The sequence below is a fragment of the Paenibacillus larvae subsp. larvae genome (assembly GCF_002003265.1).
GTDB lineage: Bacteria > Bacillota > Bacilli > Paenibacillales > NBRC-103111 > Paenibacillus_H > Paenibacillus_H larvae.
Genome location: NZ_CP019687.1, coordinates 3,477,501 through 3,592,843, shown reverse-complemented (window position 1 = coordinate 3,592,843; position 115,343 = coordinate 3,477,501). Strand labels below are relative to the sequence as shown.

The following is a 115,343-nucleotide window of genomic DNA, read 5'->3' as shown; positions in this document are numbered from 1 at the left end:
CTTCTCTGTATCCAAAGGAACCTATTTACTTGACGGAGAAGCTGTTGTGTTTGACCCGGTTAAGCAGCGTCCTGTATTTCAACGCATTCTTCAACGGGAACGAAGCCGCCGCCCTTTGCAAACTGAACCCCCGCTTTTTGTTTTGTTTGACCTGCTTCAGGAAGGGGACGAGGATCTCCGTCCTCTTCCTTATCAGGAAAGGCATGAGCGTCTTACTGCCCTATTTCCGGAGAAACATCCCCAGCTTTTTGTAACGGATTTATTTCCTGATGGAAACCAGCTTTGGGAATGGGTGAAAGAAAACGAATGGGAGGGGGTAGTCAGCAAAAAGTTATCCTCCTCCTATAAAGAGGGGAAGAATCACCAGGATTGGTTCAAGAAAAAAACCGCATTGGTACTTGAAGTAACAATTGTAGGAATAACTATTCGGGGCGGACAGGCTGCCAGTATGGTAATGATATATGAAAGCCAGTATCTGGGAAGGGTTTCCTTGGGGCTTAATACGAGACAGAGGCAAATTTTGCTGGAATATGGCAAGCAGTATACAGCAAGCTCTTCCCCTTTTAATACGAAGCCGGCAGATTTGAAAAAGGAAACGGTACTTTGGCTATCAAAACCTTTCCAATTGGCTGTTACCGGCCTGGAAATTACCTCTGCAGGGCTTCTGCGTCATCCGAAAATGCTGGAATTTCCGTTTTCAGAGCCCGCAGGCGGGCAGAAATCATCAACTTGATCAGGAAGGAAGGGATATCCGGTGACGACGGTTCCCCAAAAAACATGGAAATCGGTAAAAGGGAAAATCGAGATAGAGGGACACGAGCTAACCATCACGAATCCCGATAAGCCTTTGTGGCCGGAAGCAGGGGTTACCAAGCTGATGTATCTGGAAAAACTGATTACCCTGTCCCCTTACCTGCTTAAATATTGCAGAAACCGTTATTTAACCACAATCCGCTACCCTCATGGGATTCACGATAAATCATTTTACCAGAAAAATTGTCCTGAACCGGCCCCTGCATTTGTCCGTACCGCTAACCTGGAAGGGATACGTTATGTAGTTCTGGATTCACTTCCTCCTGATCTGGCTGGCTAATTTGGCCTGCCTGGAGTTTCATCCTTCTTTTCATTATATAGGAAGCATACTGCCGGCCGAGTGGGTCATTGATATTGATCCCTCATTGGAAGAAGAACCGCGTATCATGGAGGCGGCTGAAATTATTGGGGATATTCTCGATTCTCTTCAAATCCGGTCCATTCCCAAAACTTCCGGAGCCACCGGTGTGCAAATCTACGTTCCTATCCGGCAGGGTTATACATTCGAGCAGCTTCGCAAACTAGGAGGGTTTATTGCCTCTTTCGCCGTACAGAAATCCCCCAAACTCTTTACAGTGGAACGGCTGAAGAAAAACCGCGGCGACCTTATATATATTGATTATCTTCAGCACTGGTACGGTAAAACTATCTCAGCCCCATATACTCCAAGAGCGAAGCCGGCTGCCAGCGTGTCCACTCCCCTGCTTTGGGAAGAAGTAAGCAAACGGGTCCATCCGAGTGAATTTACCCTGCTTAATATTGGAGAACGCCTGCAACAAAAAGGAGACTTGATCGAGCAAGTCCCCCTGCAAAATTTGGATCCTGTCCTCAGACGTCTTCCTTAATCCTTACACTCTGCTAAAAGAGAGGATCTATCATATGGGCCATCGCCTCTTTGACTTTCTGGAAACGCGGGCGTTTCTCAAATTGAGAAGGTATAATTTGAATGCTGTCTTTTAAGTCGTTTATGAAATCTTTGTGCAGCCGTTCGATCGTTACCTTGTCAAACAACAGGGCATTAATTTCGAAATTATTGTAAAAGCTGCGGACATCCATATTGGCGGAACCGACCGAGGCAAACAATGTATCGACAATGATGATTTTCGCATGAATGAATCCCCTCTGGTACTGATACATTTCTACGCCGGAGTCAAGAAGTTCCTGAACATAGGATAAGTTGGCATATTGAACAATTCTGGAATCATTCACACCCGGAATAATAATTTTCACATCTACTCCGCTCATAGCGGCCGTCTTAAGCCCCATCAAAATAGCTTCGTTCGGAATAAAATAAGGTGATGTAATATAAATTCTCTTTTTAGCTGTTGTAATGCCCCAAAAATGGATTCAAGAATGGAGTCCCATTCCCCATCCGGTCCGCTGGGGATCACCTGAACAGCCTTGGTTCCCGGGCATTGATGTTCCGGGAAATACTTGGAGTCACTCAGCTTTTGATTGCTGACAAAGGACCAGTCTGTCAAAAACGTCTGCTGCAGGTAATAGACGGAATCGCCTTCTAGCTTCAAATGGGTATCTCTCCAGAAGCCCAACTTGGGGTTTCCCCCCAGATACTCATCCCCAATATTCATGCCGCCAAGAAATCCAATTTTGCCGTCTACAATCAGGATTTTCCGGTGATTCCGGTAATTCATCCGTTTATCAAAAAAGGCGAACAAAACAGGCAAGAAACAGTAGACTTCCACTCCGGCTTTCTTCAGCTCATTCACGTAAAACCCGGATAATTTGTAGCTTCCGATGCCATCAAAAATAACCCTGACCTTAACCCCCTGCAGAGCTTTCCTGATTAGCAGCCGTTGAAACTGTTTTCCTATCTCATCGTGCCTGATGGTATAAAATTCAAAATGAATATGATCCTCGGCCTTTTCTATCTCTTCCATCATACTGGTATAAGTGGAAGCCGCATTCTTAAGCACCGTCACCTCATTATGCTGGGTAATTGGGGAACCTGGAATACTGTACAGCAAGGCGAACAATCTGGGCTCTTCCAGGATTGTTCCGGAGTACTTGTCTTTTTCAATCTTGATCGAACGGGATTGTCGAACCAGTTCCCTCTTCAGTTCATCCAGCATTTTGTAGCCTTTTTTACGCTGGACTATTTTTCTCTGTGTATATTCCTTGGCCAAAAAATAATACATGATAAATCCGATAAGCGGAAAAACAAACAGGATCATCAGCCAGGCCATAGCTTTGGAAGGGTGCCGGAATTCACTCACCAGAATTGTGATAATTTGAAATATAAACAGAAGTAAAACGATGACAAGCCACAACAAAGCCGGAGTCTCTCCCTTCCCTCTCTTTAACTTGCTTTTATTGTAATACAAGAATGGGAGAAAGAGAACATGGTTCCCTCTGGCATACAAAACATGGTATAATGGCGATTAACCTTAATCTGCCGTGTTCGAACCGTAAGGAGGGATACAGGTGAGCCCGCAGACTATTTTATTTGATTTGGATGATACACTGATTCACTGCAATAAATATTTTGATATCGTACTGGAACGTTTTGGTAAAATCATGATGTCCTGGTTTTCGGAATACAGTGTCCGGGAGACCGAAATACGGGAGATGCAGCTTGAAATTGACCTGGCCGGCGTACACGTCCACGGACTCAAAGCCGAGCGGTTTCCCCAGTCACTGGCGGAGACATATGAACATTTCTCCAAAAAATGCGGAAGACCTGTTCATTCCGGGGAAATCGAGCAGCTGCTTGAGCTTGGAAACAGTGTCTACGTGCATTCCATCGAGCCTTATCCGGACATGGAACAAACGCTGGATCAGCTCACTTCGAGCGGTCATGAGCTGTTTCTGTATACGGGAGGGGATCCATCCATTCAGATGAGAAAGGTTAGGGATGGAAATCTCGAACGGTACTTCAAAGATGTATTTATTGCTCTGCATAAAACAGTGGATTTCATGGACTCATTGCTAACGAGCCAGCACTTCGACAGACACCGTACCTGGATGATCGGCAACTCTCTGAGAACGGATGTAATGCCGGCTCTGGAGGCCGGTATCCATGCCATCCATATCCCGGCTATGCTGGAGTGGAAATATAATGTGGTGGACATTACCGCAAAGCCAAAAGGTGCCTTCTATCAGCTTACTGCGCTCCGGGAAGTACCTAATGCCATACACTTGTACTCATCAAAGACCGCGGGTCTGTAGGCCCCCGGTCTTTTTGTCATACAGTCATTTTTAAAAACCGTATTTATTTAGACACTAATATCTTGGTTATGTTTCATTTTATTTTTTGGAGAAACATAACTATGTGATACCATTCCAAGCATTATTATAAACATACCGCACCAAGATAAAACAGAAGGAAGTGGAGAAGATAATAAAACTAATTCTCCAAGAACAGTGAAAAGTACTTCCATAGATTGAGTTGCTTCTACAGTGGCCAGCTTTTGCATATCCCCTCTTACCATATCAGTTGCTTTGAAAAATAAAACCGTTGCTATTACCCCAGAACAAACGGCAACTAAAATAGATTGTACCGTTTGATCTTTACTTGGTGCTCCTGTTGTAAAAAAACCATACAATGACAATAAAAACCAAAATGGCAAGCTTGCTAATGTCATTCCAAGTACCCGCTGATAAGCATCCAAACGCTCTCCGCATATCTCCATCATTTTACGATTACCAAGCGGATAAGCAAATGAAGCGACAATTACAGGAATAATCCCTAACAAGATATCTTTTACAGCAAGATATTTAGTTTGTTCCACTTGCATAAGGACAATACCAAGAAGAATGATAAGTGACATTGCCATACCTTTTACCGGTATTTTACTTCTTTTCTTAAGAGGGCCGTCTGATGTTTGAATTGTTTCGAAGAAAAGAGGAGCTAATAAAGAACCTGATATGATTGTAATTTGCCAAGTCCCGGCAATTATCCATCCTGGTGCATGTGCAGCCGCAAAACATAATGGAGCATAGAATAGACCAAATCCCATAAAACTCCATAAAAACCATTATCCCGGATTTTCCCCCATAACTTGGAATAACGGGCGTAGTTTTTTCCTGCTCATGACAATAAGTAACAGGAATGGGACCATGAAAATAAACCTTAATGAAGCACTCCATACCCAGTTGCCACCTGATAACTCCATTGCTCGATTAAGTATAAATGTAAAAGCAAAAAAGAAAGCTGAACAAATACCTAAAAAAATAGGACGCAATTTACCTACCTCAATCTATTTCATAAATTAGTAACTCTCCAAGACTTAACCAGTTTTGTTCCATAAGACGGGCCGTTGTTTCCCTGTCATTATTTTTACAAGCCTCTATAATTTGCTGATGCTGCTCTACTGACTTCAGGCCATTTATAGAAGTAAATTGAGAAATTTCGAGACGCTTAATCTTGGATATACTTCGTTCTAGCGCCCGGATAATTTCAGGATTTCCCGCCACATCCAAAAAAACATTGTGAAATAACTCATCAGCTTCAATTGCTTTTATAATATCTTTTTTCTCAACAGATAATAGTAAAGCCTTATTGCTGAATTCTAATTCTTCAATATCCGACTCTTTTAATAACGGAACTGCTAAACGAGCAGCTAAAGAGTGTAAAACTGCTACAACAGTAAATGCATGTTTCGCCTCCTCAAGATTTAATGGAGCAACGCGAGTAACCGAACCCGGAATAGATTCAACAAGTCCTTCATCCTCAAGACGTTTCAATGCTTCTCTAACAGGAGTACGGCTAATTCCGAATTTTTCAGCTAATTCTTTGTCATTTAAACGCTGCTCAGGTTGTAATTCTAGGGTAACAATTGCTTTCTTTAAAGTTAGATATACTTCATCTCTAAAAGACATACGCTTAATTGGTTTAATAATATCCTTTTCCATAAAACTAATATATCACATATTGGTTTTATGTTCAAATTAGGTAAGTTATTTCGGTTCACCTAAACAAGTATGTCCAAATTATGCTATAGTGGAGATAAATGTAAAAACCAGAGTAAAGAGGGTGAATCAATACATGTCGGAGGAGACTTTACCAGCTTTTAAACATTCCGGGTACGGAATTGCATCCTTTTTTATTTCACTTATTTGCGGGTTGTCCTGTGTAATTCTTTTAGTCGTTTTTTTTACGGCTGTACAAAAATATCTTCCGGGAGACCTCGCCCCGACCGGCATCCTGACTCCGGAACAGCAAAAAGCGTTTATGGAAGCGGTAACCACCAGCATTGAACTAAAATCACTTTTTTATACTTTCTTTGTTATCGCAGGAATTGATGTTGTCGGATTCGGTTTCGGCATTGCCGGTCTTTTTCAAAAAAACCGCAAGCGTGCCCTGCCGATAATAGGCATTATTTTCAGTATTCCTGTAGTGCTGCTATTTTTCGGTACTTTGGTCTAATCACAGCACCGAGCTTGGCATAGAAGCCAGGCTTTTTTTCATTTTCAGGTCTTTAATCATTAACCCCGGGCAATCAAAATGAACCATTCGTCCATTTCGTAGAAGGTGAAAACGTGGTATCATAGCAGAGACCTTTTTTTAAATCTATAAAGACCACAGATATGGGTAAAAGTCCCTGCATGAAGCACGTGATGTTCCATATAACTCTAGAAAGCAAACTTACTGTAAGGGGGCTGCCTTATTTTGGCTAAATTATATTTTCGGTACGGAACTATGAACAGCGGAAAATCCATTGAAGTACTGCGTACCGTACACAATTATGAAGAGCAGGAGAAAAAAGTGCTGCTTTTTACACCTGCCATTGATAATCGTTATGGTAAAGGCATTGTGACTTCCCGGATCGGCATGCAAAAAGATGCCATCGTGATTGAATTGGATACCACGATGTATGAACTGGCGGAGCGGGAGCGTCCAAACTGCATTTTAATTGACGAAGCCCAGTTTCTGAATAAGAATCAGGTCATGCAGCTTGTCCGGATTGTGGACGAATTGGATATCCCTGTCATTGCCTATGGACTGCGGGCCGATTTTCAGGCTAAACTTTTTGAAGGAAGCTACCATCTGCTTACACTTGCTGACAAGATTGAGGAAATAAAAACGGTCTGCTGGTACTGCGACAAGAAAGCCACAATGAATATGCGCTGTAAAGATGGGGAGCCTATTTTTCACGGTGAACAAATTCAAATTGGCGGGAATGAAAGCTATATCCCCGTTTGCCGGAAGTGTTATTTCGAACGGAAAAAGAAATCGGAAACCTCCTGACCTAGCCGCATATTGAAGGGTTGGCGCACAGATGGTCGCCTAATTGGATACAGCCTGTCTGTGAGCATTTCCGTCAAGTTCTATAGGAAAAGGTGAGTTCTTTGCGAAAAAAAAGAATCCTGATATTGTCGGAAGGCTTTGGAACCGGCCATACCCAGGCTGCCCATGCCTTGTCCTTCAGGTTGCGGCAGATGAATCCCGGATTGAATACCCGGGTCATGGAGTTAGGGGCTTTCTTGCATCCTACTCTGGCTCCCTGGATTTTTTCGGCTTACCGCAAAACGGTAAGTTTACAACCGAAATTATACGGTCTATTATATCGGAATCAGTATCAAAAATCGTTAAACCGGTTTGCCAAGCTGGCGCTGCACCGGATCTTTTATGCCCAGGCATCCACCATTATGGATCAGCTTAAGCCTGATCTGATTGTGTGCACGCATCCGTTTCCGACGATTATTGTATCCCGTTTGAAGCAATCGGGGCTAAACGTACCGCTCTGTACACTCGTGACGGATTATGATGCACACGGAACCTGGATGGCTTCCAATGTAGACAAATACTTCGTCTCAACGGAAAAAGTACGGCAAAAATTTATAGAAAAAGGCGTAGACCCGGACAAAATTGAAGTTACCGGAATTCCTGTTCATCCCAGTTTTCAGGAGAAGCATGACAAACAGGCCATCCAAAAGAAATTTGGCCTTAAAAACATGCCCACAGTGATGATTATGGGGGGCGGCTGGGGAATGCTGGGGAAAGAAATGCTGGACCGGATTGCTGTATGGCGGGACCAGATTCAATTCCTGATATGCCTCGGCACTAATGAGAAGGCCCGGAACTTATTAATGGAGGAACCCTCCTATACCCACCCGAATATTCATATTTTCGGCTATACCAATGAAATAGACAAACTGATGGAAGTGTCCGATCTGTTAATTACCAAGCCAGGTGGAATGACATGTACAGAAGCTATGGCTAAAGGGATTCCGATGCTCTTTTACCGGTCGATACCCGGACAAGAAGAGGAAAACTGCCAATATTTCACTGAGCAAGGGTTTGGTGAAGAGATAACTTCATTCGAAACGGTACGAATCTGGTTTTACAAGTTATTGGAACAGTCCACAGAGTTGAAACAGCAGCGGGAGCATCGCAGGGAAGCGGTGAAATTGTGGAGTGAGGACTGTCCGAACACCATTCTGGCTATGCTGGACATGACTGCCGACGTCTCGGTCCCTCTTTCATAGAGGGACTTTTATCTTGTCCAAATCAGCCGAAATATCAATCTTCCTGTTTTTTAAGGCATGACCGCGAACAATCCCGAATACATATTTCATAAATCCGATATGGAAGGATGGTCCCTTATGGTACTGGGTAGAGCAAAAAGTACGGAAATTAGAACCACCGAAACACTGATCGGAGAGGGCACGTTATGCGACGGTAAGCTTCAAGCAGACTATAACATCCGGCTGGAAGGGAAATTCAAGGGAGAGATTGACTGTAAAGCAGATGTGACCGTAGGCGAGCAGGCAGAGCTTCAATCTAATATTCAGGGCATAAATGTGGTGATTGCGGGTTATGTGAAAGGAGACATAACTGCCAAGGAAAAACTGGTTATCACAAGCTCCGGACAATTAGAAGGCAACATCCAGGCGAAGGGGCTTGTTATTCACGAGGGGGGCCTTTTCCAAGGCATAAGCTTTATGACGGACCGTGAAGAAAATTCCTCCAAAATCGTGCAAGCCTCCGCACATAAGCAGCAGAAGAAGGAGCAGCATAAACAAGAGCAGCAGGTTGCAAGCGGCACCTAGGTCCCGGTTGCCAGGCTCCCGTCCAGACAGTTCATGTTGAATATGGAGGGATTTTTCCTTTGGGGTGACTCCGTAAATTTCGGGAAACCTTGAAACACCCAAAATTTCCTTGTAAAATACAATTAACAGTTCCCACCACGCCTCTTAACAATGCGTACCAAGGTGGGCCTTTTCATTTATTGGACGTCTCCTCTTTATTTCTTTTCCTTTTTCACTTCTTCCAATAAAGAAGTGTCTATAAATTTACTCAAATCCAGCTCTGCAGGCTTCACATTTTTGATAAACCCGTTCTCAATAGAGACCTGCGCCATTTCTTCCAGTACGTTTTTGGAAACATCCGGGGTCAGATGCAGCCGGGAAATGGCTGCTTTGATCAAGTCCTGCTCCAATCCTTTCCCGCTCAGCTTTTTCAATTGATTATTGATCAGTTCATACGATTTATCCGGATTTTGCTTAATAAATTCGATGGCTTCGATATTGGCTTCAACTGCCTGCTTAGCCATTTCTTTATGATTGTTCAAAAAGTCATCACTCGCAACCAGAATCGTAAGCGGGTAGTCCCCATTGTGTGGAGGGATTTTATCCCAGTCCAGCAGAATGGTGCCCACTCCCTTATTTTCCATTTGTGTACCCCACGGCTCCGGAATCAAAGTAGCATCGACTTCCTTTTGTTTCATTGCCACAAGAGTATCTGTAGGGGCTCTGGTGATGATTTCCACACCCGACTTATCAGAGTTGCCTCCAGAAGTTGGCCTTCAGTAAATCCGTCTTTGAAGGCTTGCAGGGTTTGAAGAACGGAAGGGAACTTCCATCCCCAGTCGAAAATTCTATATCCCGCTTCCCATGCTATCAGCAGCAGAATGAGAAACAAAGTTCTTCTTAATGCTGTATTCATCACCCACTTCCTCCTTCATGACTTTCTCCAGCTCGTCTGCCAGCACACGCGTAACTGCCTGTTCTACATGATGGAGCACGCTGTCTGAGGCATCCCGGGGTCTGGCTGCCTGGACAGCAAACTCCTTCTTGATCGTACCCGGCCGGGTGGACATCACGCGTCTGCTCGTCCAGGGGCAAAAGGATCTGTTCCTTGGCCCGTTCCTGCCTTTCTTTTTGGCCTATGCCTTTTTGCTTCAGCCCAAACGCCACATTATCCAAAACCGTCAGCCAAGGGAACAAGGCATGATCCTGAAACACAACCACACGGTCGGAGCCTGGTCCCGTAACCGGCTTGCCGTCGACTTCAATGCTTCCTTGTTCAAAGGGTTCCAAACCCGCTATCATATTTAACACCGTTGATTTCCCACAGTCTGAAGGACCGAGCAGGGAAACAAATTCCCTTTGTGAATGGACAAAGTGACATCCTCCACCGCTGTGAAGGAATGGCCTCCCCGCTGATGGAAGTTTTTTTTACTTGATGTATGCGAATCATAGCTTCACGCTCCTGTCAGGGTATAGTAGGAAGAATCCAATATTTATGCCAACTTATTTTATCGGAATTATCGATTTTGTCAACCTAAAATTTACATTTCTTCTCCGTTCTTCTCCATACAGCCCTTTATCTTTGATGAAAAAAAGGTATCCGCCACGACCCTTACGTCACTCTCCCCTTTACTCAGAAAAAGGAGAAAAACGCTCATCAAAAAACATTCCATACTTACGCGGCGTGCCGAGACTAAATCAATTCTGAATGAGAGGGATAGTGAAGCCAGACCAGCTTATGGACAGATCTCCATCGTAAAAAAGACCTCGCGTCCCGCCTTATCGTGGCGTTACTGAGGTCATTCTCTCGTCCAATTTTCTCAATCTTTCAAAAGTGTTCCTTCCAAAATTACCTTTCATACTCCGTCACAACCAGCACATCCATATGCCTGGCTCCTCTAAGCAGCCGTTTAACCAGCGATCCCTGCCATCTGTCTCTCCAGGAAGGGCTGCAGGATTTCCCCAGGATCATCTGGGTGCTGTTGTACTCGTTGGCTTTAGCCAGCAAAAGATCAGCCGGATCTTTCTTACCCTGCCCTGTTATGACCTCGAAGCTGCCGCCAAGCCGTTCTGTCAGTCCCTTCAATTCCTTCAGACGCGCTTCGTCTTCCATCCCGCTTCCATGATGAAGATAAGCTACGTGCCACCGTGCTTTTAATCGGAAGGCGATGCGGAAACCCCGGCGGATAATCCGTTCGGCATGGTCATTAAGCTTCACACAGACGAAAATAGTCTCTTCCCTCCGCCAGGGGCCCCTCAGGGATTCTTTACGCTCCCAGGATTCCAAGCGTTCGTCCACATCATCGGCAATTTCCCGGAGTGCCAGTTCTCTAAGTGCAATGAGATTGCCTATTTTGAAAAAATGGCCTAGCGCCTGTTCCACTTTTTCCATGCTGTAAATCCTTCCTTCTTTCATCCTCTGCCGGAGGGTCTGCGGAGGTACATCAATCAATTCCACTTCGTCCGCCATCCATAGAATGCTATCCGGCACGGTTTCCCGGACCCGGACCCCCGTAATCTGCTCCACAGCGTCATTCAGACTTTCCAAATGCTGTACATTCACAGTGGTAATAACGGAGATCCCGGCATTTAATATGTCCAGCACATCTTCAAAACGCTTATTATGCCGGCTCCCCGGCACATTCGTGTGAGCTAACTCATCAACCAGTACCACATCAGGAGCACGCTCTATAATAGCATCGGTATCCATCTCTTCCAGTGTCGTTCCACGATAATCGATCTTCCGCCGGGGAATCATCCCCAGATTTCCAAGCTGCTCTGCCGTTTCTCTACGTCCATGGGTTTCCAAAAGCCCGACTATGACATCAATCCCCATGCGTGCCAGGTCATTCCCTTCCCTTAGCATGGTATACGTTTTGCCAACACCGGGTGCAGCTCCAATATAGACTTTGAATACCCCCCGCCTGATTTTCTCGATTTCCTTCTGCATTTCCTGCTTGCTGTGCCTGCGGTACAGTTCGGCCTTTTTTGTCCCCACTTTCCGTTTGGCTGGTAATATCCGTTCCCCGTCCCGTTCTGCCCGGTCCGCCACAACGAATAAGTCGGTCCTGGTCATTTTCCGCAATATATCATTGATAATCGATCCCTGCCAAAGCTCCTGTATGCGGGTATGTTTCGAATGTCCCAGAACGATGCGGGTTACACTGTTTTTCATAGCATAGTCCAGCAAACTGTCCGCAAGTTTTCTCCGCCCGGGAAAAGGCAATTCCACGAAGACCGCCCCGATTTTGTCCACCAGTTTTTTCAGGGAACGCTTAAAGGCAGCCTGCTCCTTGCTTAACGGTTTTCCCGTATGCTGAAAGCAGATTACATATAAATCCCCGTTCAGCCGGTTAGCAATTTGTTGTCCCCTGCGCACATAAATCGATCCGTTCCAGTGATACTGGGTAGATACGAGAATACGCTCTCCGGCCCCGGACGGACCGGACAACCCTTTGCTTTTCCGGTATTTTTCCAAAGAGCCGTTTACATCCTCCGCCACCAATCGTAAAGCCAGTTCCCGCAGGACACCGATGTTTCCTTTCAGAAACAAATGATGTTCCTTTTGCCCGGGCAAATTCCCTTCTTCCAACCGTTTCAGAATCGTTTCCGGCGTCACATCGATCAACCTTACCTCATCCGCCATCTCCAATGTACCGGAAGGGACCGTGGTTTTTACTTCAACGCCAGCCAACTTGCGCGCCAGTTCCCGTACTCCTTCGAGCTCATATACATTAACAGTGGTTATAACGCTGATTCCCTTTTCCAATAAAAATGAGATATCACCTAGCCGGGTAGGAAAAAGGGCTCCTTGCCTGTTGCGGTGAGCCAATCCGTCCACAAGCACTACTTCAGGGTTGCGTTCTACCAAAGCTACCAGGTTCAGATCCTGTTGGATGACTCCGTCCTTTGTCCAGTCAATGCTGGGGATTGTCTCCAGGCCACTTGCCTGCCGGGCCGTTTCCGGCCGGTTCAACGTGCTGACCGCACATAACACTACATCAATCCCGTTCTCCTTCAGGCTCTGCGCCTCGCGAAGCATATGGTAGGTTTTACCTGACCCGCTCACTGCCCCAAGATAGATTTTTAACCGTCCCCGGTTGATGTCTGAAATGGATTGCAGAATTTCCTCGGGTGTTTTACGGCGGAATTCCTCCATATCGTTATCTCCTATTCCTATCCATTGATCAGCTGTTTCAAATCGATATTCAGTTCCAGCACATTGACGCGCGGTTCACCGAAGATGCCAAGGTCTCTTCCCTGTGTATGGCTTTGTACCAATTCTTCCAGCTTGGCTGTACTGATGCCTGTCTCTTTGCTGATTCGCGGGATCTGCACTTTGGCTGAATCCGGTGTTATATGAGGATCAAGGCCGGAAGCGGAGTTGGTAAGCAGACTGAGGGGCACCTCTTTGGCGGGTACCTCTGGGTTTGCCGCAATCCAGGCATCAATCGATTCCCGGGTCCGTTTTACAAGCTCCGGATTGGAAGGAGCATAATTATTGGATCCCGAAGAATCGGCTTTATATTCAATACTCGATACTCTGCCATGGAAATATTTCGGGTCGGTAAAATTTTGCCCGATTAGAGAAGAGCCGATTACCTGCCCCTGTGCATCTCTGATCAGGCTTCCATTAGCCTGATGGGGCATCAGAAGCTGGGCAGCCCCCGTGCTTACAAGCGGGTAAATCAGCCCGCATAAAATCATAAACACAATACCTGTACGTATGGCAGTCAGTACGTAAGAAGTTTTAGCTTCCCTTTTAGTTTCCGTTTTAGCCTCGTGCTTATGTTTCATTGCCTTTCAACTCTCTTCCCTTATTAATAAAAAGTTACACCCATAATTGAACAACAAGGTCGATCAGTTTGATGCCGACGAAAGGAACGATCACTCCGCCCAGACCATAAATCAGCAGATTTCGGCTCAATAGGCGGGAAGAGGATAGCGGCTTATAAGCTACCCCTTTCATGGCTAACGGAATCAGAAGCGGAATAATAATGGCATTGAATATTAAAGCTGATAAAATAGCCGATAATGGTGATCCCAGCTTCATAATATTTAAAACTTCCATCTGTGGGATAGCTAAGGTGAACATCGCCGGTATAATGGCAAAATATTTGGCAATATCGTTGGATACACTGAAAGTTGTCAAAGCCCCGCGGGTCATCAGCAGCTGCTTCCCGATGCCCACTACCTCGATAATCTTGGAAGGATCAGAATCCAGATCGACCATATTAGCTGCTTCCTTGGCGGAGACGGTGCCGCTATTCATCGCCAGCCCTACATCTGCCTGAGCCAAGGCAGGGGCGTCATTGGTACCGTCCCCCGTCATCGCAACAAGCTTGCCTTCTGCTTGTTCTTTGCGAATTACAGAGATCTTATCTTCCGGCTTGCTATCTGCGATGAAATCGTCAACTCCTGCCTCTTTAGCGATTGTCGCCGCAGTCAGCGGATTGTCCCCTGTGCACATAACGGTTTTGATTCCCATCTTACGCAGCTGGTCAAATCGTTCCCTCATACCAGGTTTTACCGTGTCCTTCAAATAGATCAGACCGTAAATATGATCATTCACCGCTACGGCTAGGGGAGTTCCCCCTTGCGAAGCTATCGCATCACTGTTCTCTTTCAGATCATCAGGTATGGCCCCCCCTGCTGCTTCACCCATTGGATAACTGCATCTACAGCTCCTTTACGGACCTTGCGGCCATCCTTCAGATCAATGCCGCTCATTCGCGTTTCCGCTTTGAATTCTACGAATTCTCCACCTTCTGCAATTTTAGTCTGGTAACCCAGCCCCTGCTTTTTCAAATATTCCAGAACAGAACGGCCTTCGGGTGTCTCATCCTTTACAGAGCTGATAGCAGCCCAATGTGCCAGCCCAACAAGATTTTCCTGCCTGACTGGAATCAGGTCACTGGCCATCCGGTTTCCATACGTGATGGTTCCGGTTTTATCAAGGATAATAGTGTTGATATCTCCTGCGGCTTCCACCGCTTTTCCTGACATGGCCAGAACATTAAACTGGGTAACCCGATCCATACCGGCAATCCCTATAGCTGACAATAAACCGCCGATGGTAGTAGGGATCAAACAAACCAGCAGGGCTATAAGGATTGGTATCTCAAGATGGATATTTAAATATTTGGCTATCGGAGCTAACGTAACAACGACAATCAGAAAAATAAGCGTCAAGCTGGTAAGCAGGGTGTTCAAGGCAATTTCGTTCGGTGTTTTTTGCCGTTTTGCCCCCTCTACAAGGGAAATCATCTGATCGATAAACGATTCACCCGGGTCTGTAGAAATGCGTACTTTTATGGAATCGCTGACGACGCGGGTTCCGCCTGTTACCGAGTTAAAATCACCGCCCGCCTCTTTGATGACCGGAGCAGATTCTCCGGTAATGGCGGATTCGTCTACGGAAGCCAGCCCTTCAGTGACTTCCCCGTCACCGGGAATCATTTCGCCCTGGGAAACTACCACAATGTCCCCTTTTCGAAGATCAGTGGAAGCCACGGTTTTGATTGTTTGTCCAACCAGCTTATTAGCTATGATGGTTTTCTTAGTTTGTTTCAGCGAGTCCGCCTGGGCTTTTCCCCTTCCTTCTGCCAATGCTTCCGCAAAATTAGCAAAAAGCACTGTAAACAGTAGAACAAAAAAGACGGTAAGATTGAAGCCAATTCTTTCTTCTGTCCCGAAATAGCTAGGAAATAGCGTCATAAGGAGGACGACTGCGGTTCCGACCTCTACAACGAACATAACCGGATTTTTCATCATTATCATTGGATTTAATTTATACACGCTTTACAGAATTGCCTGTTTGAAAATCGGGCCGTTCAGCATCTTTTTCTTGGCCTTATCCATGATTTCCTTTCACCCCTATAACTTAACGGATAGTTAAATATTCAGCTACCGGACCCAAAACAAGTACCGGTAAAAAGGTTAGAGCACCAATAATCAGAACCGTTCCTATAAGCAGTCCCATAAACAGTTTATTATCCGTTTTAAATGTACCGATCGTCTCAGGTACCGGGTGCTTGGCCGCAAGAGAACCAGCTACACCCAGCAGGGCTATCATAGAAATATAACGGCCTAGCAACATAACTATTCCCGTTGTTATATCCCAGAATGGCGTATTATCTGCCAAGCCTTCAAAGCCTGACCCGTTGTTTGCAGCTGAGGATGTATACTGATACAACACCTGGGTGATTCCATGAAAGCCGGGGTTGGTAATGCCAGCCTGCCCTGCATCTGTAACCAACGCTATGGCCGTTGGTACCAAAATAATAAATGGATGCAACAAAATGACGATGGCGATCAGTTTCATTTCTTTTGCCTCAATTTTACGTCCCAAAAATTCCGGCGTGCGTCCGATCATCAGACCTGCAAGGAAGACAGCCAGGATTGCGTACATGAGCATATTGACAAGCCCGATACCATTTCCGCCAAATACTGAATTAAGCATCATTAAAACTGTCGGTACCATCCCGCCCAGCGGGGTTAAAGTGTCATGCATATTATTGACCGTACCTGTTGTCGCTGATGTCGTCACAGTTGTAAATAAAGCGGATTGGGCCAGGCCAAAGCGAACTTCCTTTCCTTCCGGACTTCCCTGCTCTGCGCTGACTCCCAAATTATTGAGCAGCGGATTGCCTTGAGATTCAGCCGCATATTCGATTCCGAGGAACACTAGAAACAGGACCAGCATGGCACTGAAAATGACCCACCCCTGACGTTTGTTCCGGGCAAATAATCCGTACGTATACGTCAAAGCCGCAGGAAACATCCACATGCTTAAAATTTCTATCACATTGGTAATTCCATTCGGGTTTTCGAATGGGTGGGATGAATTGACCCCAAAGAATCCACCCCCATTGGTGCCGAGATGTTTAATAGACTCCAACGAAGCTACGGGACCTACGCTTATATTTTGAACCGCCCCTTCAAGAGTAGTCGCCTTAATGGTTGGCTCCAATGTTTGCGGAACATGCAGGGCTACAAGAATTAGAGTAATCACAAATGCAAACGGCAAGAGAATCCGGGTATGGGTCTTTACAAAATCCTGAAAAAAGTTGCCCAGCCCTTTTCCCTTCCCGGTGATCCCTCTTATAAAAGCCGCGGCAACGGAAAACCCGGTTGCAGCGGAGGTAAACATCATCATGGTGATGACAATCATTTGGGAGAAATAAGAGAGCCCGCTTTCCCCGCTATAACCTTGGAGATTCGTATTAGTCATAAAACTGATGATCGTATTAAATGAAAGTGTCTCTTCCATTCTGCCAATTCCGTTCGGATTAAAAGGAAGTATATTTTGAAGGCGCAGGACCAGATATCCAAGGCCTATCAAAACCGCATTAGTAAGTAGAATGCTGAGCATATATTTTTTCCAGCTCATGCTGGCTTCAGGTCTAATGCCGCCAAGTTTGAATAAAAACCGTTCAACAGGCCCGTAAATCCGGTCCGTCTTATTCGGCTCATTGGAAAACACATTATACAAATAGGTTCCTAAAGGCTTCACCAATAAGCAAAGAAGCACGATAACAATGGCAATCTGAACAAAATCCATGATTTCCTATCCTCCCTATGCTGCAGGCCTAAAATTTTTCCGGGTAAATCAGTGCATAAATCAAGTATCCAAACAGAAAGAGTACACACAGAGCTATAATAATCATGATTGGACACTTCCCTGCTCATCTATCATTTTCCCGCACCAGAATAAAAAGGCGGAAAACAAGGAAAAAAATCCAAAAAGCATCAGCAGCATATAAATATCCATCATAGGTAGTAGTCCTCCTTTAAAGAATCAAGCGAAAGTAGCTTCCCCAAAAAAACGAATTCCCTTCTTATTTGTGTAATGGCAAATTTAGGCAATAAAAAAAGAAGCCCGCGGTAGAGGAAACTCTTCATGCGGCTTCTTCAAAGGCACAGCAAATCATAGCTATACCGGAAAACGCTGACAGATGTCGCCTCTCTCGGAACGCTTACGAGGTTAGCTGCCGGATTCGGGCGTGAGAGTCGCCCTACATCAACCAGTCTGCTGATCGATGATTCACCCCATGGATGGCATAGATATGCCATCCGGTTGGTTCCCCCGTTTCCTGCATGCAGGAATTCAGCGGTTAAAACGCAAATGCAATTCATTTTTTATGCAATTAACTTAGATTATCGCGAATATGGCCATAAAAAAGCCACAGGACATAACCTGTGGTCATAAGACTGATCACAAGTTTCTTCGTCCTCTCTTCACTTCCGCCTACGAGGTTAGCTGTCGGATTCGGGCGGTGAGAGACGCCCTACCGGAATTAGAATCTCCATGGTTGAACTAATTCCAGGATTCACCCCTGCTGTTAAAATTCCGGCTCTCACACCGGAACCAGAACAGCTTTGGTTCCCCCGCTTCTCCACAGCACATATTCCGCAATTCGATCGCAACTAATGAAATGGTGGCGGCATGCTGAAGTGGAAAACTAGACAATAGCAGCAGAAACTGTATATTTTGCTTTCATGGATTGTATCTTACACCCGTGCAGAAGCTTTGTAAATCCAACCCATTGGGGGTTTTGCGCTTTTTTCCCTTGTCAGGATCTAGTTATGCGCTTACAAGACTATCAAAGTAACCTCTTCTATGAATATCTGCGATTCTCTTGATTTTTCAGCAAAATAAAAAATAAGAATAAGCTTTTTTCCTTCTTCATCTAATATTTACACAACTTTCCTTATCAGGTAGGATGATATCAAAAGAATGATTTAAACCATTCAGGAAATTGGGAGGAAGATGTGTATGAAAAAAGGGTTCCTGTCCATTCTTATCTGGGGCCTGATCTCCATCGCAGGCGGGATCGCATTCGGTCTCGTGGCATTAAACCGGGGAGAGACGATTAGTGCGGTATGGCTTGTGATTGCTGCCATATCGTGTTATGCGGTAGCTTACCGCTTTTACAGCCGTTTTATGGCCCGCAAAGTATTCAGCCTGAACGATAACCGACGAACGCCGGCCGAAGTAAAAAACGACGGCAAAGACTATGTTCCTACGAATAAGTGGGTACTTTTTGGCCATCATTTTGCGGCTATTGCCGGAGCAGGGCCCCTCGTCGGACCAGTGCTCGCCGCACAAATGGGTTACGTGCCCGGAACGTTGTGGATTATTGTCGGAGTAATACTGGGAGGAGCGGTTCAGGATTTCGTCGTACTTTTCGCTTCAATGCGGCGGGGCGGTAAATCATTAGGGGACATGATCAAGGACGAAATTGGTCCTGTTACAGGTACAATTGCCATGATCGGCATTCTCGGCATCATGATCATTCTGCTCGCTGTTCTCGGACTAGTTGTCGTGAAGGCTTTGATCGGGAGCCCGTGGGGCATGTTTACGATAGCGGCTACCATTCCGATTGCACTTTTTATGGGAGTGTATATGCGATACATACGCCCAGGCCGGGTGCTGGAAGCTTCCTTGATCGGGTTTGTTCTCCTGCTGCTCTCTTTAATCGGAGGACAATATGTGGCGGAACATCCTACACTGGGAGCCATGTTTACTTTTACCGGTACCCAGATCGCCATCATGATGATTATTTACGGTTTTATCGCTTCGGTCATGCCCGTATGGCTGCTACTGGCACCCCGGGATTACCTTAGTACTTTCCTGAAGATCGGAACAATCGTGGGGCTCGCAATAGGAATCGTCTTCGTGATGCCGGATCTGAACATGCCGGCTACGACCAAATTTATTGACGGTACGGGGCCGGTTTTTTCGGGTAACCTGTTCCCGTTCCTGTTCATCACCATCGCCTGCGGCGCGGTTTCCGGCTTCCACGCCCTGATCTCCTCAGGAACAACCCCTAAAATGCTGGAAAGAGAATCCCATGCACGGCCAATCGGATACGGGGCCATGCTGATGGAATCATTCGTGGCCATCATGGCTCTAATTGCCGCATGTGTGATTACACCCGGAACCTACTTTGCCATCAACAGTCCTGCCGCTGTGATTGGAAGTGATGCCGTACAGGCCGCATCGACCATCTCTTCCTGGGGATTTACGATTTCTCCCGATGATCTAACCCAAATAAGTAAAGATGTCGGTGAAGCCTCCATTTTATCCAAAACCGGAGGTGCCCCTACCTTCGCTATCGGCATGGCCCATATTTTGTCTAATGTAGTTGGCGGAAAAACCCTCATGTCCTTCTGGTATCATTTTGCCATATTGTTCGAAGCCCTCTTTATCCTGACCACGATTGATGCGGGTACCCGGGTGGGAAGGTTCCTGATTCAGGATCTGCTCAAGTACGCCTATAAACCCCTTGGAAATACGGAGTCATTGACCGGCAATATTGTGGCGACAACCCTTTGTGTCGCGGGATGGGGTTATTTCCTTTACCAGGGTGTGGTTGATCCTCTTGGAGGCATCAATTCCTTATGGGCGCTGTTTGGAATCGCCAACCAGATGCTGGCGGGAATTGCGCTGGTACTGGGAATAACCATTTTGTTCAAAATGGGCAAAAAAAGTATATATGGGTTACGCTGATTCCTACCGCATGGATTTTGCTGGTGACCATGTCAGCAGGCTACCAGAAAATTTTCCATCCCGACCCGGCCATCGGTTTCCTGGCTCACGCGAATAAATTCAGCTCCGCTTTGAATAGCGGCAGTCTGCTCGCTCCGGCCAAAACCACCGATCAGATGAAGCAAATCATCATGAACGACAACGTGAATGCCATTCTATGCGGATTTTTCATGCTGGTTGTCATTCTGGTTTTCCTGTCGGCTCTTAGGATATGGATTCAATCATCAAAAAACCGGCCTCTGCCTTTGCACGAATCACCCTATATATCAAGAGACCCTGAGGAGGCGACTAAATTTGTTTAACCGGATACGTTACATTTTGCAATACCGCAAACAATTCTTTGAGTTAATGGTTGGTGTACCGAATTACGAGACCTATGTGCAGCATATGAAAACCCACCACCCCGGTGACCCTGTTAAATCGCGAAAAGAATTTTTCTGTGAGGCCCAGGATCGCAGATACAATGCAAAGGGCGGCAATGTTTCACGCTGCTGCTAACCCTAAAAGGAAAAAGGCTCCGGTCTGGAAGGCTTTTGCCTGCCGCGCCGGAGCTTTTCTTATATCTGCTGTTTTATAAAGCCATATATGGCCTTTCCGCCCTTCTATCCTTAACGTTCTCCCTCCCATTCCGCATAGAACTGCTCCAGAAACCGTTCCATAAACCGGTGCCTTTTCTCAGCCAGGTCCCTGGCATAGGAGGTATTCATCCGTTCTTTTAAAAGCAGCAATTTTTCGTAAAAATGCAAAATAGCCGTATCATTTCCATTCCGGTATTCTTCTTCACTCATGCCGATTCTTGGTTTTCTTCCCGGTTCATGCATCGACCGGCCCTTCGCTCCCGAATAAGCAAATGTCCGTGCAATGCCGATAGCCCCAAGAGCGTCCAACCGGTCCGCATCCTGGACCACTTTTCCTTCCAGCGTACGCATTGGGGGCCTTTTCCCCCCTTTAAATGAGAGATTCGCAATAATGTCCAGTACGTGCCCTGCCGTCTCCTCACCCACACCTTGTTCTTCCATCCATTCCTTCAAACCGTTCATTGCCGTCTGTTCATTTTCCACCAGCTTGTCGTCTGCCAAATCGTGCAGCCAGGCGGCAAGCTGGCATACAAAGGAATCCGCTCCCTCCTGCTCTGCGATTACTTTGGCTGTCCGGACAACCCTGTAAATATGCCAGCTGTCATGCCCGCTGCTATCCTTCCCCAGCTCCCTCTGAACTAAAAGTTCGGCCTCTTTTAAAACGTTGGATGGTTCCATGTCTGATGTCTCCTTTTTACAGTCTGATTTGAAATAAATACCCGACACCTTTACTAGGCCTCAAGCTCCATAATTGGACAATTTTTTACAAATATTGAAAAATAACATCCAAAAAGCATATAAAAAGATAGATAACATTGTAGATTCCGTTCTATAATAGGAAGAAAGTATCAAATGTACATACATATTTTCTTGTTAAAACTGATAAGGAGGTACACATGTCTGGAGAAAAAATTGTTGTTATTGATTCGGATCCTGAAGCCGTGGACGAGCTGAAACCCCATCTTTTGGAACATGCCTATGATGTGACGGTCGCGCGAACCTGGGAACAGGCCGTCCATCTTATCCCTAAGGAAAGCCCTGACCTGATCATTCTGGAATTGGCCCTTCCTGATGTAAACGGTCTGGAAATCTGTCGTTTTCTTAGACAATCGAGTTCCACCCCCATATTATTTCTCTCCAGTCAAAAAGACGACTCTGTCATCATTGAGGCGCTGGACCAGGGAGCAGACGAATACATAACCAAACCTTATAATCCCGGGCAATTGTTAGCCCGAATTCGGGCTTTACTAAGAAGATGTTCCATTAGGACCAGCAATTCCGGCGAAAACCGGGTGATCCGTTTTCCCGGGCTATCTATTGATTTGGCAAGCCATATGGTAGAGGCACAAGGAGAGACGGTTTCATTGTCAGCCAAAGAATTTGCCCTGCTTAGTTTGTTGGCCAGTAATCCTAATCATGTATTCCGGATTGAAGAATTATTTGAGAAAGTATGGAGCGTGGACAGCCTTGGAGACCCACGCACCTTGATTGTACATGTAAGTAACCTGCGCAAAAAAATAGAACCCAACCCGGCAGACCCGAAATATATTATAACAGTACGCGGAGTTGGGTATAAATTTAACGGATGATGCTTGCATGATCCGTTTTTTTATGGACCGGATCCGATTTCCCCGGATCCAGGGGCAGCAGTATTTCAAACGTACTGCCCTCATCCTTTTTACTGTATACATTTAATTTGCCATGATGGTACTCGATAATACGGCAGCTCACCATAAGTCCCAGGCCAGTACCGTTTTCCTTGGTCGTATAAAACGGTTCGCCTATCCTTTCCAATGCTTCCGGATCTATTCCCTCACCCTGGTCACAAATGCGGATCTGAAGGTAGTCTTTGAGCGGGTAAGTCAATTCAATCGTAATACGCCCCCCTTGACTCATAGCTTCCATTCCATTTTTAATCATATTGATCAGTACCTGCTTAAGCTGGTTCGGTTCACAAAAAACGGGCGGAAGATCGGCCTCCTTGACCAGTACAATCTCTATCCCTATATCTTCCGCATTGGATTGAAACAGTCTCATGGTCTCCTCAACAATATCCTCAATTTTCTGGCTCTCCATCTTCATATCACCGGGCCTTGAAAGCAAAAGGAAATCGTCCACGATACCATTTATTCGTTCCACTTCCGTGATCATGACATCCACATAGGATGTATTCCCCGGATTCTTTTTCAACAGCTGTAAAAAGCCTGAAATAATAAACAGAGGATTTCGGATCTCGTGGGCTACTCCCGCAGCCATCTGTCCTGCCACTGAGAGTTTCTCCGATTTTTTCACAAGGGTCATCATGTCTACAATACGTTTGACCAAAAGAATAATCAATACACACATAAACAAAAAGAGAGCGATATAAGTCAGAGGAGGAAGCACTCTTTGAAGCATGAACATGTTTTGAATAATATCCGTGAGTCCGGCTACGCTGACTATTAAGATGCCGATAGCCACCCATTTGGCTTCCGCATTCCCCTTCCAGGCAACAACAAACACCCGGATAAAGACAAGCGCCATGGTGGCGATAAGCAGATACTGGTATACGAGCAGCACTTCCGGAATCTTAACTATATTTCCCATCAGCAGAAATAAAGCGCCTACCGTATAGACCGAATGTATCTTGCACAGCCAATCCATGTACCTGAACTTTCCTCCGCCAAACAGCTGTCTGACAAAGTAGATTAGCCCGGTTACACCAAGCATCAAGGAGATTAATTCCACATGGGCCCAAATTAACGGATAATCCAAAAACAGATAAATCAGATTGCTGCATACCAGTACATAGATGCCGAAAAATATACTAAAAAATGAAAACGTAAAAAATAACTGCTGGCTGCGAAAGCGAAGATGGACATACAAAAAAACAAGGCCGGCCAAAATAAAAAATCCGCCAAAGAACGCCTTGCTGGCATCCGTTTTCAACAATTGCAGGAAAATATCTGCCTTGGAGCCCAGCTTGGCCTCATCGGCAATGCCAATCATGGGACCATCCGAATGAATTCGGATATAAAGGGGTTCCCCCAGTGCCTTTTCCGGCAACGAGACTATACGGGGAGGAGTTCCCTGATAACGGAAAGGACCGTGCTCTTTCCAGCTCCCGTAGCGGTAGATCAGGCCATCCTTCGTATAAACCTCGAAAAATTGGTAAATTTGAACAAGCAGGGCGGGGTCCTTCCAGCCGCCTTTCGGCAGATGAGTCCGGACCCAGACATCCCGGGGACAAGATGCCATTTCTTTGTTTCGTTCCATTCTACTGGATGACCAATTCTCACCCGACTTGCTTTCCTCCTTAATCCACAAAGGCTTGCCGGAAAAATCGAACGGGGAATCTCCCCACCGATACTGCCAGTCCTTAATCTTCACCATCTGTGCAGCAGATCCGCCTAAATCATTTTGGGCTGCGGATACCGGAAAATGAAAAGCCATCCCAAGCAACCACAGACTGATCAAAATGAAAAGGCCTTTTGAAAAGTTCCTATTCATATTCATTCTGCTACCTCTTAGCGACAAGTTGTTACATCGTTTTACACAATTCTATGTCTTTTTCTCTTTTCCTGTCTACTTCTCTGCCATCAAGCAAAACTTGATGTAATTCGACAAAATCAGCGCTATGATATTTTTCTTGCCATTGGGAAATCGTAACATTATGAAAGGAGGTGGATGTGCCATGTCAAACGATAAGTCCATGGATCCAATGTCCGGTGAGACGGTGGAAACAGATGGCGTTTATGCTGATGAGGACGGTCATGAAGCCATTCTGAAAAGAGGAGATACTTTCCCGTCCGACGTCATTCTGGGTAAAACAACATGGGAATTAAAAGGATTTTCACTAAATGAAGCAGAGATAGATCATAATCAAAAAGAAAATACACCTCCACGCCTCCATATAGATCAAAGCGACAAATAAACCTCCTGTCTTTTTACGGCCCGGTTGGAACCATCCCGGGCTTTTTTCGTTATTATGGCGCGGAACGGCACCTCCTGGTTGTGCTATAATAATCTTACATTATGTTAGGAGGAGCCATTTGCATTTATGAACGGACAACGCATTGTTATTCTAACCGGAGGAGCAGCGGGTGACTGGATACAAGATTGTATTAAACCGGAAGATCTTCTTATAGGAGCTGACCGGGGTGCTCTCCGCCTTATTCGGATGGGCTATTCCCCTTTCCTCTCCCTTGGCGATTTTGATTCTGTGAGCCTTGAGGAGCTGGAGGAAATTAAGCTAAAGAGCGGAAAAGTTCTTACATGTGATGCGATTGATAAAGATGTGACGGATACGGAGATGGCCTTCGATGCCGCCATTTCCATGAAGCCTTCTGAAATCCTTCTGCTCGGGGCACTCGGTACACGGTGGGATCATTCCATTGTCAATATTCATTTGCTCAAAAAGGGGCTGGAGAACGGCATTCCCTCCCGCATTATCGATACTCACAATGAAATCCGGCTGATTAACCGCCCGGCCATCCTCCATAAAACTAAATACATACATGTATCTCTTCTGCCATTCAGTTCATCGGTTACCGGGATAACACTTGAGGGCTTCAAATATCCTCTTGATCACGCGACTCTCCAAATTGGACAATCGCTCGGAATCAGCAATGTTATGGCCGGGGAAACAGGCCGTATATCGCTTCTGACCGGTGAACTGCTGGTCATCCAAAGTATAGACTGACGGAAGGATTTTTCAGTTTGCACTTGTAGATGCGCATTACGCGACTTAATAAAATTTTTTTAGAATCCGATTTCATGGCCCCAGAGGGGTGCCTAATCTGCTCAAATGTTGTAGACTGGAATACTGGACTACATAAACTGTTTGAATAAGGAGTTTGTAATTACTGCTATGAATAATCATAAATTGTTTACAACAAAACCGTTCGGAGCTGGAGCCCTTCCTATGCCCGTGGCTCCCGCCGGTTCGGTTCTGACAAGTAAGCACCTTGTTTCACCTAATGAACCGGATGCCGCATTTTTTAGAATGATAGAGAAAGCAGGGATATCTCTCAACGAAACGCAGATTCAGGCTGTTCGACATGATAGGGGGCCTCTGCTTACATTAGCCGGAGCCGGAACCGGCAAAACTTCGGTATTAACCTGCCGGGCAGCTTATCTGCTCAAGGTTCGGCAAGTCGATCCCCGGCAAATTCTGCTTGTTACTTTCACTTCTAAAGCGGCGGCAGAAATGCGGGAACGGCTGGCAGACCTGCCCGGAATTTCCGCAGTTGAGGCCAAACTGGTAGGGGCCAGAACGTTTCACTCTCTATTCCTTCAGGTTATAAGGCAGGAAGGGTGTGAAGATGACCTGCTGACAGATCAGCGGAGACCGCACTTCATCATGAAGCGTCTTCTGAAAATCGCCGGGTTACAGGAAGCATGGGAACCAGAGACTGCACTATCCCGGTTATCCGCATGGAAATCCTCTATGCTTTCTCCGGAAGAATGGCCTGCCCGAACTTCCATGGAACAGCAGCTGAAACCGGTATTGCTTCAGTATGAAGGCTGGAAGAAGGCGGAAGGCAAAATGGATTTTGATGATATTTTGCTTGAAGCCCACAAGCTCTTTACCCGCCACCCTGAAGTATTAGAACGAATTCGCCGCCAATATGCTTATATCATGGTGGATGAATTTCAGGACACCAACCCTCTCCAATACCAGCTGGTCCGGATGATTGCCGAACCCGACTGCAATCTGATGGCAGTTGGAGACGATGATCAGACTATCTATACTTTTAACGGTGCACGGCAAGCCTATATCTTGCAGTTTGAACAACAATATCCCGCTGCCCGTGTGATCACTTTGGATGTGAATTACCGTTCAGGCTCCTCCATTCTGGGATTAGCCAATGAGGTCATTTCCCATAATGAAGAACGAAGGCCTAAAACTCTTTACACCGGAATACGGGAAAAAGGAACTGTACAATATCTGTCTCCGCTGACCACCGATCATGAGGCAGAGGCAATACTGGAACATATAAAGCAGCAGGTCGGGAAAGGCAAACGAAAATATGGAGATATCGCGATTTTGCACCGTACGGCCAGCTACAGCCGTGCTTTCTTCGAGCGGTTGTTGATGGAAGACATTCCCTTCGTCCAGTATGGAAACTCAGATTTGTTTTACCGCCATTGGCTGATAAGGCCTGTTCTGAATCATCTTCGACTTGCCCTTAATTCTAGAGACATGAAAGCGTGCGAAGGTGTACTGCTCACTTTATATATCGCAAAGGAAAAAGGCGCTTCCTGGATCAGAGAAAAAGAAAAGAAAAAAGCTAAAAAATGGCCACTCATACACCTGATGGATCATCCTGACCTGAAAGAGAATCAAAAGGAAAAACTTATGGAACGGCTAAAAATGATCAAATCACTCCAGGCCTTTAAGCCGGAAGAGGCCATTCGCCAAATCAGGATCAAATTCTACGACGCCTTTATAGACGCCTATGATCCGGAACCCGATACCCAGTACAAGGAAACGTTAAAAGAAATGCTGGATGAACTGGAAACATCCGCGAGACGCTTTACCGGGCTCGAAGAATTCCTGGGTTTTGTAGACAGGATTACAGATAAATACATGGTGATGGAATCCTTAAAAAAAGAAGATGAATCTGATGCATTAAAACTTATGACCATTCATCGTTCCAAGGGGCTGGAATTTCCAGTAGTCTACCTGATCGGTGTTTCAGAGAGAGTACTTCCGCACAGCACCTCCTTAAAAAAGGAAGGCTGTAAAGACAACCGGTTTGAGGGAGAACATGGAGCGGCGGCTGCCCTTGAAGAAGAAAGACGGCTGGCTTATGTGGCGGTAACCAGAGCCAAAGAAGAACTTTATATCAGTTCTCCCGGATATTACCGCGGAAAGCAGGCACACGTAAGCCGGTTCATCCTGCAGCCTTTTGAATCCCGCAGATCAAGGGTTTCCAATACGGCGCAGCCTGTCCCTGCTTCAGCTGCAAAAAAACCGTCCGCCATACAGGATCGTTCTATGCCTGAAATGGGGAATGCATCAGACAAAAAGACGGTACGGACACAGGTTTATACCGCAGGTTACGGTACAAATTCCAGCCAGCCGGAAAGGAAGGCCCGTCACGATCAGCCAAAATTAGTCTCACCGGCTGCATCCGTAACTTCCCTGTCCGTGTATACGCATACTGTTACCAAAAGCTTGGATCGACAGCCTGTTTCTGCCGTTGATTCATATTTGAAGCCGGCACCGGCAGCCGCCCCTTCTTTCAGCATCAGCTCAATTGAGAAAAAAGAAAGGCCGGAGAATAAACCCAAGCTGACCAAGGAAGAAAAGGCGGATCGAGCAGCACGAATGCTTGCTGCCAAGATAGAATCCGGACAGAAATCTGCCTCTCCAAGCCGTCCCGCCATGCCGGCCAAACCCGCTGCATCGTCGTCCACACCTTCGGTAGCAGCAGCGAAACCTGCATCTAAAATGGTACCGGCCTGGGTATGTACCGATAAGACCTGCAAATCTTGGGTAAAAATGGAAGAAAGGGAGACGGTTGACCGTAACGCATCCAAAGACTCCCCGCTGTGCAAATCTCCCATGAGAAAGGGAATAAGGTCTGTCCAAGTACGGGGCTGACCCAAATGCTAACCCAATTGAATAAATCGCCATAGATGCAGTAACTCTTTATTCCGCCATCTCAGTTCTGATTGTTAAATAATCTATCTGTAAAAAATTTACTAGCATAAGGCTGTCCCAAATTGGTTGGATCTGTTTTTGGAACAGCCCTTGTATATGCTGGAGTATCTTTTGGAACCTCTCTTTTTATAAAGAAGCGAGTCCCTTCATCTCTCCCTAGTGTCATTATCCCCTTTGTTCAGAAAAACCTAAATGAACCATCAAAGATAATTTTGGCTACCGACTGCCCTAACCAGAGAAATTTGTCGACAATTTGATTTATTCTTGATCTAAAAGCCACCAGATAACACTGTAGGACGGTAGAATTATTTATAAATTCCTATGATATAAAAAACTTGTAAATATTAGTATATTTTTGTATAATAAAGCAGGATAGTAGTTCCCTTTATATGTAATTTGTCCTCACACTTACATTCCCTCCCCATCAATATCAAAGAATCAGATAAATCCGAGAGATTAATTGCGAGTTTCTCTAAAAAAGGCACGAGAATAAAATATAGTGGAAGCTGAAATTAAGAACATACATTCTTTCAAGTAGTAATTTTCCCAATGCACCCTTTTCCACCTTCCTGTTAGATCCTGAGACCCTCAATAGGATAGTTGTGAAAGGAGGTAGAATCAGTAATTCCTTTATATCTCTAACGGTGTTGCACATCAACATTAAAAGGATGGAGGAGAATATGAAAGATAAAATATGGGGTATGTCTCAAACAGAACTAAGAATTATAAAAATGATAGCAAAGGAGATGCCTAATAAACAAATTGCTGATGAGTTAAATTATTCCCAAAGAATGATAGAATATTATATCTCTGATATTTCCAAGAAACTAAACGTGCAAACCAGGGTTGGCATTGTCGCTAAGGCCTACAAACTGAAAATCTTGAATTCGATTATTGCAGCTGCCTTGTTTGTCTGTTTTTAGTTGCCTTTCCACATTACATAATTTTTTTAGGGCCTGATATAAAGGGGGGCTCTGATCCGAAATGCTGAAATCTCAAAGGCAAGCTGTAATCATTGACTCCTTAAACTCCCCTAATTGCGGATTATCAAAAGAGGTTCTTAAACATTAAAAAGATGGCTCCTGATTTCATCATTTCATCAGGGATCATCTTTTTCAATTTGATCTTCTGGCTGATTTTAGGGTATGCATAATCCATTCACTTGTTAGAATGAACGATCCATTCGGAATGTATGATGCTATTAACCCTTCAAGCGATCACCTAAAAGTTTATTCCAACGGAAAAAGTTTCCGTGTAGATTCAAGTGAGCTGAATTGCATCTTAGATGAGGGAATTTCCGGCCATCATCAGTTGTCCAATAGTTCAACTGCCATAAGTTGTTTAAACTCTGCAAATTTAAAAATTTCGGACAAACGAAATAACCTTCCAAATATGTTGAATATTGTAAATTTTGAATATATTATAGATTTAACCAAAGGCCTTTGGAAAAAAACATTGTAGGAGGAAGATCAATGTCTGCAATTCTAGCTGCATTAAAAGCTCTTGTAAAAAAAGTTCCTTGGAATAAAGTTGTATCATTCTTAAAGTGGGCAGCCGAGTTTGCTGCTGCAGCAGGAAAGAAAACTGCAGCCGAAACAGCAAAAATCCTTGCCTTTATTAAAAACAACCCGCAAAAAGTTATTGATTGGTTCGTAAAAGGATACTCAATTTATGAAATTATTAAAATGATTCTTGAATATTAATCCGGATTCATAATCAAATAAGTTAGTAGTAAAAGAGATGCAATGATAGTTTCTGGCTACATTGCATCTCTAAAACTATAATATTTGTCAATTAATGAAATAAACTTATTATCCATCAGATGATAGGGATTTTACACTTGATGGGTAATATGGAAAATGTTGTCATTACTATAAATTACCCAAGCCTGTGAAGGAGATTGCTATTTTGAATATCTTACGAATGGAAGAAGTCAAAAAAAAATACAATGGAAAATACGCTCTTAGCATAGATTCTCTTCGTATAAAAAGCGGAACCATTTGCGGGTATTTAGGTAGAAACGGTGCCGGAAAATCAACCACTATCAAGATTATTATGGGTATTGAATTACCGGATGAGGGCGAGGTATATTTTTTAAACAACAAGATAGATCACCAAAATCCTGAATATAAAAAGCATATAGGATATTGTCCGGATTATCCAGCTGTTTTCGAAAAGCTTACAGTTTTTGAGCATTTGAATTTCATTGCATATCTTTATGGTATGGATAATATGAAGGAAATTGAGTCAACTATTCATAAATACCTTGAACATTATGAAATGGAAGAATATGAAAATACACTCATAAAAACTCTATCAAGAGGAAATAAACAGAAGGTTGCCATTATATCTTCTATTATCCATAATCCGAAACTCCTGATATACGATGAACCTACTTTGGGTCTCGATCCCTTAAGTATGAAACAATTTAAAACGATGTTAAATGAATATACCCAAAATGGAGGAACGGTTTTTCTTTCTTCCCATTCTTTGGATACTATAGAAGAGATTTCAGATACTGTGACGATTATTGATAAAGGGAGAATTGTCAAAAATAACATTGCAGTAAATGATATACGTAAAACGGTCACTTCTGTTGAGGATTACTTGCTATCGGTTGTTGAGAAATGAGGTGAAACTGCATGAATTTCATTAAATACTTAACGTTCAAATACAAACTTAATAGTAACCATAGAAGGTCCAGTGCAGAGGCACTAGCTGATAAGGTTGCTTTTTTTATTTTGATTGCTGTTATAACGACGATTGTGTATTTTGTTATCAAATTGTTTCCTCAGAGTATTCAGCAAAACATGAATAAATATTCATTGAGTGTGTTTGCTTTTATCTGTGTTATTTCGTTATCATCTTCCATAAAAAAATATTATAAGGAATATTTTCTTTCACCGGAACGTGAAATATTGCTCATTGTACCTATCAGAAACTCTCAAATCATCCTTTCGAGATTTTTTATCATCGTTTTTGACGTATTAATAATTGGCTGTTTATTCATGATCCCATTTGTCACAGCCAATTATTTTGCTGGTAACATACACTTGGGAATTGTTTTAATAACAATCCCCCAAATCGTGGCTACAGCCATATTATCAAGCTCTTTTGCACATTTTCTATTTGCCTTTGCTTACATCCTTACTAAAGGAAAGGGATTAAAAACAGTAGCTTATACATTGATGACAATAGCATCAGTTGGAGTTATAGCCATAATTGTGTTTTTACAAAATTATAAATCCTTCTTCTTGGTACATGACTACTGGATTAGAGGGATTTTTCACGTCTTATTTAAGTATCCGGAGTATTTGCTGGCCAATCAAATTAATGGTGCAAATGCGGGAATATTTACTTTGATTTCAATTGCCAATATGATCATCCTGTTGTTTTTGGCTTATTCTTTAACCGGTTATTGTTATAAGAAAGGGTTATTATCTGTTTCATCCAGGGATTTGGAAAAATCATTTTACATAAGCAAAATCTCTGTGGCCCTGAATAAGTATGTACAAAATTTTTTCCTCAAAAAAGACATTCTCTATCTTATTAGGTCACCTAAATTATTTTCGGTGTACATAACACCTGTCTTGTTTACCAGTGTGCTTGAAATCAAAATCCAATTTGCTTCATCAGGCGTATTTTTTTCAATTTTTATAAGTGTATTTACTGCGATAATCACGGCCATCACTTTGAGTCTGCTTCAAACAGATGATCTTGATCATACGGATTTATTGTTTTCAATACCTTTTGACATAGAAAGTTTGTTCAAAAGCCGGTGTATCCTCCTTTTTATTCTTTCAACTTTGGTCTCTGGCACTTTTGTCATTTTAATTTGTATAGCCGAGTCTGTCCGCTGGGAATTTATACTCTTTAGTCTTGTTCAATTGCTGTTGATGTCTTATATATCTTCAAAAGTATTGGTATCACGTGTTATTCACAAAAGCAACAAAAACTCTGCCGGCTACAGGTATGATGGATCTTTGGCCCGGACTATTTTCTATTACATTTTAGTATGGAATATTCCTTTACTGATATTATTTAGCATCCTTTACGGATTTCTGATGCATACCGTAGAAAATAATAGTTTATCTATTCAGGCAGTTATTATACTGCTAATTGCTTTTTTAACAGTTATAGCCATGATCTACAAGAGTACTCAAATTACTATAAATAAACCAAAGGAGAATCATTTATGACAGACCAAGATCGAAATGATAAGAAAAAAAGACGGGGAAAATCAGCTTGTTTTTTACTATTTTATGTATTGTGTTTATCGCGCTCAAATTTACAGGTCTTTTAGAGCCGGTGCTGGATTTTTTTAAAAAATAGCACCTCCTGACCGAAATGATGCTGCAAGATAATCTCTTCAAATCCATGCTTTGAGAGGTTTTTTAATGATCAAGCCAATTTGCATAGAATGCTGAACTCCGGCATTACTGGCCTTGGGGTAACAGCCAAACTCATTTGAAGGGATATGAATCCAAGGATATCCAATCTCATTATCAATATGTTGTACATCTATCTAAAATGGAAGGGAAGGAATTTTCAATGTGGGCAATCTGTACAAAAGAATTTAGAAACCTTTTTAAAAGTGTGAAATCCATTATCGTGATCGTCATTATTTTTGGAGTCACCTACTTGATTGCGGATATTATGGAAAAGTCAGCGGACCAACTTAAAGAGCTGGGATTGGGTTCTGATGGTTATGCCATGGGGACGTTATTTATTGTCTTTCTGCTTGGTATTCTTTTTATTTCTGGACTATCACACGATATGATTAACAGAGAAGTTAGTTCCAGGACAATGAGATTTCTTGTTACGAAAACAACCCGAAATAAAATTATAGCAGGGAAGTATTTAGGGGTCTGGTTTTTTTGGCTGTGCTGTATTGTATGTTCCTTCATATTAATTTCACTGGTATCTAAAAAATTCTTATGGTTCAATGTTATGGATTGCATGACCTTTATTTCGGTTGGAATTGCATTTACTATCCTGTTTTCTGTAATTATTCCCAAACCTTCTATTTCAATGTTTTTCAGTATTGTATTTTCATTGGCTTTTCCAGCATTAAGCTATTGGTCAATCTATTCCAACAATAACCTCGTCAATTCGTTTAAATATCTTACGCCCTATTACTATTCAAGTTTGGGGAACTATTTTATTCTAATTAATCTTGTTTACGCTCTGTTAGTACTGTTTATCGCTTTAGCCTTATTCAAAAGGAGAGATTTATGATGAATGTTATCGAGGTAAATGGTCTGACGAAGATATATGGAACGAGAACTGTAGTCAATAAACTTGATCTTGAAATTAAAAAAGGTGAAATTTACGGGTTTCTTGGCCGTAATGGTGCCGGGAAATCTACGTTTATCAATATGATAACGGGAATTATCCAACCAACTTCGGGCAGTTTTAAATTATTGAATGAATCTTCACTAAAAAAGGTTTACCATCGCATAGGTGTCTTGCCGGATTATTCAACATTCTACGATTCATTAACAGCAATAGACCATCTTAAATATTATGGAAGAATAACTGGACACAAACTTTCGACTGAACAATGCGAGATTGTTTTAGAAAGAGTTGGTTTGCTTGAACATGCCAAGAAAAAAGCCGGAAAATATTCCTTTGGAATGAAGAAGAAATTAGGCATTGCACAAGCTATTGTCCATAATCCGGATTTAATTTTTTTGGATGAACCAACCTCTGGAATTGATGCTGAATCCGCACTTAGTATTCAACGGTTAATCGTCAACTTGCAGGAAGAGGGAAAAACCATTTTTATGACTTCTCATAACTTGCATGAAGTGGAGAAGATTTGTACGAGGATTGCTATTATGAAAAGTGGCAAAATCTTAAATGAAGGTACCTTAAATGACCTAAGAGCTCATTACATGTCAGCTGTTACAGTTGAAATTCAGCATTCACCATTTTCAACCCGAAAGGATACGATTCAACAGTTCTTGGAATCTCTTGGCCGGGATATTCAGTTTAAAGGGAGCCGGACTTCTATCGTAGTAGAGTCTGAGGACAAAATCCCAACCATTATTAGAACGTTAACCAAATACGACATTGACATCTTCCGGGTAAATGTTGATGAACCGTCCCTGAAAGACATATTCCTCGAGACAAGACAAAACAGCAAAATTTCATAGAATTCTATTGTGATATGCTCCCCTCATAGTAGACAGTAGAAAAAACAAAAACATCTACTCTACAATGATGGGAGTTTTTACAATGTCCAAAAGGAGTCCAACTTCTTTAGAGGTAAAGCTACGTGTCGTAAAGCGATGTCTTCAGAATGAGACAAACCCAAGTTATGAGGCGAAACAGCTGGGAATAGACAAAAACACGGTAACAGATTGGGTAAGGAAGTATAAAGCAGATGGTCTTGACGGATTAAAGGAATCCAGAGGATGTAAAGCTTACTCAGAGGATCTGCAGCTGGCTGCAATCAGAGATGTATTATCCGGTAGTCATTCTATACGAGAGGCGACAAAGAAGTATCATATTTCTAGTAAAAGTGTTTTGACGAGATGATCTCCAAGTATACTAATGGGGTAGAAATAAAATCTACTCGTAAAGGAATTGGACTATCTCGTATGAACAAAGGACGTAAAACCACTTTCGAAGAACGCATTGAAATTGCACAGTATACGATCGCAAATGATCTGGATTATCAGAAATCCATGGAGAAATATGATGTTTCTTATTCACAGGTGTACGCATGGGTTCGTAAATATAAATCTGGCGGTGAGGAAGCCCTCAAGGACAATCGCGGTCGTAACAAGCCTGCGGAAGAGTTGGATGATCATGAACGACTCAAGCTTCGGATCAAAGAATTAGAAGCACGGAACGAGTATTTAGAAATGGAGAACGCTCTGGCAAAAAAGTTGGCAGAGATCCGGCGACGACATACACGCTAACGTTAGTCCGACATGCAGACTGGTATCAAGCTATCCAAGAACTGCACGCTGAGAAAGGCTATCCCGTCACGAAGCTGTGCAAGCTAGCCGGAGTCACTCGATCTGCCTATTATAAATGGCTAAAATGGAAACCATCCATCAGGGAACTTGAAATCCTTTCATTGGCCAAGGAAGCGAAACTTCGCTATGACAAGAGAAAGGGTGTACTTGGTTATCGTCAAATCCGCACACACGGCGGATTGCATCGGAGTGCCCTTGGCTGACCCCTTTCCCCCAGAACGTGTATTCATTGCCCTTAGGAAGTACAGATTGCGCCAACAGACGGTTCAGGGAAAATAAACCCGGGTCCCATCCTGTAGAGACCACACTCACATGACCGCCGGCTTTCGCCGCAGCATCAACCTTGGCGAAATACTCCGGATTTTTGGCATGGGTATCAAAGCTGTCTACGGTGTTAAATGCTTCCGCAAACAGAGGACCCTGTTCCGGAAGGTCCGTAGCCGAACCGCCGCACAGGATCATCACGTCGATCTTTCCCCGGTACTCGTCCATTTTTGAGATTGAAACCATGGGGGAACCGGACTCGACGGATTCCGGATTTCTTCTTGTAAAAATGGCTTCCAGTTTCATGTCCGGATTTTGCTTGAGTGCAAGTTCAACACCTTTTCCTAAATTTCCGTATCCGACAATTCCAACTCTAATTTGACTCATGCTGCTTCTCCTCCTGTCCCAATTAACAAAGCTTTAACAATTGTTTTGTTCAGTATATCAGGAAAAATACATTCAGCCCAAACATGACGACGGATACACTTATATTTAGAGAAATTAAAAGAATATTGACAACATTAGATAATTCGGAAGAGAGGTTAAGGTTCCGAAGCTTAATAAGAGATTTGTCTCTTCATCGTATTGTTTTGTTCTCCACCCCTATCTCTGAAGATATCGAAATGACTAGTGATCGTGTTTGCGTACTGAATCATGGGAATCTGATGTTTTTTGATTCCCTCCAAGACATTGTGGAACTGGCCAAAGGGAAAGTATGGAACATAAAAGTAGATTTAACCCAATTTCACTCGTTCAGAAGGAGAGAGGAGAGCCTGATCGTAGCTTCATCCAAAGATAATACTTACTTCGTCCGGACGGTATACTTGCTGCACCTTGCCAGTGAGATCTGTAGCAAACATAACCGAACGCTCGGTTTCCAGAACGAACTCGTAGGTCCGGCCGGTTGCAGGGTCTTGTACCATAATGTCGGCGTTATAGGCGTATTCCGACACGAAAATGTACAAGGCCCCCTCGCGGAAGCTGAGCTTGCGGCCGTAGATGCCGGCCAGCCCGCCGCCCTTGTGCCAGGTGAGCTCCGGCTCCACCCGGCACTGTTCCAACACGTGCGAATACAGCACGTGCAGCGCCTCCTCCCGGTCATTCATCTCGACCGGGAGCCCACACCAGAGCAAGCGCCCCTGCCTCAGCTGCACCTCGTGCAGCTGCGCGATTTGCTTGCTCGCAAGGCCGGTTGCAGGGTCTACCGCAACCTCCTTGTTCAGCTTCGCGATCTTCCGGCGGCCATAGGCAAGCGGCACAACCCTGCCGCCTACCTCGATGGCCTCCTCGCGAAGCACATTCGCCAGGATGCGTTCACCCAGCGCATCCTGCAGGCGTTTGGCCGGCTGCCAGTACTCGGTCAGACCGAGCGGACCCGTCACCAGCAGTGTTCCGCCGTGCTGCCGGATAGGCAAATGCGCTTTCACTGAGGTTATGTGCGCTTGGCAGCACAATCAGCTTTGCTGGCTGGTCTTTCAGCGCATCCAGCTGATATTCGCCCATGGCACGGAAATGGACGTTCATTTCATGAGCCAGTACCCGGGTCAGACGGCTCGTCGCTTCGACTGCAAAGCTGCGGTTGGACAAATCATTAGAGTATGGGAAAACCACTACAACATCCTCCAGCTTGCGGTCTTCAAACAGGTCCCGGCACGCTTCCATGAAGCGGCCAAAATCATAGGAGACATTCGCCTCAGGCTTCTCCGTACCGTCCGCACGCAAAGCGCCGATATTCGATTCATTGATGTTATCCATATAGAAATTCGTATTCCACAGCCATTGTACAGCCCCCGCTCCCCCTGTAGAGAACGAATATGCATATTTCCGTTCCAGAATATTCCGGAGTTCGATTTCGCTGCGTTTAGCCCTGCCGTCCGGCGTTTCCACATACATGATGCCGGTCTCCTGGATCAGATTTGGCTTATTAGGCGTCTTGGCAAAGATACCATCCCATACGAGCTGATCCATTAGCCACCAGGAATGGTTAGTCGTATAGTCCATGGCCTGTTCGTAGAAGAACGGGGACGGACGCTGGGCTCCTAGCGCTTCATCCTGACCAATGGTTATCAACTGTTTGGGCTGAATGGAGCGGATGGTCTCGTTAAGCTGCTCTGCCCACCGGTTCAGCATATCCATAGTAAACAGGGAATAATCAAGCCAGCAGCTGCCCTTTTTCCCGAAAAGCATGTCCTGAATATCGAAATTGATCTCTTCCGGCTCGGGCAAAATCACCGAGTCAAAATCAGGGAGTTGGTCCGGCGTAAGCCCCCAAGCCTCCTGCACCTTGCGGATATCCCCCTGATGGCGCCGTTTAAGCCATTCGATATAAGCGGCTTTCTCGTAGGGGTCCTGACAGCTCCGGGGACCTAGAAACTCCCGTTTATGATCAAACATGGAAGGCTCATTAATCAAATCCCAATGAAGGTTCTTCGTTTCCTTATGCCGGGAAACAAATGCCGCAATAAACCGTTTTTGTGCTTCTACACTGCGCGGGTCCAGGTACGGGTTGCTTCCTTCCCACATTTCCGGAGTGAAAGCGAAGAAGTTAAAACATACTTCAATATCATGTTTTTTGGCGGTGAGAATGAATGCGTCTATGGCCCTGAGCACACCCTCCGAGGGATGCCCGTCCATATAGGAAATATGCCGGTAGCTGGTCCAAAACCCGGTCCGGATCATATTAATCCCGGCTTTTTTCATTGCCGCCATATCTTTGTCCCATACGGATACATTCGGAAGGAACATGAATTTCCTTGCCACATCCGAGGTCATATAGGTCATGCCTATAATGGGCAGCGGACGTCCGTTTTTACGGAAATAATCACGGTCGCAGGTAAGATATTCCCCTTCCCGCAGAAGCTGCTCATCCATGCCCCATATCCCTTGCCGGAGATAACGGACTTCCCCGCGGTCCGACTCGGCTTTTAAGGTCATATCGTATTGGCCGGACTCCACTTGAACCGGAATGCGGATATGTTCGAAATCCAATTCCCGGCTGTTATCCATCTCAAACTGGTAAGTCCAAAAGGGCGCCTCCCCTTGTTTGCCGAACGTAAACGTAAAGCTCCATTTGTCATTCCGGTCATTAGCCTGGCAAAAGCGGCTTAGCCCTTGCAGTTGGAACTTAACTTTAGGCTTGTCACCCGGGTCATAAACGGCAAAATGAGGCTTCAGCCACATTTCCGTCACCCCGCGGACACAGAACGCAGCCCATTCCATAACAGCTTGTGCCCCTTTTTCCTCCCAGAATGCCTCTGTTAAAGCCTGATTGACAAATATCCAGCGGGAACCGGCAAACGCACCTTTCGTATTTTCCAGCAGGACTACAGGAGCGGCCACTTCCCTGCCTTCTTTGGATATCCCTTTCACCAGCGGGTAAATATGGGCATCCATCGGCCCTGATGTTCCCCCTTCATGGGGAACGTCACTTTGCTGTGTTACATGCAGAATCAAGCTGTAAGCAGGCTTTACGGTCAGACTGTCTGCATAAGGCTCATAGAGGGGAATATCAGCCACGGCTTCTAAATGATCGATCGGAGACGGGTCCACCGGCATGGCTTCATGAATGCGAAGATGCTGATGGTAGGAAGTCTGCTGAGCCTCTTGCTTCCACATGCCCTTTTCTTTGTATACCGGGATTTTAAATGGGGCCCCTCCTATGCTAAGCAGCCCGCCTCCGCGCTTTAAATAACTGTGAATAAAGGTCCATGCATCTTTGGGAAAATAAGGCGCATGGAGATTTACCAGAGTGCCCCCTTCGGTCTCCTCTAAAGCATGTGCGAGTTCATCCGCGCAAACAAGACGGCACCCTGATTGCAGCGTTTTCAAAACATCCTGTGACAAGTCCGCTCCCGTTTTGGGAAAAGACGGATCGTAAAATACAAGTATTGTTTTTGACGGTTGATTCATCTGTGTAATCCCTCCTGCATTTCCTACCTTCTATAGTTCTTCTTCCCTTTCTTTTTTCCTAGTGGATTTTTCAGGAGATGCCATGGATTTATTAAAGATTCGCCCCTTTTTCGCCTGTTTCTTCCTTTTGTCTTTTTTTATCTTTCTTTTGTCTGCCTAGTAAAATCTGTTACCCCCTTCCCCTTTTTAGAACTTTAGTCTATAATGAAGGGCATCTTAATCCATCAGTCAAAATAAACAAACTCGTATAATCTCGGGAATTGGCCCGGGAGTCTCTACCTAATCACCGGAATGATTAGCCTACGAGTGATGCAACCTCATATAATAGAGCCAAAGGAAGGTGTTTCAGCACATCTTTTCTTTGTCTATTTGTTATCCGGTTAATCACTCGAGCTAACGTTACCGTGTCGATGCATGCGGTCGTTAGGTTCGGGTTTTTTATTTTGGCGCATCAACTATTACCAGTAACAAAATGAATCAGGGAGGATACCATGGAGCTGTTGAAACGTAAAATTATCGAAGAAGGCCGGGTTCTGTCGAACCAAGTGCTGAAAGTCGATGCTTTTCTGAATCATCAAATTGATGCGCATCTTATGCAGGAGATCGGGAAGGAATTTGTCCGCCGGTTTGCCGGGCACCGGATCACCAAAATTTTGACTATTGAGAGCTCAGGCATTGCCCCGGCTATGATGGCCGGACTTATTCTCGGGGTCCCGGTCGTCTTCGCGAGAAAGCAAAAATCAGTAACTCTTAAGGACAATTTGTATGTCGAAACGGTTTATTCTTTTACCAAAAAGCAGTCGAATGAAGTCAGCGTATCCAAGCAGTTCCTTTCCGCCGATGACCACGTGCTGATTATCGACGATTTTCTTGCTAACGGGGAAGCCGCACTGGGGCTTGCAAATATTGTCAAAAAGGCCGGCGCCTCTGTAACAGGAATCGGCATCGTGATCGAGAAATCATTCCAACCCGGTGCAGACAAGCTGAAAGAAGCCGGTTACCTTGTGGAATCACTCGCCAGGATTTCTGCTCTGGAAGACGGACGGGTAACTTTCGTAGAAGACGAAGTAAACAGGCCTATTCTTAAGGAGGTTTCCCATGCGTAAAAGCAAAGTACTTACCCTGGGCTTCCAACATGTTCTGGCCATGTACGCAGGCGCAGTTATCGTCCCTCTTATCGTAGGAAGCTCCTTAAAGCTAAATGCCGAACAGCTTGCCTACCTCGTCTCCATTGACCTGCTTACCTGCGGGATTGCAACTCTCCTTCAGGTCTGGAGAAATAAGTTCTTCGGTATCGGCCTTCCGGTTATGCTCGGCTGTACCTTTACGGCTGTAGGACCCATGATTGCCATCGGCTCCGAATACGGCATGCCCGCCATTTACGGTTCCGTCCTGGCCAGCGGCTTGTTCCTGGCTTTGTTTGCCGGTTTTTTCGGCAAGTTGGCCCGTTTCTTTCCTCCCATTGTAACCGGTTCTGTCGTTACTATCATCGGGATCACATTGATTCCCGTAGCCGTGCAAGATATGGGCGGCGGGCAAGGCAGTGCCGATTTTGGAAGCCTGAGCAATCTGGCTCTCTCTTTCGGTGTCCTCTTGTTTATTATCCTGGCTAATCGTTTTTTCACCGGATTTATTCGTGCCATTTCTATTTTGCTTGGTTTAATTTTCGGCACCATTGCAGGGGCTTTCATGGGTAAAGTGGACATCGGGCCACTGCTCGATGCTTCCTGGTTCCACGGGATTCATCCGTTCTATTTCGGATTTCCGACGTTCCATCTGCCTTCGATACTGACCATGACCCTGGTAGCAATCGTCAGTGTGATGGAATCAACCGGAGTGTTCGTGGCACTTGGAAAAATCACGGAAAAAGAGTTAACCGCCGATGATCTGAAACGCGGATACCGTTCGGAAGGGCTTGCCTCTATTTTAGGCTCCATTATGAACTCCTTCCCTTATACGACCTATTCCCAAAACGTTGGGTTGATTCAGATTTCCAAAGTAAAAAGCCGCGACGTTGTCATAACGGCAGGGTTCATTCTGGTTATCCTTGGCTTTATGCCGAAGATTGCCGCCTTGACTTTGCTGATCCCTACTGCGGTTCTTGGTGGTGCTATGATTGCCATGTTCGGAATGGTAGTATCCTCCGGCATAAAAATGCTGGGTGCTATCGATCTGAATAACCATGAGAATCTTCTGATCATTGCCTGCTCGGTCAGTGTGGGACTTGGAGTAACGGTTGCCCCTAACCTGTTTGACCATCTCCCGGACAGCATCAAGATCTTAACAAGCAACGGCATTGTGGCCGGCAGCCTGACAGCTATTCTGATGAACTTCCTTTTCACAGTTGGACGTAAAAAGCAGGATGAGTCCCATGCTTCGGCAGAAAACGTTCATGCCGCTTAATTAATAACGGCCAGCAGTCTAATGTCTGCTGGCCGTTTTTTTATACTGATAATTCCCGCTGTTTTGCCTTAATCTGCCTATCTGGCCATCCAGCCGCCATCTACGCAAAGAACATGTCCATTCATATAATCGGAGGCAGCCGAGGCCAAAAAAACAACAGGACCGATCAAATCATCAGGTGTTCCCCAGCGCCCTGCCGGGATGCGCTCTAAAATCTGACTGCTCCGAACAGGATCATTCCGCAGCGCCTCCGTATTATCTGTACTCATATATCCCGGTGCGATGGCGTTCACCTGCACTCCATGTGAGCCCCATTCATTAGCCAAGGCCTTTGTTAATCCGGCTATGGCATGTTTACTTGATGTGTAACCGGGCACATGAATGCCTCCCTGGAATGAGAGCATAGACGCAATATTAATGATTTTCCCAGACTTTTGTCCGATCATATATTTGCCGGCCAACTGGGATAATACAAAAACAGAATTTAGGTTGACATCCAGCACGGCCTGCCAATCAGCATAGTCATGCTCAGCGGCAGGGGTCCTACGGATAATGCCCGCGTTATTCACGAGAATGTCCAATCCGCCCAATTCATGAACGGTCTGTTCTATGATCCCTGCTAGTTTAGAACGGTCTGCTACATTGGCCTGGATCATCAGAGCCTCACGGCCTAAACGTTTGATTTCTGCTTGTACCCCTTCTGCCGGAGTACTGTTCGTAACCAGTGCCACATTAGCCCCGGCTTGAGCAAGACCAATGGCAAGAGATTTGCCTAGACCGCGTCCTGCTCCCGTGACAATAGCTGTTTTGCCTGATAATTTAAACATATCCATTGACTCACCTTTCTTTAAGGAAGCCCTCCTATTTACAGGGAACTTGGATAAGATTTATGGGCTGATCCTTAAACCGTTTTATTGTTTCGGCTTCAAGGCCTTCATCCGTAATGAAGTAATGAATATCGGATACATGTGCGAACGTGATTAGAGCCCCTTTGCCAAACTTACTGTGGTCTGCTACGCAATAAATCGTTTTGGAGCATTCCATAAACAGGTTTTTGAGCTTCTTAAGTTCTTCAGTAAAGATAGTCAGTCCGTATTCAGGGTGAATACCGGCTGTCGAAAGAAACAGTTTGTGCACATTCAGCTTCTTAATCCACTCATAAGACTCGCTGCCCAGCAGCATATTGTTATGGCGGTATCCTCCCGGCACAATCAACTGGACTCTCTCTTTCCCGGTTAATTCTTTTATAATAAGCAGGTCATTGGTCAGCACAGTAAGCGGTTTGTCAGGCAAACACCTGGCTATTTCAAGTGTGGTGCTTCCCGCATCCAGTGCTATAATGTCACCCTCTTGAATAAAGGATAAAGCATATGATGCAATGGCTGCCTTTTCCTTCTGGTTCTTTTGGTTCGGTATCTCCAAAGGCAACAGGCCGTCCTCCCCTTTCGACAAGAGTACAGCCCCTCCGTGTATTCGTTTTAATAAACCCTTTTGCTCAAGCTTTTCCAGGTCTTCCCGGATAGTTTTCTCCGTCACCTGAAATTTTTCACTTAGACCGGAAACCTTGACACATTGGTTGGCTTCAAGCTCCCGCAGGATAATTCTATGTCGTTCAGCAGCTAACATGAATGGTCCTCCTTAACCTTTGGAACAGATTCATGCTATTACTTTAACTCATCCATAGGGACAGGATCCATATCTTTAAAAGTATAATTTTCTCCGGCCATAGACCAAATAAAAGAATAATTGCTCGTTCCGGCTCCCGAATGAATCGACCAGCTTGGAGAAATGACAGCCTGCTCACCTGCAACAACCAGGTGACGGGTCTCGGAAGGTTCACCCATCAGATGAAGAACCCTTGCATCCGGCTTCAAGTCAAAATACAGATAAGCTTCCATTCTGCGGTCATGCACATGAGAAGGCATGGTATTCCAAACACTGCCGGTTTTCAGGCAGGTCACGCCCATCATAAGCTGGCAGCTTTGAACTCCATCCGCGTGAATATATTGATAAAGTACTCTTTCATTAGAAGTCTCCAGAGAACCCAGATGGTTTGGATTGGCTTCTTTCTGGGACACTTTCGCGGTAGGCAGAGCCGCATGAGCGGGTACCGAACAGAAATAGACCTTAGCGGGGTTAGAAGGGTCTTTGCTGGCTACTGTCACCTTCTTCTTGCCTTTTCCCACATAAAGTGCATCTAATTTTTCCAGTTCATATATTTCCCCATCTACCGTGATAACAGCTTTAGAAACGATATTAAGGAAAGCGATTTCACGCCGTTCTAAAAAATAGTCTGTCTTCAGCGTTTCCCCCGCTTCCAGTCCAAGTGTCTCTTTAACCGGGTAAGCTCCGCCAATTACCATACGGTCGTAGTGAGTATATACCATTGAGATTTTTTCATGCTCAAACAGACTTTCTATCAAAAATTCCTTTCTTAGCCGCTCCGTTGTATACGTTTTCAAATCTGTCGGGTTTGTAGTATGACGTACCTCCATGAAAATACCTCCCAAAATGTTTGTTTTCGTTTGTTTTATAATAACACAACACAAGCAAACCTAAAAGAACATTTTAGGAATAATATGAACCTTCCAAGCCATCCTATTATCTGTTCCTGATGGAACCTTGTCTGCAGGCTAACCTTAACCCGGTATTCATCTATTTTTCCAAAACAGATAAATAAATTCCTTCAGTAATGGGAATTTGCCTGGTTTCAATAAATCCGTATTTAACATACAGGTTTTTTGCAGGAATATTTTGCCCGCCCGTACTGACGATGGCCTTCCTATGCCTTGCTTCTCCTCCAGCAAAACTTATTCTGTACATTCGCATGAGCTGTTTCTCTTTGACAACATATAGTCAGATTATATCAACTATTTTGAAAGTTTCCAGCCTTCTATCCAATTCTGTATTTCATCTGTCTATAAAAGCACGGCTCCCGGAATTTTCCGGAAGCCGTGCTTTTATAGACAGACTAGGATGCTGGTGAAGGGAATTGAACCCCCGGCCTACGCATTACGAGTGCGTTGCTCTACCCCTGAGCTACACCAGCAAGCGGGTTACAGATATTTATTTTAGCACCAAGCTATTCACCTGTAAAGACAGTGGATGTGATTTACAGAATGAAGCCGTTAAAAAATGGAGAGCCATGAATAAACAGGTCGAATTCAGGGAATACAAAAAGTGACAAACAAATCGGTTGTTATTTTCGCTTCGGTAGGGTATGATTGAAATAACAAAAACACTTGGAGACCCGAAGTCACATATGGAGGGATTCTAAAGATCTCCCACTATGGGCTTTTTTTCTTCAACCGGTATTTGGAAAAAATTTGTGGAGGTATTACTCAGGTGCAAACAGGTACAGTAAAATGGTTTAATGCAGAAAAAGGTTTTGGTTTTATTGAAGTTGAAGGCGGCAATGATGTATTCGTACATTTTAGCGCTATCCAAGGAGATGGATTCAAAACCCTGGACGAAGGACAACGAGTTGAGTTCAACGTAGTTGAAGGTAACCGCGGTCCCCAAGCCGAGAACGTAGTGAAACTGTAATCTAAATTGAATAAAAACTGCTCCAATAGGGGCAGTTTTTCTCATACTCACCTGATTTTGTGTAGTTTCCGTATTTATTAAAGGAGGGAAAGGCTTTGTATTTTTCCAAAAAACAGGCTGAGCCTGTCCAAGAAAAAGAAACGTCCATTTGGACCTGCGAGAACGAGAATTGCTCCTGCTGGATGAGAGACAATTTTGTTTTTGAGCAAACCCCTACCTGCCCGATTTGTGATTCTCCTATGATCCAGAATACCAAGGTGCTTCCGGTTGTTGAGAACATGAGCAGTCTTAAAGAAGCATAGCCGCTATTAGAAACTGCCCGTAATACCCTCTTAAGTAAAGAACACTATTAACAAAAACCGCCGGCCTGTGCCTGTTTTTTAAGAAATGGCGCAGCAACGGCGGTTTCATTTGTTCACTCCAACCGGATTTCTTTAAAGTTCGGGATCTTCAGTGGGAACATGCCGAAAATGGACAGGAGAAATCCTTCCGTCATACAATACCTTGAATCCGGCTTTCTTCGCCTTCAGACAATAATCGGCATCTCCCAAATAGAAGGCACTTTCCATATCCAGAGGTCCGATTTGATTGAGCAGCTCCTTTTTCCAATAAGAGCAGGTCAAGGCCACTTCCTTAACCTCATAAATCCCGGTAAACTGCTGATTATTGGTTTCTGATCCTCCAAGCAATCGGCTCCCTACAATACCTGCTTCCGGGGATGAATAAGCCGTTTCCTGCAGCAGTTCTATCCAGTTTGGCTGTTGTACCAGAATATTATTATGGAGCAGAATCACGTCACTTTCCGGATCAGTATAGGCCAGAGCCCAATTCAATGCTTCAGCAAATCCGGCTGTATACATCTGGAAGACTGTAACCAGCCAGCTTTGATCCGCCAAATAAGGTACCGTTCCGTACGTACTCCCGTTGTCAAAAACGACGACCTCGACCATAGAATCGGGCAAAGTAGATTTTAATGCTTCCAGGCATTTTTTTGTATGATTAAAGGAGTTCCAGGTTAAAATGAGGATCGTGACTTTACGGGAAAGTACAGCTTTAACTTGCTCCTGAGCATCCTTAGGAGCCCCCGAATCCAAATTAAATTTGGTATCCGGTTCGTCTTCTTTTATACTTGCCGTATGCATTAAATAAGAAAGATGAAAATCACTTTCCTTCAGATCAGGAAATTCCGGCTTGTCAGGAGATATAAAGGAAGATTTATATTTTCGCTTTCCGGAGTATTTCCTTTTATACCTCACTGCCCTTTTGCCCGTCCCTTTTAAACCTTCATGATCACCTGGACCCAGGGAAGAGGAGGTCCGGCGCCGTTTCCCCGAGACGAGGCGGCCTTGATCGGAAATTTGCGCACGGAAAGCTAACCTGCTATCCTTTTTCGAATAGGAGGAGAGCATCAAAGCCTGGTTTCCCGCGGATTCTTCCTGGGTGCAACCCCCTCCTTTTTCCATAATATTTTCCCCTCCTTCCTTCATTTATACATGTTTCCTCCAGTATTGGAGCAGATCCTCCATAGTTTGTTTAAAAGGAATTTGCGGTGTCCAGCCGGTTTGACTATGAAATTTCGTATAATCCCCCAGCAAAATTTCTACATCGGAGGGGCGGAGGCGTTCCGGATCTTGCTTGACTTCAATGGTCACAGAACTATATGAGAGCAGTACCTCCAGCATTTCTTCTATGGTACAGCAAGATCCTGACGCAATGTTATAACATTCACCGGGCTCCCCTTTTTGAAGAGCCAGCCAGTACGCTCTCACTACGTCACGAACATCCGTAAAATCCCGTTTGGCCTGAAGATTGCCTACATATAATACGGGAGGTTTAATCCCTTTTTCGATCTCGGCAATCTGTTTGGCAAAATTGGAGGTAACAAACTTTTCCCCGCGCCTTGGACCTGTATGATTAAAGGTACGTGTGCGAATAATATGCAGACCGTAGCTCTTATGATACTGGTAACCCAGATAGTCTTGAGCTACTTTGCTGATTGCATAAGGGCTCAGGGGACGTAAAGGATTATCTTCAGTAATCGGGACTTCCCCAGGTTCTACCTGTCCGTACTCTTCACTTGAACAGGCGATTTGTATTTTACACGGCAATTCTTTCCTTCTAACCGCTTCAAAAATATTTACCTGCCCGGCCACATTATTATGAATGGTATCAATAGGTGAATTCCAGGACGTTGGAGCAAAGCTTTGCGCCGCCAAGTGAAAAATCAAATCCGGTTTCTCCCGGCTAATCAGGTTTTCAACGGAAAAAGGGTCTCTAAGCTCACACTCAATCAGATGAATTTCAGAAAGAATATCCTCAAGATGATTCATCCGGCTGCGGTTCCGGATTGTTCCAATTATATCTACCCCTATCTCCAACAAATACTCTGCCATATGACTGCCGACAAAACCGGAAATTCCGGTCACTAAGGCTTTTACCATACAGTTCACCTCTTAGTAAAAATGTTTCCGCCGGAAACGGAAAAAGGTTATTCCCTTTCCCCGTTCTCTGCCAGAACGTTCTTGATATATTGTTCGAATGGTTTATGACAAACCAGTAGTCCCTCATTAGTCGAGACCACAATCAAATCATGCACCCCGAGAATCAACGTCTTTTTATCTGACAAAATAATATTCCCGGTGGAAGATAGTAATGAAACCTCTCCCTGGATAACGTTCCGTTCTTCATCCAAATCATGAAACCTCGGCAAAGAAGACCAGGTTCCTATATCATCCCAAACAAAATCAACCGGTATGGTAAACATGGAGTCAGCCTGCTCCATAATGGCATAGTCCACGGAAAGCTTGGGCATCAGCGGATAGACCTCATTCAGACTGGAGCCGCTTTGGATAAGGGTCTTCCACATTTGAGGCTGAAGTTGTTCCATATAAAAACAGATTGTGGATGGCTTCCAGATAAAAATACCGCTGTTCCACAGCATGCAGCTGTGTTTAAGAAGCTCTACCGCCTTGTCAAAAGAAGGTTTTTCTATAAACCTCTTAACTGGATAAGCTCTTCCATAAGACAGTTCTTCCTCATATTCCATATAGCCGTAACCCGTTTCCGGACGGGTCGGCCTGACTCCAAGTGTGACAATGAGATTACCTTGGCGTGCTACCTCAGCCGCCTTATCCAGAGCCTCTTTCAATTTGGGAACATCTCCGATATATTGGTCTGATGGAGTAGTGACCAAGACGTCATCGCAGTTCTCGCGTAAAAAGTGAAGAGCTGTCAAGGCTATGCAGGGAGCTGTATCGCGCTGTTCCGGCTCTAATATGATCTGATCCGCATGAAGTTCGGGAAGCTGTTCCAGAAGAAGAGGCAGGTAACAGGTCGCGGTCACTACGTACAAGTCTTCTTCAGGCAAAAATTCCCGGTAACGTCGGTAAGTTTGTTGAATCAATGTTTCCTTGCCGAGAAGGGCAAGAAACTGCTTTGGTTTACGGGCCTTGCTTTTAGGCCAGAAGCGGGTACCCTTTCCTCCTGCCATTATAATGACTTTCACGGATCCCTCACCTCCTCGCAACTCCCCCTTTCTGAAAGACCAGCCTTTAGCTCCCTATCCCTTATGAAGGAAATATTCTGGTTCCGGGCTCCGGTTGATCCCTTGGGATGTTTATCCATTGTATGTGTCGGACAAAACGGAAGGGCACGGCAGTTGTACCTTGTGATATTGGCACCTTCTTGTTAGAAATGATAAAATTCCTTTCAAAAATGTAAGGATTCCGAAAGCAAATTCGATGGGAGAAAAGGGGAAGGTGAGATAAGCTAGAAGTAACGAAGGAGGATGTTATGTATGAAAGAGACAATGGCCTTAAGCGCCACTACCATCCCGAAAACAAAAAAGAAACGAAATAAAAAAAAAGCATCGGCTTTGCGAAAATTCATGTTACTCTTCTTGATATTGGTGGTTATACTGCCCATCCTGGGATGGACAACCTTAACCTTAACCGGAATGTATTTGGTCGGCGGTGAGAAAATAAAAGCGATTGAAACCAGTCTGTCTCAAGGAAATATTTATGGACATGAGGGGACTTTGGTAACGGTAAACCAAATGCCCGCCTATATACCAAAAGCTTTCGTCGGTATAGAAGACCACCGGTTTTATAAACATTACGGAATTGATCCAATCTCCCTGGGAAGAGCCATATGGACCGATATGAAGGACGGGCAAAAAACCCAGGGGGCCAGCACTATTACCATGCAAGTTGCCCGTAATCTCTTCTTATCCGGAGATAAAACGTATACGCGTAAGTTTAAAGAAATGGCCATTGCGACAGAGCTTGAAAATAAATTCAGTAAAGAGGAAATTCTGAACCTGTATTTGAATAATATTTATTTCGGCAACGGTCAGTACGGGATCGAAGCAGCGGCCCAATATTACTTTGGCAAAACAACCAGACTAAATGATCCCCAAAAACCCGTGATTAATCTTTCCGAGGCCGCAATGCTGGCCGGTATGGTGAAAGGACCTGAAGCGTATAATCCTCTTAAAAATAAAGATAAAGCGCTAAAACGCCAACAAGTAGTGCTTAACCGTATGGCTCAGCTTGGATTGATTAGCAAACAGGAAAAAGAAGAGGCTTTGCAAAAGGAGGTCGCTTTTATTTCCAAAACGGTCAAGCCGGCTTCCTGATAAAAATCAAAGCACCTTGCTTCTTTTTGGAAGCAAGGTGTTTTATTAAAGACAGATAATTTCGATATTTTTTTATCTTCGAACGGGGTATCTCCTACTTTTGGCAGGAGCAAACACCGCATGTTTTTAAATAGGCACACCTTCAATAATTGAAATGGTGGAAGAGGTTGGCACAACTCTGGAGAGCCGGAAGCCCGACTCCAGATATAACTGTTCGAATTCCGCCTGTGTCCGTTCTTTGCCTGTTGTCTTTGTCAGCATTTCCATATCAACCAGCGTATCGTAATTTGTTTCATTGCCGGAATCAAGAACAATTTCGAGAAGTAACAGTTTTCCCTTATTCCCTATGGCTTTGCGGCAATTGCTCAGAATAGCCACAGACTCCTCGTCGCTCCAATCATGAATGATATGCTTCATTATATAAGCTTCTGCTCCCTCTGGGACAGATTCGAAGAAGCTTCCTCCCACACATTTACATCGGTCTTCTAGTCCCGAACGTTTCATAAATTGTTTGGTTCCCTCAATAACGGCTGGCTGATCAAACACAATTCCCCTTGTGTTCTTACAAGATCGAAGAAGCTGTTCCATTAAGATGCCGTGTCCGCCGCCAATATCAATGACCGTTGCAAACTGTGAGAAATCATAGGCCCCAAGTAAAGCCGGAATGATTCTCCGGGAGTAAGCACTCATTGTATTTTGAAAAATTTGTTCGTCTTCCGGATGTTGCGAAAAGTAGGTGAAGATGTCCATGCCATGAGCCGCCTCAAAGGGAGGTATCCCTTTGGTTAGGGTATCAATCAAATGACAGGCCGGCTTCATATGCCACGGTTGCCCAAACATTAGGGCGGAAGCATGCAAAGAATCGGGTGTATCCGATCGGAGAACTTGCCCCAACGGACCTAATTCAAACGTCTTTTCTTCCGTCTCGTGAAATATTCCCTCACCGCACAGAAAGCGCATCACCCGATACAATGGAGAAGCCTGTGTCTGTGTTAATTCCGCAAGTTCTTGACAAGTAAGCGGTCTTTCTGCCAGCAGATCGGGAATCCTCAATCGGGCGACTGTGTATATGGAATTGGTAATAAGGCTTCCAGCTAGAAGATGCATCAACTTCCCGGACACTTCCGAATGTTCCATCACTTCAGCAGACATGGCAATACCTCCCATTAATTGGTTATACTTACCTATAATTAGTTCCATATTGAGGGAGATATTCCTTCTTTCACTGAAAATTCAAATTTTCGATATCTGATTTTCTCTATTTTGCCATTTCCTGCAACAAGTACGAATTGCAGAAGATCATAAAAAAATGGAACGGTCAGGAATAGCTCCTGTCCGTTCCATTTTTACTTTTTATAGTCCTGGACTGTTTTATTGATAATAAGAACATACTTTTGGGGAACAATCCCCCTATATTACCTATGTAGGTAATTTGTTTAAATAAATTACTCTGATACCTTTTCAATAGTAGGTAAAATTGCAATGGGCGGGTTTGAAAAATGTGCTAATTGGTAAAATACATTCACTTTCTCTCCTACTGCGTATACTTCATTTTTTGGAACAGGGACTATTAATATCTTACCCTGATCCACTAGATCTCCCCAATTTCCTTCCAAGGCTTCTTCTTTTGTGGGGGTATTTGCAACAGTCATATACGTATCACCAACAGAAATGATATACCCGGTGAAAGGTGGCTGTTCCTGTTTGCTGGCAGATGAGATAGAAGTGCTTTTCAACGAAGACTCATCTGAATGTGCAAATGCGGGAGTAAGTCCTGCTGTTAATCCTAAACCTAATGTAAGAGTGGTTGCTACAGCTACTAACTTCTTTTTTGTGATCATCGTTCTGATCCTCCTTGTATTTATTTGGTTACAATTACATATTTCTATATAATAATCTTAATTTCCTTTATATTTACTAATAGTTAACATTATTGTCACAAATGATATACATAATATAAAAACATAAAAAGGCTCCCCACAAATTTGCCAAACTCATGAGAAGCTTTTAAAAAATTTTTACGCTTAAAGAATAGGGGAAAGCAATCTGGCTACGGATTCGGCCATTCTCGTTAAATGGGACCGGCTTTTATAGCCCGACAAAGTCAATAACTCGCAATCTTCCAGGTCTTTTTCAAAAATGCCCTCTAATTGGCCAGCCACTTGAACATCGTACAGTACCGCATTCGTTTCAAAGTTCAATTCAAAACTCCGGTAATCCATATTTGCCGTACCTACCGAGGAAACGCCGCCGTCCACCACCATCGTTTTTCCATGAAGAAACCCTGTTTTGTATAAATAAATATGGGCTCCTGCTATTAGAAGGTCCTCCATATAGGAGTAGGTTGCCCACTCTACTACCAGGCTGTCGCTCTTTTTAGGAATCATGATGTGTACGTCGACACCCGTAGATACCGCCACTTTTAAAGCTGTCAGTACGCTATCATCCGGAACAAAATAGGGAGTCTGCAGATAGATGCGCCGTTTCGCTTCGGAGATTAGCTTGATGATGCAAAATTTAATCTGCTGCTTATCGGAGGCCGGCCCGCTTGAAACAATTTGAACAGCCGTATTCCCTTGAGTTTGAATCTTAGGATAATAGCCCAAATCACTTACAATCGCCTCAGACGAAGGAATCGACCAATCCATCAGAAACTGGACCTGCATCCGGTGAACGGCATCCCCTTGGATTTTCAGGTGAGTATCACGCCAATAACTGTACTTGGGGTCCAGCCCCACGTATTCATTCCCCAGATTAAATCCGCCTATAAACCCTATCCTTCCATCAAAAATGGCAAATTTACGGTGGTTGCGGTAATTCACCCGAAAGTTCAGATAACGGATTTTAGAAGCAAAAAAAGGGTATGCCTTGCCTCCCGCGGCTTCAAGTTCCCTGAACACTTCCCTGTTTAATTTGGGGGAACCGATGTCATCATAGAGAACACGGACCTCAACACCTTCACTTGCTTTGTCAGTCAATGCCTCTATTACTTTTCGTCCGGTTTCATCATTTCCTATTTTATAATATAACAGATGTATATGTTTTTCGGCCCGTTCAATTTCTTCCATGATAGCTCTCAACTTATCTTGTCCATCTGTATATAAGGTAACTTCATTATTTTCCGATAAAAGCGAGTAACTGCTGATCAGATTCATATAAATCAGGGGCTGATAATCCTTAATACCGGGCTGTTTGTATTCCAAATCTCCCGCTTTCATTTTGCGGACCAGGCTTTTAATGTCCTCCCGTATCCGGGGGTCTATTTTAGGCTTCATTTTGTATACTTTTTGTCTGGCCAAATTTTGTCCGAACAGCAGGTAAATAATAAAACCGAAAAACGGCACGAAAAGCAGCAAAATAAGCCAAGCCCAGGCAACAGCCGCATTGCGCCTTTCCAAAAAGATAATGACCGCAGCAAAAAAAAGATTAATAACTGGTATCCACCGAACAACGAAGTGGACAAGTTCACTAATCCAGTGTGGCAGCATAAAAATTTCCCCATTTTCTGGTTTTGATTTAGGATACCCGGCAGCAAAAAGAATTATCCTTCCACAACAAATATTGACTTCATTAAAATAAGTAACCATAATAAATGTAGGATTAGATGGAACTGAAATGGTTACAACTAACATGTAAATAATTAACATAATTATACCCTCAGGAGATTTAACAAAATGTCTACTCAGATTCATTACGATCTGGCTGCTTCTATTGGTAAAGTTCACTTGCAAGTTACCGATTTACCTGCCTCCCTGGCTTTTTATCAAAATGTGATCGGCTTTCAGGTGCTGGAGCAAACAGATAATAAAGCCATGCTTACAGCGGATGGCGAAAATGTACTTTTAACTATTGAACAGCCCGATCCGGTTTACCCCAAACAAGGGCGTACAACCGGCTTGTATCACTTTGCGATTCTCCTGCCCTCGCGCAAAGACTTGGCCAAGGCGCTTATTCATTTGCTTGAGGAGCGATATCCGCTTCAAGGAGCTTCCGATCATCAGTTCAGTGAAGCAATTTATTTGGCAGATCCGGATGGCAACGGGATTGAAATCTATGCAGATCGCCTTAGGAAATTGTGGGAATATCAGAACGGTTTTCTCACTGCTGTAACCGACCCTCTAGATGCAGAAAATCTCTTGCAGGAGGCAGATGATACTCCCTGGAGCGCTCTCCCGGCGGGTACTGTGATCGGGCACATTCACCTGCATGAATCCGACCTGGATAAAGCCCGGACGTTCTATCACCAAGGCCTCGGTATGACTATTACTCTTACCATTGGCGGTCATGCTCTTTTCGTTTCAGCGGGGGGTTACCATCATCACGTGGGGTTAAATACCTGGAATGGAAAAAGGATAGCTGCTCCGAACCCTCAAAGTGTAGGATTAGTTCACTATTCTATTCAATTTGAGGATGAAGCCAGTCTCAAACGGTCTCTGGAGGGGTTGGAGAATATTGGTGTAACCCCCGTCCGCGAACAAGGCTCCTTGTGGGTAACCGATCCATTCGGGCACAAGATTAAGCTTTTGAAAAAAGAAAAGCACTGACAAAAAGCCAGTGCTCCAATTTCCCTTCCTACAGCTTGTTCATCTTCCGGCATAAACTCCCGTAGAATCAGGCGTCCGGTTTCAAGTCTCATCCTATATCCACCTTCTTAGCTATTAACGACATTAGAATTCATCAGGAGAGATTATCCTGATTTTTTGGTCCTTAGCTCCACTCTTCCCTTTACTCAGAATTAGGCACCGACATGAAGCATCTGGTACTTGCTAATGTTTCTATTATTCTACAAATAAAGGAACTTTAACGAAGCCCTGTTCTGTCGTCTTAATGAGACCGATGTCCGACAACCGGAGCTCAGGGATGACTATCAGCGCAAGCAGAGAAAGCGTCATGAATGCATAGTTCATCGTACAGCCAGCCTTCTTCAAGGCCTCACTTACCGCCCTTGATTGTTCAGCAACCTGTTCGAAGGGTGCATTCGACATAAGCCCTGCTATCGGAAGCGGAAGTTTGGAAACCCCGTTTTCTGTTACAACTGCAATTCCCCCTTGTATGTCAGCCACCGCGTTGGCCGCTTGCGCCATTAATGCATCGGAATTACCGATAACCATTAAATTATGGCAATCATGTGCAACTGTCGTAGCGATTGCTGCCGGCATGTTGAAGCCAACATCTGATACCAGACCGATAGCTTGCTTCCCTGTCCCTTTATGGCGCTCAATCACGGCAATTTTACATAAATCGTCACCGCCATCCAGCTTGACTATGCTGTTTTCTATCCGGACGGATACGAGCAGTTCCTTCGATTCCCTCACCTGGATCGATCTTGCTGTCTTTACACCTGATGCAACCGGTGCTTCAATGATGAAGTCCTCCGGCTGTACGGAACGGGCCAAGCGTATAGAACGAATTGCCGCTTCCGGGTATTCGAACTCAGGCAAGTCGGCAACCATACACCCATCCTCCGCAACCACTTGTCCGGCAGCAATCGTCATTGTAACGTTCACGTCAGCCAAGTTGCCATCGAGCATAATGATATCCGCGAATGCACCTGGTGTAATGGAACCGATGTCACGGGTAACGCCAAACCGCTCAGCCGTATTAATTGTCGCCATCTGTAAAGCAGTCACCGGTCGTACACCCTGGGCAATCGCATGACGTACGACGAAGTCCATATGGCCTTCATCCACTAACGATTCCGGGCTGCGGTCGTCCGTCACAAGCATCATTCGGCGTGTATCAATACCGTAGTCGGTATGAGCCTTGATTGATTCCGCCACATCATGCCAAGCGGAACCGCGTCTCATCTTCGCATACATACCGAGGCGTACGCGGGCAATGACATCCTCTGCGTTGACGCTCTCGTGGCAACCTGTAATGCCGCTTGCCGCATACGCAGGCAATCTCCAATCATCAACCGGCCATGTATAATGGCCATCGGCAACTCTTCCCGCGCGCAAAGCCGCTTGGATTTCTCCGATCATCTTCTCATCGCTGAACACAACACCCGGAAAGTTCATCACTTCACCAAGTGCGATCATATCAGATCCCCAGGTGAACGCTTCTGCCACTTCCTTTGGACCAATGGAAGCCCCGGCCGTCTCCAGCTCGGGTCCGGTCGAAGGCACACAGGAAGCCACCTGCATATAAGCAGCGAGCGGTGTAGTTCTTGCTTCCTCAAGCATAAGCCTTAACCCCGTCAGTCCAAGCACGTTTGTTATCTCATGTGCATCGAAGAATCCGCCCGTCGTTCCTTTAACCAGAACAGCTCTGTCGGCGTAATCTGGCTGCTCTCAATATGACAGTGCCCGTCCAACAGACCGGGCGCAACATAACGCCCCTCTGAGTCTATAATCCGGGTATGGTCCCCAATCAGGTGGCTTGCATCCTTCCCTACGAAAGCAATCCGGGCACCTTGCACACCTATAGACATGTCATCCAATATTTCTCCGGAGGTAACATTGACCAATTTTGCATGTTGAATAACAAGCGTCGCTTTCTTATCTCCTCTGGCCGTAGCTACTAAGTCAGGCACGCAATCGGCAAGATGCGGTCTAGCAAAGTGTGCTGTTGATCCCATTTTCTTCAATGTCTCCTTTGAAGTATGATGAGTATTTTTTGTTTGTTCAATTATAAAGGATTGGAAGAAGATTTCAAAATCTGTTGATTACAGATAATGGACGCGGCTTCTTTTTGAATTTCGTCTGATGTGTAGCATGGAGGCTGCCCACCCGTCGTACATCACCAAAATACCCGTAGAGAGACGCTCGTTGGGAAGATGGTCAAATCTCTTGTTATGCCCCAATCGAGTAGGAGGGGGGTAGCCCCCGTCCTCTCAGTCAAGTAGCCCGAAGGAGTTTCACCTTCAGGCTCTCACAGAACCGTACGTGAACCTCTCAATTCATACGGTTCTTATCATTCAGCCAGTTACGGTATCATTCCGAGAGCTCAATGTGGAAACATATTGGGTTCCCTTTTTGCAAGTTCTTTCAGCCATTTTTCCGCTCGGGTGCGATGTCCTCTGAGCCTTTTGTATTTACACATCGCCCATTTGACTAACCTGCGGTTCAGATAGTCAATGTGTATTTTACTGCTGATGGATTGAATTTTGTGAAGTAGTTGAGCCATCCTCTAAACATTGGAGATAGCATTTCAGCGATCACTTCAATTTTACTGCCAGTATGGCTATGAATTCACAGAGCTTTTATCTTGTCTCTGAAGGCTTTGGCTGATTTCAAACTCACCGATGGCAGAAAGTTAAACTGTAACCTCTCCAATCTGTCTTTTATGAATACCCTCCGAAAGGTGTATCCCAAAAACTCAAACTCGGTGACCGGATATTCCTTCACTCTATCCTTATCTTTGCAATACACCATTTTGGTTTTCGTTGGATGCAATTCGAATTTGCATTCCTCTAGTCGTTTCTTCAGCTTTTCCAGAATCTACCTCGCTCCCGCTTGCGTTTTACAGTGGATAATGGCATCATCTGCATATCTTTCAAACGGTGCGTTTGGATTTGTTCGTTTCATCCACAAGTCAAAATGCGTAATGCATAAAAAGATTCGCAAGTACAGGGCTTATGACGCCTCCCTGCGGTGTTCCGCTTTTGCGTTCAATCCACTGATTCTCCGAATTGATGAATGGTGCTTTGAGCCATCTTTCTATGTACATCAATATCCATAGCTCACTTATGTGTTTTCGCACAGCACGCATTAGTAATTCGTGATTGATGTTATCGAATAGAACTTTTATGTCAATTCTAAGACAAAGTCATATTTCCAGCATCTTTTCCTTGCTTGACCTATGCATCAATCGCTGACTTGTTTGGACGGTACCCATAGGAATCTATATGGAATATAGGTTCTACTCTCGGCTCCAGATACATTTTCATTACCATTTGAGCTACTCTGTCTCCGACTGTCGGAATGCCGAGTCCTCGCGTTCCGCCGGGCTGGCTGCTTGGCAAACGGTATTAAGGCAGCATGAGTGCATATCAGGCTCTGATGTGAAACACAGGAACCTGCATCATGATGGTAAGTGAAAAGACACAAGTCACAGAAAGACAAGGTCGAAATAGCGAAGCGTAATGCAGGGGCGGGATGTGCCTTTCACAGCACACCACCACCGTACATGCGGGTCCGCATATGGCGGTTCCGAAAGTTAACAAAGCTCCAGATAACGAGAAAGCAAACTTTTCAGCCCTTTCGCTTCCCAGTTACTCTCAGTTAAAACAATAACTTTTTCGTTCGCAGTATAATTCTTTGCTAAGTTCGGCAAAGATAACTCACATATCCTATCTTCTTTAGCATAGTATTTCTAGTATATGATATAATACTGAGTCTCTTTATAAATGATTGTTTCTTTTAACTCAAAGTAGTATTTCTCGGAATTAACAATTTTTTCCATCGCTGATAGCCAACCATCAAATGTATAATTCTCGAACAGCAATTCTTCCCACTCATCGTTAACGTACTCGTTAATATAATATTCTTTATCATTTTCCGAATGAAACTCATTAATTGTATGTATTAAGTTAAACCCCATAACGTCCAAATCTTAATTTTATAGCATAATCAGTACTAAATATTTAAATGTTTCTCATTCTTCTACATCTTCGTAAAACCATTTAAAATGTCACCTATCCAATTAGAAGGTCATTAAGATAGGATCAATATAATTTTTACATGAATATATTTCAAAAAAAGATTTTTGTGAAGTAATCCCTAACTTCCCACGTAACCCCTCTCTATCATATACTCCCGTTACTCGAAAAGGGTAAAAAGATTGTGATTTTACATGTAATAGCGGGCTGGATTGTCTTATGACTCCCTTGAAGTTCTGTTAGCCCTTTCACTTGAAATCAAGCCCGCAGAGAATTCATGTTAAATCAATCTATTAGCAACAAATACTGTAGTTTTTTCACAGAGTACAGGAACTATCTTGAAATTTTGTTTCAAAACTTTTATTAACTTTAAAAATGATTCTTACTCAGTAACATTCTCTACTTCAATTTCCTGTTCCAAGTTATCAATTTCAACTTCAACAAGATTACGTATCATTTCATAAATTTCTATATCCTGATTTATGGCTTCAAAGCTAACTACTAAAGAATATCTTGCGGCTTCATTCGCATCCCAGCCTTTATGTCCACGAACAGCGATACAGAAACTATCAGTTAACTGGTTTGATTTAACTATAGCCCAATCCTTTTGTAATGTACTATAAGAGCGAGAAAAATCTTTTGCTTGACCGTAATTACTCTGTTCACCAATTACCCAATTAAAATTACCATCATCATCAACAGACGCACCTGTATTGAAAATTCTTTCTGCAAATGAATCAATACTTTCACCAATCTTACTACATCTCCAGTCAAGCCAAGTAGATAAGTATCTACTAATTGTTCTTCTTGTGTTTCTTGGTTTGGCTACATATGATAAAGTAATATCTATTCGAATATCATAATCTTCACCAATAGCATATAACTCTTCTGGAATAGGTATTTTATAAATATGAGCCTGGCCTTCTGAAAGATATAGAGTGTTTTCTGTAACCAAAGTAATACGATATTCATCGTTTTGAGTAGCCCTAATTACATTGGGAAGTCCATAACCAACATGCCGAATAATTTCCTGTGCGTTAGCAAATTTTTCATTAACACTTATTGGCCATCTAGCAGAATGTGCTATCAATGCTCTATACAATAACGCTGGGGAATTTTGGAATAATTTTTGGATTTCAGCAGCAATATATGAAACTTTAGGTGTTGAAAATGATGTTCCTATCATGTCTTTTGAGAATGCAGATCCTTCTGGTGATACTCTAAGTAACTCAGGACAAACATCCGATGGTGTAGTAAGTCGTACATCATTACCCTCTTTATTTTTCACCCAAGTTCCACCATATTCAACTACATCCGGCTTTACTGAATTCCAAATTCCTGCACCAGATCGGGAAAAAGCAGAAGGTTCATTTTCCCCACCAATGCTAATAGAATCTTCCGTTTCATAATTTGAATATGTGATAGAACCGACAGTAAGAGCTTGCATGCTTTGTGCTGGATTTGCAATTCGTGACCGCTCATCGAATAAATACTTCGGATATGATTTACCCTCATTGTAAAATTCTTTTATAGTAGTGTCATAAACATTTCCTGCGGCTTGTATAATCAAAACATCATGTTCGTAGCTCTGCATATCAATTTCAGCAGCCCATGGTGACATATGCTCAATCTCACATGAACTAATCTCAGCAATGGAATGATTAAAAATCTTAGTTTTTCTAGTAAAATTCTCTGCAAAGTCTTTAACGACGGCTTTTATAGTAAGGGGAGGAAAAACTCTACTTTGAATAGAATGTCCATTGGTTTCATCTAAAACTCGTGCATTTCGAATAAAGCACGGCAATTTATATGTACCCGATTGAGGAATTTCAAAAGGATACAAAATTGCTCCTGCAACTCTTGTTCCATGTCCCCCATTTCCTACTTCATCAGCAACTGAGGTTGTTCCTTTGACATAACATCTAGAGTCATCACTAAGAATTGCCGGCCCAATATATTTATGTCCTTCTTGAATTCCACTGTCAATAACTGTAATAATTGGTGCATCATCGTCAGGAGGAAGAATTTCTAACTCCGGATTTATATCTCTAACAATGTCCGTAGCAGATTTTCCAATACACAACTTCCCAGCATATTCAATTTCAAATATGGGTGAGAAGTTATATACTAAGTCCCTTAAACACTTTCCATTTATCCTTACTCTAACTGAAAAACTATCGCAAAATTCTAGATAGGTTTGTTCGCCATCTATGAATGACCCAGTAAACTCTCCGTTGTAGGACTTAATAAAGCTTTCGAATTGCTGCTCTCTTTCGGACTTTAATTCATCCCAACGATCATAAGCCTCGTAATACTTTTTTTCCAATTTATGAACACTATGCTATTTTTATATTCTTCATCGCTAATATCATGAGGCTTTTCTGGCGGCTGATCTATCGTAAAAATATTACCAGAGCAACTGATACTTACATCAACTTCATATTTTTCATCATCTTTTATTGTTGCCCAAATACTCATTAAATTCTTCCCAAGTATTTTTTTCAAGCGAGTATCTTCCTCATGAAATTTATATACACGAGCTGGGGTATTGCAATTCCTTGAGACCTCATTTATAAAATCTTCTGTTTTTTTAATTAACGTAGCAAATTCTGTATCGCCATTTGAAACTATTACATACCCATTTTCAAGTTCAGAAATAACTTCAAATCCAAGGTTTTTTAAGAAACTTACATCATTACTCGGATCAATCTCCAATAAAATAGGGATACCTGTTTTAATTTCCGGTAAATGCTCTCTTAGGCGTTCTTCTTGTCTCTCATTCCACAATTTAGATAACTGAGTGGCCTGTCTTTTAATATATCCCCCATGGCTAGTTCGATTTCTTCTATTTTCATTTGTCCTTGGATTGGGTATTCCCATACCTCGAAATTTTGGTTTACCGGCTAAAACTAAAGGTAAAGGAAGATGTGAAAAATTGTTTCTTTCCGACATAGCTCCACCTCACTAATATTTCATGGTGATATCCTTGATTACTCCCATGATATGTTCTTTTTTTACGAAGTTTGATCCATCAAGAACACAACTTTTAGCTGCGTTTTGTGCTATAGATACAATATTTGCAGCAGAATGACCTTCGAGTTTCTTAGAAAGGATATCCCAATCTATATCTTTACTTACATTCATAGCAGAAAATGTGGTAATTAATAATTTTCTTATTTCATTAATTGATGGTTTAGGTATCTCAATGACATCATCAAATCTTCTAAATAAAGCCTCATCAAGTGAAACCTTCAAGTTAGTAGTAGCCACCACTAAGCCTGGTGATTTATATTCATCAAGTAACATTAACAACATATTTACAATCCGCGGGACTTCACCTACGTCCTGACCGGATGTTCTGGATTTGGCAATAAAATCGCATTCATCGAGTAACAGTACCACAGGTTCATTTTTACAATAATCAAAAACAGCTCGTAGATTTGAAGCAGACTCTCCAAAGTATGAGGATAGTAATGAATCAAACCGTACTTTTAATAAAGGCAATCCCAAATTCCATGCCAAACGTTCTGCTGCTAAGGTCTTACCACAACCAGGATCGCCGTACAATAAAACTTTTTTTTTGGGAGAAAGGTTGAATTTAGCCAGCCGCTCTTTAGCCGCATATTCCTTTTCAATGCATAAAAGTCTATTTTCAATATCCTCATTTAGAATCATATGATGTTTTAATTGATCCCGAGGAACATAAGAGACTAATGGCATGTCATTTCGTTTACTCGTGGGTAATGCACCCATGCCACTGCCATTATTTCTTTCGTTTCTATATTGGGCAAATCCATTATTCACTTTCGGCTTTTCATTATATTTAATTTTTTCAAGGGAGTTTGCTAAAACCCCATGATTTTTTTCTCGTTCACTCGAAATAATGAGGTCGGCAATTTTTTTTAATGCTACAATATCCTCTGAGAAAATAGCTTTAAAAAGCCTCTTATATAAATCAGCGTTCATATTGAAAATGTCCTTTCCCAGTTGAAATACATACGTATGCGTGGTATCCTCCATTTATCAACAGACCTAACTTGATCTTATCGCCATTATAATCCAAGTTATACTACTCGTCACTGTACTATTATTTCGAACGATCTAAATCAACAACCAATCAATACTGCTACCTCACATACGTATAATATTCCATGTTTACCTCTACTTATTATTCCCCCATTCTTTTCTTTCGGCCCTTGAACAACTCCAACCACGAATCAAAATACATCAGCCTAACATCCAGTGGCACCACGACCAAACAATATCCCGTTATTATATTCATTACGTTATCTCTGAAGAAAATCAATAAATTTAACAAGGGCTCCGCTAATAAAAGCTACTATAATAAAAATAAAAACTCCATCCGTTTTTACGATTGATCTGAGTGGTTGAAGTGCTTTATTGGTAATGATTTTATAGACTAGAGCAAAGTAATTAAGTATATAAAATATCACCAAACCAAGTCCAGCTATTTGGAATATTAAAAAGTACGCTTCCATTTTATTCCTATTCTGTTGTAAATCCCATAAGGTCCTTGGAGCATCGGTTACTTTGATATTCGAAAATTTACCTATCGCATTATCTAATTGTTCTGGTTGATAAATGGGATTGTTAATTAATATAATAAGCCCGAAAATCACAAACCAGTATATTATAAGATAGTACTTAAACGAAACTGATACACTTCTTTTATAGTATGCAACTAGAAACGTGATGAGAAATCCCATTGTTAAAACTACAGTAAAAATCCTCATAATTAATTCTTTATATTGGATAAAGTAAAATATTGATAAACCAAAGAAAGCTGTTGCCAAAAATCCATAGACAATCATTATCCCTATTTTGTCACTCTGGCTTACTGAAACGGTTTGAACTGTTGTAGGGTTAATTGTTGTATACTGATGATGATTACGGTGTTCATGATGTTCATAAATAGTTTTTCTTTTGTCTATTACCTTCACGTTATTGAAGCTATCGCTTACATTTTGGTTATGACTATTTTTTTGGATCGTTTTAGTTTTATTTACCGTTACCAATAATCCAACACATGTTAGAATAATGCCAATAATACTAAGCCACGTACTGAAATCCATTCAAAATATTCCCCTTACCTATTTATAGTACATCTATAATAATATTTGATTCATCTAATGAGTTCTAAAAGTATTCCACTTTGAGGTATCGAGATACGTAGCTGTCTCGAATAGAAAAAGCTCCAGATCATTATCAAGGAAAAAAACTGACCTGTACTCCGATTATTTTCCTTTTCATCTCAATAAAAACTGCATTGAAGTCTTCATTGTCATTAACTCTTTACGTTTTCCTTTCATCGAATTGACTGATGGAGCCATTGAAGGCTAGACTCGCATCAAGTGACTTCGTCCTAAAACAATGCTGACGAATACGTCTGATGACTTTTCTGGATATGCCAGCGTAAAATAGACTAATCATCTTCCAGAATACATACAGACCCTTAAAATCGTTGCTCATACCCACCTTCTTCAATAGTGAAGTTGGGCCAATCCCATTTGGCTCAGTAAACATGGTTACGTTGTACTTTTTCGATAATAAGAGCTTTTGCATGGATCTAGGAAATCGTTTGTTGGCTAATTCCTCGAAGTGCTAAATTTAGAATTATCTATAGGCAAAGTTTTCACCTCTGGTATTCGAAAATACTAGCAGCGAGATGGGACCTTCAACCCGCATCCCACTACTTATATTCCTACTTTAAATTTCCACACTATCAGACAAATTCCTGCTTATTCACAAAGCTTTTACCATTCTTTGACTACGGTTTTCCCAAATAACTGTGTCATCATATTTTAACTGTATTGTTAAAAAAACCCTTTTTCGTCTCCATTGAATAAACATATGAAATAAACTTCCCCCGGCGGCGAGTCGGTACAACAATTACGATTAGTTATCTCGTCGTCCAGCAGGCTGATAAAAGTCCGAATGTAGTACTTCACCGATGCAATATATTCTTCAAATATCGATCGCTGTAATACCCTGGGCAAGAGCTTCGTACTCCACCATCTTCATCTGTAGCTTCTGGTTCATCTCGTCGAACATTTCCCGATGGCATGATTTTACCTTGCCCGATTTTATGTCGTTTTCAATGGTCTGAACCTTGTTCTTCAGAAAGCTGACTTCTGTCTTTAGATTGGATTACTGGACGATCAAATGCTCGGTTTTGTCGTTATGATACAACCAGATTTCTTCAATAAATTGTTGTCCACCGACAACCTTAACAACGCGGTACGCAGTTTGTAACTATTAATTCCTCAACCCAGTCTTTCCCGGCATAAGAACAAAACTCTTTCCCCTTCCTCAAATAGCCACCGCAAGTGTAATACCGTTATCCGCCATTCTTAGTTCGGGTAGAACCCGAATTTTCCAACCATTTGGGTATCATACTTGTCGCAACCATTACCCCTCGAAGCCAGAACGGCGAGATCGTCTTTGTGTCAAATGGCTTGTTCGTTTCTCCACCGCCATTATGCCGCTTCTTGGCGTTTTCTTGGCATATCTCAAACAATTCCTTGGACATCAAGGCTGGATGGGCATTCTCGCTGATAAACCTGCATGTTCCATACCTTACAGTCAATGTACAATTCTTTGTAGATGAATGCACGGATCGTGTTTGCGGCCATCTACCGCCTTTTTGTGATGGAATCTTCCGATCATTAAGTTTGAAAGCAATCTTATGATATCCCTTACCCTTCGTAAATGTACTGATTGAATATCCCCTCACTGGCCCGGATGTTAAATGCACCTGACGTACATCAAAGGGATGCGGGTCTTAAACTTGAATGGGAGACAAAAGATAAAACGAGATATACCATTGTACAGCAGATGGATATCTGTACTGGTATAGCGTACAATTATTCGGTTAGATCGTCACCACCCTAAAGAAGTAATCTGGAAAAAATCATTCAGGAAGTAACCTTGAAATACTACAAAAACGATCGGACTAAAGAAAGAGTCCAGTACATGTTGGTTGGCTTTATATTACTCACACGATCACAACAGATATTCAAACAACAAACTGGGTGGGTATTAAAATTAAGTAGAATCATTAATATAAGTCATTCAAAGGATTCATCAAAAGAACATATAGGGTCGAAAGAAAATGTGATTGATTCCGCTGAATTACTTTTGAGAGAAATGCTACCTTATGCCTGGAAGGCAATAGAGTATTACAAAGAATATCAGTCCAAAAGCATCAGCACAGAAGAATTTATTAAGTATATCATGCATCATAGACCAGAGGTTAATCAACTATACATGAAAGCTGGAATATGCCAATTCTACCCTCCGAGTGCAAAGATTTTAGCCAAGAATGTCAAAACATCTACACTACTATCGATAACATATATTTGTATGTAAACGATGATAAAAGATTTTGAAATACCAACTTTAACGTCTAGAGTTTGAAAAAAGGAAAATTCCGTTAATCAAACTTTTCAATTATCATTTTGAGTCCTAACACTTTTTTTTTGCTGAAATTGAGATACATCTTCTTCACCGTCTGTCCGGAGGGATAGGGGCCGGATTTACTGGGATAAGATTTCGGTACGCTTGGGGATCAGCGAAAAAGAAAAAGGATGACCGAAGGGAAGCCGATGAAAGGGGAGTTACTCCGAGGTGATATCAAAACGCTATATGGAGCGGTACTGCTCCGTGTAGCATCAGAAATATTTCTTATTTAGATTCAGAGAAGCCGGAAACCAAGTAACCATACGGATCACCCATCCCTTCGATTTCGAACAAGCAGAAAAGCGACCGATTAAGGTCGCTTTTCTGATACTACATATGGAGGCGACGGGAGTCGAACCCGTGTCCAAAGATAACGCCACATAGGCTTCTACGGGTGTAGTCACGGTTTTAATGTCACCTGTAAGCCCGCCCCGTAACCGGCTTTCTCACAGGTCAGCCTGATTGTCTTCTTCAGCTAGCCTCAGGCGGAGACTAGACAGCGTAGCCCACTAAAGTTGAGCCCCTAACTTGGCACATGGGCGATGCAAAGCAGGAGCACGCAAGCAGGTTATTAAGCTGCTAAAGCGTAGTTGTTTTGTTGTTTGCCGTTTAAATTTGGCGTTAGCGTTGATAAAGCGGACGCGTCCCCACTACCCGCTACCCATGCTCGAACTATCCCCGTCGAATCCAAAAACGCCCCCGTATAAAAAGGAGATGCCGGATCTAACGAGCTTCGAACAGGAAGCTCATTTTCTATCTCTACATGAACCAGTATAGCACATTCATATACTTTTTTCAGTACACATTGGTGGAAACAAAACCGCCCCTTACCACTCCTGCCAAGGAGATGAAAGCGGGTTATCTTGCTACTTTCTGCCTCTCGCGCAGTGCGCGCTGGATATCACGCTGGGCATCCCGTTTTGCGGCGGTCTCCCGCTTGTCGTATTGCTTCTTCCCTCGGCCTAATCCCAAAAGCAGCTTGGCATAGCCGTTTCGGATATAGATCTTCAATGGAACTAAAGCATAACCCTGTTGTTTGGACTGTCCCAATAGTTTGTTGATCTCACTCTTCTTCAACAGCAATTTACGGGCTCTGGTCGGGTCTGACGGGTTGAAACGGTTTCCCTGCTCAAAAGGGCTGATGTGCATGTTATGCACAAAACATTCCCCGTTCCGGATAGTCGAGAACGCATCCGAGATATTGGCCTTGCCCTGCCGCAAAGATTTGATCTCTGTTCCGGTCAGTACAATCCCGCACTCATACGTATCCTCGATAAAATAATCATGGGAAGCTTTTTTGTTTTGAGCCAATACTTTACCATCCGTTTTCTTCGCCATGAATTCCACTCTCCCCCATAGGCCCTCAATCGCCTTCAGACAAACTGATTCCCTTCAAAATCTAAAAGGGATTCCGTGATTATTAATTGTACCAAGATCATGACCCAAAATCAACTGAGCCATGAATCTTGGGCCAGGCACCCTCAAGCTAACTGCATGACTGTGAATCGTTCACATACGATTCTCCAGACGAACGGTGCGATACTGCCCGGCGGGTTGTAGACCCTCAGTTTACTACAATTCTTCGTCCCGTTCTACTTGCGGCGCTTCTTGGCAGCACGGGCATTCTTGCCGAGTGCATTTACTGTATTCGCCCAATCACCGCCGAAGCCTTCTGCTGGACCTTCGGCTTTTTGTACGCGCTGTTCACCGCCCGGCGTGCTTTCCCCGTTCCGCTTTTTCTTGCCGGAGGAACGTTTGCCTGCGGCAGCCTTTACCTTGTCCGCTTTTCCTGCTTTGCCCGATTTAGCGGTTTTTCCGGCTTTCTTGGCGGACTTGTCACCTTTAGCTATGCCCACGATGTCCTTGCTGCCTTTTTTGCCCTTGCGTGATACAAAGCCGGACTTGACGCTTCGCTTACCCCGGCCCCTACTCTGGCTACGCTCCACCACATTGTACTTCCGGGAGCGCGGCTTCATATCGACCATCTCAAAATCGATGGTATGCTCATCCATATTTACGGCAGTCACACGGATCTTCACCTCATCGCCTATCCGGTAAATATTAGAAGTCCGTTCCCCGATCAAGGCATGTTGCATTTCATGATAATGATAGTAATCATCCGTCAAACCGCTTAAACGGATCAATCCCTCTACGGTATTTTCCAACTCAACGAACATTCCGAAGCTTGTCACACTGGATACAATTCCTTCAAATTCTTCCCCGATTTTATCCAGCATGAACTCGGCTTTCTTGAGTGCATCTGTTTCCCGTTCGGCATCAACAGCTTTACGTTCCCGTTCGGAAGATTGCCGGGCAATATATTCCATCCGGCCTTTCAGATACTCATGCCTTTGTTCGGAAAAGGATCCCTTCTCCAACACTTCCCGGATAATACGATGAATCACCAGGTCAGGATAGCGGCGGATGGGAGACGTAAAGTGGGAATAAAACTCCGCAGCCAGGCCAAAATGCCCCAGACTATGGGAGTCATAACGCGCCTGCTTCATAGAACGGAGCATCACCGTACTAATAACGGTCTCTTCCTTTTTTCCTTTGATTTCCTCAAGCAGTGTTTGTAAAGACCCTGGATGTATATTGTTGCCCCTGCCCCGCACTACATAACCGAAATTCGTAATGAATTCCATAAAGTGCATCAGTTTCTCCGCATCTGGCTCCTCATGTACACGGTAAAGAAAAGGTACCTTCAGCCAATGGAAATGTTCCGCGACGGTTTCGTTTGCAGCCAGCATAAATTCCTCAATAATCATTTCCGCTATGGAGCGTTCACGCTTGATAATGTCATAGGGTTTACCATTTTCATCGACCAAAACCTTAGACTCCTGAAAATCAAAATCAATGGCCCCCCGCTTCATCCGTTTATTGCGAAGTTTCATCGCGAGCTCTTCCATCAGTTTGAAATCATCTATCAAATAATCATAGCGTTCCAGCAATTCCGGTTCTTCACTGCTTAAAATCTGGCGAACATTGTTATAAGTCATACGTTCACTTGTCTTTATCACACTTGTAAATACATCATGCCGGACTACGTTCGCATGTTGGTCAAATTCCATTTCACAGGACATGGTAAGCCGGTCTACCTGGGGATTTAAAGAACATATCCCGTTGGATAGCCTGTGCGGAAGCATCGGGATTACCCGGTCAACCAAATAAACGGAACATCCCCGGCTATAAGCCTCCCGGTCAAGTGCTGAATTTTCCTTCACATAGTAACTGACATCCGCAATATGAACACCGAGCAGATAATTTCCGTTCGGCAAACGTTCCACATTTACTGCATCATCCAGATCTTTCGCATCCTCACCATCGATGGTTACTATGCGCTTGTCCCTTAAATCCCTTCTTCCGCGGATTTCTTCCTCCGTGATTTTCTCGGGGACAGCAAGGGCCTCCTCCATTACCTCGTCAGGGAAAGCTTCGGGCAGCCCGTATTTGCGAATAATGGACAAAATATCTACGCCAGGATCATTCTTATGCCCCAAAATCTCAATAATTTCTCCCTCGGCCGCAGCCCGTCCCTCCGGATACTGCACGATCTTGACCACTACTTTTTGCCCGTCAACCGCTCCTTTAAATGCTGCTGCCGGAATAAAAATATCCCTCTGTACCCTTCTGTCATCCGGAAGTACAAAACCGTAACTTTCATGCTGTTGAAAGGTTCCTACGATCTCGGTATTGGCCCTGTTGACGACCCGTACAACTTCCCCTTCCATTTTCCCGCCGGAGACACTTTTTGATGTAATCCGAACCAAAATGGTATCGCCATTCATCGCCGTGTTCATATCATTAGCATGAATATATATATCCGGTTGATCAGGATCATCGGAAATCAGAAAACCGAATCCTTTGGGATGAGCTTGCAGACGGCCTCTTACCAGGTTCATCCTTTCCGGTACTCCATAACGGTCATGCCGTGTACGCAAAATATAGCCTTCTTGCTCAAGTCCGTTTAAGGTTTTAAGCAATTGCTTAAACTCTTCCGCATCCGAGACCTGAAAGTGTTTCTCCAGTTCCTGATAGGTCATCGGCTTATAAGCACTTTCCCTCATAAAATCCAAAATATCTTGTTCTGTTATCATATATTGAATTCACCTTCTTTTCTGTACAGACCTTTGTTCCATCCATTACCCGAAACTTGAACTAGCAGCCGTAAAAACCGATAAGTCCCATTCTCAGTATAGCCCTTTTGCTATCAGCTTATTATGTATCCTTAACTCCGTGAATCTCAGGAAAGAACCAGCTTCGAATTACTTGAAAATGTCATATTTTTCCTGTTGAAATCAGTATGGTTTTAAAACACAAAAAAACAGCAGGTGTTCAGGGTCCTACTGTTCTTCATGCTTCCTTGGGTTTTATATTCACATTGTTATCCTTTAACGATGAAAGCAACCACGATCGACAGAATAAAAAATATTGCAGCCAATACCATTGTTACGCGGGATAAAAACAGGTCCATGCCACGGGCCTTTTGTTTTCCAAACAAATGCTCGGCACCACCTGAAATGGCCCCGGACAATCCGGCACTTTTACCTTTTTGCAGTAGGACGGCTACAATTAAGCCGATGGATGCTATGATCAACACAATCTTCAATGCAATTTCCATTATTACACCTCATAGCCTGTACGTATTTAAAATAGATCCAATCGCCAAAAGGTACTGGATCAGCAAGTGTAAGTGTATCATAAAAGTTTTCATTTTACAATAACTTACTCATATTCTTAAGGATTTCTTGAATCAACTCAAGTTCCGCGAATAAGGCGGGAGCTGTTTTTGTTTGGAACTATGGTTTCCGAGGAAAAGCTTGATGCACTTCATAGCACACCAAAAGGCGAATCCCAGAAAAAACAGTGCCCATACCAGTCCCGGAATGCTTGTGAATTTAGCAAGGTTAGCAGCATCTCCAGCGGCACCCCCGCCCGAAAAAACAAACCGGACAAGTGTGATGGGGCCAACTACGGATTCCTCCAGGCACAAAAAGGCCAATAGTATAAAATAACCGTTTTGAAGCCATTTTGGTACAAAAAACAAAGCGGCGACATTCAATGCGATCAATCCGAACAACCAAGCGATGCCAAACCCATTACGGACAAATAACAGCAGATCCAGCAAGGCTACTACTGTGATAACCTGTAGACCAAGCCGCTGTTTACCCTGGCTTTGGGCATAAAACATAAATACGGCAAACAAGGAAGCTGTTACATAACCGGCCAGCGCTATGGGAATCATTTTCCATGACCCGACTACTACCGAATATGTAACACCACCATGATTTTGAAACAGCTCAATATAATTCACCTTCCCGGAAAGAAGCAGCGTAACCACAGCATGCCCGGTTTCATGGATCATGGTATCCACGTTCCTAAAAAAAGAGGAGAAGGGAACCAGCCGGGTCAATAAGGCACATGCGATCAACAAAAGAATTGTGGTCATCCATGGTCTTTTTCCCATATTCAGCTCCCCCTCTCCATCTCACTTATTCAAGCTTATTGGAAAAGTTAATTTGCTATAACTTTTGCTTATTTAAACTTTTTCAGGTTGTAGAAGGCTTTCTTTCCGCCGTATTGGGCTACATAAGACAGCTCATCTTCGATACGAAGAAGCTGATTGTACTTGGCAACACGGTCAGTACGGGAAGGAGCGCCTGTTTTAATTTGTCCGGCATTAGTAGCTACAGCAATGTCAGCAATGGTGCTGTCTTCGCTTTCACCGGAACGGTGGGAGATTACAGCAGTATATCCGGCACGTTTTGCCATTTCAATTGCATCGAAGGTTTCAGTCAGAGTACCAATTTGGTTCACTTTAACCAGAATGGAATTAGCGATTCCTTTTTCAATACCTGTGCTCAGACGCTCAGTATTCGTTACGAACAGGTCGTCACCAACCAGCTGTACTTTGCTGCCCAGTTTTTCGGTAAGCAGTTTCCAGCCATCCCAGTCGTCCTCAGAACATCCGTCTTCGATGGTGATAATCGGGTATTTGTCCACCCAAGAAGCAAGCAGGTCTACAAACTCCTCAGAAGTAAAGGATTTGCCTTCGCCTTCCAGATGGTATTTGCCATCCTTGTAAAATTCAGTAGAAGCTACGTCCATACCGAGGAATACGTCTTCACCAGGCTTGTATCCGGCACGCTCAATCGCAGAGATGATCGTTTGGATAGCTTCTTCGTTGGAAGAAAGGTTAGGTGCAAAGCCGCCTTCGTCGCCAACAGCTGTATTCAGGCCTTTATCTTTCAGAACGGATTTAAGGTTGTGGAAGATTTCAGCACCTGTACGAAGAGCTTCTTTGAAGCTAGGAGCGCCAACAGGCAGAATCATGAACTCTTGTACGTCTACGTTATTGTCCGCATGCTCACCACCATTGATGATATTCATCATTGGAACAGGAAGCGTTTTGGCATTGAATCCGCCAAGGTATACATAAAGAGGTACATCCAGAGCTTCAGCAGCTGCACGGGCAACAGCCATAGAGACTGCCAAAATAGCGTTTGCGCCCAGTTTTCCTTTGTTAGGAGTTCCGTCAAGCTCGATCATTTTACCATCAATGCCGACTTGATCCAGAGCATCCAGACCAATGATTTCAGGAGCGATAATTTCGTTCACATTCTCAACGGCCTTCAATACTCCTTTACCCAGATAACGGCTTTTGTCTCCGTCACGAAGTTCAACAGCTTCATGAGCACCAGTGGAAGCACCGGAAGGAACAATTGCGCGTCCCATTGCACCGGATTCAAGGTATACTTCTACTTCTACAGTAGGATTACCGCGGGAGTCAAGGACTTCGCGGGCGTAAACGTCTGAGATAATAGTCATTATTCTGACACTCCTTCATTAATGTGTATGGGGTTTTTGAACGCAGGATGACTCTCTTTCTAAAGATTTGCTGCAGCGCAAAAACGTTGTATGGACGTAAAGGAGAGAGTCGTTCCTGCGGATTTCATAATGAATGTTAAAATTCAAGGCAAGGAATTATTTATTGATAATAGTTGTGCCTGTCATTTCAGCAGGCTGCTGGGCTTGCAACAGATCCAGCAGAGTCGGCGCGATATCTGCCAAAATACTGCCTTCTCTAAGGGAAATTCCCTGTTTTGTTACGATAAAAGGTACCGGATTGGTTGTATGGGCGGTCATTGGACGCTCATTATCGTCGATGACGATATCGGCATTTCCATGGTCGGCCGTAATGCATGCTACGCCGCCTTTGGCCAGGATGGCCTCGACCACCTGTCCCAAACATTCGTCCGTGGCTTCAATCGCCTTAACGGTCGGTTCCAGCATACCGGAGTGTCCTACCATATCAGGATTGGCAAAATTCAGGATAATCATGTCATGCTTGTCCTCATTAATTTCCTTAACTGCTGCCGCCGCCACTTCATAAGCACTCATTTCCGGTTTCAGATCATATGTGGCGACTTTCGGCGAAGGAATCAGCACACGGGTTTCTCCAGGAAGCTCAATATCCCGTCCTCCACTAAAGAAGAACGTAACGTGCGGGTATTTTTCAGTCTCTGCAATACGCAGCTGTTTCAAACCATTCTGGGAAACAACTTCACCCAATGTATTGTCCAGGTCTTTAGGTTTATACGCAACGTAACCGTCCACTGTTTCACTAAACAAAGTCAGGCAGACAAAATGAAGGTTTTTGGGTGCTTTATCCCCACGGTCAAATCCGCGGAAATCCTTATTCTTAAATACCTGGGAAAGCTGAATGGCACGGTCCGGGCGGAAGTTGCAGAAGACAACCGAGTCCCCATCCTCTACAAGGCCAACCGGTTTACCGGCTTCATCCACAATAACTGTAGGCATGACGAATTCGTCATAAACGGATTTTAAGTAGGATTCTTTAATAGCCTCCATAGGATCAGTATACTTCGGGCCTTCGCCATATACCATAGCGCGGTAAGATTTCTCTACACGTTCCCAACGTTTATCGCGGTCCATAGCATAATAGCGCCCTTGGACTGTCGCTACCTTTCCTAACCCTGTTTCCGTAATTTTGTTCAGCAGCATTTCCATATACTTGCCCGCAGAATCAGGAGCCACATCACGTCCGTCAAGGAAAGCATGGAAATATACGTCTTTCAGCCCCTCTTTCTTAGCCATTTCAAGCATGGCAAACATATGGGAAATATGGCTGTGTACCCCGCCATCAGAAAGAAGTCCGTATACATGCAGTTTCTTTCCGTGTTCTTTGGCATGCAAGACAGCCGCTCTTAACGTGTCGTTATGGAAGAATTCTCCTTCACGAATGGATTTGGTGATTCGGGTAAGATCTTGATATACGATTCTTCCTGCCCCAATGTTCAGATGGCCTACCTCCGAATTCCCCATCTGTCCCGCCGGAAGGCCAACAGCCTCTCCACATGCAGTTAAAGTTGTGTGAGGATAAGCAGACCAATAGCGGTCATAGTTAGGCTTATGGGCATGAGCCACTGCATTACCGTGTACTTCTTCACGAAGTCCAAATCCGTCTAAGATGATCAAAGCAACCGGTTTGGGTCTGGACATCTTACTTCGCCCCCTCAACGAGTTGAATGTAGGAAGCAGGTTCAAGACTTGCTCCTCCTACGAGAGCGCCATCAATGTCAGATTGACCCATATATTCGCGCACGTTTCCTGGCTTCACACTGCCGCCATATTGGATGCGAACTTCATCCGCTACGGATTTGTCATACAGCGAGCTTACCAGTCCGCGAATATAACTAATCACCTCATTGGCATCTTCAGCAGTAGAAGATTTGCCTGTTCCGATCGCCCAGATCGGTTCATACGCAATCACTACCTGTTTAGCCTGTTCTGCACTTAATCCTTGGAATGCCGCCTCCGTTTGAACTTTGCATACTTCTTTTGTTTGTCCCGCTTCCCGTTCTTCCAGTTTCTCTCCTACACAGACGATTGGAGTCAATCTGTGCTTGAACGCAGCATGCACTTTTTTGTTTACTGTTTCATCTGTCTCTGCGAAATAGGCTCTGCGTTCCGAATGTCCGATAATCACATATTCTACCCCGAGATCTTTCAGCATGATACCGCTGATTTCTCCGGTATAAGCTCCATTGTCTTCAAAATGCATATTTTGTGCACCGACTTTAATAGAGGTTCCCTTGAACGTTTCCACTAGCGCCGGAAGGTTAGTGAAAGGGGCACATACCACGCTGTCCACTCCGTTCATTTCTGCTTTCCCTTTCACTGCGTTTGCAAATTCCACCGCTTCAGAGACGGTTTTGAACATTTTCCAGTTCCCTGCAATAATTGGCTTTCTCATGCTCGCCACTCCTCTCTGGTTTTATTTATCTTGAAGGGCCACAACACCCGGCAGGGCTTTGCCTTCCATGAATTCCAGGGAAGCCCCTCCACCTGTGGAGATGTGATCCATTTTGTCCGCCATTTTAAATTTCTCAACCGCGGCTGCAGAATCGCCCCCACCGATAATGGTATAAGCTTCTGTCTCGGCACAAGCCTGGGCAACTGCTTTCGTACCTTCTGCAAACAGATCCATTTCAAACACACCCATTGGCCCATTCCATACAACCAGCTTGGAGTTCTTAATGGTTTCCGCATACAGTTTACAGGTTTCAGGTCCGATATCGAGGCCTTCCCAGTCAGCCGGAATTTGGTTTACCGCCACAACTTTGGTGTTGGCCGTATTACTGAAATCATCCGCAACTATAATATCTTTAGGCAATAAGAAATTTACGCCTTTTTCCTTAGCCTTGTTAATAAAACCAAGGGCTAAATCAATTTTTTCATTATCTACAAGGGATTTACCGACTTCATTTCCTTGAGCTTTCAAGAATGTATATGCCAGGCCTCCACCGATAATGATGTTGTCTGCCAGATTCAGCAAGTTATTAATAACATCAATTTTATCTTTTACTTTTGCTCCGCCAATGATGGCTGTGAAAGGTCTTTCCGGATTGGTAAGAGCTTTGCCCAGCACATCGAGCTCTTTTTCCATAAGAAGACCGGATACGGCTGGAAGGTGATGAGCGATACCTTCTGTAGAAGCATGGGCACGGTGAGCAGCACCAAATGCGTCGTTCACGTACAACTCGGCCAGCTCTGCGAAAGCTTTAGCCAGTTCAGGATCGTTCTTCTCTTCACCCGGGTAGAAACGAACATTCTCAAGAAGAAGAACCTCGCCGTTTTTCAACTGCTCGGCTTTTTCTTTTGCTTCCGCACCAATGGCAACATCCGCTTTCACCACCGGTTTACCAAGCAGTTCGGACAAACGCTTAGCTACTGGAGTCAGTCTCATTTCTTCCACCACTTGTCCTTTAGGACGTCCCAAGTGACTGGCCAGGATGACTCTAGCGCCTTGCTCAATTAAGTATTTCACTGTAGGAAGGGTTTCCCTGATTCGAGTATCATCAGTAATTTGACCGTTTTCGAGGGGAACGTTAAAATCTACGCGAACGAATACACGCTTTCCTGCAACTTCTACATCGCGAACAATTTTCTTGTTCATTCGTTTTCCTCCTATGCTCTTTCCGTGGATACCTTTCCGGCCTTTCCACTGGTTATTTGGCAAGTTAATCAAGGGGAAAGAGGAGAATTGCTTCTCCTCTTCACCTCTTAGTTGTCCCTTATGAATGACTGATCCAAATTACAGACCTTTGCTTGCAATGTAGTTAACGAGATCAACTACACGGTTGGAGTAACCCCACTCATTATCGTACCAGGAAACTACTTTTAATAAGTTGTCACCTACTACCATAGTGGACAGGGAATCGATAGTGGAGGATGCAGGGTCACCATTGTAGTCTTTGGATACAAGCGGCTCTTCAGAGTAGTTCATAATTCCTTTCAGCGGGCCGTTGGCAGCTTCTTTCAGTGCTGCGTTTACTTCTTCCACCGTTACATTTTTGCTTGTTTCTACTACCAGATCAGTTACGGATACGTTAGGAGTAGGAACGCGCATAGCCATACCATTCAGTTTCCCTTTCAGTTGAGGCAGAACAAGAGCTACTGCTTTTGCGGCACCAGTTGTGGAAGGAATGATGTTTTCAGCTGCCGCACGGGCACGGCGAAGATCCTTGTGAGGCAGATCCAGCACTTGTTGGTCGTTTGTATAGGAGTGAACAGTTGTCATCATGCCTTTTACGATGCCGAACTTCTCGTCAAGTACTTTTGCGAATGGCGCCAAGCAGTTTGTTGTACAAGAAGCGTTGGAAATAACGTGATGGTTTGCTGCATCGTATTTATCTTCATTAACGCCCATTACGATGGTGATGTCTTCGTTTTTTGCAGGAGCGGAGATAATAACTTTCTTCGCACCGGCTTTGATATGAGCTTCCGCTTTTTCTTTTGCAGTGAAGATTCCTGTGGATTCCACTACGATTTCGACACCAAGGCTTCCCCAAGGGAGGTTTTGAGGATCACGTTCAGCATATACTTTAATGGATTTACCATTTACTTTAATTTCACCTTCACCAGCTTCAACAGTTGCATCAAGTACGCCATGAGTAGTATCGTATTTCAGCAAGTGAGCCAGGGTTGCTATGTTAGTTAAGTCGTTGATCGCCACGATTTCAACATCTTTATTGTTCAGAGCTGCGCGGAATACGTTGCGTCCAATACGACCAAAACCGTTAATACCAACTTTTACCATGTTCATTTCCTCCTAGTATTGTCTAATTGTATATTTCAAGACAAGCCAGAGGCCTGTCAAGATAACACATCATGCATAAGCTGTATGGCAGCAGCCTCGTCTGTAACCAGTACGTCCTGGTGGCCGAATTTAAGCACGGAAGCAATTGCTTCCCCCTTGCTTTTCCCCCGGCAATACCGATCACTATTTCAGTATTCTGAATATCCTCTAATCTTAAACCAACTGTTGACATTTTATGAACAACTTCGCCGTCTTTATTAAAGTAGTATCCAAAAGCCTCGGCTAATGCCCCGTCTTTTTGTAAATTTTTGATTGTTTCCTGGTCTACTTTCCGCCGTCTGGCCATAACCATAGCATCTCCAATTCCATGAACTACAATGCGGCTTTCCCGAATCACTTGCATTCTTTCCTGAATATTCGGGTCCTTCATTAGAGATTGATAGGCTTCTTCATTTAAATGATCCGGAACATGAAGCAGACGGTATTGCGCTCCGGTCTTTTTGGCCATGTTGGAAGCTATGGTATTCGCCTGGAATTCCATACTTTCACCCAGACCTCCTCTGGCCGGAACAAAACAGCTGTTTTTCATATTACCGGAAGCCAATAAATGATTGGCTACCTCAGCCATTGTAGATCCGCCTGTAACTGCGATAATATCATTGTCCGATAAATACTTTCGCAGTACGGAAGCACCGGCCCGCCCGAGCTCTTTTCTCGTAAAAGAGGAAGTATCGGAATCTCCCGGGACAATCACTGCCTGCTTGATCCGGAATTTCTCGCAGATTTGCTGCTCCATATGGGTAAGGCCAAGAATATCTTTCATCATCGGTTCCAGTTCGTCCAAAACCTTGGTTCCTTCTTCGCTGATTCTCATGCCGGAAGTTTCAATTTGAATCAGGCCTTGAGCCTTCATAAAATCAACCTCACCCCGAAGGACACGCTCTGTCATATCAAGAGAACCGGCCAGTGTTCTGCGGCCTATCGTCCCGGATATCCTGATCTGATGCAAAATGGTATATCTTTTATTCAAGATTCGCAGCATATCAGGGACAAGCTGTTTTTGAATATCAAGGATCTTTCTCATCGTACACTCCTGATTTTAATTATTGGACTTAATATGTCCCACGAGTGCATTTTTAGTCCCATATGGTCCAAAAAAATTTCCTTTACACGCTTCATTATATACGACCCCCTTTAAAGAATCAACTCGCCTTCCGTCCTGATTATGAAAATTCATTGAAAGTAATGGTGCCCATAAACCTTTTTTGTGGGGCTTGATTTTTCGTAACCAAACACGTATAATTAATTTTGCTGTTTCAGTTTCAATCTATCAAAATAGAATGTTTGGAAATATTATTTTGCGCCCGTGGTCCAATGGATATGACGCAGGCCTCCGGAGCCTGAGATCGAGGTTCGATCCCTCGCGGGCGCGTTTTTACTTCATAAGCTGTCCCTGAGTCATGATGAATGGCGCAGGGACAGTTTTTTATTTAATTGCTGCATTCAACAAACAGTTTGACCTTTCTTGACCTTAAAACGTTTTTTCGTTATCATATTTGTAGATACTTGAAATCATACACCATCCACGAAAGATGGAACGATAAGGAGGGTATACTCGTTATGAGTTTTATTCCAATGGTAGTAGAACCGGATGCAAGAGGAGAACGTTCTTATGACATTTACTCCCGTTTGCTTAAAGACCGGATTGTTTTTCTTGGCACTCAAGTGAATGATGCAGTGGCCAACTCGATTATTGCCCAGCTTCTGTTCCTGGCTGCGCAAGATCCGGATAAAGACATCAGCCTGTACATCAACAGCCCGGGCGGCTCTATTACGGCAGGTATGGCTATTTATGATACGATGCAATATATTAAACCCGACGTTTCCACCATTTGTGTAGGGATGGCCGCTTCCATGGGAGCTTTCCTGCTGAATGCGGGTGCCGTCGGCAAACGTTATGCCCTTCCTAACAGTGAAGTGATGATTCATCAGCCTCTCGGCGGTGCGGAAGGCCAGGCTACGGACATTGAAATCCGGGCAAAACGGATTATTAAAATGCGGGAAAACCTAAACCGGATCCTGTCCGAACGTACAGGCCAGCCTCTTGAAAAAATCGAGCGTGACACGGACCGTGATTATTTCATGAGTGCTTCAGAAGCCAAGGAGTACGGATTGATTGATAAAGTCATCGAGCGGGTTTAATGAATCTGTTCCAAACTGAATCAATTTCACAATTATGAAATTGATTCAACTCCGAAATGTTTATTCCAAGCAAAAAATCAGTCGAATCTATAGGGGCCGACTGGTTTTTTTGTTATTTGTTGACATTTAAATAGAAAGAATTATATAATTTTACTTGTAAATCCATATTTTTGCATTACTAGTAATGATAGAATATGAAATTAAAAGAGGTGAAATCAAATTGGATTTGTTTAATTCCATCGTTGAGATAGCCGGTACATTTAAAATAAGTATGGACACTTCTACAAAGGTTTATGATGCTGTGATGGCTGGTGCAGACATGTGGGCAGTTATTTCCATTATTGCTGCCGTTACGGGGCCGCTAGCTATTGGAGGTGCTGTAGTTTTTTACATGATTAAGAGAAAAATCAAAGGGATGGCCAGAAGTGCAGCTATAGCATGGTAAATCGTTTTAAGGCAGAAGTCTATGGCAGACTTTCTGCCTTTTCCCAAGGAGTTAGTGATGAAAACTATCAAACATATAGGATTATTAATCGGATTACAGCATTTGCTTCATTTCCGCTGGTTGGTTAGCCGAATTCTGCCGAATACTGTTATAAGCCTTAAAAGGCTGCTGCAAATTGTCGCAGGTGCATGGGTTTTGGTAGGATTATTTACTTACTTTTCTTGTTACGCTTTATTTCTTGTTCTTCAAAACAACAGGATTACGGTTTCATTGGATTTGGCTGCCAAGATGGAATTCCTCTTTTGCCTTTTGTTTTTCTCTTATTTACTTACACATTCTTTTCAAGAAGTATACATACGGGCTTTTTCTTCCCAGGATTACTTCCTCTTAAGAACGAGGGGACAGTCTCCCTTTGCTGTTCAATTTGCCAAACTGGTAGATGCCTTCTTTCTGGAAGTATTGTTATATGGAATTCCTTTTCAGGCGGGAATCATCATTGCTATTATTCAAGCAGCGGGTTCTTATTCCCCTATTTTATGGATTCTCCTTTTTTGGGCTATCGTACTGTTTGCTTTACTTTGTAAAATGTCCCTAATGGTCCTTTTATTTGCTGTAAACAAGCCATCCTTCCGCATAGGTTCATTCTCTACGAGGGTCATCTTTTTTCTCTTTCAGCTGTTCATCGGTGCAGGAATTTCTTATGCCATCATAAGATATCTAAATAACCGCCAATTCTTTTCCCACTGGATGCAAGCCTTTATGGAATGGAAATGGGACAATGGGTTCTTGATTACCGGATACGTATGGGTGGTACTCGCCAGTCTCCTGCTAATGCCGGCTGTTATAGCTCCAGTATATGTATGTAACAAATCCTGGGACATCTCAAGATGGAATAAAGAAGAACAAGGAAAAGAAACCAATAAACGTTCCTTTTTAACCCGGTTCTTTATGTCGCCAGGCATTCGTTCTAAAACACTGAATCTGATCATGAAGGATTTACTTCTGACAACCAGGGGAGAAACGATTTCTTGGGAATTCATCAAAAAGGTATGGTTCTCTTCCTCTTGCATGTTAGGAGGCTTCGCTGCCTTTTCATATCATCTGACAGGGAAAGAACAGCTCTCCCAAGGGGTTTTGCTTTTATTGGTCATCATCTCTCAGATGATTTTAGCTGCATTGGCTACAATTGCCGCCGGAAAAGTGACCAGTTTGGACACAGAAAGGAACTGGATTATTCTTCATTTTGTCCGATTAGAGAATCCGTACTTTCTTTATCGGGCCAAAGCTATTCTGCACTTTTTTTTCGTATTCCCGATCGTATGTATTCATACTTTCATCATCCTATTATTTATACCGGTTTCCCCCTGGGTTCGGTATATGTACTGGCAAGCGCGTTTTGTATCAGCTTAACCTTGACTTTAAGCTTTATAGTGGGAAGCGTTTGTTTTCCTAATTTTGGCTGGGAGAACAAAGACCAAATTAATACTTCCCTGCTTGGATCTATTTCCGAGAGTGTGCTGTTTCTTTTTTATGATTTTATCAATATTAGCTTTGTCGGGGTGAAGGCCGCTTTGTTATATGCGGAGAAAATAAGTGAGCAGGATTTTTTAATTTCTTCTTTACAATGTTTACTTTTGACTACGGCCGTTTGGAATGTTCTCCTTATTCTTATTTTAAGAACACCTGTATGGAAAGGCTGGAAAATAAAATGATTTGTGTCGAAAAAGCATCTTTTCAGTATGAGAATAGCGTTTCAAAAGCCGTGAATTCCGTATCCTTTTCATTAAGGGAAGGAGAAGTACTCGGCTTATTGGGACATAATGGAGCGGGCAAAAGCACCTTATTGGAATGTTTAAGCGGTTTGCGAAAGTTGACCGGGGGAAATATGACAGCAGATCACCTTCCGGTAGATCAGTACAAGAAAACAAGTTTTATTCCGAATGACCTGTATCTATACAACTTATTAACGGTTGAAGAAACCTTCCTGTACATAGGCAGGCTTCATTCATTAAGTTACGATCAAATTTGGAAAATAGCAGACCCGCTTATTCAGATGTTTTCCCTTCAGGAGAAACGAAAAGAGTATGTGAAACATCTATCCTTCGGAATGAAGCAGAAAGTGGCTCTTATCTTAGGTATACTTGACTCCCCCCGTTATCTGCTGCTGGATGAACCGATGACCGGATATGACCCTCTTTCCACCAAAACAACAAAGGAATTTTTACTTCATTTAGCTAAAGAGCAAAAGACAGGTATTTTGCTGTCCTCTCACCGTTTGGATATTGTGGAAGATTTGTGTGACCGTGTTCTGGTCATCCATCAAGGGGTTTTGGTGTTTGATGGTTCCATTTCATCTTTGAAACATGACCGTTCCTTCGAGGAAGCATTGTTGAGTTTGGTACAGGATGATGAACATGAAGCAAGTTAGTGAACATCAAGCAAAATGGGACCAGATTAACAAACGATTTAAATCCGAAAAATGGATTCAAAAAAATGTCGTTTTGGGACTTTTTATTGCGTCAGGGTGCATCTTTTTTCTTTCTTTTCTTTTGGGCGCTCTTTTTTCAAGGAATTTTTCTGTGAATATAGATCATACTCTAACCTTATCCAGTGATCCTTTTTATTATATCATTCACAATTTGCAAAGTTCCCTGTACATGATAGGCGGGCTATTTTCTTTTTCATTCACAACTTTATGGGCACTATTTATCAATGGCTACTATCTGGGGGTGACTTTTACAGGTATCGGAGAACTTTATTCTTTCAGTACTGCTGCTGGCAGTATCGCGGCACACGGCGTTTTTGAAATACCCGCCATTCTCTTGGCCAGTGCTACCGGTTTATATCCTTGGTATTTTATATACTGTTTTTTAAAAAATAAAAAAATAAGGTATAAAGAGCACCTGAAAAACAGCATTTCGATGTTAGTTCTTTCAGTCGTTCTTTTTATTTTAGCCGGGATTATAGAGGCAAAAATCTCTCCTTTATTCGTTCAATGAATCATGTATCGAGGCTTGAGAGGAGAAAATAAAATGAAGATCAGGAGCCTGTTCCAAATCTTTTTTCATCCTAAACAGGTATTACAAACGAACCTACAGCATGGAAATTTATTTTTCCCCATCCTGTTTATCAGCCTATTATCAGGAGCTTTTTCTTTATCGACTGTTTGGGCCTTACCTGATAACTTTATGGGTGAGAGCTATCTCAAGACAATAGCCAGTGTATTTGCTATTTTTTATGCCTGTCTTACCCCATTATTCAATATCTTCATTCTTAGCATCATCAATTATATTGCTTTGGCAGCCCTGGATGCCTTCACACCGTTCAGAAAACTGATGATTATAGGTTTATATGCCTATATGCCGCTTTTTATCGATTCAGCTTTAAAACTTGTCATGACCCTCTATCTGGGAAAAGCTATTGCGTTCTCTCCGACATCTTTGACTTTGTTATTGCCGCCGGATGCGCCATTTCTTCTTAACCGATTTATAAACAGTCTTAGCTTTAGCGGACTGTGGAGCATAGGCATTTACCTGCTCGGGTTATCTTTGTCAGTACCCAAAACTCAAAAAAGAAAAGTCGTGACTATCCTGTTAGTTTTAAATATTTTGTTAAGTATTATACCGAATTTCTTGATAATGGGTCCCATGAAGTAGAATAATTGCCGGTGGGGTGAGCGGACATGAAGATTATTCATATAGGTACCACTATTGGTTTACTACTGTATTTTAAATTTTTTATTATCAATGGTGTTTTCAATCCTGCTATGGATATGATGATTGGTCTGGTTTCCTTGTCTATCTTTTATCTGCTGGTTGAATATATTCTCAAGAGGTACGGTTATGAGCATAAAAAAGTATGGATGGGTTGGGCCATCCTTATCCTTCTGATAACTAGCCTGATCTTCCTTATCTGATCCTATATGGATCGGACAATCCATTCCTTGTTGAATTCATCAGCATTCCACGACAAAACCAGCCTAACTCCTTAAAGGAATTGGCTGGTTTTTAACCATTTGTCTTCACTTATTGATTTTCCAATTCTTCTTTGCTTACCAGAGAAACAAGCGCATTCACAGCCTGTTCATCATCGGAACCCTCAGCACTTATGTAGATTTCCGTCCCCGTGCTAATAGCCAGGCTCATAATTCCCATAATGCTTTTGGCGTTGACTTTCTTCTCATCTTTTTCCACAAAAATTTCGGAAGAAAACTTATTAGCTTCCTGAACGAACAAAGCTGCCGGTCTAGCATGAAGTCCTGTCTTCAACTTCACAACTACTGGACGTCTCGACATGAATCAATCCCCCTACTTCTTTATTAAAAGCAATGCTGCCTACTTCCAATGGGTATTAAAAGCGTCTTGGATAAGACGACCGTACATAACCAAGAAAAAACGGCTTCGCCGTCTTGAAGACGGTTGAGTTTTCCGGTGAAGATAAGACAAAGAATCAATTTCATATGAAATGGATTCAAGTTATTAAGGAAAACTTATGCGTGTTGCCCTTTTCGAAAAAAAGGCATCATTAAATAGTATACCATTTTGCCGAGAAATAAACTAGCTCCATTCTATTTGCCTTGTCTAATCTTCTCAGCTAATTCATCAATTTTGCGAAGACGGTGGTTCACTCCTGATTTGCTGACACTGCCTTTTAGCAAATCGCCAACTTCCTTGAGGTTCATATCCGGATGGGCCAAACGGACCTCGGCAACCTCTCTTAATTTTTCAGGAAGGTTTTCTAACCCGATCTCCCTTTGAAGCAGCCGGATATTATCGATTTGCCTGACAGCGGCGCCGATCGTTTTGTTGAGGTTCGCCGTTTCACAGTTCACAATGCGGTTTACGGAATTCCTCATATCTTTCATGATGCGTACGTCTTCAAACTTGAACAAGGCCTGGTGAGCCCCAATGATGCTGAGGAATTCGATGATTTTCTCACCTTCTTTGATGTAAAACACAAAACCCTTTTTACGTTCAATGAACCTGGCATTAAGGTCAAAACTGTTAGCCAGTTCAACCAAAGCCTTACAGTGTTCCTCATACATGGAAACGATCTCCAGATGATACGATGACCCTTCCGGATTGTTCACAGAACCGCCTGCCAGAAAAGCCCCTCTTAAATATGCCCTCTTGCAGCAGCCTTTCTGGATAATGCGCTTGTCAATATTAGGAGTAAACAAAAATCCTTCGGATACGATACATAAGTCTGAGAGAAGTTCCTGCACTTGGGCAGGGACTCGCACCATATAGACATTGTTTTTCTTTAAACGCATTTTTTTTCGGACTAGAAGCTCCGTATGAAGATTATAATTCCTTTTGAGCAGAGAGTAAATTCTTCTGGCAATAGCGGCATTCTCTGTAGAAATGTCCAAAATTACACGCTGATTGGACAATTGGACTGTGCCGTTCATTCGAATAAGTGCCGCAAGCTCTGCCTGTTCACAACAGGCTTCCGCTTCTTCAATTAACGTCAGTTCCTTTTTCGTTTGGGCCGCAAAAGACATAGAATTCACCTCTTTCTGATCATCCAGCTTTCCACCAATTGATAAATATGGTCGCTCAGCTTCTCTGCATCATGACGAAGATAAGTCCGGAATAAAACCAGTCTATCCGCAATCACACGGTATCCCCGTTTCGTAACTTCTTCCAAATCCAAATGAACGGCCTTTGCTCCTTTCTCAGCATACTTGCTATGCACTTGAGGAGGAATTTCGCCGTTATTGACAATGACATAATCAAATAAGTCACAACCGACATGGTCATAAATGGCCTGTAAATGATCACTCACTTTATAATCATCCGTTTCACCGGGCTGGGTCATGACATTGCATATAAACATCTTGACCGCATCCGATTCCAGAATCGCGTCCACTACACCCGGAACAAGCAAATTAGGCAAAATACTGGTATACAAACTGCCCGGGCCACAAAGAATGGCGTCAGCCTCCTTGATTGCCTGTATCGCCTCATCCAAAGGCTTTACATCTTCCGGAACAATATGCATGCGTTTAATTCTCATGTTTGCCTTAGGGATATTTGATTCCCCTTCTACAACGGTCCCATCTTCCATTTCGGCTTTCAGGGCGAAAGCATGATTGGCAGATGGAAGTACACGTCCCCTGACAGCAAAGACCCTGCTCATTTCCCGGATACCCGTAAGAAAATCGCCGGTTATATCTTTCATTGCAGCCAAAATCAGATTTCCCAGACTATGGCCCGCAAGACCTGTACCTGCCGGAAAACGGTATTGGAGCATTTCCGACAAAAGGGGTTCTACATCAGCCAACGCTGTAAGTACGTTTCGGATATCTCCCGGTGGAGGTATCTGAAGTTCAGAACGCAGAACCCCGGAGCTTCCCCCATCGTCAGCAACAGTCACGATTGCCGTGATATCCAAAGGTTTTTGTTTTAAACCTCTCAACATCACAGACAAACCCGTCCCGCCGCCAATAACCACAATACGGGGGGTTATATATTTTCTGCTCATGAATTCACCTCTTATAGACGATCCCGTTCCGCATCCCTGTGACTGACCCTGACCTCTTCAGTCTCACTATTGCCCATAACCTTACCCAGATATTCCGCAATGGCAACAGAGCGGTGTTTGCCTCCCGTACAGCCTATTCCTATGACAACTTGACTCTTGCCTTCTTTTTTATATTGAGGAACCAGGAAATTTAAGAGGTCTAGCAGTTTCGCTAAAAACTCCTGAGTTTCATTCCATTTCATCACATACTCATACACTTCAAGATCTTGCCCTGTATGGGGGCGAAGTGTCTCAATGTAATGAGGGTTCGGCAAAAAGCGGACATCAAAAATTAAATCCGCATCAATAGGTACTCCATATTTAAACCCGAAAGAAATTACATTAATAAAAATTCGGTTGCTCTCCAAATTCGTAAATCTGGAAACAATTCTCTGCTTCAGCTGTGCCGGCTTTAAGGAACTGGTATCAATAATCTGAGTAGCCAGCCCTTTCAGTTCTTCTAACATTTTACGTTCCAGATGAATCCCTTCCAAAGGAGCACCATTCGCGGCAAGCGGATGTCTTCTGCGGCTTTCCTTGTAACGCTGAACGAGAGTTGAATCCGTTGCATCAAGGAATAAAATCTCGTACGTTAACGTGTAGTTCTCCTGTAAGTAACGCAAAGATTCCTGAAGAGCCGTAAAAAATTCACGGCCTCTCATGTCGATCACAAGAGCTACTTTGCCGATTCTTCCCTTGGATTGTTCGATCAGTTCAGCGAATTTAGGAATTAAAACAGGCGGAAGATTATCGACGCAGAAGAATCCCAGATCCTCCAAACTTTGGACTGCGATTGTTTTTCCGGCACCGGACATACCTGTAATAATGACCAGTTTGGATACACTGTCTTCCATGAGGGTTCACCTTTCTTTCCTGTGTCATCATTCTTCTAGTTAGTCCTAGCAGAATGCATGTTATCGGAGATTTAAGCAGGCAGCTCCTACCACACCGGCATCGTTGCCCAGTACAGCCGGGATAATATCCACGCCTTCTCGGGATGGGGCAGGTGTATATTTCGCGAATGTTTCGCGAATCGGATTGAATAAAATATCTCCTGCTTTGGAAACGCCTCCGCCAATGATAAATCTCTTGGGGTTAAGCGTAACGGCCAGTGTAGCCATGGAACGGCCCAAATAATAAGCGGCACGGTTTACAATACGGCTGGCAACATCGTCGCCTTCCCTTGCAGCGTCAAATACATCTTTAGCTTCAATTTTTGGCAGCAATGCCAGAGAAGTCATGTCTCCGCGCTCCACAGCATCCCCCGCCATGCGGATAATGCCCGTAGCTGAAGATACCGTTTCCAGGCAGCCCACCTGTCCGCAGCCACAGACGATAGCCTCGATATCCGGAACAACAGAAATATGCCCGAGTTCTCCAGCCATACCATTGTGGCCCTGATAAATTCGGCCATCCATGATGATCCCTCCGCCAACCCCTGTCCCCAATGTATAACAGACAAGGTCCAACACGTCCGCTCCAGCTCCGCTTATAGCTTCGCCAAGAGCAGCTACATTGGCATCATTATCAATCCGGACCGCTTTCCCTAAATCATTTTCCAGCAGTTTTTTGACCGGAACGTTATCCCAACGCAAATTAGGAGAAAACTTTACGATTCCTTCAGGAATATCCAGAAAACCGGCAAGCCCGGCACCGATACCCGCTACCTGCTCCCACTCGTAGGGAGAGTCTGCAACAATTTTACGAGCGTAATCGGCAATGCGCTGCATAACCGCTTCGGGTCCATGCTCGGCTCCGGTTGGACCTTCAAAGGTTTTTACAAGCGATCCGTGTTCATCACAGATGCCTACCTTTATGTTCGTACCTCCCAGATCCATACCGAGATAAATCTGATTATTCATCACTGTCACCCCAAAAAGATATCTAAAGTGGTATAGCTCAGTTCAACTATAAGCTAACCCCCGGAGGAGGTCAAGGTTCCATAAATCCAGAAGAAAAGGGTTCACTCTGGTCCTGAATCTTAAAAAACGCGGAGGAATTCAACCTCCCCCACGTTCGATAGATCCATTCATCTCAAGCAAAACCTGACCTGCTACAGAGAATGACTCCAGTCCTGAACTCGCTGGCCTTCCAAATACTTCTCGCAATCGAGGGCCGCCATACAACCGCTTCCGGCAGCCGTAATAGCTTGGCGATATTTGGAGTCTTGCACGTCTCCGCAGGCAAATACACCCGGAATATTAGTTTCGGTTGTACCCGGTTTAACTTGAATGTACCCAAGCTCATCCGTATCAACCTGTCCCTCGAGGAAAACGGTATTCGGCTTGTGACCGATTGCGACGAAAATCCCGTCCGATTCCAATATTTCCCCTTCACCGGTCTCGTTATTTCTAACCTTCAGTCCCGTTACGCCTTTATCACCTGCAATAACCTCAAGAGGGGTACGATTTAAACTCCAGGTAATTTTCTCATTTTCCCGGGCACGGTCTTGCATGATTTTCGATGCCCGAAGCTCATTACGCCGATGAACCAACCTGACTTCCGTGGCAAACCTCGTAAGGAAGTTCGCCTCTTCCATGGTGGAGTCCCCGCCGCCCACTACGATAATCTTTTTGCCCCGGAAGAAAAAACCGTCACAGGTTGCACAGGCGCTCACGCCCATTCCCATGTATTCCTTTTCGTTTTTAATACCAAGCAGTTTGGCAGCAGCCCCTGTAGAGATGATAAGGGATTCTGCTTCTAATTCACCCAGGCCTTCTACAGATAACTTAAAAGGGCAGCTGCCCATGTCTACTTTGTTCACCCATCCGCTCTTAAATGCCGCTCCGAACCGTTCCGCTTGTTTGCGCATATTCTCCATAAGTTCGGGACCCATAATGCCTTCGGGGAAACCCGGGAAGTTCTCTACTTCTGTTGTAGTGGTAAGCTGTCCGCCCGGTTCCGGCCCCTCAATTACTAATGGCATTAAATTAGCGCGGGCCAAATAAATCGCTGCTGTCAATCCTGCAGGTCCCGTTCCTATAATGATAGTTTTATGCATGGAAAGTGATCCTCCTTCATGGCTGCTGAGTATGATGTTGGTCCATTTTCAGGAAAGCCGGAAAAATAGCCTCTATCTTCTCCCTGATGCCACATACCGTATCCAGCATTTTTACATGCCGGCTGACAGTGGAAACCGTTGTTCCGTACCTGGAGGCCACGTCTTGATAAGTAACAGCACGTCTATGCATCTTGGCAATAAGATATTCCAGGGCCGCGGACCAGCTTTCCGCTTTGGAAATCCGGGGCACCTCAGGATAAACACGGGTCAGGTATTCCACCCATAATGTTTCAAGATCATGCTGCTGCACAATATCATAACGCCTATACATATGCCGGTGGGCCGTCTCCAGAACCTCTTGCCACTTTTCATCCCACCTGGGTAACTGGGAAGTAAAAAATGAAGATTCTATCGTCTGCTTACCCCCGTTCAAATGGGCTTCCAGCGGTCCGGTAACTCCGATACTTCGCAGGACGAAAATAGCTACACGCTTCAGGTAATCTTCCTCCTCCGTCTGAAGAAGGTAATCTTTAAGCGCTTCTATGACTTCATTATCCCCAATCCGCCCTAAAGCTTGTATTACCTGCAGCTTGGTGCCAGGTTCAGAATACCGGAGCGCCCAGAAAAAAGAGCTTCGGACCAGCGGGTCCTTCTGCAGATGTTCGGGAATAGCGTTTGCGGATCTCTCCAGCTGCCTAAGCTGCTCTTCAAAGGGCAAATGATAATGATAGCTGAGAGAAACTCTTTTCTTACCCTCTTCTGTACGCAGCCGTTTCATCTGATCCAGATAAAACTTGGCAACGACAGACCCGGGTTCGAGTCTTTCCACCTGGCCCCACAACCGCTCCGCTTCTGCAAACCTCCGGAGATTACAGGCTGCTACAGCCGTATAATGATATAAGCACGGGTCAAGCCCGGCCTCTCCGGTACGAATAAGCCTCCGGAATAACTGGTAGGCTTTGGTGTGCTCTCCTAAAATCCCCATAGTGGTTGCCAGCTTGAATACATGTTCCTGCTGATAAGGATAAGTTTTGCGAAGAATGGTGAGCACTTGTTCCAAATCCTCTTTACGTCCCAGATGCTGATAAAAAATGGCCAGGTTACAAAGTCCATGCAAATTGCCCGGATCCATATCCAAAACTTCAAGGATAGTATCCAGTGCCCTTTCAAAATGTCCTGTATAATAATAGGCCAATGCAAGATTGTTACGGGCCGCCAGAAAATCCGGCTTCTTCCGGACAAGCTCCTCCAGCAGCTTAACCGCTTCGGCGAATTTCCCTTCCTCCAGGAGCAGACGTACTTTGTCATGCTCAAAAAGCCCCTCGCGGCTTTTGATTTCACAAAGTTCGGCGGGACGTCCCAACTCGTAACTGAGGAGTTCCATCATCTCCTGGGACTCCTCCAGGAAATTCCCGCTGGGATCATTCTCCAGGTAGCGGACCAAAGCTTTCTCGGCGAGCTCGTAATCCTCCATATTGGCATAATTGTTAGCCATATAAAAATAACATTCCGTCATCTTGGGATCGATATCATCCATAATCTGCTGAAGAATCATATTAGATTCCTCATACTGTCCCATTTCCGATAAAACTCCTGCTAAATTGCAATAATTCACCGGATTATCATCTTCATATTCCACTGCACGCCGAAAATATTTCAATGCCTTATCATAATGGAACCGATCCAATGATTGAACCGCTCTCTCGAAAAAGAACGTGGCATCCATCTGTATAGGTATGATTTTCTTCTCATGCGTGGTGGACACACGCTTTTTCTTTTGCATGCTAAGGCACCCCCCCCGGTACTCGGATATACTTCAAAGTATACCATAGTCCGGGGGGATTCAAAACAAATGATTGCCTTCTTATACTCCGCCGTACTTGAACAGCGAAGAAATGGAACCTCCGTCCTTCACAATCCGGATCGCATTGGCCAAAAGCGGGGCTACAGACAATATGGTAAAGCGTGCCGGGTAGTTATCCGGAATCGGAAGGGAATCGGTAATGACCACTTCACGAATGTTCGGATGGTCCAGACGCTGAATAGCCGGTCCTGAGAATACGCCATGGGTTGCACAAACAAATACATCGTGTGCCCCTCTTTCTTTCAGGCCTTCCACTACGTTCACGATCGTGGTTCCGGTATCAATCAGATCTTCAATAATAATAGGTGTACGGCCTTTCACGTCCCCGATTACGTGCGTGATCACAGCTTCATTATGTGCCGGACGCTTCTTGATCATCATCGCGAAAGGAGCGTCCATAATATTAGCAAGGCGTTCAGCTGTTGTGGCACGTCCGGCATCCGGAGACACAATAACAGGGTTCTTGATATTTTTTTTGTTCACATAGTCACTGATCAGATCAAGGGCTGTCAGATGGTCCACGGCAAAATCAAAGAAAGCCTGAATAGCAGGTGCGTGAAGATCAATAGTAATCACACGGCTTGCTCCGGCTGTATGCAGAAGGTCAGCCAGAAGTTTAGCCGAAATCGGTTCACGAGGCGCCGTTTTCCTTTCTTGTCGGGAGTAACCATAGTAAGGTAAAACTAAGTTGATTGTTCTTGCCGATGCTCTCTTGGCTGCATCCATCATGATTAAGGTTTCCACAAGGTGTTCATTAATAGGATGGGAAAATGTCTGGACGATAAATACATCACAGTTACGAACACTTTCTTCATACAAACAGTAAATCTCGCCGCTCTTAAACCGGGAAAGCTTGATCTTTCCAAGCGGCAGCCCCAGCTCGTCACAAATATGTTGTGCCAGCTTTGGATTGGAAGAGCCGGAAAAAATTTTCACATTGTTGGATTCCATGGTTACCTCCGATAGTTCTTTTTAAAAATACATGTCCAAGCAAAAGGCGGCCTCGTCTTCCAGTCAGGGCGATGCCGCCACGCGTTGAAAGATAAGAGAACCCTCTCTTATCTTTCAACAAACCTCTTTAGCTGTTTATGTCAACAGGCGCATATATTCATGGTCTATTATACATGAAATATGTCGATTTTAAAAAGAAACTACCTCACGTTTTCTATCTGTAAATATGACCAAATTTTCGAATCCTAACTCTTTCAGGCATTTTTTGGCCTCTGGTAAATATTGCCCCAGCTTTTCCGGCTGGTGTGCATCCGACCCTACTGTAACCGGAATCCCAATTTCCAGCGCATATTTCAGCATTCTCCTGCTTGGAAACATCTCTTTGCAAGGCATCCTTAGACCGGAAGCGTTCAGTTCTATGGCAATGTCAGCTTCTTTAATCACTTCCAGTGTTTGCTTCTCCAATTCATACAAAGGTTCCTCCGGAGCAAAGCCGAATCTTTTTATGACATCCACATGGCCGATAAAATCATACATTCCTGTCCTTGCCGCTTTCTGGACAGCATCGTAATAACGTTCATAAACATCCTGAATATCCTGACCTTCCCACCGGTGAGTCTGCCTATAATCCGTGACGTCCCAATCTCCTAAAAAATGTACAGAACCGATCACATAGTCCCATGGGTAAGCTTCTGTAATCCGGGCAAATTGTTCCTCATAATGCTCGATATAATCCCCTTCCAGACCTACCTTGATGGCGATCTGATCCTTATACTTTTCTTTCAATTGCAGACATTCTTCCACATATCGCGGAAGTTCCTCCATCGGCATAGCCATTTCCGGATAATAAGATGCCGGATCCACATGCAAAAGCGGCATATGATCCGACAATCCAATCTCTTTCAGGCCTATTTGAATACCGCGCTGCACATATTCTTCCAGATTCCCGGAAGCGTGTCCGCAGCGTGCATGATGCGTATGATAATCGATAAACATGAAGCCATCACTCCAAGATTTTCATTCTGGTTAGAGCAACCATTAACAGTGAACGTTTACTTCTTTGTCTTATTTCGGGACGCGAATATGACGCTTTTCCAATTCATACATGACGTCATCCAAAGGAAGCTTTAACTCCCTGAACAGAACAAGCAGGTGAAATATAAGATCAGCGGTTTCATATCGGAGTTCGTCTTTGTCCTGATTCTTAGCCGCAATAATCACCTCAGCCGTTTCTTCTCCGACCTTTTTAAGTATCTTGTCTAATCCCTTTTCAAACAAATAGGTCGTATATGCGCCTTCAGGGCGTTCTGCCTCCCTGAAAGCAATAACGGACTCCAAATCAGAAAGGATGGTAAACCTGGCGTCCCCTTCCCGGCCAAAAGATGTAAGCAGACCGTTTTCTTTGGCAGCTGAAGAGGGACAACCACTCACCAAATGGGAAGAAGCCTGCTGACCATGCGTTCCTGCAGATTGAAAACAGCTGTAACGGCCGGTATGACAGGCGGATCCCGCCGGAACAACCTTTACCAGCAAGGTGTCCTGGTCACAGTCATACGCAATATCTGTAACTTTCTGGATATTCCCGGATGTTGCCCCTTTGTGCCACAATTTTTTTTTGGAACGGCTCCAGAACCAGGTCTCTCCCGATTCAATCGTTTTATGCAGGGATCCCTCATTCATGTACCCCAGCATCAACACTTCCTTACTGGCAGCATCCTGTATAATCGCAGGAACAAGCCCCTGTTCATTAAATCGTATAAGTTCGGTCCACTGCTGCTTATTCGCTTCTGTCATCGGATCACAACCCCTTTTTCCCGTAATGCTTGTTTCACATCCGGAATCGATAACTCTTTATAATGAAAAATAGTGGCGGCAAGTCCGGCATCCGCCAGGCCTTCCGCAAACACTTCCGCGAAATGCTCAGCCTTACCTGCTCCACCAGATGCTATAACCGGAATGGAAACCGCTTCTGAAACCGCTCTGGTCAGGGAAATATCAAAGCCGTCTTTGGTCCCGTCCGCATCCATGCTGGTAAGTAAAATTTCACCCGCTCCGAGCCTTTCTGCCTGCTGTACCCATTCCAGTGCTTTAATGCCGGATGACTGGCGCCCGCCATGGGTGTAAACCTCCCATTCCTTCCAAGCCGGATTGAACTTGGCATCCACTGCGACTACAATACACTGGGCCCCGAACTTGCGGGAACCGTCGGCAATAAGCTGAGGATTGCGTACTGCCGCCGTATTTATACCGATTTTATCCGCTCCGGCTCTCAGTAATTTTCTCATATCCTCAACCTGGGAAATGCCTCCGCCCACGGTAAAGGGGATGGTAACCTCTCCCGCCGTCCGCTTCACTACCTCAATCATGGTAGCCCGCCCCTATACAGAAGCGGATATGTCCAGAAAGACCAGTTCATCGGCTCCTTCACGGTCATAGAGAGCAGCCAGTTCAACCGGATCACCCGCATCCCTCAAATTCACGAAGTTGACCCCTTTGACGACACGCCCGTCTTTCACATCCAGGCAAGGAATAATACGCTTGGCTAACATGTTCTTCTCTCCTCTGTCCAATTCCCGAAGTGGTTGAAAAAGGCTAAAAGGGAAACTTGCTGTACAGGTCTCTAAGGTTCTTTTTATTATCCGGTCTGATTAAGTGCCCGCTTCAGATCTATGGCTCCGGTATACAAGGCTTTTCCAACAATAGCCCCACTCACACCCGCAGGTGATTCAGCAGCAAGCTGCTCCAAGTCCTCCGTTTTGCTAACTCCTCCGGATGCAATGACCTTAGCGCCCGAGTTCCTGGCCAACTTCACGATCGCATCCACATTCGGCCCTTCCATCATACCGTCCCGGGAAATGTCAGTGAAGATAAAGGTAGCAGCCCCCTGCCGGGCCAGTTCTGAAGCAAGGTCCTCCACCTTTACGGAGGATGTCTCCAGCCACCCTCTTGTAGCCACGTAGCCTTCCCTTGCATCAAGACCGATCACAATCCGCTCCCGGTACCGTTCAAGCATCTGTTTCACAAATTCCCGGTCCTCAATGGCTGCCGTTCCTATAATCACCCGCTTCACACCCAAGGAAAGAAGCCGGTTTACATCCTCTTCCGTTCGGAGACCTCCTCCAACCTGAACAGGGATACTGACTGAAGAGGCAATTTCACCAATTATCACATCGTTGACGGGGTGACCGGCTTTGGCTCCATCCAAATCCACCAGATGAATCCACCTAGCTCCCTGCACTTCCCAACTGCGGGCTGCATCCACCGGGCTATCGTGATAAACGGTCTCCTTATCATAGTCTCCTTGAACCAGTCTGACACATTTCCCTCCCCTGATATCAATTGCCGGATAAATTGTAAAGGTTGCTGCCATTATCAATCCCCTGCCCTTCCCTGAATCCAATAATCGCTCATAATTCCTTAAAACCCGTTTGTTCCAGTTCCTTATTAATTCTATATTCCATAAACTTTCAGCCCTTTCAACAATTAAGGGTAGAAATTTTATTTATTGCACAAGCCTAAAAAGTTTTTCAGCAGCTGCATACCGACAGCACCGCTTTTTTCAGGATGAAATTGCATGCCGTATAGCCCCTTCCTTCCTACAATAGCTGCCACTTCATGTCCATAATCACTGGAGGCAAGCAAATCCCGGGAATCTTCTACGATAACGTGATAAGAGTGTACGAAATAAACAAACCCTTCTTTCATCCCTTCAAAAAGAGGATCTTTCTGCCTAAAAGAAAGCCGGTTCCATCCCATATGAGGGACTTTAAGCGGTCCTTGAAAACGGGCCGCCTGTCCCCGAAGGAAACCAAGGCCTTGGTGGCGTCCATGCTCTTCACTGCTTTCAAACAAAAGCTGCATGCCAAGGCAGATTCCCAGCAGGGGAAGATCAGATGCTGCAGCCCGGGCTAACGCCGAATCCATCCCTTTCATTTTTAGCTGCTCCATAGCATCCCCAAAAGCGCCTACCCCCGGCAAGATTATGCCTTGCGTTTCCTGCAGCCTGTCCGGGCCTTCAACTACCTCAGCCTGATATCCCAATCGTTCGACCGCCTTCGCTACGCTGTGCAGATTGCCCATCCCATAGTCCACAATTGCAATCATGGCCTAAAGAACTCCTTTCGTCGAAGGAACACCCTTCACCCGGGGATCGATTTGTGTTGCTTCATCCAGTACCCGGCCCAACGCTTTAAAAATAGCTTCTACCATGTGATGGGTATTTCTGCCGTAATGCAGGATTACATGTAGGGTAATGCGGGCTTCCAAAGCGAATTTCCATAGAAATTCATGTACCAGTTCGGTAGTAAAGCTGCCGACCTGGGCCGCAGGGAACTCTGCCCGGAATTCCAAGTGGGGCCTGTTGCTGATATCTACCGCTACTTGTGCAAGGGCTTCGTCCATCGGGATAAAGATATTCGCATACCGTTTGATTCCTTTCTTGTCTCCAAGCGCCTCGCGAAAAGCCTGGCCCAAGCAGATTCCGATATCTTCCACCGTATGATGGTCGTCAATATCCACGTCTCCCCTGGCCTTGACTTCCAGGTCAAACTGGCCGTGTTTAGTAAATAAGTCCAGCATATGGTTAAAGAAAGGCACATCCGTCTGCAAATCCGCCTTTCCCATACCTTCTATGGAAAAAGATAGGGATATATCCGTTTCATTCGTCGTTCGGGTAAGACTGGATGCACGTGTCTGGTTCTCTGTCATTTATAATCGCCTTCCTTCTCTAATCGGACTTCTATAGCTCTAGCATGGCCTTCCAAGCCTTCATTGCGGGCAAGTGTCGTAATATGATGCCCGTTCTCAAGGAGTGCTTCTTTACTGTAATAAAGCAGACTGGATTTTTTGACAAAATCATCCACGCTTAGCGGCGAGGAAAACCGGGCGGTTCCGTTCGTGGGAAGCACATGATTAGGCCCGGCGAAGTAATCGCCCACCGGTTCGGAACTGTAGGCTCCGAGAAAAATTGCCCCGGCGTTTTCAATGCGTGGGAGACAGGCGAAGGGATCCTCTACCAGCAGCTCCGCATGTTCGGGTGCAATCTCGTTCAGTACCCGGATGCCCTCCTCGAGATCCCCGACGAGGAGTACGGCTCCTTTAGCCGAAGTCGAAGCCTGGGCAATGGCTTTGCGCGGCAGCCGCTCCAGTTGCCGCTGTACTTCCTCGCGGACCGCCTCCGCGAGGGCTCTGCTCGGCGTGATGAGAATCGCCGGGGAGAGCGCGTCATGCTCCGCCTGCGCCAGCAGATCGGCGGAGCAATAGACCGGGTCGGCCGTTTCGTCGGCCAGGACCACAACATCTGTCGGTCCAGCCAACATATCTATGTCAACCGTGCCAAACACGTAGCGTTTGGCAAGGGCGACATAGATGTTGCCGGGACCGACGATTTTGTCTACGGCACGGATGGTTTCCGTGCCGTAAGCGAGGGCGGCGACAGCTTGAGCCCCGCCCGTGCGGTACACTTCCCGCACCCCGGCCTCCGCCGCAGCTACAAGGATGTGCGGGTTGATCGTACCTGACCCCGCCGTCCCCAGCGGGGTGACCATTGCAACTTCCGGCACACCTGCCACCTGAGCCGGAATAGCGTTCATCAATACGGAAGAGGGATAAGCGGCGGTTCCTCCCGGCACGTAAAGGCCAACCCTTCGAAGAGGACGGATAACCTGGCCCATGATACTTCCGCTCGGCTGTAAATCCATCCATGTGGATCGTTTTTGTTTCTCGTGAAACGTCCGGATATTAGCTGCAGCTTGCCGGATAGCTGACAAAGAGGATTCGTCCACCTGTTTATAGGCAGCTTCTATCTCTTCCGGGCTGACCCGAAGGTCGTGAACTTCCACCTTGTCAAACTCAAGGGCAAATTTCCTTAACGCTTCGTCTCCATGATTCCTTACCTCCCGGATAATACGCTGGACAGCAAGGTTTTGTTCTTCCGTTCCGTAGTCCACTTCTCTTTGCAAAGTAAATTCACTTGCCTGAAGAATTCTCATATCCTTCTCCCCTTCCGAACGGCTAACATTGGTTCTCTTTTGGTATAACTTGCTCCAGGGCCCGACAAATTTCTTCAATCCTCTTATTTTTCAACCGATAACTGACGCGGTTGGCAATAAAACGGCTTGTTATGGGGAACATTTCCTCATGTTCAACTAATCCGTTCTCCAGTATTGTCCGGCCTGTTTCCACCATATCGACAATCCGGTCAGCCAGGCCGATCAGAGGAGCCAGTTCAATCGATCCGTTCAGCTTGATCACTTCCACCTGCTGGCCCTGTTCCCGGAAAAATTGTGAGGCGATATTCGGATACTTGGTGGCTACTCGTGGATTCATAACTGGAGTCCAATCCGGAAGAGCAATTACCGACATTCGGCATCGTGCAATTCCCAGATCAAGCAATTCATATACATCCCGGTTCTCCTCCAGCAGCACGTCTTTGCCCACAATACCAACATCTGCGGTCCCGTATTCGACATATGTAGGAACATCGACAGGTTTTGCCATGATGAAGGACATGCCTGCCTGGGGAATATCCAGAATCAGCTTGCGGGATTCATCTTCATCAGGTACAGGAAGACCTGCCTCATTGAATAGCCTGGCGGCCTGTCTATATATCCGTCCTTTAGGCATTGCCACTTTGATCCATTCACACACGTTCTTCCCTCCCTGTTTCCTTGTCTCCAATCCATGTTAATATTTCATTGTATCCGGTTCTTTGATAAGAAGGTCCGTTTATCTTTAACCCCGATTTTTCCAGTTCACTTTCTTCGTCGATTATCAGTCTGGTTTCTACAATTATATGTTCTTCCATTCTCCGTTTTTGCACATATTGAAGTGCCTTCTTCCGGTTTTCCCGGGTATACAAAACTAACACACGTTTCGGCTGTGAAGGCTCCTCTACAAAATCAAGAATACGACTTGTCTTCAAAGAAAATCCGGTGGAAGGAGCCTGGCGGCCGAATTGCCCCATCAGATGATCATAACGCCCTCCGCTGCACACAGGAAAACCTAAATCAGCGGCATATCCCTCGAACGTCATTCCTGTATAATAGGAGAAATCCATAACCATCGTTAAGTCAATCACCACATGAGGAGTCACTTCATAAGCTTCAAGTACATCCCAGATCTCTTCCAGTTCATCAACAGCTTCCCTCGCAGCAGAACTCCCGGCCGTCTTCCGGGCTTTTTGCAGAATCTCCCTGTCTCCTCTTAGGGTAAGAACTGCTTCCAGTCTGGTGATAGTTTCCTCACTTAATCCGAAGCTGTGGATTTGTTCCCGGTATCTGACATAATTGCGGTCCAATAGACATTGTTTCAGTTCTTCCTGCCCTGCCTTTTGGTCTCCAAGCGTTTCCTCGAAAAGACAGTTCAAGTACCCTACATGGCCAAGCGCTATAGTGAACGAGGAAATTCCGACAGATTCCAGGGATGAAGCCGCCAAGCTAATAATCTCCGCATCCGCATCGGGAGAAGCATCTCCGACCAGTTCTACGCCTGTCTGAAAAAACTCGGCGTCCCTGGCCCCTTTTTCTTCATAGGCTCTAAAAATGGGCGTATGATAAGATAGCCGCAAAGGAAGGGGCTCATCCTTCAGCAAAGAGGATACTACCCTGGCAATAGGTGCCGTCATGTCCGAACGAAGGACCACTGTTGTTCCGTTGCGATCCAGCAATTTAAACAGCTTCCGGTCCTCCGTTGCGCTTGCAGCCCCAACAGTATCATAAAATTCAAGCGTTGGAGTGAGGATTTGGTTGTACCCCCATCGAGACATGCATGCGGTCACCTGCTGCTCCAGATGCCGTAGTTTCGCCGCCGCATCTGGCAGATAATCCTTAACCCCAATGAGTTTTTCAAACATTTTAGGTTTTGCCATATCGTCACCCCACCGTTTGCTCGTTTTCGCTTTAGTCCACTACCATACTACCAAAGTAAAGATATTCGTAGTGTAACATGATCAGTTAGGTGCGTCAACGAAATTCATTAACTCCTTTCATCCCCATTAAACCAAGTTACGGCTACGAAAACCGAATAAACTAACAGTAAGGGGTTTTGGGTAAGCGAATCCTCCAATGATCCCTTTCATACAGCATACAGACTGCACCAGTACCGTCCCTTCTTTTCTTCCAATATACGTAAAACCCGGTGCCAGAATTGGTACCGGGTTCTTTCCATAATAAAAAATATTCATTTTTTAAGTACAGTCCCGGGATTGAGCCCCTCTCGATCCTCTTCTGAACAAGTAATGATAAGGGGATTTCCTCTAGCATAGGCATGAGCCGGAACATCTTTATGGACTACGGCTCCGGCCGCAATGACCGCATGATCTCCAATTGTTACACCCGGAAGGATCAGACAGCCCGCTCCGATCATGACGTGTGATCCGATCCTAACATCCCCGAACCTGTACTCCTTGATCAAATATTCATGGGCTAAAATTGTCGTATTATACCCAATAATCGTATTGCTCCCTACATGAACCTTTTCCGGAAAAAAAACATCTACCATGACCATGAGCCCGAAAGCTGTCTCTTTTCCCACTTCCATACCAAGTAACCTTCGGTAGATCCAGTTCTTAAGAGGGAGGCTTGGACAATACCGGGCCGCTTGAATACAGATAAAATTCTTCATGGCTTTCCAGCGGCTGACGGTCCGGTAAATTTGCCATAGGGAATTAGGTCCTTCTACAGGAAACCTATCAGTCTTCCTCACCCTGATCCTCCTTTATTCCAACCAGTCCATAAAGATCACGCATATCCTGGATGAGATGATCCGGGTGATATTGCCTCAAATATGCTTCCCCCTTCAATGACCATCCCACTGCAACAGAAGCTACACCGGCATTGCGGGCTGCTTCAATATCATAATGACTGTCCCCCACCATTATCGTTTCTTCAGGTACAGATCCAAACCTGCTTATCGCCAGATGAATTCCTTCCGGATCCGGTTTAGGGTTTCTCACATCATCAATGGTAACTATCACATCCAGATACGGTGATAGCCCGGACAGTTCGAGGCCAAGTTCTGTTGTTCTGCGTATCTTGCTAGTTACCACACCCAGTTTAACCCCTCTGCTATGAATACGTGCCAGAACTTCTTTTACATGAGGAAACGCCCTGACATAACGGTCATGCTGGTCATAATTGAACGTACGGTACAAAGTAATCAAGTCAGTTACCTCATCCCGGCCGCTAAAAAATTGGAGCTGCTCCGTAAGGGGGCGGCCCATCTGGAGAATGATCGCTTCCCTGTCCAATGGAGTTGGTGTCTGTCCTTGAAGTGCGTGGATAAAAGACTGGATAATCAGTTCATTCGTATCCAGAATCGTTCCATCCAGGTCAAATAGCAGCGTATTGATCATTGAGGCGGCTCCTTTTGTTCCGTACTTGCAGGGGGGACTTCCGCAGCAGCCGGATTCTCTTGCAGACTCTTGGCATTTTTAATCTCCACCGGGCCCAGGACGGTTCCATCCGTAAGCACTATGGGGTCTAAATAACGGACTTTGGCCGTTCCCCGTACTCTTCTTACAATGATGAAGATGGCGGCGGCAATTATAATCAAAACTCCTACCAGCTGAGAAATTCGGATATTGTCCCCGTATGTCATGGCACCGGGCTCAAATCGAAGCGTCATAGGTGACCACAAAGCATCCATCAATTGGGCCAGCCACGCAGGTCCGGAGAAAGACAAACTATCCGTGCGAAGCCCTTCTACAAAAAAACGTCCGATTGAGTACCAGATAAAATAACTCATGAACAGTTCTCCCGCCCGCAGGAAAGGCCGTCTTCTAAGCCACAGCAGAATCAGGATACCCATAACATTCCATAAAGATTCATATAAAAAAGTTGGGTGATAGTAAACGCCGTTAATATTCATTTGGTTCACGATAAAATCCGGCAGGTGCAGAGTGTTCCGCAAAAATGATTCGGTAACCGGACCCCCGTGCGCCTCCTGATTCACAAAGTTACCCCATCTGCCGATAATCTGACCCGCTAATAAACTGGGGGCACAGATATCTGCAATCCGCCAAAAAGAGTACTTTTTCTTCCTCACATAGATTAGCGCTCCGATAATCGCTCCAATTAGCGCTCCATAGATGGCAATACCGCCATTCCAAATTGCAAAAATCTGGCCTAAATTATCTTTATAATCTTCCCACTTCATTGCCACAAAATAAATTCGGGCTCCGATAAGGGCAGTTGGTACTCCAATTAGAAGCAGATCCATGAAAAAGTCCGGAGGGATACGGAATTTTTTTCCTTCCCTTATAGCAAGCAATAATCCTATCAGCGCACCAGTACCTAGAATAATGCCATACCATCGAACTGTTAAAGGACCCAACGTAATAGCTATCGGGTCAATCATATAAATAAACCCCTCCTTGTCTTATATATCCCCGTGACTTAATCGTCCAAATCTTCGGCAATGGTCTCAGTTAGCCGGTTTGTAAATTGAAGAGCCGCATTATAGCCCATCCGTTTCAACCTGTAGTTCATTGCAGCCACCTCAATAATAACCGCAAGGTTTCGGCCGGGACGGACAGGAATTGTTACCAATGGCAGGTCGGTGTCTATGATCCGGGTGGTTTCCTCATCCAGACCAAGACGGTCATACTGTTTGTCCTGCTGCCAGGTTTCGAGCTTGACCACTACCGAAATCTTCTTTTCATTGCGGACAGCACCGGCACCGAACAAAGTCATAACATTAATGATGCCCACTCCGCGGATTTCCAGGAGGTGCCGGATCAATTCAGGTGCATTCCCGGACAAGACATAATCTGCGGTCTGACGGATTTCCACGGCATCGTCGGCCACAAGACGGTGTCCCCTTTTAACAAGTTCCAGGGCTGTCTCGCTTTTTCCAATTCCGCTTCCTCCCGTAATCAGCATACCTACTCCATAAACATCCACTAAAACCCCATGAATGGTTGTGGAAGGCGCCAGTTTGTTCTCCAGATAGTTGGTCAGGCGGCTGGCAAGAATGGTTGTGGCTACTTTGCTCCGCAGTACCGGAAGATGATGCTTCGCCGCTTCCTCTATAATTTCATCGGGTATATCCAGTCCTCTTGTTATAATAATGCATGGAGTTTCGGGAGAGGTACACAGCTGCCTGGCTCTCCTTTGACGGATTGGTCCTGTGAGGGTTTCATAAAAGGACATTTCCGTCTTTCCCAATAACTGGACCCTTTCTTGTGGATGATAATTGAAATATCCGGCCATCTCCAGACCCGGACGATACAAATCAGCAACGGTGATGGTACGTTTCAACCCTTCTTCTCCGCTGATGACTTCTAATTTGAATGTCCGTACCAAATCAGCCACTTTCACTTTTTTCGCCATATGCTGTTATCCCCTTTACTTTGCCAATACTCCCATCGTAATGGAATTAGGCTTTGAAATCAATAAACCGTTGATTCATATACACAAAAAGCCAGTCACAAGGACTGGCTTTGAATGACGAAGGGATTACTTCAACAGAATGGACTCTGTTGTCTCTTTATCAAAGAAATGAACTTTGTTCATGTCTAAAGCAAGTTTAACGGTAGAGCCTTCCTTCAAACCGGAACGGCCATCTACACGGGCAATTACAGAACTTGTTCCAATGCCGTTAATGTACAGGTTCATCTCATGGCCCAGGTTCTCTGCCACTTCTATGTTGGCACTCACGATGGAATTGGGGGAAGCTTCAAGGAATACAGGCTCTTCGTGAAGATCCTCCGGACGAATACCCAGAACGACTTCTTTATTTGTATACCCTTTTTCACGAAGCAATTTGGCCTTGCCTTCAGGAATTACAATGTTGACTCCCGGAGCTTTGAACAGGAGTTCGTCATTTTCTTCGGAGATAGCCCCGTCTACAAAGTTCATAGATGGAGAACCAATAAATCCGGCTACAAACATGTTCACCGGGAAGTTATAAATTTCTTTCGGAGAAGCCGCTTGCTGAATAACACCTTTATCCATAACAACAATACGGTCACCCATAGTCATGGCCTCAGTCTGGTCATGCGTAACGTAAATACAGGTGGTTTCCAGACGTTTTACAAGTTTACTGATAACTGCACGCATCTGTACCCGCAATTTAGCGTCCAAATTGGATAATGGTTCGTCCATCAGGAACACTTGAGGTTCACGGACAATCGCCCGGCCCAAGGCAACACGCTGACGCTGACCTCCGGAGAGCGCTTTAGGCTTACGGTCAAGCAGATGCTCAATTTCCAGAAGTTTAGCCGCTTCGCGGACTCGGGTATCAATATCAGCTTTCTTGAATTTACGAAGTTTCAAACCAAATGCCATGTTTTGGTACACGTTCATGTGAGGATATAGCGCGTAGGATTGGAAAACCATTGCGATGTCACGGTCTTTGGGAGCCACATCATTGACCAGGCGGTCTCCGATATAAAGCTCACCTTCGGTAATTTCCTCCAGACCTGCAACCATGCGAAGTGTAGTGGATTTCCCGCAGCCGGAAGCCCCAACTAGGACCAGAAACTCTTTGTCTTTTATTTCAAGATGGAAATCTTTAACCGTAGCTTCATCGTTACCGGGATATTTTTTAACAATGTGATTTAAACGAACGCCTGCCATGTTTCTCATTCCCCCATCATGGTTTGGATTCAAAATCTGATTATTTCCATCTTACAGGACTTCTCCACTTGTGACTATGCACAATCCCTACAAAAAAATTACTTTCTGTTTGTTACTTTGTACAATAACAGAGCTATCTTAACAAGAACCGCGTGGTGAAAATTCCTAACGTCAAGGCTTGTTTCCTGTTTGAACTTGTCCAGCCTGTAAAGAAGGGTATTTCGGTGGATATACAGCTTCTTCGCCGTTTCACTCACATTGCAGTCCAGCCCGAAAAACTGTTCCAATGTAGTTTGTGTTTCTGTATCCAATACGTGGTCAATGCCTCCCAGCACCTGTTCCAAAAAAAACGCCTTCTCTTCCGCGGGAATTTTATGCAGCAAACCTTCAAGCCTTAATTTCCACGGCATATGAATATAACTGGAAACGTGATTAGTCCTGCCCACCATAATGGTCTCCCTCAAACTAAGCATGGTTTTAAGTAGAGACTTTACCGGCTTGATCGGATAATGGATAGCAAGATGGCTTTCTCCTACCCATTCATTTGCCAGCATTTCATGGAGTCCCAGTACAAGGGCATCCAAGGTTTGCTCTATGTTCTCCTCTTCCCCTTCTTCTCTCTCTGCGGCATTAGTCAACAGGGATTCGGGGGCCAGAATAAACCACTCTTTATCTAAAAGGGGGATCAGACAAATGTCCGCATCAAAAAAGGACTCCAGCAGTTTTTTTAAATCTTCGTACGTAACCTTATAGGATGAAGAATAGTCCCCATACAATAACAAAGGGATTTTGGAGGAATAAAATGAAACCTGGGATGCCAAGGCATCGGGAAGATCTGTATCCGTTACACCCTGTTCCGCCTTCTTAAGCATCCATTCGGAAATTTCCTCCGCTTTGCGTTGTTCCTTTGAGACGGCCGGTTTCTGCTTTTTATCCTGCAAATCCAAAGTTTCAACCAGCATTTCAATAAGTCTTCTTTCAGAAGGGCTTACCTGCTTTTTGTTCATTCGCAAACAAAGGACCTGGTCTTTGGATTGGTTCAATTCCACCAGAAGACAGTCCCCGCTTTCCAAACTTCTTCTCCGCATTTTTTCCCCTACATGCTCCCCTGAAAAGCCTATCCAATCCTTTTTAGGCGTTCAAACTATTTGAACCTCTGATCCTAAAACCGCTTCCAATTGTTCCTTGATCCCTTCTGCGTCCATTTCTGATCTCCCTGCCATGAAATTTGTAAACTTCTCTTTTTCTTTATATTAGCATAGGAGGACGGAGCGCATCAGCACTGTTTATTGAAAAGCAAGCAAGAGCACTATGGAAACCAAAGAAAATACGGCACTAACCAAATATAGAAATGAAACGCTTTGGGTTTGCGTTAATCCCCACGCCATCAGACAGTGGTGGGTATGCAATTTATCCGCTTTATGCAGCCCTTTCTTTTGGATAAACCTGCGGGCAAAAACAATGACGGTATCCAATATGGGAACACCCAATGCTAGAACAGGAACGAAAATAGAAATGACCGTTGCACTCTTAAATGCCCCGTCAATTGAGATAACGGCCAGTGTATAACCAAGATAGATGGCTCCTGCATCCCCCATAAAAATGCGGGCAGGGTGAAAGTTAAAAAAGAGAAAAGCCAAGCAGGCTCCGGCAAGGGAACCCGCTAAAACGGCAGGCTCTGTCTGCTGCATTAGAAAAGCCGTTATTAGTAAAGTAAGCGAGGAAATGGTCACAATCGCTGAAGCGAGTCCGTCCAAACCGTCTATAAAGTTAACCATATTGGTGATGCCAAATACCCAGGCCATTGTAGATAACCAGGAAATCCAGGCTGGAAAAAGGACCATGCCCGTCCCCATTTCAAGCTTGGACACCCCTATAATTTCAATACCAAAAAAACGGGGATGGCCGAGACAATAAGATATATGATAAGCCGCGGCCAAACAGGAAAGTCTTTTCCTTTTGTTTTGAACCAGTCGTCAAAAAGTCCCATAAGCATTAAGACGGTTCCTCCTGTTCCTACTGTAAGAACAAGAGCTGAGCCCCGAGTAAAAAGAATCATGGCTGTTAAACTTGCTATGTAAAGAGCAATTCCGCCCAAAACAAAACCGATCCGGAAAGCAATGGCTCTTAGACCAGGAACAAGAATCAAGACAAAGAGGAAACTGACAAGGACAGGCAGCAAATAAAACAAGAGCGATTTTCTCCTTTCTTCCGGTTATAAATCACCTGCTGAATTTCAATATTAGGTTTCCCTTTCCGTACATCCGCTCATTCCCCGGAAAAGGATGCCAAATTTTATTGTGTTTTCTTTCCAGACGGTTTCATGATTATCCCTACCTTATTTTGGAAACAAATAATATAGAGGAAGGAGGAAATGAGATGGTTTGGGTCGGATGGCCGTTAGCACGAATTGTGATTTTATTTGTCGCATTTGCATATATTTTCATTGGCATACAAGTAACCATGAGTCACTATAGACAGAATTTCCACCAAAAGATCATGCTCGTACCCGTTCTGTCCTCCCCCTTTTATGTGCTATTTGCTGCAGCTTATGCCTTATTTAATCTGCAATGGTACGGATGGATTTTTGCCTTTCTGATGTGGATTGCCGCTATTTCAGGGTTAATCGGTTTTTACTATCATTTTAAAGGTGTCGGAGTTCGTGTCGGCGGATATGCCGGCCGCAATTTCCTGATAGGTCCTCCTGTCATAATGCCGCTTATGTATTCAGCCATGGGGGTATTGGGGCTGCTTGCATATTACTGGAGGTGAATCAGATGGCAGAATCAAGCCATTACCCTAATTATGATGTCATGAGGGAACAGAATGCCTGGGACGAACATACCCGGAAAATTGTATCGGACCGGCTTTTTCATACTCACGGATACCATTTTTTATCCGAAACGGAAGCTGAACAGTTAAGGGCATGGTGTTCATTACTTATGGATGACCCCCGTACAGATGTGATCCAGTATGTTCTCAGTCATATCGATAGTACACTTGCCCAGAATAAAGGAGAGGGCCAAAGGCCAGCCGGCACGCTGGAGCAGCGGGACCTGATCCGCAAAGGTCTGATTTCTGTTGAGGTAGCCTGTCAAAGCTTATATGGACAGTCCTTTTACCAGCTTTCTCAGGACAAGCAGCGATCTTTCATGGAACAAGTAGTTGAGCAAAGGATCCCTCTATCCGGTGAGCTGGCCGGGATAAATCAGAAAGCTTTTTTTCAAAAGTTACTTTTACTGACTATAGAATCTTATTACTCTCATCCGAAAATCTGGTCCGAAATCGGATACGGGGGACCCGCTTATCCACGGGGATATGTACGGGCAGACCGGGAGCATCTGGATCCATGGGAGGCACAGACGGATGATTAAACGTAGATTTGAAAATGAAACTGTGGATGTAGTCATCGTCGGTGCAGGGGCTGCCGGAGGCGTTTTGGCTAAAGAACTCAGTGAGGCCGGAATGAGTGTAGTTGTCCTTGACGCAGGCCCAATCCGGGATCCCCAGCACGATTTTGCCAGTGATGAACTGTCCATGAAACAGTTGGGTTGGCAGGATACCCGGATCGTGGACGGCCGGCATCCACTTGAAATGGGTCATAATAATTCCGGGTTTGGAGTGGGCGGGGGAACCCTTCATTTCACAGGTGTTTTTCTGCGTTTTCACGAATCAGATTTTAAAACCAAGTCTATTGATGGGGTTGGTCAGGACTGGCCCATTCATTATAAAGATTTAGAACCTTATTATACAAAAATTGAAAAGGAGATTGCTGTCTCCGGCCCCCGTTATTTCCCATGGGGGAATTTTAACGGACCTTATCCGTACCCCGAAAGAGATCCGTTAAGCCCTAATGCTTACCTGTTCCAAAAAGGATGCGAACAATTAGGGATACCATCGGTAACTGCCCCTCTAGCGATATTATCAGCTCCATTCGAAGGACGTCCCCCTTGCATTAATAGAGGATTTTGCAATCAGGGATGTATGCCTAATTCAAAATTCAGCACACTGATCGTGCACATTCCCAAAGCACTAAAGGCTGGCGCAGAGGTACTTTCAGAATGTATGGCGACTCAAATCATTCTTGGACCTGACGGAAGGGCCTCAGGCGTTCTCTTTCATCATAAAGGAAAGGAGTACAGGCAAAAAGCAAACCTGGTTATTCTTTGTGCATATGTTGTTGAAACGCCGAGACTTCTTTTGAACTCTTTCACCCCTTCTCATCCGGACGGGTTGGCCAATAGCAGCGGCTGGGTAGGAAGAGGGATTATGACTCACAGCAGCTATGATGTTTATGCCAAATTTGAGGACGAAGTCCGTGTTTATAAAGGAACACCCGTCTTAGCCACTACTCAGCATTTTTATGAATCCGATAAAGAAAGAGGCTTTATGCGAGGGTATACTCTCCATGCTCACGGTGCCCGTCCCCTTTCTTTCGCTAAAGGAATCGTAAAATCTGGTACACCGGTTCCTTTATGGGGACCCAAACTTAGAGAAAGTATGCTGGATTACAACTACTACGGGCGTTCCACAATGGTCGGCGAAGTCCTTCCGCATGAAAATAACCGCATTGCTTTGGCCAGGGACAAAGATCAGTACGGGATGCCGAGGGCTAAAGTAACTTTCAGCTATGGGGGAATGATCTTAGACTGATTGAGCATGCTGTTACCCAAATGAAAAATATCTGGGAAGCAGTCGGAGGGAAAACTGAATTTGTCGTCCCTGACAGCGCCCATTTGATGGGAGGATGCAGAATGGGGGCTAATTCTTCGGATTCCGTTGTGAATTCATTTGGTCAAACACATGATATTCCCAACCTGTACATTTGCGATGCCAGTATATTTGTTACCTCAGGAGGAGGAAATCCAACCAATACGGTCATGGCCTTAGCTTCCAGAACAGCAGAGCATTTGATTGACAAAGCCGTAAGGCACGAGCTCTAACCTGTTCCTTCCCCTAAAACTGGCTCCTTGGACCCAGGTATTCTACAATGGAACAGTAGGTTAAATTTAAAGAAGGGGAGAAATACAATGGCAATTGTAGAATTTACAATCGTTCCGATTGGAACCGGGTCTACCAGTTTGAGCTGCTACGTAGCAGATTTGTACAAGGTTCTTGAACAGAAAACAGATATCAAGTTCCAAATGAATTCGATGAGTACTACCATTGAGGGACCTCTGCACCGTCTCTTAGAGATAGTCGAGGAATTGCACGAGATTCCTTTCCAGGCAGGGGCAAAGCGGGTGTCTACTTCCATTAAGATTGACGATCGCCGGGATAAGGAAGGTTCTTCAGAACAAAAACTACAGTCTGTTAAAAATCAATTGGCTAAATCCTCAATATTATAAAAACTGCTCATAAAGAGCAGTTTTTATATTTATCCAGATATCATTTTATTATTAAAACAATGTTAGATTCGGGTCTCTATTGCTTAATGAAAAGTGAGCCATGAAGGACTCGAACCTTCGACACCCTGATTAAAAGTCAGGTGCTCTACCAACTGAGCTAATGGCTCTTATAAAAAATGGTGGAGGCTGATGGATTCGAACCACCGAACTCGTAAGAGAACAGATTTACAGTCTGCTGCGTTTGGCCACTTCGCTAAGCCTCCACAATGCAATGGTGGCTCGGGACGGAATCGAACCGCCGACACGAGGATTTTCAGTCCTCTGCTCTACCGACTGAGCTACCGAGCCATATTATTAAGTTGTTCGGGTCTATCTCTTAGAAATAAATGGCGGAGCTGACGGGATTCGAACCCGCGGTCTCCTGCGTGACAGGCAGGCATGTTAGGCCTCTACACCACAGCTCCTGATAAAAGTTCATGTGGTGCCGGCGAGAGGACTTGAACCCCCAACCTACTGATTACAAGTCAGTTGCTCTACCAATTGAGCTACACCGGCAAATGGTGGACGCTGACGGGATCGAACCACCGACCCTCTGCTTGTAAGGCAGATGCTCTCCCAGCTGAGCTAAGCGTCCTTATATCTTGAATAAATTATGGTAGCGGCGGAGGGGCTTGAACCCCCGACCTCACGGGTATGAACCGTACGCTCTAGCCAGCTGAGCTACGCCGCCTTAAGACGAACTGGCGGAGAGAGAGGGATTCGAACCCTCGCACCGCTTACGCAGTCTAACCCCTTAGCAGAGGGTCCCCTTATAGCCACTTGGGTATCTCTCCGTATAACCAGTGATACATAATAGGAACAGGTTTTTTTGCACCCTGAAAACTAGCAGCGAAGCAAAGTGTACTTAGAACAGTTGTTTCTTTAGGATAAGCCCTCGACCGATTAGTATTGGTCAGCTCCACGCATTACTGCGCTTCCACCCCCAACCTATCTACCTCGTCGTCTTCAAGGGGTCTTACTACTTGGGAAATCTCATCTTGAGGCGGGCTTCACGCTTAGATGCTTTCAGCGCTTATCCCTTCCGTACATAGCTACCCAGCTGTGCTCCTGGCGGAACAACTGGTACACCAGCGGTACGTCCATCCCGATCCTCTCGTACTAAGGACAGCTCCTCTCAAATTTCCTGCGCCCACGACAGATAGGGACCGAACTGTCTCACGACGTTCTGAACCCAGCTCGCGTACCGCTTTAATGGGCGAACAGCCCAACCCTTGGGACCTACTTCAGCCCCAGGATGCGATGAGCCGACATCGAGGTGCCAAACCTCCCCGTCGATGTGGACTCTTGGGGGAGATAAGCCTGTTATCCCCAGGGTAGCTTTTATCCGTTGAGCGATGGCCCTTCCATGCGGTACCACCGGATCACTAAGCCCGACTTTCGTCCCTGCTCGACTTGTAGGTCTCGCAGTCAAGCTCCCTTCTGCCTTTGCACTCTTCGAATGATTTCCAACCATTCTGAGGGAACCTTGGGACGCCTCCGTTACTCTTTAGGAGGCGACCGCCCCAGTCAAACTGCCCACCTGACACTGTCCCCGAACCGGTTCACGGTCCCGGGTTAGAACTCCGATACGATCAGAGTGGTATCCCAACGCTGCCTCCACCGAAGCTGGCGCTCCGGCTTCTTAGGCTCCCACCTATCCTGTACAGATCGTACCAAAGTCCAATATCAAGCTGCAGTAAAGCTCCATGGGGTCTTTCCGTCTTGTCGCGGGTAACCTGCATCTTCACAGGTATTAAAATTTCACCGGATCTCTCGTTGAGACAGCGCCCAAGTCGTTACGCCATTCGTGCGGGTCAGAATTTACCTGACAAGGAATTTCGCTACCTTAGGACCGTTATAGTTACGGCCGCCGTTTACTGGGGCTTCGGTTCATAGCTTCGGGCCTTAAGCCCTAACCACTCCCCTTAACCTTCCAGCACCGGGCAGGCGTCAGCCCATATACTTCGCCTTGCGGCTTCGCATAGACCTGTGTTTTTGCTAAACAGTCGCTTGGGCCTATTCACTGCGGCCCCCTCGAGCTATTCACTCTACCGGGGCACCCCTTCTCCCTAAGTTACGGGGTCATTTTGCCGAGTTCCTTAACGAGAGTTCTTCCGCGCGCCTTAGAATTCTCTTCTCGCCTACCTGTGTCGGTTTGCGGTACGGGCACCTGCACCTGGCTAGAGGCTTTTCTTGACAGTGTGAGATCAAGACCTTCGCTACTGCTATTTTCACTCCCCGTCACAGCCCGACTTTCATCGTGTGCGGATTTGCCTGCACACCAGCCTCACTGCTTGGACAAGCACTTCCATCAGCTTGCGTCCCTACCCTACTGTGTCACCCCATCGCTCATAGCGGTGTTTGGTGGTACAGGAATTTCTGCCTGTTGTCCTTCGACTACGCCTTTCGGCCTCGCCTTAGGTCCCGACTTACCCTGAGCGGACGAACCTTCCTCAGGAACCCTTAGGCTTTCGGCGGATCAGATTCTCACTGATCTTTTCGTTACTCATACCGGCATTCTCACTTCCAAGCGCTCCAGCTGTCCTCACGGTCAACCTTCTATGCTGCTTGGAACGCTCCCCTACTGCCCTTAATTAGGACCCATAGCTTCGGTGGTGTATTTAGCCCCGTTACATTTTCGGCGCAGAGTCACTCGACCAGTGAGCTATTACGCACTCTTTAAATGGTGGCTGCTTCTAAGCCAACATCCTGGTTGTCTGTGCAACTCCACATCCTTTCCCACTTAACACACACTTGGGGACCTTAGCTGATGATCTGGGCTGTTTCCCTCTTGACAATGGATCTTAGCACTCACTGTCTGACTCCCGGGCACCGAGTGGATGGCATTCAGAGTTTGACTAGACTTGGTAACCCTTGGCGGGCCCCGCACCCAATCAGTGCTTTACCTCCATCACTCTAACCCGAGGCTAGCCCTAAAGCTATTTCGAGGAGAACCAGCTATCTCCGAGTTCGATTGGAATTTCTCCGCTACCCCCACCTCATCCCCGAATTTTTCAACATTCGTGGGTTCGGGCCTCCAGTGAGTGTTACCTCACCTTCACCCTGGACAGGGGTAGATCACACGGTTTCGGGTCTACGCCTGCATACTTCCAAGCAATACAAAGTATTGCTACTTCGTAAGCTTATGCTTTGCCCTGTTCAGACTCGCTTTCGCTGCGGCTCCGGCTCTTCACCTTAACCTTGCATGCAAGCGTAACTCGCCGGTTCATTCTACAAAAGGCACGCCATCACCCTGATTTCCCGAAGAAAATCATAGGGCTCTGACTTCTTGTAAGCACACGGTTTCAGGTTCTCTTTCACTCCCCTCCCGGGGTGCTTTTCACCTTTCCCTCACGGTACTGCTTCACTATCGGTCGCTAGGGAGTATTTAGCCTTGGCAGATGGTCCTGCCGGATTCCGACGGGGTTTCCCGTGTCCCGCCGTACTCGGGATCCACCTTGGAGAGAGCAGACTTTCAGCTACAGGGCTGTTACCTTCTGTGGCAGGCCTTTCCAGACCTCTTCGCCTAATCTGCTCCTTTGTAACTCCGTATAAGGTGTCCCACAACCCCAGTGAGCAAGCTCTCTGGTTTGGGCTCCTCCGCTTTCGCTCGCCGCTACTGACGGAATCACGATTGTTTTCTTCTCCTCAGGGTACTTAGATGTTTCAGTTCCCCTGGTCTGCCTCTTCACTTCCTATGGATTCAGAAGTGAGTGACTGCGCATAACCGCAGCCGGGTTCCCCCATTCGGACATCCCCGGATCAAAGTCTGCTTACGACTCCCCGGGGCATATCGTTGTTCGCCACGTCCTTCTTCGGCTCCTAGCGCCTAGGCATCCTCCGTGTGCTCTTACCAGCTTAACCTATGCTTTGTATTTCTTTGAAGGGCTTTCGCTGCACCTGAATGTTTTCAATCACACGTAAGGTGAACATTCATCTGCAAAGTCGCTCACTTCAAACGAAACACTTCGCTTTATACTAAGGATGTTCTAAGTTCTCGCTTTGTTTCGCTATCTAGTTTTCAAGGTACAAGGTTTCGCCACGTCGGCGGCAAAAGCTATCTTACCACAAGCGCTCCGTTCTTTTCAAGCCTCTATTTGTTGGAAAGGTTGGCTTTGCTGAAGCGTTTCTGGTGGAGCCAAGCGGGATCGAACCGCTGACCTCCTGCTTGCAAGGCAGGCGCTCTCCCAGCTGAGCTATGGCCCCATATTTTTATGACCCTAATCTTTAGGATATTTAATGGTGGGCCCTAGTGGACTCGAACCACCGACCTCACCCTTATCAGGGGTGCGCTCTAACCAACTGAGCTAAGGGCCCTCGAAAAATTACTTCAATGGAATAAACATTTAAC

Annotated in this window: 98 protein-coding genes, 12 tRNA genes, 1 rRNA gene, 1 other RNA gene, 11 pseudogenes and 3 riboswitches (1 of these 126 only partly in view); of the genes and pseudogenes, 39 read left to right on the top strand and 84 right to left on the bottom strand. The window is 44.7% G+C overall.

Annotated elements, in window-relative coordinates; all coding sequences use genetic code 11:
* Positions 1-733 carry the 3' portion of an ATP-dependent DNA ligase gene (locus BXP28_RS18605; protein WP_023482468.1) on the top strand. 215 nt of this gene lie to the left of the window's left edge, so 733 of the gene's 948 nt are visible here — the last part of the coding sequence; its start codon lies beyond the left edge, outside the window; its stop codon occupies positions 731-733.
* A 21-nt stretch (positions 734-754) separates the two neighbouring features.
* Positions 755-1,658: pseudogene (gene ligD, locus BXP28_RS18600) on the top strand (non-homologous end-joining DNA ligase).
* A 13-nt stretch (positions 1,659-1,671) separates the two neighbouring features.
* Here the strand turns inward: ligD and cls (BXP28_RS18595) are convergent.
* Positions 1,672-3,104, bottom strand: a pseudogene (gene cls, locus BXP28_RS18595) (cardiolipin synthase).
* A 151-nt stretch (positions 3,105-3,255) separates the two neighbouring features.
* Here cls (BXP28_RS18595) and BXP28_RS18590 point away from each other — a divergent pair.
* Complete coding sequence (locus BXP28_RS18590) at positions 3,256-3,999, top strand: HAD family hydrolase (RefSeq protein WP_023482464.1); 744 nt, start codon at positions 3,256-3,258, stop codon at positions 3,997-3,999.
* A 47-nt stretch (positions 4,000-4,046) separates the two neighbouring features.
* On the opposite strand, the pseudogene BXP28_RS18585 reads toward BXP28_RS18590, so the two are convergent.
* Positions 4,047-5,015 (bottom strand): annotated as a pseudogene (locus tag BXP28_RS18585) (DMT family transporter).
* Positions 5,016-5,025: 10 nt separating this feature from the next.
* On the bottom strand, positions 5,026-5,685 hold the full coding sequence (locus tag BXP28_RS18580; protein WP_023482462.1) for a GntR family transcriptional regulator: 660 nt from the start codon (positions 5,683-5,685) through the stop codon (positions 5,026-5,028).
* A 133-nt stretch (positions 5,686-5,818) separates the two neighbouring features.
* Here BXP28_RS18580 and BXP28_RS18575 point away from each other — a divergent pair, with 133 nt between their 5' ends.
* From BXP28_RS18575 to BXP28_RS18560, 4 genes are all read left to right on the top strand, one after another.
* A complete protein-coding gene (locus BXP28_RS18575; RefSeq protein ID WP_023482461.1) occupies positions 5,819-6,199 on the top strand; it encodes a hypothetical protein in 381 nt (126 codons plus the stop codon).
* 243 nt (positions 6,200-6,442) lie between these two features.
* Positions 6,443-7,021: a thymidine kinase gene (locus BXP28_RS18570; protein ID WP_036655837.1), complete on the top strand. Its 579-nt coding sequence runs from the start codon at positions 6,443-6,445 to the stop codon at positions 7,019-7,021.
* 101 nt (positions 7,022-7,122) lie between these two features.
* Positions 7,123-8,262 (top strand): UDP-N-acetylglucosamine--LPS N-acetylglucosamine transferase, encoded by a 1,140-nt coding sequence (locus BXP28_RS18565; RefSeq protein ID WP_046655140.1) that lies wholly within the window; start codon positions 7,123-7,125, stop codon positions 8,260-8,262.
* Between the two features lie 117 nt (positions 8,263-8,379).
* Positions 8,380-8,826, top strand: coding sequence for a bactofilin family protein (locus BXP28_RS18560; RefSeq protein WP_036655835.1), 447 nt, complete (start codon positions 8,380-8,382; stop codon positions 8,824-8,826).
* A 194-nt stretch (positions 8,827-9,020) separates the two neighbouring features.
* On the opposite strand, the gene BXP28_RS18555 is transcribed toward BXP28_RS18560, so the two are convergent.
* The 9 genes and pseudogenes from BXP28_RS18555 to kdpF form a co-directional block, all read right to left on the bottom strand.
* The gene (locus BXP28_RS18555) at positions 9,021-9,503 is read right to left on the bottom strand and encodes an ABC transporter substrate-binding protein (protein WP_024093039.1); all 483 of its coding nucleotides are present in this window, start codon (positions 9,501-9,503) and stop codon (positions 9,021-9,023) included.
* Positions 9,500-9,721, bottom strand: coding sequence for a hypothetical protein (locus BXP28_RS24550; RefSeq protein WP_024093038.1), 222 nt, complete (start codon positions 9,719-9,721; stop codon positions 9,500-9,502). Before BXP28_RS24550 ends, BXP28_RS18555 begins: the two co-directional genes overlap by 4 nt.
* Complete coding sequence (locus tag BXP28_RS24545) at positions 9,654-9,875, bottom strand: hypothetical protein (protein ID WP_226989783.1); 222 nt, start codon at positions 9,873-9,875, stop codon at positions 9,654-9,656. Before BXP28_RS24545 ends, BXP28_RS24550 begins: the two co-directional genes overlap by 68 nt.
* Positions 9,876-9,966: 91 nt before the next feature.
* Positions 9,967-10,116: pseudogene (locus BXP28_RS24540) on the bottom strand (ABC transporter ATP-binding protein); the annotation flags it as partial.
* A 538-nt stretch (positions 10,117-10,654) separates the two neighbouring features.
* Complete coding sequence (locus BXP28_RS18540; protein WP_023482456.1) at positions 10,655-12,964, bottom strand: hypothetical protein; 2,310 nt, start codon at positions 12,962-12,964, stop codon at positions 10,655-10,657.
* Positions 12,965-12,981: 17 nt separating this feature from the next.
* The gene (gene kdpC, locus BXP28_RS18535; protein ID WP_023482455.1) at positions 12,982-13,602 is read right to left on the bottom strand and encodes a potassium-transporting ATPase subunit KdpC; all 621 of its coding nucleotides are present in this window, start codon (positions 13,600-13,602) and stop codon (positions 12,982-12,984) included.
* A gap of 34 nt (positions 13,603-13,636) precedes the next feature.
* A pseudogene (kdpB, locus tag BXP28_RS18530) lies at positions 13,637-15,585 on the bottom strand (potassium-transporting ATPase subunit KdpB).
* Between the two features lie 103 nt (positions 15,586-15,688).
* Entirely contained in the window at positions 15,689-17,368 is a 1,680-nt protein-coding gene (kdpA, locus tag BXP28_RS18525; protein WP_023482452.1) for a potassium-transporting ATPase subunit KdpA, read from the bottom strand.
* Positions 17,369-17,396: 28 nt separating this feature from the next.
* Positions 17,397-17,474 carry a K(+)-transporting ATPase subunit F gene (gene kdpF, locus BXP28_RS25295; protein WP_077585278.1) on the bottom strand — a complete coding sequence of 26 codons (78 nt, stop codon included), beginning with the start codon at positions 17,472-17,474 and terminating at the stop codon, positions 17,397-17,399.
* Positions 17,475-17,764: 290 nt separating this feature from the next.
* A riboswitch (cyclic di-AMP (ydaO/yuaA leader) is annotated at positions 17,765-17,930 on the bottom strand.
* A 107-nt stretch (positions 17,931-18,037) separates the two neighbouring features.
* Positions 18,038-18,232, bottom strand: a riboswitch (cyclic di-AMP (ydaO/yuaA leader).
* Between the two features lie 351 nt (positions 18,233-18,583).
* Here kdpF and BXP28_RS18515 point away from each other — a divergent pair.
* Together BXP28_RS18515 and BXP28_RS18510 are read left to right on the top strand one after the other, a co-directional pair.
* A pseudogene (locus BXP28_RS18515) lies at positions 18,584-20,661 on the top strand (carbon starvation CstA family protein).
* Positions 20,662-20,707: 46 nt separating this feature from the next.
* Positions 20,708-20,857, top strand: coding sequence for a YbdD/YjiX family protein (locus BXP28_RS18510; protein ID WP_042119413.1), 150 nt, complete (start codon positions 20,708-20,710; stop codon positions 20,855-20,857).
* A gap of 110 nt (positions 20,858-20,967) precedes the next feature.
* On the opposite strand, the gene BXP28_RS18505 is transcribed toward BXP28_RS18510, so the two are convergent.
* The gene (locus tag BXP28_RS18505; RefSeq protein WP_023482449.1) at positions 20,968-21,615 is read right to left on the bottom strand and encodes an HD domain-containing protein; all 648 of its coding nucleotides are present in this window, start codon (positions 21,613-21,615) and stop codon (positions 20,968-20,970) included.
* Between the two features lie 218 nt (positions 21,616-21,833).
* Between BXP28_RS18505 and BXP28_RS18500 the strand changes: the two genes are divergently transcribed.
* The gene (locus BXP28_RS18500; protein ID WP_023482448.1) at positions 21,834-22,526 is read left to right on the top strand and encodes a response regulator transcription factor; all 693 of its coding nucleotides are present in this window, start codon (positions 21,834-21,836) and stop codon (positions 22,524-22,526) included.
* Here BXP28_RS18500 and BXP28_RS18495 read toward each other — a convergent pair.
* Positions 22,516-24,432 (bottom strand): ATP-binding protein, encoded by a 1,917-nt coding sequence (locus BXP28_RS18495; protein ID WP_023482447.1) that lies wholly within the window; start codon positions 24,430-24,432, stop codon positions 22,516-22,518. The genes BXP28_RS18500 and BXP28_RS18495 overlap by 11 nt on opposite strands.
* Before the next feature lie 178 nt (positions 24,433-24,610).
* On the opposite strand from BXP28_RS18495, the gene BXP28_RS18490 reads away from it, so the two are divergent.
* The 11 genes from BXP28_RS18490 to BXP28_RS18435 all read left to right on the top strand — a co-directional run bounded on the left by BXP28_RS18490 (position 24,611) and on the right by BXP28_RS18435 (position 35,517).
* Entirely contained in the window at positions 24,611-24,850 is a 240-nt protein-coding gene (locus BXP28_RS18490) for a hypothetical protein (RefSeq protein WP_036655831.1), read from the top strand.
* A 126-nt stretch (positions 24,851-24,976) separates the two neighbouring features.
* The gene (locus tag BXP28_RS18485) at positions 24,977-25,618 is read left to right on the top strand and encodes a thiamine diphosphokinase (RefSeq protein ID WP_077585162.1); all 642 of its coding nucleotides are present in this window, start codon (positions 24,977-24,979) and stop codon (positions 25,616-25,618) included.
* Positions 25,619-25,786: 168 nt separating this feature from the next.
* Complete coding sequence (locus BXP28_RS18480) at positions 25,787-28,528, top strand: UvrD-helicase domain-containing protein (protein WP_023482445.1); 2,742 nt, start codon at positions 25,787-25,789, stop codon at positions 28,526-28,528.
* A gap of 740 nt (positions 28,529-29,268) precedes the next feature.
* Entirely contained in the window at positions 29,269-29,511 is a 243-nt protein-coding gene (locus BXP28_RS18475) for a response regulator transcription factor (protein WP_024093027.1), read from the top strand.
* Between the two features lie 549 nt (positions 29,512-30,060).
* Complete coding sequence (locus tag BXP28_RS18465) at positions 30,061-30,291, top strand: AMEP412 family response elicitor (RefSeq protein WP_036655827.1); 231 nt, start codon at positions 30,061-30,063, stop codon at positions 30,289-30,291.
* A gap of 205 nt (positions 30,292-30,496) precedes the next feature.
* Entirely contained in the window at positions 30,497-31,219 is a 723-nt protein-coding gene (locus BXP28_RS18460) for an ABC transporter ATP-binding protein (RefSeq protein WP_051427968.1), read from the top strand.
* A gap of 11 nt (positions 31,220-31,230) precedes the next feature.
* The gene (locus tag BXP28_RS18455; protein WP_023482443.1) at positions 31,231-32,787 is read left to right on the top strand and encodes an elicitor-associated permease-like protein; all 1,557 of its coding nucleotides are present in this window, start codon (positions 31,231-31,233) and stop codon (positions 32,785-32,787) included.
* A 352-nt stretch (positions 32,788-33,139) separates the two neighbouring features.
* Positions 33,140-33,826 carry an ABC transporter permease subunit gene (locus BXP28_RS18450; protein WP_036655826.1) on the top strand — a complete coding sequence of 229 codons (687 nt, stop codon included), beginning with the start codon at positions 33,140-33,142 and terminating at the stop codon, positions 33,824-33,826.
* Entirely contained in the window at positions 33,823-34,746 is a 924-nt protein-coding gene (locus BXP28_RS18445) for an ABC transporter ATP-binding protein (protein ID WP_036655823.1), read from the top strand. The genes BXP28_RS18450 and BXP28_RS18445 overlap by 4 nt, the downstream gene beginning before the upstream one ends.
* A gap of 82 nt (positions 34,747-34,828) precedes the next feature.
* Positions 34,829-35,131: a helix-turn-helix domain-containing protein gene (locus BXP28_RS18440; protein ID WP_158225750.1), complete on the top strand. Its 303-nt coding sequence runs from the start codon at positions 34,829-34,831 to the stop codon at positions 35,129-35,131.
* Positions 35,128-35,517 (top strand): helix-turn-helix domain-containing protein, encoded by a 390-nt coding sequence (locus tag BXP28_RS18435; RefSeq protein WP_077585104.1) that lies wholly within the window; start codon positions 35,128-35,130, stop codon positions 35,515-35,517. Before BXP28_RS18440 ends, BXP28_RS18435 begins: the two co-directional genes overlap by 4 nt.
* 222 nt (positions 35,518-35,739) lie before the next feature.
* Here BXP28_RS18435 and BXP28_RS18430 read toward each other — a convergent pair.
* The 3 genes and pseudogenes from BXP28_RS18430 to BXP28_RS18425 all read right to left on the bottom strand — a co-directional run.
* Positions 35,740-36,228 (bottom strand): annotated as a pseudogene (locus BXP28_RS18430) (diaminopimelate dehydrogenase); the annotation flags it as partial.
* 398 nt (positions 36,229-36,626) lie between these two features.
* Positions 36,627-37,223 (bottom strand): hypothetical protein, encoded by a 597-nt coding sequence (locus tag BXP28_RS25290; RefSeq protein ID WP_309554915.1) that lies wholly within the window; start codon positions 37,221-37,223, stop codon positions 36,627-36,629.
* On the bottom strand, positions 37,156-39,750 hold the full coding sequence (locus BXP28_RS18425; protein WP_023485064.1) for a beta-galactosidase: 2,595 nt from the start codon (positions 39,748-39,750) through the stop codon (positions 37,156-37,158). Before BXP28_RS18425 ends, BXP28_RS25290 begins: the two co-directional genes overlap by 68 nt.
* Before the next feature lie 223 nt (positions 39,751-39,973).
* A riboswitch (purine riboswitch) is annotated at positions 39,974-40,073 on the top strand.
* Between the two features lie 168 nt (positions 40,074-40,241).
* Between BXP28_RS18425 and BXP28_RS18420 the strand changes: the two genes are divergently transcribed.
* Both BXP28_RS18420 and BXP28_RS18415 read left to right on the top strand, forming a co-directional pair.
* Complete coding sequence (locus BXP28_RS18420; protein WP_023485063.1) at positions 40,242-40,856, top strand: xanthine phosphoribosyltransferase; 615 nt, start codon at positions 40,242-40,244, stop codon at positions 40,854-40,856.
* Positions 40,849-42,153, top strand: a complete 1,305-nt coding sequence (locus BXP28_RS18415; protein WP_023485062.1) for a nucleobase:cation symporter-2 family protein — start codon at positions 40,849-40,851, stop codon at positions 42,151-42,153. Before BXP28_RS18420 ends, BXP28_RS18415 begins: the two co-directional genes overlap by 8 nt.
* Before the next feature lie 77 nt (positions 42,154-42,230).
* On the opposite strand, the gene kduD is transcribed toward BXP28_RS18415, so the two are convergent.
* The 5 genes from kduD to BXP28_RS18395 form a co-directional block, all read right to left on the bottom strand.
* A complete protein-coding gene (gene kduD, locus BXP28_RS18410; protein WP_023485061.1) occupies positions 42,231-42,986 on the bottom strand; it encodes a 2-dehydro-3-deoxy-D-gluconate 5-dehydrogenase KduD in 756 nt (251 codons plus the stop codon).
* 28 nt (positions 42,987-43,014) lie between these two features.
* Entirely contained in the window at positions 43,015-43,779 is a 765-nt protein-coding gene (locus tag BXP28_RS18405; protein WP_023485060.1) for a DeoR/GlpR family DNA-binding transcription regulator, read from the bottom strand.
* Between the two features lie 38 nt (positions 43,780-43,817).
* On the bottom strand, positions 43,818-44,648 hold the full coding sequence (gene kduI / locus BXP28_RS18400) for a 5-dehydro-4-deoxy-D-glucuronate isomerase (protein ID WP_023485059.1): 831 nt from the start codon (positions 44,646-44,648) through the stop codon (positions 43,818-43,820).
* A gap of 160 nt (positions 44,649-44,808) precedes the next feature.
* Positions 44,809-44,982, bottom strand: a complete 174-nt coding sequence (locus BXP28_RS22930) for a hypothetical protein (RefSeq protein WP_158225776.1) — start codon at positions 44,980-44,982, stop codon at positions 44,809-44,811.
* A gap of 148 nt (positions 44,983-45,130) precedes the next feature.
* Positions 45,131-45,202, bottom strand: a tRNA-Thr gene (locus BXP28_RS18395).
* Between the two features lie 296 nt (positions 45,203-45,498).
* Here BXP28_RS18395 and BXP28_RS18390 point away from each other — a divergent pair.
* Together BXP28_RS18390 and BXP28_RS18385 are read left to right on the top strand one after the other, a co-directional pair.
* Complete coding sequence (locus tag BXP28_RS18390; RefSeq protein ID WP_017813974.1) at positions 45,499-45,699, top strand: cold-shock protein; 201 nt, start codon at positions 45,499-45,501, stop codon at positions 45,697-45,699.
* A gap of 95 nt (positions 45,700-45,794) precedes the next feature.
* Positions 45,795-46,001, top strand: coding sequence for a cold-shock protein (locus BXP28_RS18385; RefSeq protein WP_023485057.1), 207 nt, complete (start codon positions 45,795-45,797; stop codon positions 45,999-46,001).
* A gap of 132 nt (positions 46,002-46,133) precedes the next feature.
* On the opposite strand, the gene BXP28_RS18380 is transcribed toward BXP28_RS18385, so the two are convergent.
* Genes BXP28_RS18380 through BXP28_RS18370 form a run of 3 tightly spaced genes read right to left on the bottom strand, consistent with a single transcriptional unit; the run spans position 46,134 to position 49,204 of the window.
* Positions 46,134-47,162: a glycosyltransferase gene (locus tag BXP28_RS18380; RefSeq protein WP_158225775.1), complete on the bottom strand. Its 1,029-nt coding sequence runs from the start codon at positions 47,160-47,162 to the stop codon at positions 46,134-46,136.
* Positions 47,163-47,186: 24 nt separating this feature from the next.
* Positions 47,187-48,140 (bottom strand): GDP-mannose 4,6-dehydratase, encoded by a 954-nt coding sequence (locus BXP28_RS18375; RefSeq protein ID WP_023485055.1) that lies wholly within the window; start codon positions 48,138-48,140, stop codon positions 47,187-47,189.
* Positions 48,141-48,187: 47 nt separating this feature from the next.
* Positions 48,188-49,204, bottom strand: a complete 1,017-nt coding sequence (locus BXP28_RS18370; protein WP_036655820.1) for a mannose-1-phosphate guanylyltransferase — start codon at positions 49,202-49,204, stop codon at positions 48,188-48,190.
* Positions 49,205-49,495: 291 nt separating this feature from the next.
* On the opposite strand from BXP28_RS18370, the gene BXP28_RS18365 reads away from it, so the two are divergent.
* Positions 49,496-50,335: a transglycosylase domain-containing protein gene (locus BXP28_RS18365; protein WP_024093018.1), complete on the top strand. Its 840-nt coding sequence runs from the start codon at positions 49,496-49,498 to the stop codon at positions 50,333-50,335.
* A gap of 126 nt (positions 50,336-50,461) precedes the next feature.
* On the opposite strand, the gene BXP28_RS18360 is transcribed toward BXP28_RS18365, so the two are convergent.
* From BXP28_RS18360 to cls (BXP28_RS18350), 3 genes are all read right to left on the bottom strand, one after another.
* Positions 50,462-51,487, bottom strand: a complete 1,026-nt coding sequence (locus BXP28_RS18360) for a methyltransferase (RefSeq protein WP_042118365.1) — start codon at positions 51,485-51,487, stop codon at positions 50,462-50,464.
* Positions 51,488-51,780: 293 nt separating this feature from the next.
* A complete protein-coding gene (locus tag BXP28_RS18355; protein ID WP_023485051.1) occupies positions 51,781-52,176 on the bottom strand; it encodes a DUF3221 domain-containing protein in 396 nt (131 codons plus the stop codon).
* Between the two features lie 183 nt (positions 52,177-52,359).
* Positions 52,360-53,823 (bottom strand): cardiolipin synthase, encoded by a 1,464-nt coding sequence (gene cls, locus BXP28_RS18350; protein ID WP_077585277.1) that lies wholly within the window; start codon positions 53,821-53,823, stop codon positions 52,360-52,362.
* A 186-nt stretch (positions 53,824-54,009) separates the two neighbouring features.
* Here cls (BXP28_RS18350) and BXP28_RS18345 point away from each other — a divergent pair, with 186 nt between their 5' ends.
* Entirely contained in the window at positions 54,010-54,879 is an 870-nt protein-coding gene (locus BXP28_RS18345; RefSeq protein WP_023485049.1) for a VOC family protein, read from the top strand.
* Positions 54,880-55,113: 234 nt separating this feature from the next.
* Here the strand turns inward: BXP28_RS18345 and BXP28_RS18340 are convergent.
* The 20 genes and pseudogenes from BXP28_RS18340 to BXP28_RS18240 all read right to left on the bottom strand — a co-directional run bounded on the left by BXP28_RS18340 (position 55,114) and on the right by BXP28_RS18240 (position 79,123).
* A pseudogene (locus BXP28_RS18340) lies at positions 55,114-56,915 on the bottom strand (adenine deaminase).
* A 487-nt stretch (positions 56,916-57,402) separates the two neighbouring features.
* Positions 57,403-57,474 carry a hypothetical protein gene (locus BXP28_RS25285; RefSeq protein ID WP_357549387.1) on the bottom strand — a complete coding sequence of 24 codons (72 nt, stop codon included), beginning with the start codon at positions 57,472-57,474 and terminating at the stop codon, positions 57,403-57,405.
* Between the two features lie 397 nt (positions 57,475-57,871).
* Positions 57,872-58,048 (bottom strand): reverse transcriptase domain-containing protein, encoded by a 177-nt coding sequence (locus tag BXP28_RS25280; protein ID WP_024093014.1) that lies wholly within the window; start codon positions 58,046-58,048, stop codon positions 57,872-57,874.
* Positions 58,049-58,651: 603 nt separating this feature from the next.
* The gene (locus tag BXP28_RS25790; RefSeq protein WP_036655818.1) at positions 58,652-58,879 is read right to left on the bottom strand and encodes a hypothetical protein; all 228 of its coding nucleotides are present in this window, start codon (positions 58,877-58,879) and stop codon (positions 58,652-58,654) included.
* Positions 58,880-59,319: 440 nt separating this feature from the next.
* Positions 59,320-61,263 (bottom strand): S8 family peptidase, encoded by a 1,944-nt coding sequence (locus BXP28_RS18325; protein WP_051427966.1) that lies wholly within the window; start codon positions 61,261-61,263, stop codon positions 59,320-59,322.
* Entirely contained in the window at positions 61,218-61,889 is a 672-nt protein-coding gene (locus BXP28_RS18320) for a hypothetical protein (protein ID WP_023485045.1), read from the bottom strand. The genes BXP28_RS18325 and BXP28_RS18320 overlap by 46 nt, the downstream gene beginning before the upstream one ends.
* 12 nt (positions 61,890-61,901) lie before the next feature.
* Positions 61,902-62,903, bottom strand: a complete 1,002-nt coding sequence (locus tag BXP28_RS18315) for an AAA family ATPase (protein WP_036657362.1) — start codon at positions 62,901-62,903, stop codon at positions 61,902-61,904.
* A 320-nt stretch (positions 62,904-63,223) separates the two neighbouring features.
* Positions 63,224-64,030, bottom strand: a complete 807-nt coding sequence (locus BXP28_RS18310; protein ID WP_023485043.1) for a hypothetical protein — start codon at positions 64,028-64,030, stop codon at positions 63,224-63,226.
* 1,265 nt (positions 64,031-65,295) lie between these two features.
* The gene (locus BXP28_RS25275; protein ID WP_158442218.1) at positions 65,296-65,691 is read right to left on the bottom strand and encodes a recombinase family protein; all 396 of its coding nucleotides are present in this window, start codon (positions 65,689-65,691) and stop codon (positions 65,296-65,298) included.
* Positions 65,692-66,750: 1,059 nt separating this feature from the next.
* Positions 66,751-67,117, bottom strand: a transfer-messenger RNA (tmRNA) gene (gene ssrA / locus BXP28_RS18290).
* Positions 67,118-67,274: 157 nt separating this feature from the next.
* Positions 67,275-67,754, bottom strand: coding sequence for an SsrA-binding protein SmpB (gene smpB / locus BXP28_RS18285; protein WP_024093008.1), 480 nt, complete (start codon positions 67,752-67,754; stop codon positions 67,275-67,277).
* 254 nt (positions 67,755-68,008) lie between these two features.
* Positions 68,009-70,513 (bottom strand): ribonuclease R, encoded by a 2,505-nt coding sequence (rnr, locus tag BXP28_RS18280; RefSeq protein WP_023485041.1) that lies wholly within the window; start codon positions 70,511-70,513, stop codon positions 68,009-68,011.
* A gap of 287 nt (positions 70,514-70,800) precedes the next feature.
* Positions 70,801-71,037 carry a preprotein translocase subunit SecG gene (secG, locus tag BXP28_RS18275; protein ID WP_024093006.1) on the bottom strand — a complete coding sequence of 79 codons (237 nt, stop codon included), beginning with the start codon at positions 71,035-71,037 and terminating at the stop codon, positions 70,801-70,803.
* A 132-nt stretch (positions 71,038-71,169) separates the two neighbouring features.
* A complete protein-coding gene (locus BXP28_RS18270) occupies positions 71,170-71,883 on the bottom strand; it encodes a M50 family metallopeptidase (RefSeq protein ID WP_023485040.1) in 714 nt (237 codons plus the stop codon).
* A gap of 68 nt (positions 71,884-71,951) precedes the next feature.
* The gene (gene eno, locus BXP28_RS18265) at positions 71,952-73,244 is read right to left on the bottom strand and encodes a phosphopyruvate hydratase (protein ID WP_023485039.1); all 1,293 of its coding nucleotides are present in this window, start codon (positions 73,242-73,244) and stop codon (positions 71,952-71,954) included.
* 156 nt (positions 73,245-73,400) lie between these two features.
* Positions 73,401-74,939, bottom strand: coding sequence for a 2,3-bisphosphoglycerate-independent phosphoglycerate mutase (gene gpmI, locus BXP28_RS18260; RefSeq protein WP_036655813.1), 1,539 nt, complete (start codon positions 74,937-74,939; stop codon positions 73,401-73,403).
* A gap of 1 nt (position 74,940) precedes the next feature.
* Positions 74,941-75,693 carry a triose-phosphate isomerase gene (gene tpiA / locus BXP28_RS18255; RefSeq protein ID WP_023485037.1) on the bottom strand — a complete coding sequence of 251 codons (753 nt, stop codon included), beginning with the start codon at positions 75,691-75,693 and terminating at the stop codon, positions 74,941-74,943.
* Positions 75,694-75,714: 21 nt separating this feature from the next.
* Positions 75,715-76,896, bottom strand: coding sequence for a phosphoglycerate kinase (locus BXP28_RS18250; protein ID WP_036655811.1), 1,182 nt, complete (start codon positions 76,894-76,896; stop codon positions 75,715-75,717).
* Positions 76,897-77,034: 138 nt separating this feature from the next.
* Entirely contained in the window at positions 77,035-78,039 is a 1,005-nt protein-coding gene (gene gap / locus BXP28_RS18245) for a type I glyceraldehyde-3-phosphate dehydrogenase (protein WP_036655810.1), read from the bottom strand.
* A 56-nt stretch (positions 78,040-78,095) separates the two neighbouring features.
* Positions 78,096-79,123, bottom strand: a pseudogene (locus BXP28_RS18240) (sugar-binding transcriptional regulator).
* A 276-nt stretch (positions 79,124-79,399) separates the two neighbouring features.
* Here BXP28_RS18240 and BXP28_RS18235 point away from each other — a divergent pair.
* From BXP28_RS18235 to BXP28_RS18200, 8 genes are all read left to right on the top strand, one after another.
* Positions 79,400-79,471 (top strand) — tRNA-Arg (locus tag BXP28_RS18235).
* A 188-nt stretch (positions 79,472-79,659) separates the two neighbouring features.
* On the top strand, positions 79,660-80,241 hold the full coding sequence (gene clpP / locus BXP28_RS18230; RefSeq protein ID WP_023485033.1) for an ATP-dependent Clp endopeptidase proteolytic subunit ClpP: 582 nt from the start codon (positions 79,660-79,662) through the stop codon (positions 80,239-80,241).
* 220 nt (positions 80,242-80,461) lie between these two features.
* Positions 80,462-80,686 (top strand): uberolysin/carnocyclin family circular bacteriocin, encoded by a 225-nt coding sequence (locus tag BXP28_RS18225; RefSeq protein ID WP_036655808.1) that lies wholly within the window; start codon positions 80,462-80,464, stop codon positions 80,684-80,686.
* Positions 80,687-80,743: 57 nt separating this feature from the next.
* Positions 80,744-82,096 (top strand): hypothetical protein, encoded by a 1,353-nt coding sequence (locus tag BXP28_RS18220; protein WP_077585160.1) that lies wholly within the window; start codon positions 80,744-80,746, stop codon positions 82,094-82,096.
* 298 nt (positions 82,097-82,394) lie between these two features.
* Positions 82,395-83,114, top strand: coding sequence for an ABC transporter ATP-binding protein (locus BXP28_RS18215; protein ID WP_023485031.1), 720 nt, complete (start codon positions 82,395-82,397; stop codon positions 83,112-83,114).
* The gene (locus tag BXP28_RS18210) at positions 83,092-83,685 is read left to right on the top strand and encodes a stage II sporulation protein M (RefSeq protein WP_077585158.1); all 594 of its coding nucleotides are present in this window, start codon (positions 83,092-83,094) and stop codon (positions 83,683-83,685) included. Before BXP28_RS18215 ends, BXP28_RS18210 begins: the two co-directional genes overlap by 23 nt.
* Before the next feature lie 33 nt (positions 83,686-83,718).
* Positions 83,719-84,342: a YIP1 family protein gene (locus BXP28_RS18205; protein WP_036655801.1), complete on the top strand. Its 624-nt coding sequence runs from the start codon at positions 83,719-83,721 to the stop codon at positions 84,340-84,342.
* 26 nt (positions 84,343-84,368) lie between these two features.
* A complete protein-coding gene (locus BXP28_RS18200; RefSeq protein ID WP_040930513.1) occupies positions 84,369-84,602 on the top strand; it encodes a hypothetical protein in 234 nt (77 codons plus the stop codon).
* 109 nt (positions 84,603-84,711) lie between these two features.
* Here the strand turns inward: BXP28_RS18200 and BXP28_RS18195 are convergent, their stop codons facing one another.
* The 25 genes and pseudogenes from BXP28_RS18195 to BXP28_RS25270 form a co-directional block, all read right to left on the bottom strand.
* Positions 84,712-84,981: an HPr family phosphocarrier protein gene (locus BXP28_RS18195; RefSeq protein WP_036655800.1), complete on the bottom strand. Its 270-nt coding sequence runs from the start codon at positions 84,979-84,981 to the stop codon at positions 84,712-84,714.
* Positions 84,982-85,253: 272 nt separating this feature from the next.
* A complete protein-coding gene (gene whiA, locus BXP28_RS18190) occupies positions 85,254-86,189 on the bottom strand; it encodes a DNA-binding protein WhiA (RefSeq protein WP_023485028.1) in 936 nt (311 codons plus the stop codon).
* A 5-nt stretch (positions 86,190-86,194) separates the two neighbouring features.
* The gene (locus BXP28_RS18185; RefSeq protein WP_023485027.1) at positions 86,195-87,172 is read right to left on the bottom strand and encodes a gluconeogenesis factor YvcK family protein; all 978 of its coding nucleotides are present in this window, start codon (positions 87,170-87,172) and stop codon (positions 86,195-86,197) included.
* Positions 87,173-87,183: 11 nt separating this feature from the next.
* Positions 87,184-88,065, bottom strand: coding sequence for an RNase adapter RapZ (gene rapZ, locus BXP28_RS18180; protein ID WP_023485026.1), 882 nt, complete (start codon positions 88,063-88,065; stop codon positions 87,184-87,186).
* Between the two features lie 60 nt (positions 88,066-88,125).
* Positions 88,126-89,073: an ROK family protein gene (locus tag BXP28_RS18175; RefSeq protein ID WP_036655797.1), complete on the bottom strand. Its 948-nt coding sequence runs from the start codon at positions 89,071-89,073 to the stop codon at positions 88,126-88,128.
* Positions 89,074-89,264: 191 nt separating this feature from the next.
* A complete protein-coding gene (gene trxB, locus BXP28_RS18170; protein WP_023485024.1) occupies positions 89,265-90,212 on the bottom strand; it encodes a thioredoxin-disulfide reductase in 948 nt (315 codons plus the stop codon).
* A gap of 16 nt (positions 90,213-90,228) precedes the next feature.
* Entirely contained in the window at positions 90,229-91,995 is a 1,767-nt protein-coding gene (locus tag BXP28_RS18165) for a tetratricopeptide repeat protein (protein ID WP_023485023.1), read from the bottom strand.
* A gap of 81 nt (positions 91,996-92,076) precedes the next feature.
* Complete coding sequence (locus tag BXP28_RS18160; protein ID WP_023485022.1) at positions 92,077-93,027, bottom strand: ribose-phosphate diphosphokinase; 951 nt, start codon at positions 93,025-93,027, stop codon at positions 92,077-92,079.
* Positions 93,028-93,216: 189 nt separating this feature from the next.
* Positions 93,217-94,023: a histidinol-phosphatase HisJ gene (gene hisJ, locus BXP28_RS18155; RefSeq protein ID WP_023485021.1), complete on the bottom strand. Its 807-nt coding sequence runs from the start codon at positions 94,021-94,023 to the stop codon at positions 93,217-93,219.
* Between the two features lie 69 nt (positions 94,024-94,092).
* Positions 94,093-94,821: a bifunctional phosphoribosyl-AMP cyclohydrolase/phosphoribosyl-ATP diphosphatase HisIE gene (gene hisIE, locus BXP28_RS18150; RefSeq protein ID WP_023485020.1), complete on the bottom strand. Its 729-nt coding sequence runs from the start codon at positions 94,819-94,821 to the stop codon at positions 94,093-94,095.
* Positions 94,818-95,576 (bottom strand): annotated as a pseudogene (gene hisF / locus BXP28_RS18145) (imidazole glycerol phosphate synthase subunit HisF). Before hisF ends, hisIE begins: the two are co-directional and overlap by 4 nt.
* A gap of 86 nt (positions 95,577-95,662) precedes the next feature.
* Complete coding sequence (gene hisA / locus BXP28_RS18140) at positions 95,663-96,397, bottom strand: 1-(5-phosphoribosyl)-5-[(5-phosphoribosylamino)methylideneamino]imidazole-4-carboxamide isomerase (protein ID WP_023485017.1); 735 nt, start codon at positions 96,395-96,397, stop codon at positions 95,663-95,665.
* 128 nt (positions 96,398-96,525) lie between these two features.
* Complete coding sequence (hisH, locus tag BXP28_RS18135; RefSeq protein ID WP_023485016.1) at positions 96,526-97,131, bottom strand: imidazole glycerol phosphate synthase subunit HisH; 606 nt, start codon at positions 97,129-97,131, stop codon at positions 96,526-96,528.
* 3 nt (positions 97,132-97,134) lie between these two features.
* Positions 97,135-97,734, bottom strand: a complete 600-nt coding sequence (hisB, locus tag BXP28_RS18130; protein ID WP_023485015.1) for an imidazoleglycerol-phosphate dehydratase HisB — start codon at positions 97,732-97,734, stop codon at positions 97,135-97,137.
* A complete protein-coding gene (gene hisD / locus BXP28_RS18125; RefSeq protein WP_077585157.1) occupies positions 97,731-99,017 on the bottom strand; it encodes a histidinol dehydrogenase in 1,287 nt (428 codons plus the stop codon). The genes hisB and hisD overlap by 4 nt, the downstream gene beginning before the upstream one ends.
* Before the next feature lie 22 nt (positions 99,018-99,039).
* Entirely contained in the window at positions 99,040-99,675 is a 636-nt protein-coding gene (gene hisG, locus BXP28_RS18120) for an ATP phosphoribosyltransferase (protein ID WP_024092990.1), read from the bottom strand.
* Positions 99,668-100,894 (bottom strand): ATP phosphoribosyltransferase regulatory subunit, encoded by a 1,227-nt coding sequence (locus BXP28_RS18115; protein ID WP_023485012.1) that lies wholly within the window; start codon positions 100,892-100,894, stop codon positions 99,668-99,670. The genes hisG and BXP28_RS18115 overlap by 8 nt, the downstream gene beginning before the upstream one ends.
* Before the next feature lie 311 nt (positions 100,895-101,205).
* Positions 101,206-101,730: an acyltransferase gene (locus BXP28_RS18105; protein WP_046655101.1), complete on the bottom strand. Its 525-nt coding sequence runs from the start codon at positions 101,728-101,730 to the stop codon at positions 101,206-101,208.
* A complete protein-coding gene (gene ppaX / locus BXP28_RS18100; protein WP_023485010.1) occupies positions 101,717-102,379 on the bottom strand; it encodes a pyrophosphatase PpaX in 663 nt (220 codons plus the stop codon). Before ppaX ends, BXP28_RS18105 begins: the two co-directional genes overlap by 14 nt.
* Positions 102,376-103,383 carry a prolipoprotein diacylglyceryl transferase gene (gene lgt / locus BXP28_RS18095; protein ID WP_023485009.1) on the bottom strand — a complete coding sequence of 336 codons (1,008 nt, stop codon included), beginning with the start codon at positions 103,381-103,383 and terminating at the stop codon, positions 102,376-102,378. Before lgt ends, ppaX begins: the two co-directional genes overlap by 4 nt.
* Positions 103,384-103,421: 38 nt before the next feature.
* Complete coding sequence (hprK, locus tag BXP28_RS18090) at positions 103,422-104,357, bottom strand: HPr(Ser) kinase/phosphatase (protein WP_023485008.1); 936 nt, start codon at positions 104,355-104,357, stop codon at positions 103,422-103,424.
* Positions 104,358-104,483: 126 nt separating this feature from the next.
* On the bottom strand, positions 104,484-105,605 hold the full coding sequence (locus BXP28_RS18085) for an ABC transporter ATP-binding protein (RefSeq protein ID WP_023485007.1): 1,122 nt from the start codon (positions 105,603-105,605) through the stop codon (positions 104,484-104,486).
* 98 nt (positions 105,606-105,703) lie between these two features.
* Complete coding sequence (locus BXP28_RS18080; RefSeq protein WP_257125649.1) at positions 105,704-106,693, bottom strand: PucR family transcriptional regulator; 990 nt, start codon at positions 106,691-106,693, stop codon at positions 105,704-105,706.
* 198 nt (positions 106,694-106,891) lie between these two features.
* Positions 106,892-107,545 carry an MraY family glycosyltransferase gene (locus BXP28_RS18075; RefSeq protein WP_311845329.1) on the bottom strand — a complete coding sequence of 218 codons (654 nt, stop codon included), beginning with the start codon at positions 107,543-107,545 and terminating at the stop codon, positions 106,892-106,894.
* Positions 107,479-107,796, bottom strand: a complete 318-nt coding sequence (locus BXP28_RS25270) for a hypothetical protein (protein WP_023485004.1) — start codon at positions 107,794-107,796, stop codon at positions 107,479-107,481. The genes BXP28_RS18075 and BXP28_RS25270 overlap by 67 nt, the downstream gene beginning before the upstream one ends.
* A 188-nt stretch (positions 107,797-107,984) precedes the next feature.
* Between BXP28_RS25270 and BXP28_RS18070 the strand changes: the two genes are divergently transcribed.
* From BXP28_RS18070 to BXP28_RS18055, 4 genes and pseudogenes are all read left to right on the top strand, one after another.
* Positions 107,985-108,377, top strand: a complete 393-nt coding sequence (locus BXP28_RS18070; RefSeq protein ID WP_036655789.1) for a hypothetical protein — start codon at positions 107,985-107,987, stop codon at positions 108,375-108,377.
* Positions 108,378-108,382: 5 nt separating this feature from the next.
* On the top strand, positions 108,383-108,979 hold the full coding sequence (locus BXP28_RS18065) for a gluconate 2-dehydrogenase subunit 3 family protein (RefSeq protein WP_036655788.1): 597 nt from the start codon (positions 108,383-108,385) through the stop codon (positions 108,977-108,979).
* Positions 108,972-110,548: pseudogene (locus tag BXP28_RS18060) on the top strand (GMC family oxidoreductase). The gene BXP28_RS18065 and the pseudogene BXP28_RS18060 overlap by 8 nt, the downstream one beginning before the upstream one ends.
* Positions 110,549-110,635: 87 nt before the next feature.
* Complete coding sequence (locus BXP28_RS18055; protein WP_023485000.1) at positions 110,636-110,953, top strand: MTH1187 family thiamine-binding protein; 318 nt, start codon at positions 110,636-110,638, stop codon at positions 110,951-110,953.
* Positions 110,954-111,047: 94 nt separating this feature from the next.
* On the opposite strand, the gene BXP28_RS18050 is transcribed toward BXP28_RS18055, so the two are convergent.
* The 11 genes from BXP28_RS18050 to BXP28_RS18000 all read right to left on the bottom strand — a co-directional run bounded on the left by BXP28_RS18050 (position 111,048) and on the right by BXP28_RS18000 (position 115,309).
* Positions 111,048-111,120 (bottom strand) — tRNA-Lys (locus BXP28_RS18050).
* A 10-nt stretch (positions 111,121-111,130) separates the two neighbouring features.
* A tRNA-Tyr gene (locus BXP28_RS18045) sits at positions 111,131-111,216 on the bottom strand.
* Positions 111,217-111,225: 9 nt separating this feature from the next.
* Positions 111,226-111,301 (bottom strand) — tRNA-Phe (locus BXP28_RS18040).
* Positions 111,302-111,340: 39 nt separating this feature from the next.
* Positions 111,341-111,417: transfer RNA gene (locus BXP28_RS18035), tRNA-Asp, on the bottom strand.
* Positions 111,418-111,432: 15 nt separating this feature from the next.
* A tRNA-Thr gene (locus BXP28_RS18030) sits at positions 111,433-111,508 on the bottom strand.
* A gap of 3 nt (positions 111,509-111,511) precedes the next feature.
* Positions 111,512-111,587, bottom strand: a tRNA-Val gene (locus tag BXP28_RS18025).
* A 19-nt stretch (positions 111,588-111,606) separates the two neighbouring features.
* Positions 111,607-111,683, bottom strand: a tRNA-Met gene (locus BXP28_RS18020).
* Between the two features lie 11 nt (positions 111,684-111,694).
* A tRNA-Ser gene (locus BXP28_RS18015) sits at positions 111,695-111,786 on the bottom strand.
* Positions 111,787-111,875: 89 nt separating this feature from the next.
* Positions 111,876-114,856: ribosomal RNA gene (locus tag BXP28_RS18010) — 23S ribosomal RNA — on the bottom strand.
* Positions 114,857-115,122: 266 nt separating this feature from the next.
* Positions 115,123-115,198, bottom strand: a tRNA-Ala gene (locus BXP28_RS18005).
* Positions 115,199-115,232: 34 nt separating this feature from the next.
* Positions 115,233-115,309, bottom strand: a tRNA-Ile gene (locus BXP28_RS18000).
* Positions 115,310-115,343 lie beyond the last annotated feature (34 nt).

Excerpts from the sequence above, each read along its gene's own strand:
- BXP28_RS18580 (WP_023482462.1), bottom strand. The coding sequence starts at position 5,685 with ATGGAAAAGGATATTATTAAACCAATTAAGCGTATGTCTTTTAGAGAT.
- BXP28_RS18575 (WP_023482461.1), top strand. The coding sequence starts at position 5,819 with ATGTCGGAGGAGACTTTACCAGCTTTTAAACATTCCGGGTACGGAATT.
- BXP28_RS18560 (WP_036655835.1), top strand. The coding sequence starts at position 8,380 with ATGGTACTGGGTAGAGCAAAAAGTACGGAAATTAGAACCACCGAAACA.
- BXP28_RS18555 (WP_024093039.1), bottom strand. The coding sequence starts at position 9,503 with ATGAAACAAAAGGAAGTCGATGCTACTTTGATTCCGGAGCCGTGGGGT.
- BXP28_RS24550 (WP_024093038.1), bottom strand. The coding sequence starts at position 9,721 with ATGAATACAGCATTAAGAAGAACTTTGTTTCTCATTCTGCTGCTGATA.
- BXP28_RS24545 (WP_226989783.1), bottom strand. The coding sequence starts at position 9,875 with ATGTCCACCCGGCCGGGTACGATCAAGAAGGAGTTTGCTGTCCAGGCA.
- BXP28_RS18540 (WP_023482456.1), bottom strand. The coding sequence starts at position 12,964 with ATGGAGGAATTCCGCCGTAAAACACCCGAGGAAATTCTGCAATCCATT.
- kdpC (WP_023482455.1), bottom strand. The coding sequence starts at position 13,602 with ATGAAACATAAGCACGAGGCTAAAACGGAAACTAAAAGGGAAGCTAAA.
- kdpA (WP_023482452.1), bottom strand. The coding sequence starts at position 17,368 with ATGGATTTTGTTCAGATTGCCATTGTTATCGTGCTTCTTTGCTTATTG.
- kdpF (WP_077585278.1), bottom strand. The coding sequence starts at position 17,474 with ATGATTATTATAGCTCTGTGTGTACTCTTTCTGTTTGGATACTTGATT.
- BXP28_RS18510 (WP_042119413.1), top strand. The coding sequence starts at position 20,708 with ATGGTTGGTGTACCGAATTACGAGACCTATGTGCAGCATATGAAAACC.
- BXP28_RS18505 (WP_023482449.1), bottom strand. The coding sequence starts at position 21,615 with ATGGAACCATCCAACGTTTTAAAAGAGGCCGAACTTTTAGTTCAGAGG.
- BXP28_RS18500 (WP_023482448.1), top strand. The coding sequence starts at position 21,834 with ATGTCTGGAGAAAAAATTGTTGTTATTGATTCGGATCCTGAAGCCGTG.
- BXP28_RS18495 (WP_023482447.1), bottom strand. The coding sequence starts at position 24,432 with ATGAATATGAATAGGAACTTTTCAAAAGGCCTTTTCATTTTGATCAGT.
- BXP28_RS18490 (WP_036655831.1), top strand. The coding sequence starts at position 24,611 with ATGTCAAACGATAAGTCCATGGATCCAATGTCCGGTGAGACGGTGGAA.
- BXP28_RS18485 (WP_077585162.1), top strand. The coding sequence starts at position 24,977 with ATGAACGGACAACGCATTGTTATTCTAACCGGAGGAGCAGCGGGTGAC.
- BXP28_RS18480 (WP_023482445.1), top strand. The coding sequence starts at position 25,787 with ATGAATAATCATAAATTGTTTACAACAAAACCGTTCGGAGCTGGAGCC.
- BXP28_RS18475 (WP_024093027.1), top strand. The coding sequence starts at position 29,269 with ATGAAAGATAAAATATGGGGTATGTCTCAAACAGAACTAAGAATTATA.
- BXP28_RS18465 (WP_036655827.1), top strand. The coding sequence starts at position 30,061 with ATGTCTGCAATTCTAGCTGCATTAAAAGCTCTTGTAAAAAAAGTTCCT.
- BXP28_RS18455 (WP_023482443.1), top strand. The coding sequence starts at position 31,231 with ATGAATTTCATTAAATACTTAACGTTCAAATACAAACTTAATAGTAAC.
- BXP28_RS18450 (WP_036655826.1), top strand. The coding sequence starts at position 33,140 with ATGTGGGCAATCTGTACAAAAGAATTTAGAAACCTTTTTAAAAGTGTG.
- BXP28_RS18445 (WP_036655823.1), top strand. The coding sequence starts at position 33,823 with ATGATGAATGTTATCGAGGTAAATGGTCTGACGAAGATATATGGAACG.
- BXP28_RS18440 (WP_158225750.1), top strand. The coding sequence starts at position 34,829 with ATGTCCAAAAGGAGTCCAACTTCTTTAGAGGTAAAGCTACGTGTCGTA.
- BXP28_RS18435 (WP_077585104.1), top strand. The coding sequence starts at position 35,128 with ATGATCTCCAAGTATACTAATGGGGTAGAAATAAAATCTACTCGTAAA.
- BXP28_RS18425 (WP_023485064.1), bottom strand. The coding sequence starts at position 39,750 with ATGAATCAACCGTCAAAAACAATACTTGTATTTTACGATCCGTCTTTT.
- BXP28_RS18420 (WP_023485063.1), top strand. The coding sequence starts at position 40,242 with ATGGAGCTGTTGAAACGTAAAATTATCGAAGAAGGCCGGGTTCTGTCG.
- BXP28_RS18415 (WP_023485062.1), top strand. The coding sequence starts at position 40,849 with ATGCGTAAAAGCAAAGTACTTACCCTGGGCTTCCAACATGTTCTGGCC.
- kduD (WP_023485061.1), bottom strand. The coding sequence starts at position 42,986 with ATGGATATGTTTAAATTATCAGGCAAAACAGCTATTGTCACGGGAGCA.
- BXP28_RS18405 (WP_023485060.1), bottom strand. The coding sequence starts at position 43,779 with ATGTTAGCTGCTGAACGACATAGAATTATCCTGCGGGAGCTTGAAGCC.
- kduI (WP_023485059.1), bottom strand. The coding sequence starts at position 44,648 with ATGGAGGTACGTCATACTACAAACCCGACAGATTTGAAAACGTATACA.
- BXP28_RS22930 (WP_158225776.1), bottom strand. The coding sequence starts at position 44,982 with ATGCGAATGTACAGAATAAGTTTTGCTGGAGGAGAAGCAAGGCATAGG.
- BXP28_RS18380 (WP_158225775.1), bottom strand. The coding sequence starts at position 47,162 with ATGGAAAAAGGAGGGGGTTGCACCCAGGAAGAATCCGCGGGAAACCAG.
- BXP28_RS18375 (WP_023485055.1), bottom strand. The coding sequence starts at position 48,140 with ATGGTAAAAGCCTTAGTGACCGGAATTTCCGGTTTTGTCGGCAGTCAT.
- BXP28_RS18365 (WP_024093018.1), top strand. The coding sequence starts at position 49,496 with ATGAAAGAGACAATGGCCTTAAGCGCCACTACCATCCCGAAAACAAAA.
- BXP28_RS18360 (WP_042118365.1), bottom strand. The coding sequence starts at position 51,487 with ATGTCTGCTGAAGTGATGGAACATTCGGAAGTGTCCGGGAAGTTGATG.
- BXP28_RS18355 (WP_023485051.1), bottom strand. The coding sequence starts at position 52,176 with ATGATCACAAAAAAGAAGTTAGTAGCTGTAGCAACCACTCTTACATTA.
- cls (WP_077585277.1), bottom strand. The coding sequence starts at position 53,823 with ATGCTGCCACACTGGATTAGTGAACTTGTCCACTTCGTTGTTCGGTGG.
- BXP28_RS18345 (WP_023485049.1), top strand. The coding sequence starts at position 54,010 with ATGTCTACTCAGATTCATTACGATCTGGCTGCTTCTATTGGTAAAGTT.
- BXP28_RS25280 (WP_024093014.1), bottom strand. The coding sequence starts at position 58,048 with ATGCGTGCTGTGCGAAAACACATAAGTGAGCTATGGATATTGATGTAC.
- BXP28_RS25790 (WP_036655818.1), bottom strand. The coding sequence starts at position 58,879 with ATGGGGTTTAACTTAATACATACAATTAATGAGTTTCATTCGGAAAAT.
- BXP28_RS18320 (WP_023485045.1), bottom strand. The coding sequence starts at position 61,889 with ATGTCGGAAAGAAACAATTTTTCACATCTTCCTTTACCTTTAGTTTTA.
- BXP28_RS18315 (WP_036657362.1), bottom strand. The coding sequence starts at position 62,903 with ATGAACGCTGATTTATATAAGAGGCTTTTTAAAGCTATTTTCTCAGAG.
- BXP28_RS18310 (WP_023485043.1), bottom strand. The coding sequence starts at position 64,030 with ATGGATTTCAGTACGTGGCTTAGTATTATTGGCATTATTCTAACATGT.
- smpB (WP_024093008.1), bottom strand. The coding sequence starts at position 67,754 with ATGGCGAAGAAAACGGATGGTAAAGTATTGGCTCAAAACAAAAAAGCT.
- rnr (WP_023485041.1), bottom strand. The coding sequence starts at position 70,513 with ATGATAACAGAACAAGATATTTTGGATTTTATGAGGGAAAGTGCTTAT.
- secG (WP_024093006.1), bottom strand. The coding sequence starts at position 71,037 with ATGGAAATTGCATTGAAGATTGTGTTGATCATAGCATCCATCGGCTTA.
- BXP28_RS18270 (WP_023485040.1), bottom strand. The coding sequence starts at position 71,883 with ATGGGAAAAAGACCATGGATGACCACAATTCTTTTGTTGATCGCATGT.
- eno (WP_023485039.1), bottom strand. The coding sequence starts at position 73,244 with ATGACTATTATCTCAGACGTTTACGCCCGCGAAGTCCTTGACTCCCGC.
- gpmI (WP_036655813.1), bottom strand. The coding sequence starts at position 74,939 with ATGTCCAGACCCAAACCGGTTGCTTTGATCATCTTAGACGGATTTGGA.
- tpiA (WP_023485037.1), bottom strand. The coding sequence starts at position 75,693 with ATGAGAAAGCCAATTATTGCAGGGAACTGGAAAATGTTCAAAACCGTC.
- BXP28_RS18250 (WP_036655811.1), bottom strand. The coding sequence starts at position 76,896 with ATGAACAAGAAAATTGTTCGCGATGTAGAAGTTGCAGGAAAGCGTGTA.
- gap (WP_036655810.1), bottom strand. The coding sequence starts at position 78,039 with ATGGTAAAAGTTGGTATTAACGGTTTTGGTCGTATTGGACGCAACGTA.
- clpP (WP_023485033.1), top strand. The coding sequence starts at position 79,660 with ATGAGTTTTATTCCAATGGTAGTAGAACCGGATGCAAGAGGAGAACGT.
- BXP28_RS18220 (WP_077585160.1), top strand. The coding sequence starts at position 80,744 with ATGAAAACTATCAAACATATAGGATTATTAATCGGATTACAGCATTTG.
- BXP28_RS18215 (WP_023485031.1), top strand. The coding sequence starts at position 82,395 with ATGATTTGTGTCGAAAAAGCATCTTTTCAGTATGAGAATAGCGTTTCA.
- BXP28_RS18210 (WP_077585158.1), top strand. The coding sequence starts at position 83,092 with ATGATGAACATGAAGCAAGTTAGTGAACATCAAGCAAAATGGGACCAG.
- BXP28_RS18205 (WP_036655801.1), top strand. The coding sequence starts at position 83,719 with ATGAAGATCAGGAGCCTGTTCCAAATCTTTTTTCATCCTAAACAGGTA.
- BXP28_RS18200 (WP_040930513.1), top strand. The coding sequence starts at position 84,369 with ATGAAGATTATTCATATAGGTACCACTATTGGTTTACTACTGTATTTT.
- BXP28_RS18195 (WP_036655800.1), bottom strand. The coding sequence starts at position 84,981 with ATGTCGAGACGTCCAGTAGTTGTGAAGTTGAAGACAGGACTTCATGCT.
- whiA (WP_023485028.1), bottom strand. The coding sequence starts at position 86,189 with ATGTCTTTTGCGGCCCAAACGAAAAAGGAACTGACGTTAATTGAAGAA.
- BXP28_RS18185 (WP_023485027.1), bottom strand. The coding sequence starts at position 87,172 with ATGAGCAGAAAATATATAACCCCCCGTATTGTGGTTATTGGCGGCGGG.
- rapZ (WP_023485026.1), bottom strand. The coding sequence starts at position 88,065 with ATGGAAGACAGTGTATCCAAACTGGTCATTATTACAGGTATGTCCGGT.
- BXP28_RS18175 (WP_036655797.1), bottom strand. The coding sequence starts at position 89,073 with ATGAATAATCAGATTTATCTCGGTATGGATCTGGGAGGTACGAACATA.
- trxB (WP_023485024.1), bottom strand. The coding sequence starts at position 90,212 with ATGCATAAAACTATCATTATAGGAACGGGACCTGCAGGATTGACAGCA.
- BXP28_RS18165 (WP_023485023.1), bottom strand. The coding sequence starts at position 91,995 with ATGCAAAAGAAAAAGCGTGTGTCCACCACGCATGAGAAGAAAATCATA.
- BXP28_RS18160 (WP_023485022.1), bottom strand. The coding sequence starts at position 93,027 with ATGGAATCCAACAATGTGAAAATTTTTTCCGGCTCTTCCAATCCAAAG.
- hisJ (WP_023485021.1), bottom strand. The coding sequence starts at position 94,023 with ATGTTTATCGATTATCATACGCATCATGCACGCTGCGGACACGCTTCC.
- hisIE (WP_023485020.1), bottom strand. The coding sequence starts at position 94,821 with ATGACAGAAGCGAATAAGCAGCAGTGGACCGAACTTATACGATTTAAT.
- hisA (WP_023485017.1), bottom strand. The coding sequence starts at position 96,397 with ATGGCAGCAACCTTTACAATTTATCCGGCAATTGATATCAGGGGAGGG.
- hisH (WP_023485016.1), bottom strand. The coding sequence starts at position 97,131 with ATGATTGCAATTGTGGACTATGGGATGGGCAATCTGCACAGCGTAGCG.
- hisB (WP_023485015.1), bottom strand. The coding sequence starts at position 97,734 with ATGACAGAGAACCAGACACGTGCATCCAGTCTTACCCGAACGACGAAT.
- hisD (WP_077585157.1), bottom strand. The coding sequence starts at position 99,017 with ATGAGAATTCTTCAGGCAAGTGAATTTACTTTGCAAAGAGAAGTGGAC.
- BXP28_RS18115 (WP_023485012.1), bottom strand. The coding sequence starts at position 100,894 with ATGGCAAAACCTAAAATGTTTGAAAAACTCATTGGGGTTAAGGATTAT.
- ppaX (WP_023485010.1), bottom strand. The coding sequence starts at position 102,379 with ATGATCAATACGCTGCTATTTGACCTGGATGGAACGATTCTGGATACG.
- lgt (WP_023485009.1), bottom strand. The coding sequence starts at position 103,383 with ATGATTGACCCGATAGCTATTACGTTGGGTCCTTTAACAGTTCGATGG.
- hprK (WP_023485008.1), bottom strand. The coding sequence starts at position 104,357 with ATGGCGAAAAAAGTGAAAGTGGCTGATTTGGTACGGACATTCAAATTA.
- BXP28_RS18085 (WP_023485007.1), bottom strand. The coding sequence starts at position 105,605 with ATGGCAGGCGTTCGTTTAAATCACATTGTTAAAAAATATCCCGGTAAC.
- BXP28_RS18080 (WP_257125649.1), bottom strand. The coding sequence starts at position 106,693 with ATGCGGAGAAGAAGTTTGGAAAGCGGGGACTGTCTTCTGGTGGAATTG.
- BXP28_RS18070 (WP_036655789.1), top strand. The coding sequence starts at position 107,985 with ATGGTTTGGGTCGGATGGCCGTTAGCACGAATTGTGATTTTATTTGTC.
- BXP28_RS18065 (WP_036655788.1), top strand. The coding sequence starts at position 108,383 with ATGGCAGAATCAAGCCATTACCCTAATTATGATGTCATGAGGGAACAG.
- BXP28_RS18055 (WP_023485000.1), top strand. The coding sequence starts at position 110,636 with ATGGCAATTGTAGAATTTACAATCGTTCCGATTGGAACCGGGTCTACC.